The sequence below is a fragment of the Bradyrhizobium sp. 956_D2_N1_4 genome (assembly GCF_052076025.1).
GTDB lineage: Bacteria > Pseudomonadota > Alphaproteobacteria > Rhizobiales > Xanthobacteraceae > Bradyrhizobium > Bradyrhizobium barranii.
Genome location: NZ_CP197237.1, coordinates 7,816,772 through 7,931,669, shown reverse-complemented (window position 1 = coordinate 7,931,669; position 114,898 = coordinate 7,816,772). Strand labels below are relative to the sequence as shown.

Here is a 114,898-nt window from a genome sequence, read left to right as displayed (position 1 = left end):
CACCTAACCGAGGCCGCGCTTCCGCGGCTTGGACACCACTGCCAATCATGCGGCTGAAAACGAACAGCTCGTTGTCCCGTGCCGTACATCACACACGGGAGAGTGACGGCACCTCGTCGGGCATGATCGCCTGGAGGCCGCCGAAGCGGCGCTCGCGGCCGTGGAAGGACGCCAGCGCCGCGGAGAGATCGCCCGCGTCGAATTCGGGCCACATCCGCTCGGTGAAGTGAAGCTCGGCATAGGCGCCTTCCCAGAGCAGGAAGTCCGACAGCCGCTTCTCGCCGGAGGTGCGGATGATGAGATCGACGTCGCGAAGGCCTGCTTCACCTGTGACGAGTTGCGAGAAGGCTTCGCGTGTGAGGCTCGTCAGTGCCGCCGCCTTCGCTGCGGCGTTGAGGATAGCGTCGCGCGCGGAATAGTCGACCGCGATGCGCAGGTGAAGCGCGCTGCCGTGCGCCGTGGCGTCCTCCGCGCGCGCGATCGCATTGGCGATGCCGTCGGGCAGACGGTCACGGCGGCCGATCACGGTGAGGCGCACGCCGTTCCTGGCGAGGCTCTGCACCTCGTTGGCGAGATAGAAGCGCAGCAGCGTCATCAGCGCGGCGACTTCGGTTTTTGGTCGTCGCCAATTGTCGGTGGAGAAGGCGTAAAGTGTCAGCGTCCCGATGCCCTGCTTGGGTGCGGCCTCGACGATGCGGCGGATCGCCTCCACGCCGGCCTCGTGGCCGCGCAGGCGCGACAGGCCGCGGCGCGTCGCCCACCGGCCGTTGCCGTCCATGATGATGCCGACGTGAAGCTTCTCGTTGCGAGAGGTCATGTCGCTTTGCATTGCAAAGTCTCCGGTCAAAAAAGGGGGATCAAGTCGAGATGATACCGAGACGGCCGAACGGCGGCGCGTCGCGGCCGGCAGCCTTGGCGGCGTCGCGCACCAGCCGCTCGAGCACGGCGAGATAGTCGAGGAAGCGGCGGCGGCCGGCCTTGGTCAGGCGGCAGGTCGTGTGCGGGCGGTTGCCCTCATAGCCCTTGGTCACCTCGACGAGGCCGGCCTCCTGTAGCACGGCAAGATGCCGGCTAAGATTGCCGTCGGTGAGGCCGCAGAGTTGCTTGAGGTCGGCGAACGCCAGACCCTTCGGATGCGCCATCAGCGAGGTCAGAAGCCCGAGCCTCGCCTTCTCGTGGATGACGCGGTCGAGCCCTTCATAGGAGAAGGGTGCGCTGTCAGTCTTCGACATCATGGTCTCCGGACGCGAAATACAGAATGCCCGCCATCACCGACTGCCCGATCACGAAGGGCAGTCCCATGGTCCATGGCGATAGCGTGTGAGTCCGGCTCGCGAGCACCACGACCGCGAAGCCGGAAATGAAATACCAGGCGCCCGCGAGCGCGACGGTGCGCGGCAGCGAGCGGACGGAAGCGAAAATGCCGAGCGACACCAGAATCTGCCACAGGCCGGGCAACAGCCACAGCGTCTCGCTCGCGAACTTCCACATCACCACTGCGAGCAGCACGCCGGCGACGCCTGCGGGCAGGAACTGCTCGACCGCCTGATGGATCATGGCATCGGCCAGGCCAGAATGATGACGGCGCGAGCGCGCGCGCATCTCGATGCCGATCATCAGAACGGAGAGCACCGCGGCCATGAACCAGCCGAAGAAGAAGCCGACCGGCTCGCTTGTGGGATCGCCGAGCAGCCAGAATTGGAGGATTGCGGTAAGAAGCGCGACGGCGCCCGTCGCAGCGATCGTCGCCGGGCCATAGCCGCGGAACGCCGTGCCCGCCGCAATCTGGTTGCGGATCGCCACGATGTCGGCCAGTGCCTTGTCGAGATCGCGCATTGGCAACGCCAAAACCCCGCTCCGCCCAATTAACCGGGACCGCCCGTCCCGTCGTCACTTTGTATCGCAAAGTATATCGCACCGCAAAGTAAAGGCAAGCCCGGAAGTCGCAGCCGGATGGTTCGATCCGCATAAACAACTGCCGGTTGCGCCGCACGACCTCGGCCGGATAAGATGGCTTCAAAAGCATTCCGGGGGGAAGGAAGTATGTGGCTTAAGTCATTTGTCGTTGCGTCTCTGTTGCAGGTGAGCGTCGCCGGCATCGCGCATGCGAAAGGACCATTCGGCAGCGTCAATGTCGGCAACTGGATCGGCGGCGCCTTCAGCAATGACGAGACGGGCGCTTTCTCCCATTGCGCCGCGACGACGCCTTATGCGAACGGCGTCATCCTCGTCGTGAGCCAAAATGCCGCCGGCACATGGTCGCTCGCCTTTGCGAGTCCCAGCTACCGCTTCAACAAGGGCGAGAACGCCGCGATCGACGTGACCTTTGACGGGCAGGAGCAAGCCAGGCTGTTCGCCACGGCGTACCAGCCCAACATGCTCACGGCCATCATGCCGGTCAATGTTGTGCGCACGTTTCAGAAGGCGAGCCTGATGGTGGCGACAGCCGGCCGCGCCGTTCTGAATTTCGATCTGACATCGACCGGGCCGGTGATCGCCGCATTGGCCAATTGCGTGACCAAGGTGAAAGCCGACGGGCTCGACAAGGCCGGCGACTTCACCAAGATGGCCGCCAAGCCGCAGCCTGCGCCGGACAAGCAGGCGCCGCCGGCCGGCGGCAAAGTTGCCAGGGCCAAGACCGGCACCGGCTTCGTGGTCAGTGCGAACGGCCACGTCGTCACCAACAACCATGTGATCGACGGCTGTGTCGGCGACATCAAGGGCAACCTCACCGGCGAAGCCGCGATGGTGCTGCGCGTCGTATCGAGCGACGTCAACAACGATCTCGCTTTGTTGCAGGCGCCGTCGACGACGACATTCAAGGACTTTGCGCGGATCCGCGATCGCTCGATCCGCTCCGGCGATTCCGTCATCGTAATCGGCTTTCCCTTCCATGGCTTGCTCACGTCGGACTTCACCGTGACGACCGGTATCGCGAGCTCGCTCAGCGGCATGCGCAACGACACGCGTTTCCTGCAAATCAGCGCGCCGGTGCAGCCCGGCAATAGCGGCGGCCCGCTGTTCGACACCACCGGTCAGATCGTGGGCGTGGTCACCGCAAAGATCCCCGCACTGCGCATCGTCGCTGCGACCGGCAACATTCCGGAGAACATCAACTTCGCCATCAAGACCGGCATGCTGCGCGACTTCCTCGACAATTCCGTGGTGCCCTACCAGACCGCCGAACCGAAGGGCGAGCTCAAGACCACCGACATCGCCGGCAACGCGCGGCCGTACACGATGCTGATCTCGTGCAATGGCACGGAGCAGGCCGACGCGAAGCGGTAGGGCGCGGCGGAAGGACAGCTGCCTCGCCGCTCTCCGCTGTCATTCCCCGCGAAAGCGGGGAATCCAGTACGCCGCGGCTCCTCCGTATCACGCCACGGCCTCTGGAATACTGGATCGCCCGATCAAGTCGGGCGATGACACCGTTGGTGTGGGCACAGCGCACCCGCCGTCTCACCCGTGGCAGCAAGCCCCCTTCGCCTGCGGCTCATACTGGTCGCGCAGGCGGACCCAGTCCATCGGATAGGGCAGGCCGTCCTCGTGACGACCGAGCGGGGTGAGGTCGAGATATTGATAGGCCGCGTTCATCATGTCGAGACCGCGCGCGAAGCATGAATAGGTATGGAAGATCTCGCCGGCCTCGTTGCGGTAGAACACGCTGATACCGGGCAGCTCCGGACCGTAGAACGGCGTGGTGCCAAAGTTGTATTTCGGCACGCCCTTGTCGATCTGCTCGCGCGTGAACGAGACCTCGTAGTCGTAGTTGAAGTCGTTGCTCCCTGACGAGACCCAGTCGAAGGTCCAGCCCATCCGCTTCTTGAAGGCCTCGAGCTTTGCGCTAGGTGCCAGCGAGATCGCAACCGTGGAGGTGTCGCGCGCGGCGAGGTGCGGCACCATGCGATCGAGAGCGTCGGCCCAGAACGAGCAGCTCTTGCACGCGGCCTCCCAGTCGGGAGCGAACATCACATGCTGCACCACGAGCTGCGGGCGCCCCCCGAAGAGATCGCCGAGCGTCACCTTGCCGTTCGGTCCGTCGAATACATAGTTCTTGTCGACCTTCACCCAGGGCAATGCGCGGCGCTGCTCGGCGAGACGCTCGCGGGCCTGGCTGAGTTCCTTCTCATGCGCCAGGTGGGCCTTGCGGGCCGCGATCCATTGCTCGCGCGAGACGATCTGATGTTGCTGCACGGTATCCTCCATGGTGTCAGGCGACGAAAGCGTCGAGCTTGTCGAGGCACGAGCTCCAGCCGCGCTGGTGATTGTCGCGTGCGGTTTCGTCGAAGAACTGGGCGTGATGGAAGATCATCAGCGTGCCGGCGCGATCCGGCTTCAGCGTGATCGTCACCAGCGATTCGCGCTCCGGCGTCGAATGCCAGGCCCAGGTGAACACCAGCCGCTCGTTCGGCACGACCTCGCGATAGATGCCGCCGGCCTCGAAGTATTCGCCGTCGTCACCGGTGAAGCTGATGCGGTAGCGGCCACCGGTACGGACATCGAGCTCGGCGTCCAGCGTCGCCGGCTTCATGTTCGGCGGCCCGAACCACTGGACTAGCTGCGCGGCTTGCGTCCAGGCGGCGTAGACTTTCTCCGGCCGTGCGCGGAGCCGGCGCGTGAGCGTGAGGCTTGGACGTTCGTTTGGACGCTCGCTTGGACGTTCGGCTGTGCGGGGATCGGCGTTGACGGCTGCGTTGGCCATGTCTTGTCCTCCACGAAGGCGGCGAGGCGGTCGAACTTCTCGGACCAGAACCGCGCGTAGCGATTGAGCCAGTTCATCGCCTGCTCCATCGGCTGCGCGGTGAGCCGGCAGGACACCGTGCGTCCGGTCTTCTCCCGCACGATCAGGCCCGCATCCGTGAGCACGTCGAGATGCTTCATGATCGCCGGCAGCGAGACCGGAAACGGCGCCGCCAGCTCGCTCACCGACAGGTCCCGCTCGCCGAGCCGCGCGAGAAGGGCACGCCGCGTCGGATCGGACAGCGCCGCAAAGGTCCGGTCGAGCGTCTCGTCTCTATACTTAACCATTTGGTTTAGTATAGACGTGAACGAGAAGGCGTCAAGCAGGAACCCGCGCGTCCGGATCTGCACGACTGCGTGATCAGGCAGTGCTCAGTGTGAGGCGCGACTAGTACGGACGAACGTACCGACCGCGTAGTGACGGCTGAAGCGGAGGCCGTACGGCCACCTGGGCAGGATTTTGCGCGCAATAGCCCTTGCGGCCCGACGCGCTCATCTGACACTGCTCGCGGGTCTGATAGGAGCAGTCGCCGGGATAGCCGTATTCCGAGTTCTGAATGCACCACGCGTAATCATAGTCCGCGCGCGCCGGGCTCCCGCCAGCGAGCCACACAAGGACTATGGTGCCCAGCACAAATTGCGCCTTGCCCATGACCGACCTCCCATGTTCGCCGCGCGACATCCGACCTCACAGAGTGAAAGGCTCGCGGAGCCGGTTTATTCCGGAGCGATCGCGCAAAAATACGCGGCTGCGCAATGCGCGCGGCTAGTACGGTGCGACGGGCCGCGCGCGACGGTGCGGCCGAGGTTGCGGCTGCGGCGCCTGGCCATAGGCCACAAGAGGATTGGGCCCGCAGTACAGCAAGCGGCCGGAGACGCTGGCCTGGCATTGCTCATAGGTGCTGTAGGCACATTCGCCGGGATAGTCATACTCGCCGCCCTGGGCGCACCAGGGATAGTCGCGGGCCGCCGCGGGCGTGACGGTGACGAAGCCGGCAAGGACCGTCGCGCCCAGCGCCAGCAGCGCCAATTGCGTCTTGCGCATGATCCAGACTCCTCTCTTCACAGGGCGAGATACGCGCCATGTATCATCAGGTTTCGCCGCGCCGTTTTATTCCAGATCAACGGAACGAAGTACGCAAGAAAAAAGCCCTGCCAGGCGGCAGGGCTCCAATCTCGGGGATCACAAGATCGCTACTCGACCTTCAGGCCGGCGAACTCGACGACCTTCTTCCACTTCTCGGTCTCGGCCTTGATCTCCTCGCCGAACGCCTCCGGCGTCTGCACCCGCGGCTCGCCGCCGAGTTCAACCAGTCGCTTGGTCATGTCGGGCTCCTTCATGAGCGTATTGATCTCATTGTTGAGCTTGGCGATGATCTCCTTAGGCGTGTTCTTCGGCGCGCCCATGCCGAACAGCGCGCTGGCCTCGTAGTCCTTCACGGTCTCGGCGATCGCCTGGACGTCGGGCAGCTGCGGCGAGCGCTCCGTGGTGGTGACGCCGATCGCGCGAAGCGAGCCGGAGCGGATGTGCTGGATGATCGAGGGCATGTTGTCGAAGATCACCTGCACCTGGCCGCCGAGCATGTCGGTGATCGCCGGCGCCGCGCCACGATAGGGCACGTGCTGCATCTTGCAGCCGGTCAGCGCCATGAACATCTCGCCGGACAGATGCACCGAGGTGCCGTTGCCGGACGAAGCCATGTTCACCTTGCCGGGATTGGCCTTCACATATTCGATGAACTCGGCGACGTTCTTGGCCGGAACGTCCTTGTTGACGGTCATCACGTTCGGCACCCGCTGGAACGAGGCGACCGGCGCGATATCGCGCACGAAGTTGAATTTGAGGTTGGTGTAGAGCGAAGCGTTGATGAAGTTGGCCGGATTGACCAGTTGCAGCGTGTAGCCGTCGGGCTCGGCATTGACGACCGATTCGGTGCCGATATTGTTGCCGGCGCCCGGCTTGTTCTCGATGACGAATTGCTGGCCGAGCCGCTCCGACAGCCGCTGACCGATCAGCCGCGCCAGGATGTCGGTGGCTCCGCCCGGCGGATAGCCGACCACCCATTTCACGGGCCGGGCCGGATAGTCGGCGGCAAGGGCCTTCGACAGCGGGGTGGCTGCAAGCGGACTGGCTGCGAGCAGGCCCAGCGCGGTACGGCGAGTGATCATCTCAAGGGTTCTCCCAACGTGTTGTTCTTGAAAGCCAGATGGCTTCAAAGTCGACGCGGTTGTAACAAAGCTTGCCGCAGGCGGAAAGTGCGCCCGGCGCATCACGACGAAAGGATAAGGCATGCCGGTCAAGGTCGAAGCCCTCGATCATCTCGTCATCAACGTCGCCGACGTCGCAGTGACCTCCGAGTGGTACCGCAAGATTCTCGGCATGGAAGTCAAGGTGTTCGACCCCGGCGGCGGCAAAGCGCCGCGGACTTCGTTGCAATTCGGTAACCAGAAGATCAACGTCCGGCCGCGCGATGCCGACAAGGTGGAGTGGTTCACCGCGGACCATCAGACCGCCGGCAGCGAGGATCTGTGTTTCCTCACCTCTGCCGCGCCCGACGAGGTGGTGGCGCATTTGACGGCACATGGCGTCGCGATCGAGGAAGGCCCGGTTCCCAAGCAGGGCGCCCGCGGCACGCTGCGCTCGGTCTATTGCCGGGATCCGGATGGCAGCCTGATCGAGATTTCGTCGTACGAGGACGGTGGTCGGTAGGCCGCGCCGCCTGCCCCATCGTCATTGCGAGGAGCCCTTGCGACGAAGCAATCCAGACTGCCCCCCGCGGAGACCGTCTGGATTGCTTCGCTGCGCTCGCAATGACGGGGGAGAAAGCGCGTACTGCCGCAAATGCCCCGCCGATTTGCTCCCCGCGCCTTCCGATGGCAGGAAGACGCAATAATCAAAAGGCAGCCGCCATCAAGATGCAGGCTGCACGGGGAGGATTCATGCCTATCCAACAGACCGCAGCCGGACTCGTAGGGCCGTTCGACGGGCTCGACGTACCCTGGCTGCTGAAGATGCGCGCCGCGGTACGCCGCGATCATGCGTTCCTGATCTGGGCGCCGTTCGACGCGCCGGCGCGGCGCTGGAGCTATGGCGAGTTTCACGAGCGCGTCGGCGCGCTCGCGGCGGGGCTGGCGAAGCGCGGCGTGAAGCCGGGCGAATATGTGCTCATTCATCTGGACAATTGCATCGAGGCGCTGCTGGCCTGGTTCGCCTGCGTCGAACTCGGCGCCATCGCGGTGACCACCAACACCCGCTCGGCGCCGGCGGAGATGGAATATTTCGCCGACCATTGCGGCGCGGTCGCTGCGATCACGCAGCCGGCCTATGCAGAAATCGTCGCGCAAAGCTGCCGCAACATCCGCTGGCTGGCGGTGACCTCGCACGATGCGGGCGCGGCGCCCGCGCGAGCGGCCTCGCGCGGCGACAGTTTCGATTCACTGTTCGCCGATAGCGCTGACCGGCCGCTTCGCGCGACCGACCCGTTCGCGCCGTGCAGCGTGCAGTACACGTCAGGCACGACCTCGCGCCCGAAGGCGGTGCTGTGGACCCACGCCAACGCGCTGTGGGGCGCCAAGATCAACGCCGCGCATGAGGACCTTCACGCAGGCGACGTGCATCAGACCTATCTGCCGCTGTTCCACACCAATGCGCTGGCCTATTCGATGCTGGCAACGCTGTGGGTTGGCGCAACCTGCGTGATCCAGCCGCGCTTCTCCGCGAGCCGGTTCTGGGGCGTCGCGCGCGAGCATGGCTCGACCTGGACCTCGACGATCCCGTTCTGCATGAAGGCGCTGCTCGAGCAGGAGATCCCGAAAGGCCACAAATTCCGCCTGTGGGGCACCGCGATCAACGAGCCACCGGCGTTTGCCGCGTTCGGCGTCAAGATGATCGGCTGGTGGGGCATGACCGAGACCATCACCCACGGCATCGTCGGCGAGGTCGACCAGCCCAACATCCCGATGTCGATCGGGCGCGCGGCTCCCGAATATCAGATCCGCATCACCGACGATGATGGACGGCGGACCGAGGTCGGCGACACCGGAAATCTCTCCATCAAGGGCATCCCTGGGCTGTCGCTGTTCGCCGAGTATCTGCACAATGAAAAGGCGACGCGCGAAAGCTTCGACGAGCACGGCTTCTTTCTCACCGGCGACCGCGTCGAGCGGCTGGAGAACGGCTTCATCAGGTTCGGCGACCGCGCCAAGGACATGCTGAAGGTCGGCGGCGAGAACGTCGCGGCCTCCGAGATCGAGCAGGTGATCGCGGTGGTAGCAGGCGTGCGCGAAGCCGCGGTGGTGGCGAAGAAGCACCCGATGCTGGACGAGGTGCCTGTTGTCTTCATCATCCCGCACGGCGGCGTCGCGGGCGCGGCGCCCGATCTGCATGATCGCGTGATGGCGGCCTGCGGCGCGGGACTCGCGGATTTCAAGGTGCCGCGCGAAATCAGGCTTGTCGACGACATGCCGCGCTCGACGCTGGAGAAGGTGGCGAAGGCGGAATTGCGGAAGATGGTGGGGTGAGCGGCCGCGCCAAACGACGACTCTCGTAGGGTGGGCAAAGCGGCTTGTCCGCCGTAGCTCGAAGAGCGAAGGCGGAAGCGTGCCCACCCTACGGCATCTCGCTCTACGGCATCTCGCTCAAAACGATCCCAGCGCCACCGGCCGGAACGCCTGCAGCAGTTGCTGATCCAGCTTGCCGCCCATGCCTTCCATCATCGTGAAGGCGCGCGAGTGGGTGAAGGGCATGCGGTAGGCGCGCTTCTCCACCAGTGCCGCGTAGATGTCGACGATTGTCGTCACACGCACGATGTCGCTGATCTGGTTCGACGACAGGCCGTTCGGATAGCCAGAGCCGTCGAGGAATTCGTGGTGATGCAGCACGACGTCGAGCATCTCCGGCGGGAAGCCGCCTTGCTCCGCGAGCGCGTCATAGCCGCGGCGCGGATGCTGGCGCACCTCGGCCATCTCCTCGTCGGTGAGCTTGCCCGGCTTGTCGAGCAGCACGGAGGGAACGAAGGCCTTGCCGACGTCGTGCAACAGCGCGGCGCGGGTCAGGCGACGCTGGTCATCCTCGCGCATGCCGAGATGCTGCGCGAAGGCGACGGCGAAGCCGGTGACGAACAGGCAGTGGCGATAGCTGCCGACATGATGGCAGCCGACGGTGGTGAGCCATTCGCGCAGCGATGAATGCTTGATCGCCTTCAGGATCTTGCTCTCGGCGGCGATGACGTCGTCGAAGGTCAGGGGCACGCCGAGCGGCAGCTTCTCGAACATCTTCGCCAGCACCGCATGCGCCGCCTCGACGCCGCGGTTGAGCGTCTTGCCGCGATCGGTCGCATCATAGGTGGCAGTGTCGGGGAACGCGGCGCGGATGCGCTGAAGAATCGCATCGGGCTGCAGCGGCCGCGAGATCGTGTCGGTGGCGCCCAGTGCCCAGGCCTGCATGGTGCCGTGATGCAGGGCATCGGCGAGCACGAACAGCCGCGGCATCGTGCGATAGGCGTCGCCGCGCAGCTTGTTGCGCACCCGCTGCACGCTCTCGGGCGAGCGCAGATTGATGTCGACCACGAGACCGGACAGATCGCGCGACGGCTGCTCGGGAATGTCCTGCGTCGTCACCGTCGAAACGTCGCCCACGGCCTTCAGGATGCTGGCAAGCTCGGTGCTCTCGTCGCTCCGGTCGGAAGCGAGCAAGAGCCGGCGTTTGGCGGCGGATTTGGCTGGCGCGTTCATGGCTTCCCCAGAGCACGGGACTGGATTTGGCGTCAGCCTAAGCCGGATCAGGTTCTCCGGCCCTTAAGAGGCGTGCTCAACGGAACCCTCCGGAATTGCGCGCAATTTTAGGGATTTGGGTCCCCGCCCTGCTTCCAGTCAAAACGGCGAAAACAACCCCATGCACAGTAGAACGGGCCTTGATGGGAAAGGGGAATTTGGGGCGCTCTCGCCCACTCTCCGCTGTCGTCGCCCGGCTTGACCGGGCGACCCAGTACGCCGAGGCGGCGCGGCCGGAGCTGAGAGGCCGCGGCGTACTGGATGCCCCGCCTTCGCGGGGCATGACAGTGAGTGTGGGGATGCAACCGCGCAAAAAATCCGCCGAAGGATGGCCTCCGGCGGATTGTCTCATTCGGCAAGCGCAGCTCCGCTACGCCTTCATCGCCCCCTTCACGGCCTCGGCCGTGATCGGCAGGGCCCGGATGCGGGCGCCTGAGGCGTTGAAGATGGCGTTGCCGATTGCCGGGGCGATAACCGTCACCGCGGGCTCGCCAACGCCGGTGGCCTTTTCGCCGTTGGCGATCACGGCGACGGCGACCTCGGGCATCTGGCTCATGCGCAAGGGCGTGTAGCTGTCGAAATTAGTCTGCTCGATGCCACCGTCCTTGAGCGTCGCCTTCTCGTACATCGCCAGCGACAAGCCCCACAGCGCCGCGCCCTCGACCTGGGCACGGATGTTGTCGGGATGCACCTGCGTGCCGACGTCGGTTGCGACCGTGAGCTTCTTCACGGTCACCTCGCCCGACGGCGCCACCGCGACATGGGCGACGCACGCCGTCCAACTCGCGGTCGCGCGTTCCTGCGAGGAGACGCAGGCCACGCCCATGCCCTCGCCTTTCGGCAATTGCTTGGTACCGTAGCCGGACAGCCCGATCGCGGCGAGCAACGTGTTGCGCAGCCGCTGCGCGCCGCCGTCGTTCTTGCCCTTGCCGTCGAGCAGCGCGATGCGGAATTGCGCCGGGTCCTTGCCGGTCGCAGCCGCGATCTCGTCGATCATGCTTTCGACCGCCCAGAACGTCCAGCCGGGCGCCACCGAGCGAAGCTGCCCGGACGGCGTCGCATTGTGCGCGAGCTCGTTCTTGATCGCGCGCACATAATGGTTGGGCACGGTGTAGAAGAAGTCGGCCCCGTTCACCGTGAAGGAATCGAGCGGGCCCTTCTTGTCGACCGAGGGCGTCAGGAAGTCGGGGATGCCCCAGCGCGCCGTCGGCCAGGCCGAGACGACGTCGTGGCTGAGCGCGACGAGCTTGCCGTCGCCATCCACGCCGGCCTTGACCTTCTGGTAGGTGAGCGGACGCGAGAAATCCATCGTCATGTCGTTCTCGCGCGTATAGATCACCTTCACCGGCTTGCCGATGGCCTTCGCCGCCTGCACCGCCGGCACCATCATGTCGGCATCGAGCCTGCGGCCAAAACCGCCGCCGAGCCACATCTGGTGCATCACCACGAACTTCGGATCGATCCCGGCGGCGCCTGCCGCAATCGCGCCGGAGCGCGTCGCGAACTGGTTGCCGGAATAGATGTGCAGGATGTCGCCCTTGAACTCCGCCGTGGCGTTCATCGGCTCCATCGGCGCGTGGATGTTGATGCTGGTAGTGTACTCCGCCTCCAGCACCTTTGCGGCCGAGCCGAACGCCGCGTTGGGATCGCCATCCTTGACGAAGAACTGGCCGGAATCCTCGAGCTTCTGAAGCCGCTTGGCTTCGTCGAGCAGCGACTCGCTCGAGACCTTCGCGTTCGGACCGCCGTCATAGGCGATCTTGAGCGCCGCGGCCGCCTTCTTGGCATTGGCGTAGGTGCTGGCCACCGCGACGACCCAGCCCGATGTCGTGCCGGTCTTGTCGTCGAGGGTGATGGCCTTGATGAAGCCCTGCACCTTCTTCGCAGCCGAGTCGTCGACCGATTTCACCGTGGCGCCGAAGCGCACCGGCGGCGTCACCACCGCGCCATAGGCCATGCCCGGCAGCATCACGTCGATGCCGTACTTGGCCGTGCCGTTGGTCTTGGAGGGAATGTCGAGCTGCGGCACCGACACGCCGATCATGGTGTACTGGTCCGGCGTCTTCAGCTTGATCGCCTTCAGCTCGTCCGGCGTGAAGGTCTTGGTCGCCTTGCCGCTCTTCACGACATCGGCGAACGACATCTGCTTCTTCGACTTCGGATGCGAGATCACGGAATCGCGCACCACGAGCTCCGACGCCGGCACGCTCATCGCCGCAGCCGCGCCTTCCGTCAATGCCGTCCGTCCGGCTGCGCCGGCCCGGCTCATCGCGTCGAAGTTCATCATGGTCGACCAGCTGCCGCCGGTGATCTGCGCACCCAGCACGGGGTCGTTGAACTTCGGATCGTTGGAGGCAAGCGCGACGCGCATGTCGCTCCACTTCGCGCCCAATTCCTCGCAGACGATCTGCGCCATGGTGGAGGCGATGTGCTGGCCCATGTCGGCCTTGCCGCAGGTCACGGTGACCACGCCATCGGGCGCGATCGCATACCAGACGCTCGGCTCGAAGTTCGAAGGCGCAGCAAGCGCCTCACCGATGCCGGGTACGCCGGCATAGCCGAGCACGAGGCCGGTCGCTGCCGTGCCGACCAGGAAGGAGCGGCGGCTGAGATCGGTCGTCTCGGGTGTAATGGTGTTCACGTGCTTATTCATGTGGGCCTCCGTTCGTTGCCGGAGACGGATGCGGTGCGCATCTCGGTAGCGGCGCGCATGATCGCCTTCTGGATCCGCGAATAGGTCATGCAACGGCAGAGATTGCCGTCCATATGCGCCACGACCTCCTCCTTGGTCGGATTGGCATTCTTGGCCAGCAGCGAGGCCGCCTGCATGATCTGCCCGGACTGGCAGTAGCCGCATTGCGGCACCTGCTCGGCGATCCACGCCTTCTGCAGCGGATGATCACCCTTGGCGGAAAGGCCTTCGATGGTGGTGATCTTCTTGCCGGCGACATCGCCGACCATGGTCTGGCACGAGCGCACGGCTTCGCCGTTGACGTGCACGGTGCAGGCACCGCACAGCCCGGCACCGCAGCCGAACTTGGTGCCGGTCATCTGCAATTGCTCGCGGATCGCCCAGAGGAGCGGCGTGTCGTTCGCCGCATCCACGGACAGACTCCGCCCGTTGATGGTGAGAGTTGGCATAGGCGTCTTCCCCTGCCGGTGCATGAAGCCGCTTACGGCGGCAACTTGAACAGTGGACGCCCACCGGGCTGGCGCCCACCTTGATCGCGAGAATGATCGGGTTCACAGCCAGAGGCAAATGCAATTTGGAATCGATCGAAACTATCGCGGCAGCTCAGTGTTGTGCGTTGCGACAACGGCGTTGATGCAGCGACTGGACGCAACAGAGAATGCATCAGGCATGCGTGCCATCGCGTTCAGGGCAGTTTCTTCCAGGTAACTTGGCGAGCTAAAGTGCAACCGCCGACGCGGATGCCCCTTCTCCCCTTGTGGGAGAAGGTGGCGCGAAGCGCCGGATGAGGGGTATCTGTCCGCGAACTCGATGGGCAGTTTCGCGTGCGGAGAGATACCCCTCACCCGTCTCGCCGCTTACGCGGCGAGCCACCCTCTCCCACAAGGGGCGAGGGTGCACCGTCATCGTGGCTAGATAGAACAACAAGGGCGGAAGCAATGCCAAAGATCGATCGGGACGGCGTCGGGATCTACTACGAAGTTCACGGCGAGGGTCCGCCGCTGCTGCTCACCCACGGCTATTCCTCGACCTCGGCGATGTGGCATGGCCAAGTCGACGCGCTCGCGAAGGACCACAAGCTCGTCCTGTGGGACATGCGCGGCCACGGCCAGTCTGACTATCCCGACGATCCCCATGCCTATAGCGAAGCGCTCACCATCGGCGACATGGCCGCGATCCTCGATGCGGTCGGCGCCGAGCGCGCCATCATCGGCGGGCTCTCGCTCGGCGGCTACATGTCGCTCGCGTTCTATCGCGCTTATCCGCAACGCGCCCGTGCCCTGCTGATCATCGACACCGGCCCCGGCTTCAAGAAGGACGACGCGCGCGAGGCCTGGAACGCACGGGCGCTTGCGACCGCCGACAAGCTCGACCATGAAGGTCTCGACATGCTGAAGTCGGCGACACGCGAGCGCGCCACCGCGAGCCATCGCAACGCCAGGGGATTGGCGCTCGCCGCACGCGGCATGCTGACCCAGCGCGACGCCCGCGTGATCGAGCTGCTCCCCGACATCAAGGTGCCCTGCCTCATCGTGGTCGGCGCCGACGACGCGCCGTTCCTCGCGGCGTCCGACTACATGGCCGCAAAGATTCCCGGCGCACAAAAGGTCGTGATCCCCGCCGCCGGTCACGCCGTCAACATCGATCAGCCCAAGGCTTTTATTGACGCGGTGACGCCTTTCCTGAAGAACTTGCCGGGATAGGACGGTCGGATAGGGACACTGGCAATGAAGCAAGCGATACTGGCTGCGAGCGCGGTGCTGCTATCGATGTCTGCGCAGGCCGAGCCGTTTGGCGGCACGCCGCCGCGCCGGCCCTTCGTTGCGACCTTGTCGAACAACACGCCGCTCGCCTTCGGCATGGATGCCGAGCAGACCGCGCGGGCACTGGGGCAGCCGCTGCAATATGTGCGCGGGCGGCCCGGCAACGAGATCTATCTCGCGCTTCGCAACCTCGGCGGCAGCGGTCTGATCCCCTACCGCCATCGCCTGTTCCTGCAGTTCCGTCACGGACGGCTGGCGGGATGGAAGGAAGACTACGGCGAGAACTGGATGTGGGAGTGAGAGCGACGCACAGCCGCCTCCCCTCATCCTGAGGAGCTTGCGGAGCAAGCGTCTCGAAGGATGAAGGCCACGCTGATGCGTTCACGGGCCTCTATCCTTCGAGACGCGCTCCGTTGGAGCGCTCCTCAGGATGAGGGCAGAGAGCTGAAATTTCGGATCGACAACAAAGAAGGACAACCCGCGTGGGACAGGACATCAAGCTGACGGCTTCCGACAATTTCCAGCTCGGCGCCTATCGCGCCGATCCCTCAGGCGCCCCGAAGGGCGCGGTGGTGGTGATCCAGGAGATCTTTGGGGTCAATCACCACATCCGCTCGGTCTGCGACCGCATCGCCGGGGAAGGCTATGTCGCGATCGCGCCGTCGATCTTCGACCGGACCTCGCCGAATTTCCAGTCGGGCTACACGCCCGACGAGATCGCCGAGGCGCGCAAGTTCGTCGCCAGTCCCGACTGGGACGCGATGCTGCGCGACACGCAGGCGGCGATCGACGCGGTGAAGAGCGTCGGGCCGGTCGGCATCATCGGCTTTTGCCTGGGCGGCAGCGTCGCCTTTGTCGCGGCGACGCGGCTGTCGGGTCTCAAGGCCGCGATCGGCTATTACGGCGGCGCCGTGGTGCGCTTCGCCGACGAGACGCCGAAGGCGCCGACGCAACTGCATTTCGGCGAGAAGGATGCCGGCATTCCCCTGACCGACGTCGAGACCGTCAAGGCGAAGCGGCCGGATGTGGCGGTCTTCATCTATCCAGGCGCCCAGCACGGCTTCCATTGCGACGAGCGGCCGAGCTACGACAAGGCGAGCTCGGATGTCGCCTGGCCGCGCTCGATGGAATTTTTCGCGAAGCATTTGAAATAGCGCGCGCCACTCAAAGCAGGAATCGGGTGGCTGCATCACGGCACCCGGCGATAGAGCTGGCCGATCAAGCCAACTCGCGCCGGGAGATCGCCATGCAGCAAGCCATCACGCACCTCGTCATCCGCAATCCGTTCGGAACCATGGACGTCCCGGGCCCGGACGATTCTGAAGTCATGGACTACGCGGCGACCGCCACGCTGGCCGGCGATGCGGCCGACATCAACGCGGCGGCATGGACATCCATTGCCGCCCTCTCCGATCCGCTCGAGGGCATCTGGGCTAGCAGATGGAATGGCGGCGCCGATCCGACCATTGCGGGCGATACGCCGGACAGATGGAAAGAGGGGCGCGCCGAAGTCCGCGTCGCGGGGAGCCGGATCTATCTGCGTTTCGACTGGGACCAAGGCCGCCGGCACGGCCTGATCGATGCTGCGCGCGAGGGCGCGCGCCTGGTCGGAAAGTACATCAATCTGACCACGCCTGCGATCACGCGGCCATGGGTCGGGCTCGTGGTCGATGGCACGCGCATCGACGGATGCTTTCCGAACGGACGGCTGGATTTCAGGCGGTGAGCTAGAACCAGCGCTCGCCGACGAACACGGTGTCGCCGGGGCTCAAGGGAGTGCCGAGCGGGACGATGGCGCGCATCGCGCCGCCGGCTTCGGTGTGCGTGACGGTGACCACGTCGCGCTTGGCGCGGGGCGAGAAGCCGCCGGCGATCGCGACCGCGCTTTCGACCGTCATGTTCGGCACATAAGGATATTGGCCGGGTGCGGTGACTTCGCCGAGGATGAAGAACGGGCGGTAGGCTTCGATCTCGACCGCGACCGAGGGCTCGCGGATGTAACCGTTGCGCAGGCGCGCGGCGATTTCACCGGCGAGACCCGCCGGGGTGCGGCCGCGGGCCGGCACCCCGCCGATCAACGGCATGGTGATCGAACCGCCAGCATCGATGGCGTAGCTGTTGGTGAGGCCTTCCTGGCCGTAGACCACGACGCGCAGCCTGTCGCCGGCATCGAGATGATAGGAGGAGTCGTAGCGCACTGGCGCCGCCATCGGCGCGGCGTAGCCGACCGGCATGGGTGCAGGCGACGAGGCAAAGGAATTGCGCAACGCGCCGATGGCGCCGCCACCGTCGGCGACGACGACCGGCTGTGGTGCGCCATAGGGCTGACCATAGGCCATGGAGTCGAGATCGGCACGGGGCTGCATGACCGCGACGGGACCGGCGGTCTGCATGCAGCCGCCGAGGGCAAGCGCGGCGGACGCTGCCAAGGAGGCTGTCAAGATCGACCATCGAAACGCGCGTGCAACCGGCACCGGACCTAATCCCTCGAAACGAGACGGCCCCAGTCTTGCACTGGTTATGGTTAACAAAGCGTTGAGGGGGGCAGCGCGGCAATGCGGATGCGATGACACCGCACACTCCGTCATGCCCGGGCTTGTCCCGGGCATGACGAGTTGTTCGTGGCGAGCTTACGCGCTCACACCCACGCCGATCGGGCAGGACACGCCGGTGCCACCGAGGCCGCAATAGCCGGCGGGGTTCTTCGCCAGATATTGCTGATGGTAGTCCTCGGCGAAATAGAACGCGCCGGCGGGCGCGATCTCGGTGGTGATGGCGCCGAGACCTTTTGCAGCAAGCGCCTTCTGATAGAGCGCCTTCGATTCATCGGCCGCTTTCTTCTGCGCATCTGAATAAGTGTAGATCGCGCTTCGGTACTGCGTGCCGACATCGTTGCCCTGGCGCATGCCCTGCGTCGGGTTGTGGCTCTCCCAGAACGTCTTCAGGAGTTTCTCGTAAGAGATCTTCTTCGGATCGAATACGACCAGCACCACTTCGGTGTGGCCGGTGCGCCCCGAACAGGTCTCCTCATAGGTCGGGTTCGGCGTGTGGCCGCCGGCATAGCCGACAGCGGTCGCGTAGACACCGTCGCCGAGCTGCCAGAATTTGCGCTCGGCGCCCCAGAAGCAGCCGAGCCCGAACACGGCCTGCTCGAGACCCGCGGGATAAGGCGGCTGCAACTTCGCGCCGTTGACGAAATGGGTGGTCGCGGTGGGAATGGCTTGCGCACGGCCCGGCAGCGCTTCCGCGGCGCTCGGCAATGCGGTGGTCTTGCGCATGAACAGCATGATTGGCTCTCCGAGACGAGCTGTCCGTCGCTTGAGCCAATGCAACAAGCCAAGGGCTCAGGCGGCGCGCTCGCGATCAAGGTGGGAATATAGGTATCTACGCAGGAGGGGGCAGCCCTGTTACGGCTGCCGGCAACGCGAGGTTCAGTCTCGGCGGGAATTGAAAGATCAATCCCGGGAATATCCGATCAAGGGTTTCCGCGGGCGGAACAGGATCATCAGCAGGATGCCCAAAATGCCGAGCACGGCGAAAACCGGCTGATCCAGCACCAGGCGGATCACCGAGGTCCAGAGCCAGGGCGCCTTGGCCTCGACCCAGGTGCGGAACGCCGTCTGGCTGGCCTGGTTGATGTCGTTCCAGAACTGGCCGAACCGGGTGAACCGCAGGGTCTGGTCGGCCACCCAGCGGGCGCCGTCATAGACCATGAAGATGAACCCGCCGGCCAGCAGCAACAGCCCAATCAGTCGGAAAAAGCCGCGGATCATGCCTCACCTATATGGTCGTCCGATCGGACGACCTCTGCAATGCCGCCAGCCAATAGCCGGGCGACGGCAGAAATTCAACCTCTTCAGGGCGTTACGGCGCGCGCTGGAGCTCTCAGGGCCTGTTTTCCAGCCCCGGAAAGCGTTGACGGTGCCGCAGACCCCCTCTATAAGGGCGCCAACTGGCGGTGGGCGCAATCCTGCCGCCGCTGTTCTTTGAGCAGTTGCAGGCTCCATGAGCTTTAAAGGCTTGGAGCCTCAGAGACGACCGCAAGGCCGTCGCTCATGTTCCGGGAACAGCCCAGCAACCGAACACCCTAAATCCGAGCGTCGATTAAGCGGTCAAGCAGCCGGCGCTACCCGAACAAGACGCGACCGGTACCGCAAAGGATATTGAGACCATGGCCAATACCACTTCCGCCAAGAAAGCGACGCGCAAGATCGCCCGCCGCACTGCCGTCAACAAGTCGCGCCGCACCCAGATGCGCGGTGCCGTGCGTACCGTCGAAGAAGCCATCGCCACCGGCGATCGCGCCGCCGCGCTGAAGGCGATGGCGAGCGCCGAGCCCGCGCTGATGCAGGCCGCGCAGCGCAACATCGTTCACAAGAACAACGCGAGCCGCAAAGTCTCCCGGCTCACCGCGCAGATCGCCAAGCTCGCGAAGTAAGCTCGTCGAGTCATCCGATCGACTGATCGGATCGACATCGCGCTCGTCAATCAGCCCGGCTCGCGCCGGGCTTTTTGTTGCCTGTCACAATTCACGCTTGCGGTCGTTGGGCGACCACTCTTCCGTTGGAAGACTCGTGTCGTCTTCGCTGCGCTGCGCCCGTAATTTCACTGGCGGATGTTTTTGCAACAGCGGAAACTTTCACTGCGCTGCGAAAAACCCCTGCGGGGCGGGCTTAAGTTGAATCCGCGCGCGCGAGAGTTCTGCACACCGTAGTTTTCCCGGAACCGGCTCGCGATGGAGTTACCCTGCGAAACGAGACTCAAAAAGCGGTGTCTCAATAATCACTTATCGACATAGCGCCGACAAGCATTTGGAAAAATTGCCCGCAAGGCGTGCGCGTGACGCTTTTGTAAAAAATTTTTGGCGGTGGCGGAGATTTGTCACATGACGCGCGGCGCCTTCGAATCTGTGCACGGATTCAAACTCTTGCTCGCAAGCCTGTGCACAACTCCCGCGCGCCGTTAACGCTGGTCAAGTTTTTAGTCGCCTCAAGTGTGAATCAATTTCGTTGCGAGTCTTTCCGCATAGTGTATTCCTTAAGTCGTCCGCAGCGCCCACGATCTCAAGACCAGCGCGGTTTTAGAAACGGGGCGAGCGTGCAAATCGGCGGCGGTGTGCACGTAGGCGACGCTTCAACAAGCGATTGTCGGTTCAAAACCCATAGCAATATGGGAACGGTAGCTCTTTGTCTGAATGTCTCCAAGTGGGATCTTCGATCCCGCTCGCGCCAGACGCAAACGAGAGATGTCATGAAACTACCGCGACACACGTGATGGCGTAGCCGAGCGGACGAACAGTGCAGACGGGCGGGACATCGGCGACTTCAGTCGCAGTTGTCTTCAGGACACGCAGGACCTTGCCGTGAGCAATCACGGCAGGACGGGGAGGGTATCATGTCTTACGGACTCAACGCGGTATTGAAACAAGCCACCTACTCCAACGATGCCGGTTTAGATCAGCCCAACCTCCAGCCTCCCGCGTGTGACGGAGCGCCGAGTACGCGCTGACCTCGCGACCCCTCCATCTCTGACATCGCCAGTCCGACCCGCGGCGTTCGCGCCGAACGGCGGAGCTGTGTCCGACGATGGAATCGCTCGAGGTCGTGCCCTTTGAAGGATCCTGGCGGGACCCCTTCATGGCACTCACAACGCAACTTTATCTCTCAATAGAAGTTTTTTGACGATGAACACATCGGAACAGGATCGCTGGTCACGCGTGAAGAGCCGGCTGCGCTCGAACGTAGGCGAAGACGTCTATACGAGCTGGTTCGCCCGTATGGATCTGGAAGGCGTGCAGGAGGAGAGCGTGCGGCTCTCGGTGCCGACGCGCTTCCTGAAGAGCTGGATTCAGGCGCATTATGCCGAGCGCGTACTGTCGTGCTGGCAGGCCGAGGCGCCGGAAGTTCATCGCATCGATCTCACCGTTCGCTCCGCGGTGCGCCCGGTCGTGCAGCAGAAGGAGACGCCTGCGCCGGTCGAAACACGCCGCGCACCCGCGCCGGAACTGCGCTCGACGGCGACTGCGCCGGTCTCCGCAAACCACGACGCGCTCGGCGGCTCGCCGCTCGATCCGCGCCTGACCTTTGCAAGCTTCGTCGTCGGCCGCTCCAACACGCTGGCGCATGCGGCGGCACGTCAGGTCGCCGAAGGGCGTCGCGGCGATCCCGTCATGTTCAACCCGCTCTACATCCATGCGGGCGTAGGTCTCGGCAAGACGCATCTGCTCCAGGCCGTGACCTGGGCCGGCAATTCCGGCAACGAGCGCAAGGTGCTGTATCTCACGGCCGAAAAATTCATGTACGGCTTCGTCGCCGCGCTGAAGACGCAGACGGCGCTCGCCTTCAAGGAAGCGCTGCGCGGCATCGACGTGCTGGTGATCGACGACCTGCAGTTCCTCCAGGGCAAGTCGACCCAGGCCGAGTTCTGTCACACGCTGAACGCGCTGATCGATGCCGGCCGCCAGGTCGTGATCGCGGCCGACCGTCCGCCGTCCGACCTCGAAAGCCTCGACGATCGCGTGCGCTCGCGCCTCGCCGGCGGTCTCGTGGTCGAGATGGGCTCGCTCGGCGAAGAACTGCGGCATGGCATCCTGAAGTCGCGCGTCGCGGCGGCCCGCGCCCATCACGCCACCTTCGACGTGCCGGAGGAGGTGCTGCTCTATCTGGCTCGCACCATCACCCATAACGGCCGCGACCTCGAAGGCGCGATCAACCGGCTTCTCGCGCATTCGAAGCTGAACAACCAGCCGGTGACGCTGGAGATGGCCGAGCGCGAGGTCCGCGATCTGGTCCGGCCGCAGGAGCCGAAGCGGATCAAGATCGAGGACATCCAGCGCGTGGTGGCGCGGCAGTATAATGTCAGCCGTTCCGACCTCCTGTCCTCGCGCCGCACCGCCAACGTGGTCCGTCCGCGCCAGGTGGCGATGTATCTCGCCAAGACGCTGACCCTGCGCTCGCTGCCCGAGATCGGCCGCCGCTTCGGCGGGCGCGACCACACCACGGTGCTGCACGCCGTGCGCAAGATCGAGGCGCTGGTCAACAAGGACACGGCGCTGTCCGAGGAAGTCGAGTCGCTGAAGCGCCAGCTTCAGGAATAAACGCCTAAGGCTCCTGCCATTCTCCCGCCGCCCCGGCCATGCCTGGGCGGCGGTGTTCGTTTGCCGGGACGGCCGCCCTCCTTTTGGGCTGTAAATCGTGGGGAACCACCCCCCAATCCCTTGAAACGGATGGCTTTCCGCGCCACCTTGCGCGACCCTGACGGCTTTGGTCATATCGGCTGGATGATCCGGCTTTTCGGGGTCTTCGATGCCGTGGCGCGCGTCCCGCCGCCCGGCTTTTCCAACGTTGTGTTTCCTTGGGGATCGGGCGAGTAGTGCAATGAAGGTTACGGTCGAACGCGCGCAACTCCTGAAATCGCTGGGTCATGTCCACCGCGTGGTCGAGCGCCGCAACACCATTCCGATCCTCGGCAACGTGCTGGTCCGCGCCGAGAACGCGAAATTGTCGCTGAAGGCGACCGACCTCGACCTCGAGGTGACCGAGACGCTCCCGGCCGAAACCGCGACCGCGGGCTCCACCACCGTGCCGGCGCACATGTTCTACGACATCGTGCGCAAGCTGCCCGATGGCTCGCAGATCGTGCTGGAGGCCGACGGCGACCGCGCCGTGCTGGCGATCCGCGCCGGCCGCTCGCGCTTCACGCTGCAGACCCTGCCGGAAAATGATTTCCCGGATCTCGCGGCCGGCGACATGTCGCATTCGTTCTCGCTCGCCGCCAAGGACGTCAAGCGGCTGATCGACCGCACCCAGTTCGCGATCTCGACCGAAGAGACGCGCTATTACCTCAACGGCATCTATCTGCATGCCGCGGGCACGGCCACGGCCGCCACCCTGCGCGGCGTTGCCACCGACGGCCACCGGCTCGCCCAGCTCGACCTGGTCCAGCCCAAGGGCGCCGACGGCATGCCCGGCGTGATCGTGCCGCGGAAAACCGTCGGCGAGGTGCAGCGCCTGATCGAGGACAACGAGGCCGAAGTCACGATCGAGCTGTCGCAGGCAAAGATCCGCTTCACCATCGGCAATGTGGTGCTGACCTCGAAGCTGATCGACGGCACCTTCCCCGACTATGGCCGCGTGATCCCGCAGGGCAACGACAAGGAGCTCGTCGTCGACAAGAAGGATTTCGAGAACGCAGTCGACCGCGTCTCCACCATCTCCAGCGAGCGCGGCCGGGCCGTGAAGCTCTCGCTGTCGCCGGGCAAGCTGGTGCTATCGGTCACCAACCCTGATTCCGGCAGCGCAACCGAAGAGCTCGAAGTCGAATACGCCTCCGACGCCCTCGATATCGGCTTCAACTCGCGCTACCTCCTCGACATCGCCGCCCAGATCGAAGGCGACGTCGCCACGCTGAAGCTCGCCGACCCCGGCTCGCCGACCCTGGTGCAGGACAAGGACGACAAGAGCGCGCTCTACGTGCTGATGCCGATGCGGGTGTGAGGGACGTGTTCCCTCGCCAGCGCACACTGCCTTTAGACCCAAGCGCGATGCACGTTACTGCGCCCTCTCCCCTTGTGGGAGAGGGCTGCACCGGTGTTTGACGCAAACTCACTTGGGTGAGGGGTTGGTGCCACGAGACCCGTCCCATCGACCCACCTCCCCGCCTCTCCGCCAATTTGCACGGAAGATGCGGCACGAGCCGACTGACGCCGAAAGGGCAATGTGGCGCTTGCTGAGGGATCGTCGGCTCTCCACATTCAAGTTTCGCCGACAGGAGCCGTTCAAGAACTACATTCTCGACTTTGTCTGTTTCGAGAAAAGACTCGTGATCGAGATTGACGGAAGCCAACATGCCGAATCAGAAAGCGACGCAGCTCGTGACGCGGCCTTGTCCGCCGAAGGTTTCGCCATAGCGCGCTACTGGAACAATGACGTGCTGCAGCAACCCACTTCTGTGTTGGAAGACATCCTTGCAAAGCTTGCCGGGCGGTAAGATACCCCTCACCCGTCGCCTCACTTCGTGAGGCGCCACCCTCCCCCACAAGGGGGGAGGGAAGGCACTGCCCGGCAATGACAGAGTGATATGACCCCCTCCCGCATTCAACGCCTGACGCTGACGCATTTTCGCAATTATCGGGCGGCGGGGCTCGAGACGGCGGCTGACATGGTGGCGCTGGTCGGGCCGAACGGGGCCGGCAAGACCAATTGCATCGAGGCGATCTCGTTCCTGTCGCCGGGCCGCGGCTTGCGGCGCGCCACGCTGGAAGATGTCGCCGACAACCAGGGCGACGGCTCCTGGGCCGTGTCCGCGCAGGTCGAGGGCGCGCTGGGGCTCGCCACGCTCGGCACCGGCATCGACGCGCCACGCGCGGACGCCGCAGTCAGCCGGCGCTGCCGCATCGACCGCGAGCCGGTCAATTCGGCCACCGCCTTCGGCGACCATATCCGCATGGTGTGGCTGACGCCGGCGATGGACGGGCTGTTCATGGGCGCGGCCTCCGAGCGGCGGCGCTTCTTCGACCGCCTGGTGCTGGCGATCGACAGCGAGCATTCCAGCCGCATCTCCGCGCTCGAACGCTCCCTGCGGTCGCGCAACCGCCTGCTCGAGACGCGCAATTACGACGACCATTGGTGTGATGCGATCGAGCGCGAGACCGCAGAGCTTGCGGTCGCGGTCGCCGCAACGCGCGGCCAGACCGCAGCGCGCCTCACCGGCATGCTCAACGCGCGCGCGCAGGAATCCGCCTTTCCGTCCGCGCAAATCGCGCTGGACGGCTGGATGGAGAACGCGCTGCTCACGGAGACCGCGACGTCGGTCGAGGACCGCTACCGCCAGATCCTGCGCGATAACCGCCCGCGCGACGCCATCGCCGGCCGCACCACCGACGGCCCGCACCTCACCGATCTCCAGGTGATCTATGCGCCGAAGAGCATGCCGGCGCGCGATGCCTCGACCGGCGAGCAGAAGGCGCTCTTGATCGGCCTGGTGCTGGCGCATGCGAGCCTGGTCGCCGAGATGACCGCCATCGTGCCGCTGCTGCTGCTCGACGAGGTCGTAGCGCATCTCGATCCGAACCGGCGCGCGGCGCTGTTCGAGGAGCTGCGCAAGCTCGGCGCGCAGGTGTGGCTGACCGGCGCTGACCCGGCCGCCTTCGCCGACATTGGCGCAGGCGGCGATGTCTTTGACGTCGAGAGCGGACGTGTCTCCGCCCGGCGATAGACCGCGCCGTTGAACCCGGCCGTTTGCAATCGCGACTAGCCTTTGAGGCCGCGGCGATGCCTGTCACGGCCTTCGCCAGCGCGCAAATGACGTCACGCGCGAAAACCCTGGAGAATGAGATGCGGACGGTAAGGACCGGGGCGCGAGTCCCGGCTCAATGGCTGGCGTTTGCGTGCGGCCTGCTCTTGCTCGCGGTCTGCATGCTCGCAGCAAGCGCCAGCGCCTGGGTGCCGCATCTGTCGCCGCTGTTCGCGTCGGCGCTCACGCCGGACCCCGCTGCCAAGCTGCCCGCGCCAACCCGTTACAGCTACCGAGGAACGCACACCACCGTCGTCAAGGGCGTTGAAACGCCGCTCCGCACAAGGCTGGAGGCCACCGTGCCCGCCGAGCTCCGCGACGTCCTCGCCTTCTACCGCACCGAGCTCAGCAAGCTCGGCTGGCAGGAGCAGCGCGATGGCGCGGTGGTCTCCGCCGATCACGTCCAGCTCGCCTTCGCCTCCCCGCTCGGACCTGGCATGCTGGCGCTCGACCGCAAGGACGCCAGCACCGCCGTCAATCTCGTGCAGAAGAACGCATCTGTCGCGGCCAATGCGAACGTGATGCCCGAGCCCGGCCAGGCGAAGCTGGTGTTCTCCAATATCAGCGAAACGGAAGCCTCGCTCACGATCAACGACCGGACCATCAAGCACGCCGCCGGCGCCTACGCGGTTTCGCTGGATCTGCAGCCCGGCAGATATTCCTACGAGGTGAGCGTGCCGGGCCATCCAGCCACGACGAACATCCTCAACTTCGCTGCCGGCGATACCTGGGAGCTTACGGTCGGGCGCGACGGAGAGGCATGGTCGCCGCTCCTGCTGTATTGAACCTCCCGGGTTTCTGCCGCGACTTCTCGTCTGAGGCCGCGTCGACGGTGTCGCAGCCTGCAAATGCGCGCGCCTGAGCCTTGCGCGATATCCAGGAGACGTGACGATGTCGATGATCCCGCGCGGGACGCCAGTCCCGGCACGATGGCAGCTGCTTGCCTGCGGCCTTGTCCTGATGGCGAGCTGCTCGATTGCGGCCGCCGCCGACGGAGGCATCGTCGACGTCCATGCGCTGCCGCAGCTCGAGGGCGCGGTGGAAGACACCTCGCGCCCCGATCCCTATCGCGTCGAATACCGCATGCCGACGCCGGAAGCCGTGACATCGCCGGCGGTGAAGAAACTCCTGAGCGCTGACGGCTGGGTGCCCTATGTGAGGCCGCTGGAGGAGAAGAGCACCACGCTAAACTTCAAGAAGGGACGACAGGGCCTTTCGGTTCACTTCACGCAGGCCCTCGGCCGGCCCGATCAATCCGTGGTCTACTACACGACCGACCGGATCTACGGGAACGTGCCGTTTCCGGACGGCGCGAGCGACATCATGTTCGATGGGACCCGGCCCTATCTCGGCTGCATCGCGCCGAGCGCGCTCGATGCGACGTCGGATTTCTACGCCAGCCAGATGGCTGCGATCGGCTGGCAGAAGCTCACGCCGGAAACCGCCGCGCGCTGGACGACCAGCCTCGATGAAACCGTTCCCAACGGCCTGCGCGCCTTCTACGCGCACCCCGACAGCAAGGACACCGGCTTCTACCAGCAGAAGCCGGTCATGCTGACACTGACGCGCCGCGACGACGGCCGCACCAATGTCGATATCCGCGTCGCGCCCTTCGCCCTGCCCAGCGAGCTCAAAGCCGATAGCGATCTGGCCGGGCTGCCGCGGCCGAACCCGACCAAGACGGCCAGGGGCCTCGGCAGCGCAAGCTCCAACAAGCGCGAGATGTCGGCCGCCGCGATGGCCGAGCTGCCCGCCGTGCTGGCCTTCTATCACCGCGAGCTCGCCGCGCGTGGCTGGCAGGAGGATGGCAGCGCGCCGCTCGCGCCCGGCGACGAGGTCGCGATCAAGATCTCCAACGCCGAGGAAACCGGCGTGCTGCGGCTCGGCCGCAAATACGATTTCACCATGGTCAGCCTGACCGCGCAGGTGAAGGACTCCGCGCTTGCCGCCCGCGCCAAGGCGAAGAAGGAGGCCGACGACAAGTTCTTCAGCGATGCCGCAGGAGCCGCACAGAAGATGATCGCCGCCGACGAGGCGCGGCGCAAGGTGCAGGCCGCCGCGCTCTCCGATGCGCCGCTCAATGCGCTCGCCAACAGCAAGACACCGGTGCCGCTGCCCGAGACCGCCGAAGGCGTGACGTTCGAAGGCGGCGACGGCCGGCTCGAATTCTCCTCCAATTCGAGCGTGAAGGCGCTCGGCACCTTCTACCGCGCATCCCTGAAGAATGCGGGCTGGAAGGAGCAGCCCTCCGTCATCAACCAGCCCAACATGGCGGTGATGGAGTTCTCCAAGGGCGGCAAGTCGATCTCGATGACCGTGATGCAGATGGGCCCGAAAGTGAATGTCAGCGCCACCGGCTCCGGCCTGGTCGTGGCCGCGGCGAAGCCGGTCGAGACCAAATCGGCACAATCCAAACCGACAGAATCCAAGGCCATGCAGGCCAAATCGACCGAGCCGCTGAAGCCCGATCCCGACTCCGCCCTGCCCGTGCCGACGCAGCGCTCATCAAGCGGGATCAGCTCGACGAAATTCCCCGGCAGCGACCAGTCGTTCCGCAAGGAGCTTGAAGCCAGCATTCCGGCTGAGCTCTCAGATGTCCTCGCCTTCTATCGCGCAGAGCTCACCAAGCGCGGCTGGCAGGAAAAGACTGACGGCGCGACTGTTACCGCCGAGCGGGCGGAGCTGGCGTTCACCTCGCCGGAGGGTCCGGCCATGCTGAAGCTCGGCCGCGCCAGGGAGGAGACAACGGTCAGCCTGGTGCAGCGGAATCCGCAGGCAGCGGCCAAGGCCGACATCATGCCCAAGGCGGGACAGGCGAGGCTGATGCTCGGCAATATCGGGCCGAAGGAGGCATCGCTGACGATCAACAAGCAGACCATCAAGATCGCGGCCGGCGCCGGCGGCCCGCAATCGCCGAAAGGCCCGATGCTCGACCTGCCGCCCGGCAAGTACCAGTACGCGCTGCGTATGCCCGGTCAGCCCGCCCGCACCGACACCCTCACCGTTGCCGCGGGCGACGCCTGGGGCCTCCTGGTGGGACCAAGCGGCGACGTGCTTCCGCTGCAAATGTATTGAGGTGCGACGAAGCAGGTGCGCCCACGCGCAGCCGGCGTTTCGGAGCCGTGGGCGGAAAGTTGATCTAGATCAACAGAGCGTTGCGGCATTGCCTCCCGAATAGGCGTCAACAGGGTTCTGACGTCTCCAAGAGGGAGCTTCCAATGACGCGTACCCGTCACGTTGACGATAGCTCAAAGCCAGAAAGCCGCTTACTAAACCACCGCAACTTGCTGCTTTGCGGCACCGCACTGACGGTCGCTTTTATGCTGTGCGCGCTGGAGACGACCAGCCTCGCGCAGCAAACCACCGGCACGCCGGGTTCGCCGAGCGCCACGACAACCATCGATGGCAAGCAGCTTCCGCCTGAGCCTCCGAAGTTCGAAGGCGTGATCAAGGAAGATGCCACGGACTCCAAGCCATACTGGCCACCGTCCGTTGTGCCGCCCAAAGGCGCGCCGAACGTGCTGCTGATCATGACCGACGACCAGGGTTATGGCGTGACCGGCACCTTCGGTGGGGTGGTCCCGACCCCGAACATGGATCGCATCGCCAAGGCGGGCCTGCGTTACACGCAGTTTCACTCGACAGCGCTCTGCTCGCCGACGCGGGCAGCGCTGATCACCGGCCGCAACCACCACTCGGTCGGGTTTGGCGTGATCGGTGAAATGTCCACCGGCTATCCGGGCTACGATTCCGTCATCGGCCCCGACAGTGCAACGGTCGGGACTATCCTTCGGGACAATGGATTTGCCACCTCATGGTTCGGCAAGAACCACAACACCCCGACCTATCTGTACAGCTCGGCCGGGCCGTTCGACCAATGGCCAATCGGCATGGGATTTCAGTATTTTTATGGGTTCATGGGCGGCGAGACCGACCAGTGGACGCCTTACCTTTTCCGCAACACGAGCCAGGTTTTTCCATGGGTCGGGAAGACCGGCTACAACCTCATCACCGACATGGCGGATGACGCCATCAACTACATGAACGGACTGAACGCGGCGGCGCCCGAGAAGCCGTTCTTCGTCTACTACGTGCCCGGCGGCACCCATTCGCCACATCAGCCGAAGAAGGAATGGAGCGAGAAGTTCAAGGGCAAGTTCGACATGGGTTGGGAGAAGCTGCGCGAGCAGATCTTCGCCAACCAGAAGCGGCTCGGGGTTATCCCGGCGAACACCCAGCTCACCGCCTGGCCGGATACGCTGCCGAAGTGGGACTCGCTCTCGTTCATCCAGAAGAAATTGTACGCGCGCGAAGCCGAGGTGTTTGCCGGCTATGCGGCCTATACCGACTACGAAATCGGCCGCGTCATCCAGGCGGTCGAGGACATGGGCAAACTCGACAACACGCTGATCATCTACATCAGCGGCGATAACGGCACCAGCGCCGAAGGCACGCTCGAGGGCACCCCGAACCAGCTGACCGCCTACAACGGCATTCTGAAACTGCCCGAAACCGAGCTGATGCTGCATTACGAGGATTGGGGCTCCGACAAGACCTATCCGCATATGTCGGTGGCGTGGTCGTGGGCCTTCGATACCCCGTTCAAATGGACCAAGCAGGTGGCATCGCACTTCGGCGGCACCCGGCAAGGCATGACCATCTCATGGCCCGGCCACATCAAGGACGTTGGCGGCATCCGCAGCCAATTCCATCACATGATCGACATCGTGCCGACGATTCTTGAAGCCACCGGCATTCAGGCTCCCGACACTGTCAATGGCATCAAGCAAAGGCCCATTGAGGGCGTGAGCATGGCCTATACGTTCGACCAGGCCAACGCCAATGCACCGTCAAAGCGCGACACGCAATACTTCGAGATGTTCGCCAACCGCGGCATCTATCACGATGGTTGGTATGCATGCACCACACCGCCTGTCCCTCCCTGGCTTCTGGGAACGGCAAAGCTACCCGACGTCAACAATTACAAATGGGAGCTTTACAACATCGCTGAGGATTACTCGCAGGCCAATGACCTCGCAGCCAAGAATCCCGACAAGCTCAAGGAGTTGCAAGCGTTGTTCCTGTCGGAGGCGGCGAAATACCAGGTCTTTCCGCTGGACAACTCGATCCTGCCCCGCATTGTGACACCGCGCCCAAGCGCGACCGCCGGACGAACCGTTTTCACATATTCTGGTGAGAACGCTGGCATCCCTGACGCTAACGCTCCGAGCCTTCTCAATAAGGATTACACGATCACGGCCGAGGTTACCGTTCCTAAGGGCGGCGCGGAAGGAATGATCGCAACTCTAGGCGGTCGCTTTGGCGGATACGCCCTCTACCTGCTCAAAGGCAAGCCTGTCTTCGTCTATAACCTGCTCGATCTAGAACGGTACCGCTGGGAAGGCGGCATTGGCGGTCGCGACTTGTTTACCGATGCGCTCAAGCCGGGCAAGCACACCATTGTATTCGACTTCAAGTACAACGGACCCGGCCCGGGTAAGGGTGGCACCGGTGTACTGACGGCCGATGGCAAGCTGGTGGCCGCAAAGACGATCCCGCACACGATTCCGTTTCTTATGGCCATCGACGAAACGTTTGACATCGGCAGCGACACCCGCACGACGGTGGACGACAGCTATAAGCTGCCCTTCCGTTTCACCGGCAAGATCGACAAGCTGACCTTCAAGCTTGGCGCGACGCAGATGACGGAGGATGAGCAAAAGGTCATTCGACACGCGCTCGAAAGAGCGAGGGACTGAGCGCGACAAGTCGTGGCGATTCATGTCGGCCCCAACGCCACGACTCATCCTTCTTCGCTGAGAAATCGTTCGGCGGGATCCGCTTCGAAAGCCCGCGCGAAATATCATCGCGTATAGAAGGGAGTGCCGGCAGTGGATTCTTCATTTGGCGCGCTGGATGCGTTGCCGGCGCCGGCGGCCCGCAATCGCCGAAAGGCCCGATGCTGGATCTACCGCCCGGCAAGTATCAGTACGCGCTGCGCCTGCCCGGGCAGCCCGCTCGCAACGAAACCCTGACCGTTGCCGCCGGCGACGCCTGGGGCCTCCTGGTGGGGCCAAGCGACGACGTGCTGCCGCTTCAGATGTATTGATCCCGCCGCCTGTGCCTGTAACGGCCAGGTTGAACCTGTCCAGTTGGTGGGGCGACTAGTCGTCCGGAGGCGGCGGCGACTGTGTCGCAGCCGCTGCATCGCGCGAAGACTACAACGCGCGACATCCCTGGAGAGTGGCATGACGACGGTGAGGCGCAGAACGAAGGTCCCGGCACGATGGCGGCTGTTCGCGTGCGGCCTCGCTCTTCTCGCGGGCGGCCTGGTCGCCGCAGGCGCCGGCGGATGGCTGCCGCACCCGTCACCGCAAACTTCGGCCGCACTCACACCGGCGGATCCAGACGCCGAGATGCCGGTGCCGAAGCAACACAACTTCTCCAGCTCCAACACCACCCATATGACCGGCATCGAAATCCCGCTGCGGGTCGGACTCGAAGCCCATGTGCAGGCCCAGCTCAGCGATGTGCTCGCCTTCTACCGCAGGGAGCTCGCAAAGCGTGGCTGGGAGGAAAGGCCTGAAAGCACTGTGGTTGCCGCCGATCATGTGCAGCTCGCCTTCGCCTCACCCAAGGGGCCGGCCACCCTGAAGCTTGGCCGCGCGCAGGACGAGACCATTGTCAGCCTGGTGCAGCGGAATACGGAGGCCGCGGCGAAGGCCAATTTCCTGCCGATAGCAGGACAAGCGCGGCTGATATTCGGCTATCTCGCGCCAGACACGGCTTCGCTCACGATCAACGATCAGACCATCAAGATCGCGGGCGGCGTCAATCACCCACAAACGCTGGATCTGCCGCCCGGCAAATATTCCTACAAGCTGGTCGTGTCGGGCTATGCGGTGCGCACCGATACCATCACCGTGGCCTCAGGCGAGGCCTGGTCCCTCAGCTTGGGCGACGACGACAAGAGGCCGGATCAGATCTACTGAACCCGGTGGCCTGTTCCGGGGCGCCACGGCGCCTGGGAACGCGCTTCTCCGCCCCGCAAAATCCACGCCTTCAAGAGCTAAAAACAGGGCCTCGAATCGCCCTTTTCGCAAGCCCCAGAATCGGCCTCCGGGAGCCTTGAAAACCGGCAAAAAATCCCTATTTCGTCAAAGGGTTGCCGGAAGATACTTTGCGCTAGGCGCAAGCGGTCTTTCATGGCACAAATAGCCTGCAAATCAGCGCCTTTTGCGCGGCTGATTCGGGCGACATCTCGAAGGCCTCTCATGACAGAACCTGCTCGGCAGACGCCTGCCGAAAACGAGCCCTCAAATCCAAGCGATTACGGGGCGGAATCGATCCGCGTGCTCAAGGGTCTCGACGCCGTCCGCAAGCGCCCGGGCATGTATATCGGCGACACCGACGACGGCTCCGGCCTGCATCACATGGTCTACGAGGTCGTCGACAACGCGATCGACGAGGCGCTCGCGGGCCACGCCACGCGCGTCGACGTCGTGCTCAATGCCGACAATTCCGTCACGGTGCGCGACGACGGCCGCGGCATTCCCGTCGACATCCACAAGGGCGAAGGCATCTCCGCGGCCGAGGTCATCATGACCCAGCTCCATGCCGGCGGAAAGTTCGACCAGAATTCCTACAAGGTCTCCGGCGGCCTGCACGGCGTCGGCGTCTCCGTCGTCAACGCGCTGTCCAGCAAGCTCGGCTTGCGCATCTGGCGCGACAACAAGGAGCACTACATCGAGTTCGCCCATGGCGATGCGGTCGCACCGCTGGTGGTGGTCGGCGACGCGCCGGGCAAGCGCGGCACCGAGGTGACGTTCCAGGCCTCGACGGAAACCTTCAAGAACATCGAATATGATTTTGCGACGCTGGAGCACCGGCTGCGCGAGCTCGCCTTCCTCAATTCCGGCGTCAACATCGCCCTCTCCGACATGCGCCATGCGGTCGAGAAGCGCGAGGAGATGCACTATTCCGGCGGTGTCGAGGAGTTCGTCAAATATCTCGACCGCAACAAGAAGGCGATCGTGCCGGCGCCGATCATGGTGCGCGCGGAAGCCAACGGCATCGGCGTCGAGGCCGCACTGTGGTGGAACGACAGCTACCACGAGAACGTGCTGTGCTTCACCAACAACATCCCGCAGCGTGACGGCGGCACCCATCTGGCCGGTTTCCGCGGCGCGCTGACGCGCCAGGTCAACGGCTATGCCGAGGCCAACGCCAAAAAGGAAAAGATCGCGCTGACCGGCGACGATTGCCGTGAAGGCCTCACCGCCGTTCTCTCGGTGAAGGTGCCCGATCCGAAATTCTCGTCGCAGACCAAGGACAAGCTGGTGTCCTCGGAAGTGCGTCCCGTGGTCGAGAACGTCCTCAACGAGGCGCTCCAGGCCTGGTTCGAGGAGCATCCCTCGGAAGCCAAGATGATCGTCGGCAAGGTGATCCAGGCCGCCGCCGCGCGTGAAGCCGCGCGAAAAGCGCGCGAGCTGACGCGCAAGAGCCCGCTCTCGGTCTCCTCGCTGCCCGGCAAGCTCGCCGACTGCCAGGAAAAGGATCCGGCGAAATCCGAACTCTTCATCGTCGAGGGTGACTCGGCAGGCGGCAGCGCCAAGCAGGGCCGCAACCGCGAATTCCAGGCGGTGCTGCCGCTGCGCGGCAAGATCCTCAACGTCGAGCGCGTCCGCCCCGACAAGATGCTGGGCAGCGAGCAGATCGGCACGCTGATCACCGCGCTCGGCACCGGCATCAGCGACGAGTTCTCGATCGAGAAGCTGCGCTATCACAAGATCATCGTGATGACGGACGCCGACGTCGACGGCGCCCACATCCGCACGCTGCTGCTGACCTTCTTCTACCGGCAGATGCGCGACATCATCGACGGCGGTTACCTCTACATCGCCCAGCCACCGCTCTATAAGGTCAGCCGCGGCAAGTCCGAGCAATATCTGAAGGACGAGCGGGCGCTCGAGGATTATCTGATCGACACAGGCCTCGACGACTGCGTCTTCATTCCCGGCGTCGGCGGTGATCGCACTGGCCGCGATTTGCGCTCGCTGGTCGACGACGCCCGCACCGTCCGCAGCGTCCTGCGCAATCTGCACAGCCGCTACAATCGCAAGGTGATCGAGCAGGCCGCCATCACCGGCGTGCTCAACAAGGCGATCTACGGCGATCCCGAGAAAGCCGCCGCAGCGGCACAATACATCGCGGGACGGCTGGACAACCAGGCCGAGGAGGTCGAGCGCGGCTGGGTCGGCCAGTACGTGGAAGGTCAGGGTTTCCAATTCGAGCGCACCGTGCGCGGCGTCAAGGAAGCCGCCGTCATCGACGCCGCCTTCCTGGGCTCGGTCGAAGCCCGCAAGCTCGACGAATACACCGTGAAGCTCCAGGACGTTTATGCCCGCCCTGGCAAGCTGCGGCGCAAGGACACCGAGCACATGGTCTACGGCCCGGTCGACCTGTTCGAAGCGGTCACCGACGCCGGCCGCAAGGGCATCACGCTGCAGCGCTACAAAGGTCTGGGCGAGATGAACCCGGAGCAGCTCTGGGAAACGACGCTGGACATCGATGCGCGCTCGCTGCTGCAGGTGAAGGTCAAGGAGGTCGACGAGGCCGACGACATCTTCACCAAGCTGATGGGCGACGTGGTCGAGCCGCGCCGCGACTTCATCCAGGAACACTCGCTGAGCGCGACGATCGATATCTGAGGCGCGTGGCTTCGGCCGCGCAGGCGGGACAAGCCCGGGCATGACGGCTAGGCCGATCCCAGCATCGCTGAACCTCACCTCCCACCATCGCGACGAAGTGGCATGAACCCGTAAGGCCAATTCCGGCCGGGATGCGCCACGCATGACCAGCTCTGCGACCACCAGTTCCGCCCTCCCCTCCCGCCGTCTCGGCATCATCGGCAGCATTGTCGGCGTGCTGGCGCTGATGGCGGCGGTGTTGCCGCACTGGATCGTGCCGATGATCTTCCCGCCGCCCCCGGCGGACCAGGTCATCGTCGACACCGGCCATCGCATCAAGGACCGCGTGATCGCGCGCGTGAAGGGCGTGGAGTATCAGGCGCCCAAGGTCGAGAAATCGGCTGGGCGGAGCTGGAGCGAAACCGCTTCGGCCACCGCGATCTCGCTCGGTCTGCTCGCCATCCTGCTCTCGGTCCTCGCGCTGATCTTTCGGGAGGAGCGGCTTCTTGCTGCCGTGGCCGCGACGCTCGGCACCGGCGCCATCGCGATCGAGATTTCCTTCGTCATGATCGGCGCGCTGATCCTGATCGCGATCCTGTATGTGGTGGGGAATATCATCGGGCTGCTTTGATCGGTGGCCTGCCGCGCCACAAGCTCCGGACCTCATCCTGAGGAGCCCGCGAAGCGGGCGTCTCGAAGGATGGCCGCGGGCGAGATATCCGGGCCTTCATGGTTCGAGACGCGCGTTCCGCGCTCCTCACCATGAGGGATTGGCAGCCTCTCCGAGGCTAACGGATCGGCAACGGCCGGTGGCCGCCGCAATTGCTCCCGCGGTCAATTCTCTGTAGTTTCCGCCCGAAACAGCCCCACCCAACAGGACAGCGAGAACCCCGTGGCGCCCATCCAGTACATTGTCGAGGGCGGTCACCGGCTCTCGGGCTCGATCGAGCCGTCCGGCAACAAGAATTCGGCGCTGCCGATCATCGCCGCCGCCCTGCTCACCGAGCATCCGGTGACGCTGGAGAACGTGCCGCGGATCCGCGACACCGAGACGCTGGTCGAGCTGATCCGCTCGGTCGGCGCGGCGGCGGAATGGACCGCCCGCAATACGCTTCATATCCACGCCAAGAGCATCCGCGCCGCCGACCTCGACCCCGAGCTCTGCGTCCGTATCCGCGCCTCGATCCTGCTCGCGGGCCCCCTGCTCGCCCGCTGCGGCGAAGTGATGCTGCCGCCGCCCGGCGGCGACGTCATCGGCCGCCGCCGCCTGGACACCCATGTGCTCGCGCTCGAACAGCTGGGCGCCAAGGTCACCGCCACCGACCGGCTCGAATTCCGCGCGGCAAAGCTCGCCGGTGCCGACGTGTTTCTGGACGAACCGAGCGTCACCGCAACCGAGAACGCGCTGGTCGCGGCGGTCGCCGCCGACGGCGTCACCCATTTGCGCAACGCGGCCTCCGAGCCGCATGTGCAGGACCTCGCCAATTTCCTGGTCGCGCTCGGCGCGCGAATCGAGGGCATCGGCACCAACACCATGATCGTGCATGGACCGGCGACGCTGGGCGCCACGACCTACCGGATCCAGCCCGACCATATCGAAGTCGGCTCGCTGATCGGGCTTGCGGCCGTCACGCGCTCCCCGCTTCGCATCGTGCGCGCCGGCGTCGAGCATCTGCGCTCGATCCGCATGGGGTTCGAGCGGCTCGGCATCGTCTGCCGCATCGAGGGTGATGATCTCATCGTGCCCTCGAACCAGACGCTGAAGATCCAGGACGATTTCGGCGGCCACGTGCCGAAGCTGGAAGATCAGCCCTGGCCGGCCTTCCCGGCCGATCTGATGTCGATCGCGATCGTCACTGCCACGCAATGCGACGGCGTGATCCTGATGTTCGAGAAGATGTTCGAATCGCGAATGTTCTTCGTCGACAAGCTGATCGCCATGGGCGCGCGAATTGTTCTCTGTGATCCGCATCGCGCCATCATCGCCGGCCCCAGCCGCCTGCGTGGCGCATCGATGATCTCGCCCGACATCCGCGCCGGCATGGCGATGCTGCTCGCCGCGGTCTGCGCCGAGGGCACCTCCACGATCAACAACGCCGACCAGATCGAGCGCGGCTACGAGCGCATCGACGAACGCCTGAACGCGCTCGGCGCCAAGATCAGGCGCGTGCCTGAAAGGAAGGGCTGAGAAGTTCTCTCCGCGCCACAGTATCGTAGGGTGGGCAAAGCGTAGCGTGCCCACCGCTTCTGTTGCCGCGTTGGACTGATGGTGGGCACGGCGCAAGCGCGCCTTTGCCCACCCTACGGTTCCTGAGAGCCGCGCCCTTGGCTCCCGGGTCCCGGCTCGCGCTTCGCGCGTCCGGGACACGAGAGCTGGGCCATGTTTTCGACGTGCGGCTGTGCTATTGCAACCGCCATGCTCGACACCGTCCAGCCTCGTCCGCAGCCGCAAGCCGGCGTGCCGCAAAACCATCTCGCCGAAGAGTTCGTCGAGACGCTGCGGCTGGCCGTGCCGATGATGCTGACGCAGCTCGGGCAGATCGCGATGATCACGACCGATCTCGCGCTGATCGGGCGGCTCGGCGAGGATGCGGTCGCGGCCGCCGCGCTGGCGCACACCGTCTATTTCGTCAGTTTCACCTTCGGGCTCGGATTGATGGCCGCGGTGTCGCCGCTGGCCGCGCAGGCGTTCGGCGCCGGCGACGTCAAGCGCATCCGCCGCTCCCTGCGCGCCGGCCTGTGGATCGCACTCCTGATCTCGCTGCCGATGATGGCCTCGCCGCTCTATGGCGAGCGCATCCTGCTGGCGCTCGGACAGGCGCCGCAATCGGCCGCGCTCGCGCAGCGCTATCTGAACGGGCTGGCCTGGGGCATCGCGCCGGCGCTCGGCTTCATCGCGTTGCGCAGCATGATGAGCGCGGTGAACCGGCCGCAGCCGCCGCTGTGGATCACCGTTGCAGCGATCCCCGCCAACGCGGCGCTGGTCTATTGCCTGATCCACGGCCTGTTCGGCCTGCCGGAGCTCGGCCTGTTCGGCGCGGGGCTTGCGACCACGCTCGTCAATCTCGGCACCTTCCTCGCCGTGCTCGCCATCGCCGCATGGCGAAAGCCATTCGCGGACTACCGCCCGCTCGCCCATCTGTGGCGGATCGACTGGCCCCTGATGCGCCAGCTCATCGCGGTCGGTGCGCCGATCTCGTTTTCCCTGCTGCTGGAATATGGTCTGTTCTCGTCCGCCGCGCTGCTGATGGGATTGATCTCGACCACGGCGCTTGCCGCGCACCAGATCGCGCTCCAGGTCACCGCCGTGCTGTTCATGGTCCCGCTTGGCATCGGCATGGCGGCGACGGTCCGCGTCGGCCATGCTTTCGGCCGCGACGACCCGGCCGCGGTGAGGCGAGCGGGCCTCGTCGCGGCGGTGCTTGGCGTAGCGCTGGTCTCGGCCCTGACCGTTGCCATCATCCTCGGCCGCTACGCGCTCGGACGGCTGTTCTTCGGGAGCAGCGAGGCCAGCGCGGCCACCGTCGAGCTGACGGCGACCCTGCTGCTGGTCGGAGCGACCTTCTTCATCGCCGACGGCCTCCAGACCATCATGGCCGGCGCGCTGCGCGGCATCAACGATACCAGGATGACGTTGCTGTTCGCGGCGATCGGCTATTGGTGCGTCGCCTTTCCCATCGCCTGGGTGCTGGCCTTCAATGCCGGGCTCGGCGCGGTCGGCGTCTGGATCGGGTTCTCGACCGGCACGTTCGTCTATGCCGGCCTCCTGATCTTGCGCTTCCGCATGCTGACGCGCAGACTGGCGGGATGATCGGGATCATGGAGCCGGTGCAATGACCCTGTCCGTCGATCTCTTCTACTCCTACCGCAGTCCCTTCAGCTATCTGGCGCTGCCGAAGACGCTCAAGCTCGTCGAAGAGTACGATCTCGCGGTGAATTTGCGGCCGGTCTATCCGCTCGCCGTCCGCGTGCCCGGCTTCTTCAAGAAGGCCAGTCCGAACTTCATTCGCTATGTGGTGCTCGACAGCACGCGCGTGGCGCAGCACGAGGGCATCCCGTTCCGCTTTCCGAGGCCCGATCCGATCGTGCAGGACAAGACGACGTTCGATGTTGCGGCCGAGCAGCCCTACATCCACCGCCTGACCCGGCTGGGTGCGATGGCGCAGCTCGAAGGCCGCTCGCTCGCATTCACCGATGCGATCGCGCGCGTGCTGTGGGACGGCTCGGTGGCGGGCTGGAACGAAGGCGATCACCTCGCGCGCGCCACTGAAGCGGCCGGCTTCGATCTCGCCGCGATGGATGAAGCGATCAGTGCCGACCCCGATCGCTACGAGCGGGTGATCGCCGAGAACGAAAAGGACCATGCCGCCTCCGGCCATTGGGGCGTGCCGACCTTCGTGTTCGAGAACGAGCCGTTCTTCGGCCAGGACCGCATCGACCTGCTGCTCTGGCGCATGGTGGCTAAGGGCCTGAAAAAGCGCTGACCGTTGTTTAGGACGCGTTTTCTTCACGCGAACCGCTATCCGCTTCGCTCGAAAACGCTCTTGCCGGCCGGCATGAACCGGTTTCCCTGAAACTGCGACTGAGACGTGGCGCCCCGATCCCGGCGGCGCGTTCGGAGGGTCGCATGTATCTGGCAAAGTTCTTCCACCGCGCACCCGGCGATGACGATCGCGAGCTGATGCTGGTCCCGGGCAGCGATCCCATGGTGATCGGCATTCATATGAACTGGAAGGGCGAGCCCGACGCGAACGAATTCCTGCGCGAGGAATTTCCTGATATCGCCGGCGCCGCAGCGGCTTTCCGCCGCCATGTCGCCAAGCTGGTCGCGGCCGGCTATGTCGAGACGGATCATACCAACTACACGCTGCGCGACCTCGGTCCCAATCCGCGAGCCAAGCCGGACTGGCAGAAGGGGCTCGATGAGCTGATGATCCTGGCGCTCAGCGCGCCGATGGCCGAGCAGGCCGCGCAGCTCGACGCGCTCAAGGGCACTCCGGCCGAACATGAGCCGTTGTATCTCTGGCTCGCCGCTCATCACGGCAAGGCCGCAGGCGAAGATTTTACGCAGACCCTGCGCTTTGCCGAACAGGCGCGTGACGCGCTCCGCGCACGGCGGGCTGCGGGACAGTCGCATTACGCCTGGTCCATGTACGAAGGCGACCTTGAAGGTCGCATCCTCGAATTGCTCAGCGACGTCTATCTTCTCGCGGAAAATCCGGTCGCGGCGCTCGCGACGATCGAGCATCTCTGCAAGATCGCTCCGAACCATGATCGCATTCTCCAGCGTGCCGAGATTCTTTGCGGCTTCTTTCCGGAGCGACGGGAGGAAGCCTTTGACGATGCCTATCAATGGTCACGGTTCGGCGGCTACGATGTCATCACGCTGTTTCCCGGCTACGCCGAATATGAAGCCCGGCGCAAGGCAGGCACGACCGCAAAGGGCTGGCGCTGGAAGCCCGGCACGCCGGCCAGCGAAGCGGATGTCAGCGCGGCAGAGCAGGCCATCGATGTCAAACTGCCCGACGATTATCGCAATTTCCTGCTGAGCCGCGGCGAGACCGAGCTGCTGGTACGGCTGCCTGAATCGTCCTCCGAGCTACGCTTCTACGCACCGGACGAGCTGGCCACGCAGCTGCGCAACGTCCTCGACTTCATTGCTCATTCCGAGGACGAGCTCGAAGAGGCCTGCGCCTATTTCCGCAAGGAGTATGGCGTGTCGCTGAAACACCTGGTGCCCATCGCCGAGCCATCACAGCTCAGTCGCTGCCTGCTGCTCCATGTCGAGCCGGGCGAGCGACATGGCCAGTGCTTTCAGTGGGACCATGACGGCGCATGGGAGTTGGAGCAGAAGCAGCCCGGCTTCGATGTCGCGCTGAAGGCGCTGACCGACGGCATCGAGCAGCGCGACGCGGCAGCGCTCGCTTTCTTCGACCTCTAAAGAATCACTCCGCCACGCGCGCGGACTTGTCGGTCGAAGCCTCTGACCATTCGCCGACGACGCGATCGAGATCGCAGAGATTCTGGTGCATCTGCTCCAGCGAGAAGCCGATGGCAAAGAAGCGCTCGGCGGTGTCGCCGGGCTGGCCGCGGATCAGGCCGTCATGACGGACGGCGGCGACGGCCTCGGCATAATGCTGGAGCGCGACGTGGACCGGATGGATCGCCGGCGCGCCGGCGCCCTCGCGCAGCGCCGCGGCGGCGGAGCGAAGGAATCGCGCGATCACGGTCGAGACTTCCGTCAGCGGGGCTGCAAGCCGCATCTGCACCTCGGCCGGCAGCGGCACCACCGTGGCACGGCCGATCATCACGACGTCATGGCGCAGCCGCAGCACGGTGCGCAGCAGCGGGCCGGTGTCGGGGCCGCTCGACAGTCGCACGGAGCGTTCACGCTCGGCTTCGGCGCCGATCGCGTTCATGCCCACCATTGCCGTGCCGATGCCGTCCTGGATCCGGTGCAGCGCGTCGTTGTCGCGGCCGCGCGTGAGCCCCGCGAGCAGTTCGGTGAAGGCATCCGCGATCAGTTCGAGCAGCGTGGCCGCGCTGGCGCGGATCTGCCGCACGGCGCGGGACGGCAGCACTAGGAATGAGACCAGCAGGCCAGTGATGGCGCCCACCCCGACCTCGCTGACGCGGTCGATCGCCGACGCCAGGGGATCTGAATGATGCATGGTCGGAACCAGCAGCACGATGATCGCGGTCACCGTGGCGGCGTTGAGGCTTGGGTTGATCGCGGCCACGAAGGCGAGCGGCGCGACCGCCAGCACCAGCAGCCCCAACAGGCCCGCCTCGGTGGAATAAGGGATCAGGATCGCGATGGCGCCGCCATAGATGGCGCCGCCGATCGTGCCGAGCACGTAGTCGCGCGTCGCCTTCAGCGAGCGGCCGACGCTCATCTGGGTCACGATCAGCGAGGTCAGCACGGCCCAGAGCGGCAATAGCAGATGCAGCGCGGTGGCGATCGCATAGGCCGCCACTGCGGCCACCGTGACCCGGATCGCCAGCCCCAACTGCGTGCGTCGTGATCGGATCCGGTCGAACATTTGTCTTGCGAATGCCATCGTCGAATGTCCCGGTCCGATCCTCTTGGAGCCTGCCAAAAGCATGGCTGATGCCCGCGGCCCCAAGGCCGCTTGAAAGGCCAAATCAGCCCGCCTAACTTGCGCGCCAAAACGAGGAAACACGATGGCTCACGAAACCGCAACGCTCGCCGCTTATGTCGTCAATCTGAAATACCAGGATATTCCGGCGGAAGTGCTGAATCGCGCCAAGGTGCTGACGCTGGACTTCCTCGGCAGCGCCATCCGGGCCCGCAGCGAGGCGGAATCCACCCCCTCGATCCTGAAGATGCTGGAAGCGCTCGCGCTCGACACCAAGGGCGAGTCCACCGTGTTCGGCGACAGCAAGACCTGGACGCCGGCGGTCGCGGCACTGCTCAACGGCGCGCTCGGCCATTCCCTCGATTTCGACGATACGCACGCGGATTCCTCGCTGCATCCGAGCGCGCCGGTGGTTCCGGCCGCCTTCGCCGTCGGCGAGATGGTCGGCGCGTCGGGCCGCGACGTGCTGACCGCGATCGTCGCGGGCTATGAGGTCTGCTGCCGGCTCGGCAACGCGCTCGACCCGACCTCGCATTACGCGCGCGGCTTCCACCCGACCGCGACCGCCGGCACCTATGGCGCGGCGGCCGCCGCGGGCAAACTGTTCGGCCTGTCCGAGCAACAGATCATCGCCGCCTTCGGCGTCTCCGGCAGCCAGGCCGCGGGCTCGCTGCAATTCCTGGTCAACGGCGCCTGGAACAAGCGCTACCAGGTCGGCGCCGCCGCGATGAATGGCGTGATCGCCGCGACGCTGGCGCGCAACGATTTCGTCGGCGCGACGGAATCGGTCGAGGGCAAGCACGGCCTGCTCGCCGGCTACACCGACGATGCGCATCCCGACAAGGCGGTGGCCGAGCTCGGCAAGACCTATGAGACGATGAAGATCGGCGTAAAACCGTATCCGAGCTGCCGCTACACCCACGCCGCGATCGACGCGCTGATCGCGATGCGGCGCGAGCACAATCTGACGCCGGACCAGGTCAAGCGCGTCGAGATCGGTTTGCATCGGAACGGCATCACCTTGACCGGCGATGCCGCGACCAAGCGGCATCCCACCTCGATCGTCGGCGGCCAGTTCTCGATGTTCTTCACCGGCGCGCTCGCGCTCGACCAGGGCTCGTTCGGCTGGGATGATTACAACCGCCTTGGCGACGCCGCCATCGATGCGCTCGCCGACAAGTTCGACGTGGTGCAGGACGATCGGCTCGAGGTCGGCCGCACCCATCCGTTCGGCGCGCGCGTCAGCATCACGACGGATGATGGCGTGCATGAGCGGCTCTATGCTGATCCCTCGGGCGAGCCGAATTCGTTCCCCGATGCGCAGGCGATGCAGCAGAAGTTTCTGACGCTGGCGCGCCCGGTGCTGAACGCGCGCGCGGAGAAGTTTGCCGACGCGATCATGACGCTGGAGCGGTTCGACCGCGTGGCGAAGGCCACGGAGCTGGGGAGGTAGGAGATTCCCTCCGCGCAGACGGTGCACCCTCGCCCCTTGTGGGAGAGGGTGGATGCGCGAAGCGCAGCCGGGTGAGGGGTTCTCTCCGCGCGCGACTCTCTAGCGGTCTAATTCGCGGATAGAGACCCCTCATCCGGCGCTTCGCGCCACCTTCTCCCACAAGGGGAGAAGGGAAGAGAAGCTCTCACCTCAATCCACCCCCGCCATTTTCCCCTTCTCGCGCGTGGCCGCCACCACATCCCGCACCAGATCGAACACGCCGTCCGCTTCCGGCGGCCAGTTCGGCGAGCGGCCCAGCCGCACGATCACAAGCCGTTCCGAGGGAATGATGATCATGTACTGTCCGATCGTACCCTTGGCAAAGAACGCATCGCGCGGCCAGCCGTGGTCGACACGAAACTTGGCGCCGAAACTGTCGCCCCGGTTGGTCCAGAAGCCGGCGCCGATGCCGACCCAGGCATTCGGCGTGGCTGACGCTGTGTAATTCACCCAGCCCTCGGGGAGGATGCGCCTGCCGCCGGCGACGCCGTCATTGAGATAGAGCTGACCGAAGCGCGCCCAGTCGCGCGCGGAGGCCAGCATCTCGCTCGATCCCTCGATCGTACCGGCACCGTCGAGCTGGAGCGTGACCTGGCGCATGCCGAGCGGCGCGAACAACTCACGGCGCGCGAAGCGCAGCGCGTCGGCGGGGTTGCCGCCGGCGACATTGCGGATCAGGTGCGCGAGCATGATGGTGTTGCCGTCGTGATAATTCCACACCGTGCCCGGCGCGGTCGCAAGCGGCATGCTCGCGGCATAGGCGGCCATGTCGTCCTCGATGAATTTCATGCGATTGACCGGCTCGAAGGCGGAGCCGAGCGAAGCCTGCAGCGAGCTGCCGAGCGCGAGGCCCGCGGTGTGCCGCAGCAACTGGTCGACGGTGATGGCGTGGCGGGGATCGTCCGGGTTTTTCCACGCGGCGACCGGCGCGGGGCTGTCGAGCTTGAGCTTGCCCTGGCGCACGAGAATGCCTGTTAGCGCCGAGATCACCGACTTCGTCATGGAGAAGCCGAGCAGCGGCGTCTCCGGCCCGACACCATCCGCATAACGCTCGGCGATGACACGGCCCGACTTCATGACGACGATGGCGCGAGTGCGGCGGGTGGGCGGTTGCGCGGGTTCGGTGAAGGCACGATCGAGTGCGGCCGATAGCCCCTCGCTTTGCGGCGGCACGATCAGAGGTCCCGCGATCTCGGGGAGCAATGTGGGCTGCTTGTCGTCGGCCGGAGGCGCGACGTCGGCGATATCAGCGCCGTGCTCGAGCGTACAGCCCAGCCCCTCGCGATAGACGGCATGGCTACGGCCGAGGCCGAACAGCGTCACGGTGACGTCCTTGCGCACCCGGTCGATCCGGTAGTCCATCGCCCAGGTGATCAGGCCCGAGCCCGGCATCGCGTCGGTGGTCTCGGTGAGGGTGCGCTGCGGATCGAGGCCGGAGACAAATGTCTCGGCGCAGAGGATGTCGGCGAGGAAGCCGGTGGCGACTTGCGGCGCGTTGCGCGCGCGAGCCGCGCCGAATGCGAGGCAAATACAGGCGACGGCGGTGGTCAGGAGGATGATCTTGCGGCGGCGGGTCACGGGCTTTCTCCGGCTTCGGGAACGTGCCGGGCAGCAAGCCGGAGCGGTCGGAGGAGCGCTCGCCGGATTTGGAAAATAGCCTGACTGAAACTGAACCGGGCTGGTCGATTCTGAAATTAGTCAAATATTCCAGAGGATTAGGCGACCCTCAGCCGCCGATATTCCGTCGGCGTCACGCCCGTCACCGCCTTGAAGGCGCGGTTGAAGGGACCGAGCGACTGGAAGCCGGCGTCCATCGCGATGGTGATGACGGGGACTTCGGCCTGCGCGGGATCGGCGAGCGCGGCCTTGGCTTCCTCGATCCGGTGGTTGTTCAGGAACACATTGAAGTTGCGGTAGCCGAGCCGCTGGTTGATCAGCCGGCGCAGCCTGTATTCGGGAATTTTCAGCCGGCCCGCCAGCACGCCGATGGTGATGTTCTCCTGGCGATAGATCCGCTCGTCCGCCATCAGGCGCATCAAGGCGTCGGTGAGTTTTTGGTCGGCGGCGTCCTCGGCCACAGGCTGGCTCGGCGCGATCGCCGGTGCGGGCTCAGCCGCGACCGGAAACAGGTCCGCGCCATCGACACGCATCATCGCGTAGGCGATGGCCGCGACGACGCAAGCCAGCACGCCGGCATTGATCGTGTTGGCGACACCGCCGACGTCGCTGCCGGCAACAAAAATCTGGAGCAGCGCGTTCAGCCCGCCATAGAGTGCGGCCGCGCAGACGATGAAGACGCGAACGCGGCGGCGGCGCTCGACCAGATCGGCCGTCCACGAGGCGATCGTCTGCCCCACCGCGAGCGCGATGAAGCCGAGCACGATCAGGTTCACCGCGGTGACGGAGAACCGCACATGGCCGCCCGGCGCGATCCAGACGCACCCGGCGAAGCTGAACGCGGTCACCAGCGCCCAGATCAATCCATGCCACGAGCGCAAGCGAAAATCGTCGTCGAACAGCGCGCGCGTGAACAGCCAGAACACCACGATATTGCCGGTCGACAGTGCGATCAGCGGCGCATGCCAGGCCGGCACCAGCGACGTCACGCCGACCGAATAGCTCACCGCATGCGCGGCCGAGCCGAGCGCGAAGGCCGCGCCGAGCCGAGCCGCCAGCACGTTGCGGAAGTCCGAGAACAACGATGCCGCCAACACCAACAGCAGCGCTACGGCGCCGGCGCGAAAGGCAAGTTCGAGATTGGCAAGCAGCATCCGGTCGACCCGATCGCGCACGCACGCGCGTGACGCGAACCTAGTTCAGATCAAAGAACGATTCAATTTCGCCGGGTCCACGCGGCGCGCGACGTGATCCAGGCGTCAGCCGGTTTGCCGAACAGATCGATCTCGCGCTCCTTCCGGGCGCCCAGGCTGCGCGCCACGCCCTGCGACGGCGTATTCGTGCTCTCGATACAGTGCATGATTTCGTCGATCTCAAAGCTGTCGAACACCCAGTCGATCGACGCGCTGGCCGCTTCCACCGCATAACCTTTGCCGCGGAATTCCCTGGCGATACCCCAACCGACCTCGAAGCCGGGCCAGCCCGGCGGGCACCACGGACCAACCCGCCCGATGTAGCTACCGCTCGATTTCTCCTCGACCGCAAACATGCCGAAGCCGTGGAGCGCCCAGTGCCCGGAGATCACGGCCGCGTTACGCCAGCCGGCAATCTCGGTCGTGACCGGCTTGCCGTCGGCGGCGATGAAGCGGGCGGTGCCGGGATCGGACAGCATCGCGGCGTTCGGCGCAATATCGCCCGCGCGCCATGGCCGCAGGATCAAATGTTCCGTCTCGATTCTGGGGCCTGTGACCTCGAGCAGCCTGGCGCCTGGCTTGAGCGGTGGGATCATCGGTCTTCTCCCGTTCCCGACATTGTTCTGTTACGATCATACCAGCAAGAAACAGGAGACCAAGATGAGCTGGCAACCCTCGAACGATCCCGTGCTCGGCGATCCCATGTCCTGCGACGCGCTCGATCTCGTCATCGTGCCTCGCACCCGCGACCTCGGCGACGGGTTCGTGGTGCGCCGCGCGCTGCCGCACGGTAAGCGGCAGATGGTCGGGCCCTTCATCTTCTTCGATCATTTCGGCCCCGTGCAGTTCGTCTCCGGCAAGGGCATGGACGTGCGGCCGCATCCGCATATCGGGCTTGCCACCGTCACCTATCTGTTCGACGGCTCGATCATGCATCGCGACAGCGAGGGCAACGTCCAGGAGATCGCGCCCGGCGCGATGAATCTGATGACCGCCGGCCGCGGCATCGCCCATTCCGAGCGCACCCCGGACGCGCAGCGCGCCTCGGGCCAGCAGATGCTGGGCCTGCAAAGCTGGATCGCGCTGCCGGCCGGATCCGAAGAGATCGCGCCGTCGTTCCAGCATTACGGCGCGGGCGATCTGCCGATGATTTCCGAGCGCGATTTCACCGCGCGGGTGATCGCGGGCTCCGCGTTCGGCATCACCTCGCCGGTGACGATGGTGTCGCCCTGGTTCTACACCGAGGTCACGGCGGTCGCGGGCGCCAGCGTGCCGCTCGACCCCGACCACGAGGAGCGCGCCATCTACGTCGTCGACGGCGAGGTCGAGATCGCGAACGAGCGGTACGAGGGGCCGCGGCTGCTGATCTTCCGGCCCGGCGACCGCATCACCGTGAAGGCGCTGAAGGCAACGCGCATGATGTTTCTCGGTGGCGATGCATTGGAAGGCCCGCGCCACATCTGGTGGAATTTCGTCTCCTCCAGCAAGGAGCGGATCGAGCAGGCCAAGGAGGACTGGAAAACCGGCCGCTTCGCCGGGGTTCCGCAGGAACATGAGTTCATTCCGCTGCCGGAATAGGCTATCCCGATTTAGGCCGTACCATCCAGTGCGGCCTGAATCTCCTGTCCGATGGACTTGTCTGCGAAGGCCCTGCCGATGACCGCCATGCTCTCCAGCGACCTGCCCCTGCCCAAGATCGGACGCGGCAAGGTGCGCGATATCTACGCCGTCGACGACGACCGGCTGCTGCTCGTCACCACCGACCGCATCAGCGCCTTCGACGTCGTGATGGGCGAGACCATCCCGATGAAGGGCGCGGTGCTGACCCAGATCAGCGCATTCTGGTTCAACGAGCTCGAAGGCGTGGTGCCGCATCACATGATCAGCGCCGATGCCGACGAGATCATTGCCGCCGTGCCGGCCTTGAAGCCGCATCGGGCCGAGATCCTCGGCCGTGCCATGCTGTCGCGCCGCACCACCGTCTTCCCGATCGAATGCGTGATCCGCGGCTATCTCTCGGGCTCCGCCTGGAAGGAATATGCCGCCAGCGGCACGCTGGCCGGCGAGAAGCTGAAGGCGGGCCTCGTCGAGAGCGAGAAGCTGGAGCCTTCGATCTTCAGCCCGGCGACCAAGGCCGAGACCGGCCATGACGAGAACATCACCATCGCGAAGATGCGCGAGGTCGTCAGCGACGAGGTCGCCTACACGCTCGAGAGCATGACGCGCGCGGTCTATACGCTCGGCGAGGAGCTCGCCCGCGAGCAGGGCATCATCATCGCCGACACCAAGTTCGAGTTCGGCCGCGACAAGGATGGCCGTATCATCCTGATCGACGAGGTCATGACGCCGGATTCTTCGCGCTTCTGGGCGGTCGATGCCTACAAGCCCGGCCAGCCGCAGGCGAGCTTCGACAAGCAGCCTTTGCGCGATTATCTCGACGTCGAGCGCCACGCCGGCCGCTGGAACGGCGACGCGCCGCCGCCCCCGCTGCCCGCCAGCGTCGTGGATGCAACCAGCAAGCGCTATCTCGAAGCTTACAGGCGCGTGACGGGGAAAGAGCTGAAGATTTAAGCCCGGCTGTTTCGTCTCGCTCCGTCATTGCGAGCGAAGCGAAGCAATCCTGAATCCCTCTGCGGTAACGGTCTGGATTGCTTCGTCGCTTCGCTCCTCGCAATGACGGGATTGGAAAGCTGTTCGCCACACCCTCAACTGTCATCGCCCGGCTTGACCGGGCGATTCAGTATTCCAGGGACGGCGATGGGATACGGAGAGGCTGCGGCGTACTGGATTCCCCGCTTCCGCGGGGAATGACAGTGGTGGGCGTGGAACGGCTTTCTGCCACGACACTAAATGTGCGCCAAAGCTTCGGTTTTTCTGTCCACCACATGATTGACCATTCACACGTTGTGAACCGCATCCTCACCAAACCACCGCAAAACTGTCGGATATTTCGCAGTTACAAGAATCCAGTTGCGCTAAGCCCGTACTCGTCTACGTCTCGGGACGGGACTTTTCAGGGGCGAGCGCAACGGCGTGACCGATCCAGCAATTATTCTCAGCCCGGCTTCGCGATTCAATCCGGCCCTCAAGCGTGCGTTGAATGATATATTGGGCGGAACGGCGGCCAGCGTCCTGACCGTCACCTTCGGGCTGTCCTATTCGCTGCTGATCTTCGCCGGGCCGCTCTCGCCGTACCTGTCCTACGGAATCACGGCGACGTTCGTCAGTTCCGCGGTGCTTGCGATCGTCATCGGGCTCGGCAGCTCCCTGCCCTTCGCAATTGGTGCTCCCGACAGCTCGACCGCGGCGGTGACGGGAATTCTGGCAGCCTCGGTGGTCGAACGCCTCGAGACGGCGAGCCTGTCGGCACCGCTGCTCTCGCCGGTTCTCATCACGCTCGGCCTGTCGACGGTGCTGACCGGATTGGTGCTGTGCGGATTGGGCCTGACGCGGCTGGGCCGCGCCATCCGCTACGTGCCCTATCCCGTCGTCGGCGGCTTCCTCGGCGCCACCGGGCTTCTCATCGCCCTGGGCGCGGTGCGGGTGATCACCAACCACCCGCTCCAGTTCACGACGCTGACGCACTTCGCCAACGGCACCACATTGCTGGAGCTGGGCGCCGCCTGCGCGATGGCGCTGGTGCTGTACCTGACCTGGCATCGCTCGCGCAGCCCGTTCGGACTGCCGATCATCCTGGTCGGCGGCGTGCTCACGGCGCATCTGGCGTTCTGGATCACCGGTGTTTCATTCGATCACGCGCGCGCCCTGGGCTGGACGTTTCAACCGCCGCCGCAGGCGGTCTTCATGCTGCCCTGGCACACCGACGATCTCGCTCGCTATCCCTGGTTTGCCGTACCGGACCTGCTCGGCAACGTGGTTGCCGTCATCTTCGTTACGGCCTCGAGCACGCTGTTCAACACCACCGGCATCGAGGTTGCCGTGCATCGCGAGGCCAATCTGGAGCGCGAGCTGAACGTCACCGGCGCCGCCAATATCCTGACCGGCATACTGGGTGGCTATGCCGGCTGCAGCTCGATCAGCCGCACGATCCTCAATTTCTCCAGCGGCGGCCGCGGGCGCCTGTCCGGCCTTACGGTCGCGGCACTGTCGCTGCTGATGCTTGCCGTCGCGCCCGATCTGCTCGGCTTCATCCCGAAATTCGTCATCGGTGGCCTTCTGCTCTATCTCGGTGCCGACCAGCTCCACAAATGGATCATCGAGTCGCGCAAGCGGCTCTCGAAGCTCGAATATCTCTCCCTGATCGCCATCATCGCGATCATCGTCGCCTGGGGCTTCGTCCCGGGCATCCTGATCGGCGTGATCATTGGCTGCGCGACGTTTGCGTTCAGCGCCGCACGGGTGGAGTCGATCAAATACAGTTTCGACGGCTCGGAATATCGCTCCTCGCTCGACCGCTCGCGCGACGACCAGGACGTGCTGCTGGCCCATGGCGGCAACATCCAGGGCCTGAACTTGCAGAGCTATCTGTTCTTCGGCTCCGCCAACCGGCTCTACCAGCACGTCAAACAGCTGCTCCAGGAGCGCCCGGAGTGCCGTTATCTGCTGTTCGACTTCAAGCTCGTCACCGGCGTCGACTCCTCGGCCGCCTACAGCTTCGCCCAGATCAAGCGCAGCGCGCATGACCTCGGCGTCGAGCTGATCCTGGTGCATCTGTGGGCGGCGGCCGAGAAGGTGCTGCGCTCCAGCGACTTCGTCGGTGAGGGCGTCACCATCATCGGCGAGCTCGATCATGCGCTGGAATGGTGCGAGAACGAGATCATCTCGCAGCATCAGGGGCGGGTGCAGGAAGAAGCCAGCCTGCGCGACTGGTTCACCGGGATACTCGACAGCGAGGCCGACGCCGACGCGCTGATCCACCGCTGCCAGCGCCTCGAGGTCGAGGCCGGCGACATCATCGTGCAGGCCGGCGACCCCGCCGATTCCATGCATTTCATCCTCGACGGCCGCGTCGGCATCATGGTCCCCGCCGACGACGACCGCACCACGCGCGTGCGCAGCCTGGGGCGCTACACCACGATCGGCGAGATGGGACTGGTGTCGAACACGCCGCGCAGCGCGACGATCCAGGCCGAGGTCGCCAGCGTGCTCTACGTGCTCAACACGCTCCAGTTCGACGCGATCAGGGACGACGACCCCGCGCTCAGCCACAAGCTGCTGACCTATTTCGTGTCGGTCATGGCCGAGCGGCTGACGTTCGCGAACCGGACGATTGCAGTGTTGCGGCGGTGACGGGCCGGTAGCCCGGATTTAGCAGGCGCGCTGCCGCCGAACCCAAATCGGAAGAACTGTCGGCTACTTCACAATCAAAGGAGGCTCGTTGCGCTAACCTTGCGCACACAGCAAGTGGAGGTCGCAATGGCCGCAAATTTTGGGCTCTACTATCCCTTTATCCACTTCAAGGACGACAACTGGCTGAAATTGTCAGCGGTGTATTTCGACAAGATGTATCGGATCGTGCCGTCGACCTACACGACGGAGGATAGCGATACCGTCAGGGACCTTGAGGGCTTCGTCGACGTCGTGCGCCCCGAATGGGCAAGCCCTGCATTTGGCGAAACGTTTGGCCAGTTCATCCATCAGTATCACACGCGACTTGTCGACCGCTACGGTGTGGCCAAGGCAGATCAATGGGATGCCAAGCCGAAAGATCAGGTGCCTCCCGTCGCCGGCGGGCGGTCCGGCATCGATCCTCGCCTGTCCTACGTCTACTTCGAAAAAATGACGCCGGAATTGCGCCAGAGCTTCCTCACATCAGGCCTAGCCAGGTTTGATCCCGGCGATGACCGATGGATCGGCATGCATCCGATGCTCGCGCGTGTGTACATGACTGCTCTCGCAGACCAACTTGCCGGCGAGCGTCAGCTTCAGCCGATGACAGACGAAACGATTGACCATCTGGCGCTTTCAGGGCTGTCAACGGAGAGGCTCGCCCAGCTCCTACTTGCCGACGTGAACCTGGTTGATGAGCGCCCGACGGAGCGCGAACTCGAGCAGGCCTTCGCTTTATTGGCATTGCGGACCATCCTGCCCGAAAACATCGCGCAAATCCCGGCAAAAAAGATTGCTAAAGTCCGTGAACAGCTTGCGGGCGAACGCGGCAAGTTTCAGGCAGCAGCGGTCGCGTTTGCACAACAGAATGCTTCTCTCCGTGAAATTCCAGATGACCGCGCTCGGCAGGATCATCTGAAAGCCGAATTTGACAAGAAAATTGCTCCCGAGTTGCAAAAGCTCGAGGAAGCACTGCGCGGCAACAATATTGACGTCGTCTTGGGCGCAATGAATATGAAAGTCGAACTACCTGCCATTGCGGCATCAGGTCTTGCACTCGCGGGCATGGCCGCTGCCGTCAATCCAGTCCTGGCCGGCATCGCCGGCGTCACGCTGCTGGTGGCAAAAGTGCTTCGTGATCGGCGCAAGGGGCGGCAAGCCCTGCTATCGACGTCGCCGGTGTCATACCTGTTTCGCGTCGAGGAAGCCCTATCTCCCGGGACTCTCGCGAAGTGGATCAGCAAAGACGCGCTGGAGCAGCGTGTTGCGCACTAACGCGCGTGCAATCTCCTTCCGACCGTGGCAACGGAGCCGTCTCACCGAGACCCGGCTTGCAAGTCCGGTGTGGCGCCGCAACAACGGCGGGGCTACACCCCCGCCATCATCACGTATTTGACCTCGACATATTCTTCCATGCCGTGACGCGAGCCTTCGCGCCCCGGGCCGCCGTCCTTGACGCCGCCGAAGGGCGCGACTTCCGCCGTGATCAGGTCGGTGTTGACGCCGACTGTGCCCTTGCGTCTCGCGTCAGATGAGTTCCGCAGACCAGGGCTCATGGCGGATCTCGAACGACTGTCCTTGCTTCGACAGCCGCGCGAACCCGGGGAAATTCAGGTGCATTCCTGCGACGAGTTCTCCGGTCGCGGACACTCTTTCCAGCATTTTCCTTCGGGTCTCCGCGGCCGCCTGCGGGTCCGCATCGAACGCAATCGTCACTTCGGGTCTGGACACCTGGATATCCGGATAATGAACGATGTCACCCCAAATGAGCAGGGACGCACCGCCGCCATCGATCCGATAGCCGCTATGCCCCGGGGTGTGGCCGGGCAGATGTTCGATCTCTATGCCGGGCGCGACTTGGCCTGCGCTGACCGTCCGCCGCCGGGCGCCATATGCCTCGAATACGGTACGGGCGGCGTGAAAGAACGGCTTGACCGAATCCGGGGCCTGATTGAGGTTCGCGTCATCCGTCCAGAAGGCGAATTCGGCGTCGTGCATCACGACCTCGGCGTTCGGAAACTGAGGCGCCGACGGCAAGGCCCCGACGAGACCTCCGATGTGATCCGGATGGGCATGGGTCAGGAGGATCTGGTCGATGGCGAGCGGGTTCACGTTGGCAGCGGCCAGCGACGCGTGCAGTCGCCCTCCCCAACCGTTGATGCCGCCGCCACCGCCATCCACCAGGATGGTCCGGCCTCTTCCCTCGATCAGATAGGTGCTGACGGTCATCGCAGATGACGAAGGACGTCCCGCCGCCACCGTCATGCTCATCGCTTCATCAGGTCCTATTCCGGAGAGCAGGTCGAACGGCACAGCGACGACCCCGTCGACGATAGCGGTGACGATATAGTCGCCGATCTTCCGTCGGTTCAGGCCGGGAGCCTGCCAGTGGTTCGAATTCGTCATTCCATCACCTGTAGCTGCGCTGCGCGTTTCAGACCGTGACGACGATCTTTCCGATATGCTCATTCGACTCGAGTAATGCCCGCCACCTACGACAGGGTGTCCCGCACCATCGTATCCAGGCTGCTCGCGGTGATCCCCAGCAGTTTCTCCGTATCGCCGGCGTCAAGCAGAAGTGGCTTTTCGAACAGATAGGACATCTCGATTCCTTCGCCGAAGCCGATTCCTTCGAGGTCGGCCGCGGTGAGGCGAAGCAGGTTCGGAATGTCGATCTTCAGCGCGATCGCGAATCTTCGCACCAGTTCGCGCACGGACGCTGACTGCGACGGCACATGAAAGGCGCGGTCCCATTCTCCGGTGTAACGTGACGCTGCGACCAGCGTCTTCGCGGTGTCCTTGGTGAAGGACCAGGCATGCGCCACGTCGGGATCGCCGAGGAAAGATACCGGCTCGTTCTTGAGCAACGATGGCAGTGCCAGTAGCGAGAAATACGCGACCGCACCTTGGCCCAGATAGTCGCTTGCGCGGACCTCGATAGCAGGAACGCTCGATCGCAGTGCGCGCTGCCACATGATGTGCCGGGTGGTGCCCTTTCGGCTGGACGGGTCCGGTTCCAGGTCCGGAGTAAGAGGGCTCACGGCGGCCACGCCGTAGCCATAGACATTCCCAGCCACGAGCAGCCTGGCACCAACCTGCTCGGCCACTTTGACCGTTCCGTCCATGATCGGAAAGAAGTCGGTCGGCCATCGATGATAGGCCGCCATGGCGCACATGAAGATCGCATCTGCGCCCTTGCTGAGCGCGGCGAGCTGAGCGGCATCGGTGGCATCCGACGAAACCGTCCGCACATCTCCGGCATCGAGCGACCCGGCATTCCTGCTGGTGAGGATGACGCTGTGTCCTTCCTCCGCCAGGAGACGAGCGGTCTCGCGTCCGACGGGACCAGCTCCGACGATCACGTAATGACTCACTTTTCATCCTCATTTGCCACGAAACGACCGATGAGTTCTTTGACGTCCGAGCCGTTGAAAATCGCGCACGATGCGCCAAATATCGATCACGTTCCGCCAAGCCTTTGGAGCCCGAAGATTTGGAGCCCGACCATGCATGTGAGATCGAGTTCGGCACCGACATCGACCGGCAGCACCGCCGCAGCCACGCGCACCGAGCCAGATTTCGTTGCGCTAGAGCCGATCGGCGATCACCGGATCATCATCCACCTCAGCCCTGCGACGCGCTCAATTTGTCTCGAGACCGGAGACAAGCATCTGCGTCAGGCTGGCGATATCGATGTGATTCCGTCCGGCGCCGTCAGCGCCTTCGTTGCGGAAACGCCCTATCAGTCGCTTCAGATCCGGCTCGCGCCCAGCATGCTGGACCATGCGGCTTCCAGGAGCCGGCAATTGGCATCCGCCCGGCTCACGCATCATCATATGCTGCGGAATGACCGCATCATTCTGCTCGGACAGGCGCTCGAAAGCGACGTAAAGGCGGGCTCACCAAGCGGTCCCTTGTTCGCCGAAAACGTTGGAATGGCCCTGGCGCTCGAGTTGCTCAACTTGGCGAATGATCCGCCGGGCGACGCCGTTCGCCTCACGAACGCGCAACTCCAGAGAGTTCTGGCCTACATCGATGCAAACCTCGACCAGCCGCTCACTATCGACATTCTTTGCCGCGAGGCCGGCGTCAGCAGCTCACATCTGCGTACATGGTTCAAGGCGGCCATGGACGTCACGATCCATCGCTACATCCTGAGAAGGAGGGTGGAGCACGCGCGCCAGCTCCTCCTCCAGGGCGATCGCAAGCTCAGCGATATCGCCCTGGAAGCAGGCTTTTCCCATCAATCCCACCTGGCCAAATGGATGCGCCGCGAGTTCGGGCGCAGCCCCAGCGAACTGCGTCGAAGCAAGGGCTGATCGGCGACGGCCCTCACACCCCCGCCATCATCACGTATTTGATCTCGACATATTCTTCCATGCCGTGACGCGAGCCTTCGCGGCCGAGGCCGCTCTCCTTGACGCCACCGAAGGGGGCGACTTCGGTCGTGATCAGGCCGGTGTTGACGCCGACCATGCCGGACTCAAGCGCCTCGGCGACGCGCCAGACGCGGCCCAGATCGCGGGAGTAGAAGTACGAAGCCAAGCCAAACGGCGAGGCGTTGCACATCGCGATCACGTCGGCCTCGTCCTTGAAACGGATCACCGGCGCGAGCGGGCCGAAGGTTTCTTCCTGCGCCACCAGCGAGTCCGGCCTGACGTCGGCAAGCACGGTCGGCTCGAAGAACGAGCGGCCGAGCTCGCTGCGCTTGCCGCCGGTCACGACCTTGGCGCCGCGCTTGACGGCGTCCGCGATGTGGCGCTCGACCTTGTCGACCGCTTTCAAATTGATCAGCGGGCCCTGCGTGACGCCGCTCTCGGTGCCATCGCCGATCTTCATCGCCGCGACCTTCTTCGACAGCTTCTGCACGAACTCGTCGTAGATCTTGTCCTGGGCGTAGATGCGGTTGGCGCAGACGCAGGTCTGACCCATGTTGCGGTATTTCGAGACGATCGCGCCTTCGACCGCGGCATCGATATCGGCATCGTCGAACACCACGAACGGCGCATTGCCGCCGAGCTCGAGGCCGAGCCGCTTCACGCCGACGGAGGCCTGCTGGTAGAGGATCTTGCCGACCGCGGTCGAGCCGGTGAAGCCGACGAAGCGCACCGCCGGGTGCTCGCACAGCACCTTGCCGATCGGCGGCGCGTCACCGGTGATGATGTTGAGCACGCCCTTGGGCACACCGGCCTTCTCGGCGAGCACGGCCAGCGCCAGCGCCGAGAGCGGCGTCTCGTTGGCGGGCTTCAGCACCACGGTGCAGCCGGCCGCCAGCGCGGGCGAAACCTTGCGGGTAATCATCGAGTTCGGGAAATTCCACGGCGTGATCGCGCCGCAGACGCCGATCGGCTGCTTGATCGCGAGCAGGCGCGCATCGGGCCGCTGGCTCGGAATGGTCTCGCCATAGACGCGACGGGCCTCCTCGGCGAAGAACTCGATATAGGCGGCACCGATATCGACCTCGCCGAGCGCCTCGGAGAGCGGCTTGCCCTGCTCGGAGGTGAGGATCAGCGCGAGATCCTCGCGGTTGGCAATGATCAGCTCGAACCATTTGCGCAGGATGTTGGAGCGCTGCTTGGCGGTGTGCTTGGCCCAGGCCGGAAAGGCGCGCTCGGCGGCTTCGACCGCCTTGGTCGTATCGTCCGCACCAAGCTGCGGAACCTTCGCGAGCTCGATGCCGGTCGCAGGATTGTTCACCGCGAAGACCGGCGAGCCGACCCAGGCGCCGTCGATGTAGCAGGCCTCCTTCAGCAACGACGGATCCTTCAACCGGTCGCGCAGATTGGACGTGGCTTGCGGGGCGCGTGCGGCGGCAGTCGGGGTCATGGCGTTACTCCTCGGGGCGCGGTCGGATCGGCCCCGAATATAGGGACAGACGGCGCGCAATGCACCGTCCCGCAACGCACATCTGCTGGGAGTTAAAGTGGCAACGGCGCGGTTATGCCGCGCCACTCATATAGGTCTCGCGCCGGCCGATCATGCGCTCGGCGGCTGCCTTGGCGTCGGCCTTCGAGGACGTCGCGCACGTCCGGTATTCGAGATCGGGAACGTCGGAGGTGTCGCGGCGGCCGAACCAGGATTTCGAGCCCACCGGCAGCAGCGCCAGCGCCTGCGCCAGATTGTCGACGGCGCCGAACGAATAGAGCGCGCCGGTGCCGGCGATCCGGACCTCGTAAATGCCAGGCGAAATCGGCGCCTCGAGATTGTCGCCCCGTCCGGGACGGGGATAGCGCTTCCATTCGCTCCAGGTCGAAATCATCTGAGGTCCCCCTCGCGGTCATGAACGACCGCCAATATTTGCATCAAGTCTTAACGTTGGCCGTCGATTGGCCGCGTGCGGAAACGCCGCAACGCACAAAATGTTTCAAGTGCTTCAAACACGTGAAACATATCGCCAGAGCCTATCCACGGTCACGGTGAGTTGCGGCCATCCACCGCAGATTGTGACGGAGTGTTGCAGTTCAGCCCTCTCTCGTCCTGCGCACGCCACGCACCGTCAAGTCACGACATCGCGACCGGCGCGGGCATCTGGACGCGCTTGCCGCGCGGACCGTGCAGGAGGACAATCATTCGCTTCCAACAATAATCAAACCGGAGGAAACGCGTATGCAAAGCAAAGCCCAGATCGACGAGATCCTGCGCCAGAAGAGCGACGCCAAGGAGATTCCCGGCGTCGTCGCGATCGCCGCCAGCGGCAACGACGTGATCTATCAAGGCGCGTTCGGCAAGCGCGACCTGTCCAAGCCCGATGCGATGACTGACGACAGCGTGTTCTGGATCGCTTCGATGACGAAGGCGGTGACATCAGCGGGCGCGATGCAGCTCGTCGAGCAGGGCAAGCTGTCGCTGGATGCGCCGATCGGTTCGGTGCTGCCCGACCTCGCCAAGCCGCAGGTGCTCGAAGGTTTTGATGCCAAGGGCGAGCCGAAGCTGCGGCCGGCGAAGGGCGCGATCACGCTGCGCCAGCTCATGACCCACACCGCCGGTTTTGCTTACAATGTGTGGAACGGCGATCTCGCGGTCTATCTGGAGAAGACCGGAACCCCGAACATCTTCTCCTGCCAGGACGTCGCGCTGAAGACGCCGATCATGTCTGATCCCGGTACGCGCTGGGAATACGGCATCAACATCGACTTCGTCGGCAAGGCAGTGGAAGCCGTGAGCGGCAAGCGGCTCGATGCCTATCTGCGCGACAATCTCTTCACTCCGCTCGGTATGAGCGACACCGGCTTCAAGATCACCGACAACATGCGCCAGCGGCTGGTCGCCACCCATGCTCGCGGCGAGGATGGATCGCTGGCGCCGATCCCGTTCGAGATCGAGCAGAATCCGGAATTTTGCATGGGCGGCGGCGGCCTTTACGGCACTGCCGGCGACTACATCAAGTTCACCCAGATGATCCTCAACAAGGGCCGCGGCAACGGCAACCAGGTGCTGAGGCCCGAGACGGTCGCGCTGATGGGCCAGAACCACATCGGCGATCTCACCATTGGCAAGATGACGACGGTTGCGCCCATGTACACTAACGATGTCGATCTCTTCCCCGACATCGTGAAGAAGTGGGGGCTGTCCTTCCTGATCAATACTGCCAAGACGCCGGAGGGCCGCAGCGCCGGCAGCCTCGCCTGGGCCGGTCTCGCCAACACCTATTTCTGGATCGACCCGGCGCGCGATGTTTCCGGCGTGATCCTGATGCAGGTGTTGCCGTTCGTCGACGCCAAGTGCATCGAGGCCTTCACGGGATTCGAGCGTGGCGTGTATGCCGGGCTCGATGCGGGCAGCGGGAAGAAGGCGGCCTAAGGGAGAGCCGAGCTCTCCCCACACGTCATGGCCGGGCTTGTCCCGGCCATCCACGCCTGACCTTGCTGCACGAAGAACGTGGATGCCCGGGCCTTCGCTGCGCCGAAGCGGCTTCGGCCGCGCAGGCGGGACAAGCCCGGGCATGACGACCGAAAAAGATCGCACTGACTATCTTTGACGAGAGGATTTCGAATTGTCTGATAAAGCCGACAGCTATGTTTGCGGCATCTCGGACACGCCGCTGCTCGGCGAAACCATCGGCCGCAGCCTTGACCGCGCCGTGCGGCGCTGGGGCCATCGCGAGGCGCTGGTCTCGCCTAGCCACGGCGTGCGATGGACCTGGACCGAATTCGCCGAACGGGTCGACGCGCTCGCCGCCGGCTTTCTCGCGCTCGGCCTCGAGCGGGGGCAGCGGATCGGCATCTGGTCGCTGAACCGGCCGGAATGGACGCTGACCCAGTTCGCCGCCGCCAAGGCCGGCCTGATCCTGGTGACGATCAATCCCGCCTACCGCTTGAGCGAGCTGGAGTTCGCGCTGCGCAAGGTCGGCTGCAAGGCGATCGTCACGGCGACCGTGTTCAAGACCAGTCATTACATTGAGATGCTCAACACGCTGCTGCCGGAGCTGGCCGGCGCCAAGCCCGGACAACTCAACGCAGCGCGACTGCCGGACTTGCGGATGGTGATCCAGATCGGTGGCCCCGCGGCATCAGGCACGATCCCGTTCGAAGAGGTCGCGCGCATGGGCGGAGCGCAGCATCGCGAGCAGCTCACTGCACTCGGCGCTGCCTTGCAGTTCGACGATCCCGTCAACATCCAGTTCACCAGCGGCACCACGGGATCGCCCAAGGGCGTGACGCTCACGCACCACAATATCCTCAACAATGGCTATTTCACGGGACGTGCGATGCACCTGACCGAGCAGGATCGCATCTGCATTCCGGTGCCGCTCTATCACTGCTTCGGCATGGTGATGGGCAACCTCGCCTCCGTCACGCTCGGCACGACAATGGTTTATCCCGGCGAGGGTTTCGATCCGCTTGCGACGCTGCGCGCGGTCGAGCAGGAAAAGTGTACGGCGCTGTACGGCGTGCCGACGATGTTCATCGCGGAGCTCGATCACCCCGAATTCCCGAAGTTCGACCTGACATCGCTGCGCACCGGCATCATGGCGGGCGCGCCCTGCCCGATCGAGGTGATGAAGCGCGTCAACACCGAGATGAACATGCGCGAGGTCACCATCGCCTACGGCATGACCGAGACCAGTCCGGTCAGCTTCCAGAGCGCGACGAACGACCCGCTCGAACGGCGCGTCTCTACCGTCGGACGGATTCATCCGCATGTCGAGGTCAAGGTCGTCGATCTCGAGGGCAGGATCGTCAAGCGCGGCGAACGCGGCGAGCTCTGCACCCGCGGCTACAGCATCATGCTGGGCTATTGGGAGGAGAAGGAAAAGACGGCGGACGTGCTTGATGCCAACGGCTGGATGCACACTGGCGATCTCGCCACCATCGACGACGAGGGCTATTGCAACATCGTCGGCCGCATCAAGGATCTGGTGATCCGCGGCGGCGAGAACCTCTATCCGCGCGAGATCGAGGAATTCCTGTATCGCCACCCCAAGATTCAGGACGTGCAGATTTTTGGCGTGGCCGACACCCGCTATGGCGAGGAGCTCTGCGCCTGGATCCGCGTCAGGCCGGGCGAGACGCTGACGGCCGAAGAGGTTCGCGCGTTCTGCGACGGCCAGATCGCGCACAACAAGATCCCGCGCTATGTGGAGTTCGTCGGCGAGTTTCCGATGACCGTGACCGGCAAGATCCAGAAATTCGTGATGCGCGATGCGGTGGAGCAGCGGCTGGGATTGAAGGCGGCGAAGACGGCTTAGGGTACGGCGTCATTGCGAGCGCAGCGAAGCAATCCAGTCTGCCTCTGCGGAGATAGTCTGGATTGCTTCGTCGCTACGCTCCTCGCATTGACAGGGAGAAAGCGGAGTTAAACCGTCAACCCGCGCTGCTGCGCCAGCTCCTTCAGCGACACCTGCGGACGCGCGCCGATGTGCTGGATCACTTCGGCAGCCGCGAGTGCGCCGAGCTCGCCGCACTGCTTGTGCGCAAGGTTACGCGCGAGACCGTACAGGAAGCCGGCGGCGAAGAGATCACCGGCGCCGGTGGTGTCCACCAGCTTCGCGATCGGCGAGGCCGGCGCTGCGACGGCCTCAGTCGGCGTCACCACCACGCAGCCCTTCTCGCTGCGGGTGACCACGCCGAGCTTGACGTCGTTGCGCAGCTGCTTCAGCGCGGTGTCGAAATCCGAGGTCGTGTAGAGCGAATGCAGCTCGGATTCGTTGGCGAACACGATGTCGACGGTGCCGTTGCGCATCAGCCCGAGGAATTCGTCGCGATAGCGATCGACGCAGAACGAATCCGACAGCGTCAGCGCCACCTTGCGCTTGGCATCATGGGCAATCTGCGCCGCCTTGACGAAGGCGTCCTTGGCGTTCTTGGGGTCCCAGAGATAGCCCTCGAGATAAACGATACCGGCGGCAGCGATCTCGGCCGGATCGATGTCGGCGGGCGACAAATCCTGCGCGGCACCGAGATAGGTGTTCATGGTGCGCTCGCCGTCACCAGTGACCAGGATGTAGGAACAGCCGGTCGCAGGGCCATCCTTCGCAGCGGGCGTGTTGAAGGCGACGCCGGCGGCGCGGATGTCGTGGACATAGAGCTTGCCGATCTGGTCGTCCTTGACCTTGCCGACATAGGCCGCGCGTGCGCCGAGGCTGCCGATGCCGACGATGGTATTGGCGGCCGAGCCGCCCGAGACTTCCGTCGCCGGGCCCATGTCCTTGTAGATGGCGGCGGCCCGCGCCTCGTCGATCAGGGACATGCTGCCCTTGGTCATGGCGTGTTTGGCCAGAAAAGCCTCGTCAGTCCGGACCAGCACGTCGAACAGCGCGTTACCGATGCCGAGAACGTCATATTTCACGTCAGCCATTCACCTTGATCCTGTTTGGCGGATTGCGATCCCCGCGGAAATCCGCTTCCTGTCGGTCTGAAATCTGGCCCGCGGCCTATCACGACCGGCCCCAAGCGGGCAAGCAACGGTATTATGTCGGCGCAATGATCCGCTCTTTCCTGACAGTTTCAACGGGAACACTGGCCTCGCGGCTGCTCGGCTTTGCGCGTGATTCCATGATTGCCGCTCTGTTGGGCACCGGCCCGGTGGCCGATGCGTTTCTGGCGGCGTTTCAGCTCGTCAATGTGGTGCGGCGGCTGCTCAGCGAGGGGGCGCTGAATGCGGCGCTGATCCCGGCCTGGCTGCGCGTCCGTGACCGCGACGGCGAAGAGACCGCCTCCGCCTTCGCGGGACGCGTGCTCGGCACGGTCAGCGCGGCGCTGATCGCGATTTCGATCGTCATTGCGCTGCTGATGCCATTGATCATCACGGTGATCGCGCCCGGATTTCTGGGTAGCGGCACGCGCGATCTCGCCGTCGAGAATGCGCGGCTGATGCTGCCTTATCTCGCCTTTGCCGGCCCCGTCACGGTGCTGATGGGACTGCTCAACGCGCAAGGCCGCTTCGCTCTCACGGCGTTCTCGCCGTTGCTGTTCAACATCGCGCTGATTGCGGCCATTGCGATGCTGCTCGTCTGGCATGCCGACGCCGGCTTCGCAGCATGGATGCTGGCGGCGACCGTCGGCGTGGCCGGCCTGCTGCAATTGCTGATGCTGCTGTCGCAGCGAAGCGCGCGACTGGCGACGCCGCTGCGGATCAGCTTCGACCAGGAGATGCGCGCCTTCTTTACAAAAGCCATCCCCGGCATGATCGCAAGCTCGGGCCCGCAATGGCTGATGGTGGCGGGCGCGATCATCGCCTCCGCAACGCCCTCCGCCGTGTCCTGGCTCTATTTCGCCAACCGCCTGATCGAGCTGCCGCTCGGTATCGTCGGTGTCGCCATGGGCACGGTGCTGGTGCCGGAGCTGACGCGCGCGGTGCGTAGCGGCGACCGTGACGCCGTGGCGCATGCGGAATCGCGCGCGCTGGAACTGGCGACCGGGCTGGCGCTGCCCGCGACGCTCGGCCTGATCGTTCTGGCCGAACCGATCGTGCGGCTGCTGTTCGAGCATGGCGCGTTCGGCGCCGACGACCGCACGGCCACCGCGCATGCGCTGATGTGGCTGGCGCTGGGCCTGCCGGCGCATGTGCTGATCAAGGCGCTGTCGACGGCCTATTATGCCCGGAGCGACACGATGACGCCGCTCATGGCAACGGCTAAAGGCTTCGTGGTCGCGATAGCGCTCGCCGTGCTGCTCGGTCACTACTTCGGCGCGACCGGGATCGCCGCCAGCATCGCGGCCGGCGCCTGGAGCAGTGCGATCTCGCTGCTGCGGAAAGGCACCAGCGAGTTCGGCTTCTCGGTCGATGCGGCCGCCCGCAGCCGGCTGCCGCGGATCGTGCTCGCCGCGGCTGCCATGGGCGCCCTGCTCTGGCTGACGACCGGTCTGTCGCCCGCCGAGGCGCACGGGCTGATCCGCTTCATCGTCCTGGGCGTGCAGATCGCGGCCGGAATCGCCGTCTATGGCGCGCTCCTGCAGGTCCTCGGCGCGGCCTCATGGCGCGAGGCGGCTAACGTGCTGAAGCGCCCGGCCCGGACCGAGTCCGAGGCGTGATGCCATCGAATTACCCTTGACGGGGCAGCGCCGCTGTTGGAAACGACGGCCGAATACCTTCCAGGAAGACTTACCATGGCATTCGTTGAACGGGTCTTTTCGGGCGTCCAGCCGACGGGCAATCTGCATCTCGGCAATTACCTCGGCGCGATCGTGAACTTCGTAAAGATGCAGGAAACCCACAACTGCATCTATTGCGTGGTCGACATGCACGCGATCACGCAAGGCGTGGACGTCTGGGGCGGACCGGTCGAGCTCGCGCGCAACACCCGCGAGGTGACCGCGGCGTTCATCGCGAGCGGCATCGATCCGAAGAAGCACATCGTGTTCAACCAGAGCCAGGTCTCGGGTCACGCCGAGCTCGCCTGGATCTTCAACTGCGTCGCGCGCATGGGCTGGCTCGGCCGCATGACCCAGTTCAAGGAGAAGGCCGGCAAGGACCGCGAGAACGCGTCCGTGGGCCTTTTCGACTATCCCGTGCTGATGGCCGCCGACATTCTGCTGTACCGCGCCACCCACGTTCCGGTCGGCGAGGACCAGAAGCAGCATCTCGAGCTCTCGCGCGACATCGCGCAGAAGTTCAACAACGACTTTGGTGACTCGATCCGCAGCCTCGGCGCCAATGACGGCCTGTTCTTCCCGCTGCCGGAACCGCTGATCACGGGACCGGCGACGCGCGTGATGAGCCTGCGCGACGGCACCAAGAAGATGTCGAAGTCGGACGCGTCCGACAATTCGCGCATCAATCTGACCGACGACGCTGACACCATCGCGCAGAAGGTGCGCAAGGCGAAGACCGATCCGGAGCCGCTGCCATCAGAGGAAAAGGGCCTGGAAGCGCGCCCCGAGGCCGACAATCTCGTCGGTATCTTCGCCGCGCTCTCCGGCCGCTCCAAGGCCGACGTGCTGCGCGAATTCGGCGGCGGCCAGTTCTCCAGCTTCAAGAACGCGCTGGTGGATCTGTGCGTGACAAAACTCTCGCCGATCGCCGGCGAGATGAAGCGCCTCGTCGCCGACCCCGGCCATATCGACGCGGTCCTGAACGATGGCGCCGACCGGGCCCGCGCCATCGCCGACGAGACCATGAAGCTCTCGAAGGACATCGTCGGCTTCATCCGCCGGCGCTGATTTCCCGCATTTGCGAGCCCCCGGCCGGCGCCCACTGCGCCGGCCGCTTCTCCTCTCCCCAAGCGTGAGGGAGTGTGGCAGCATGCCGTCCGTGCACATTCCGGGACATGCATGACCAGCAAGCGACTTTGCTTCGAGCCGGGTCACAAGCCCAAATGCCTCGTGATCGTCGATGACACCGCCGAATGGGATCGCGCGGTCTACTATGCCAGCCGCTGGGCGATCCGCGCCGGCGGCGGCGTGGTCATGCTGCGCATCATCGAGCCCGAGCAGCAGAGTCAGGAATGGCTCGGGGTGGCCGAGATCATGCGCGCCGAGGCGCAGGAGGCGGCGGAAGCCGCGCTCGACCGCGCCGCCGGCCGCGCCAACGGCATCGCCGCGATCACGCCGGAGCGGGTGATCCGCGAAGGCGATGCAATGGAACAGCTGCTCGCCGTGATCGATGAGGACCCTGACATCGCCATGCTGGTGCTCGCCGCCAATCCCGGCGCGGAGGGTCCGGGACCGCTGGTCTCGCTGCTGGCGCATGAACTGGGCACGTTCCCGGTGCCGGTGACGATCATCTCGGGCGCGCTGAGCGATGGAAGCGTGGATTCGCTGTCGTAGGCGTCCCTATCTGGACTGCGGCCAGCCAGATATCCGTCATGCCCGGGCTTGTCCCGGGCATCCACGTTCTTGGCGCCACCAAGCAAGGCGTGGATGGCCGGGTCAAGCCCGGCCATGACGGCGCGGAAATATTAAAGTGTCCTAACCCGCTGATATCGCAACGAAACGTCCTACCCACCCCTTGACCGTGCGTTCCCCGTCGCCATCTGCTACTGGATAGCTTGCGCGCCGGCCTTGAACCGGCGACGTCTGGAGAAAACCATGTTCATTCAAACCGAAGCCACCCCCAATCCCGCCACGCTGAAGTTCATTCCCGGTCGCGTCGTCGTCGACGGCGGCCCGATGGAATTTTCGAGCCGCGAATCGGCCACGCGCTCGCCGCTGGCCGAAAAGCTGTTCGACGTGCCCGGCGTCACCGGCGTGTTCTATGGATCGGATTTCATCACCGTGACCAAGGCGAACGGTGAATGGCAGCAGCTCAAGCCCGCGATCCTCGGCGCCATCATGGAGCACTACATGTCCGGCGCGCCGTTGCTCGCCGATGGCGCGGCTCCAAGCGATGCCGAGCTCGACGACGAGGATGAGTTCTTCGACGAGTCCGATGCCGAGACGGTCGACATGATCAAGGATCTGATCGAGACCCGCGTGCGGCCCGCGGTCGCCAATGACGGCGGCGACATTACCTTCCGCGGCTTCAAGGACGGTATCGTCTATCTCAACATGAAGGGCTCCTGCGCCGGCTGCCCGTCGTCGACCGCGACGCTCCAGCACGGCATCCAGAATTTGCTCAAGCATTTCGTGCCCGACGTGGTCGAAGTCCGGCCGATGTAGGCGAAGTGCCGTAGGGTGGGCAAAGGCGCGCTTGCGCCGTGCCCACCATCCAATCATCGCGAAAAGAAGAGGTGGGCACGCTTCGCGTTGCCCACCCTACGAGATCTCTCCTACGCCGCCTGGCCGATGCTCGCCGCCTCTTCCGCGGCCTTGCGCATGCTCGCCGACATTTCGCTGGTGACGGTGCTCTGCTCCTCGACGGCGGCGGCCGTTGACGACACATATTCGCTGACGCCCTCGATCGCGCCCCGGATCGCCCCCAGCGCGGCGACCACGTCGACCGAGATGCCGTTCAGATTGCCGATCTCCTGCTCGATCCGGTCGGCGGCCTGCTTGGCCTGATTGGCGAGGTTCTTCACTTCAGATGCCACCACGGCAAAGCCGCGACCGGCCTCGCCGGCGCGCGCGGATTCGATGGTGGCGTTCAGCGCCAGCAGATTGATCTGACCGGTGATGCTGCCGATCAGCTGCACGATCATGCTCATCGACTCTGCCGCCTGAGTCAGCCGCTGCGCCTGATGGTCCGCCGCCTCGACCCGATCGACCGCGGTCGATGCGGTCTCGCGCGAGCGCGTCATGGCTTCGGCAATCTCGCGCACCGAGGCGTTGAGCTCCTCGGCGCCGGCGGCGACCGATTCCATCATGTCGCGCACCTTCTCGCTGCGCTTGCGCGCGATCACCTGGGCGGTGGTGTCGGAGGCGTATTTCACGACCTTGAACGGATTGCCGTTGAGGTCGCGGATCGGGTTGTAGGAGGCCTGAATCCAGACCTGCCGGCCGCCCTTGCCGATTCGCTGATATTCGCCGGACTGGAATTCACCGGCGTTCAGCCTGGCCCAGAAGGCCCGATAGGCTTCGCTGTCGCGCTCGTCAGTGCCCACGAACATGCTGTGATGCTTGCCGACGATCTCGGACAGCGTATAGCCGAGCGCGCCGAGGAAGTTTTCGTTGGCTGTCAAAACCTTGCCGTCCATGCTGAACTCGATCACGGCCTGCGACTTGCCGATCGCCTCGATCTGGCCGGCGAAATTCGCATTCGACAGCTTCTGCGCGCTGATGTCGGTGGCGAACTTCACCACCTTGAACGGCTTGCCGGTCTCATCGAGGATCGGATTGTAGGAAGCGAGAATCCAGACCTCCTTGCCGCCCTTGCCGAAGCGCTTGTACTCGCCGGACTGGAATTCGCCGCGGCCGAGCTTCGCCCAGAATTCGCGATAGGCTGCGCTATCGCGCTCACCTGCCCCCACGAATATGCTGTGATGCTGCCCCTGGATCTCGTCGAGCCGATAGCCCACCGTGACCAAAAAATTCTCGTTGGCTGTGATGATGGTGCCGTCGAAATTGAACTCGATCACCGCCTGGGCGCGGCCGATCGCGGAAATCTTGCCGGCATCTTCGAGGCTGCGGATCTTGCGCGCGGTGATGTCGGTCGCGAACTTGACGACCTTCACCGGTTTGCCGGCTTCGTCGATGATCGGATTATAGGACGCCTGGATCCAGATCTCGCGGCCGCCCTTGCCGAGCCGCTTGTATTCGGCTGATTGATATTCGCCGCGGCCGAGCTGCGCCCAGAACTCGCGATAGGCCGCGCTGCCCCGCTCCTCCGGCATCACGAACATGCTGTGGTGCTTGCCGGCGATCTCGTCGAGCCGGTAGCCCATCGCGTCCAGGAAATTCTGGTTGGCCGTGATAATGGTGCCGTCGAGATTGAATTCGATGACCGCCTGCGACTTGCCGAGTGCAATGACCTGAGCCAAAGCCTCCCTAGCCGAAGAACCGCTTCGCCAAAAAGACATAAATGAACCCTTCCAAATGACCGAACAGGCGCGGCTTGATCTGCCAAAGCGCCCCGTCTGAGTCGTCGTTGACTCGCTCTCCCGCCCGTTGACGGTGTCATTGGTTTGCTAATGATTACTTAAAATGACAACATTTCAATCACTTAGCTATCTCTAAGGTTGCAAATTGATGCATCCGCATCGAAAATGGGGAGCGAAAATTTTGTCGCCTTCGCGTCCACGTAGAATTACGGGGCCGATCGTGCGCCTGTCGAGAAATCAAACTTGGACTGGTTCGACCGCGGCTCGACCGACTAAGCTGATTCGATGCTGATCCTTGCCATCGATACCGCGCTGGAGGCGTGCGCGGCCGCCGTTCTCGACACCGACGCCGGCCAGCTGCTTGCGGAGGAATCGCTTCTGATGAAGCGCGGCCACGCCGAAGCGCTGATGCCGATGATTGCGCGCGTGATGCAATCGGCCGATCTTGCCTTCACCTCGCTCGACCGCATCGCCGTCACCGTCGGCCCCGGAAGCTTCACGGGCCTGAGGGTCGGCATTTCGGCGGCGCGCGGCCTTGCGCTTGCGGCGAAGCGGCCCGCCGTCGGGCTGACGACGCTTTCGGCCTATGCCGCCACCGTCGTCGGCCAGAGCGGAACGGCGCCGGTGATCTCGGCGATCGATGCGCGGCACGATCACGTCTACTTCCAGATCGTAGCCGGCGACGGTAGCCCGCTGGTGCGGCCGAGCGTCGTGCCAATTGACGCGGCGATTGCGGCCTCGCAATTCGGTGCGCCGCATCTGGTCGGCAATGCCGCAAAGATCCTCGCCGAGCGCTGGCCGAAGGATGGTCCGCAACCCGTTGCGATCGACGCCCAGCCCGCACCCGACATCGGCTGGGTCGCCTGGCTCGGCGCCGCGGCCAATCCCGAAACCACGCCGGCGCGGCCGTTCTATCTGAAGGCGCCCGACGCAAAGCCGGCCGCACAGCCACCGTTCGCAGCACAAGCCGCAACCTCATGATGAGATGGCTTTCGGAATGGTGGCGCGGCGGCACGGCCGCCGTCGAGCCGGCCTCCACGCGCGACGCCGCGCGGCTGGCGCAGTTGCACGGACAATCCTTTGCCCGCGGCTGGGGCGAAGGCGAGTTCGAAGGCATGATCGGCGAGCGCAACACGCTCGTGCACCGGTTGCGGCTCGGCCGCAAGACCATCGGATTTGCGGTGTCGCGGATCGGCGCGGACGAAGCGGAAATCCTCTCCATCGCGGTCGACCAGGCACACCGCGGCCGCGGGCTGTCCGGCACGTTGCTGATGACGCATCTCGGCCACCTCGCCGGGCGCGGCGTGCGCACAATATTTCTCGAGGTCGAGGAAAATAACCAGCCGGCGCGGCGGCTCTACGATCGGGCCGGATTCATGGTGGTCGGGCGCCGCGAACGCTACTATAAGCAGCCCAACGGGGAACAATTGAACGCACTTCTGATGCGACGTGACTTGTCGTAACATTGATGGCAGAAAGCGCCCCCGTCAGGCAGACACACTATGACTGGACTTAAACCTTCATCCGCCTCCAAGGCGACCGGCATCGAGGCACGCTGCGCCGCCACCGGCATGCGCATGACCGAGCAGCGCCGCGTCATCGCCCGCGTGCTGGCGGAATCGGTCGACCATCCCGACGTCGAGGAACTGTACCGGCGCTGCGTCGCCGTCGACGACAAGATCTCGATCTCGACCGTGTATCGCACCGTCAAGCTGTTCGAGGATGCCGGCATCATCGAGCGCCATGATTTCCGCGAGGGCCGCGCGCGCTACGAGACGATGCGCGACAGCCATCACGACCACCTCATCAATCTGCGCGACGGCAAGGTGATCGAGTTCACCTCCGAGGAGATCGAGAAGCTGCAGGCGGAGATCGCCCGCAAGCTCGGCTACAAGCTGGTCGACCATCGGCTCGAGCTCTATTGCGTCCCGCTCGACGACGACAAGCCGACGTCTTGAGTGGGCATGATCTTGTCGGAAAACCGCTTCACACTTTTCCGGATCATGCCCTCGTGCCTATAGATCTCATCATCTTCGATTGCGACGGCGTGCTCGTGGACAGCGAGGTGATCTCCTGTCGCGCCCATGCCGATGTACTCACGCGGCACGGCTATTCCATCACCTCGGAGCAGGTATTCGCGCGCTTCCTCGGTCGCTCGACGCGGCAGGCCAATCTGGAGATCGAGACCGAGCTCGGTCGCAAATTGCCCGAGGCCTATCACAGCGATCTGCAGGACGAGCTGTTCCGCTCGTTCGAAGCCGACCTCGAAGCGATCCGCGGCATCCACGATGTGCTCGATGTCGTCACGCAGGCCGTCTGCGTCGCCTCGAGCGGCTCGCATCAGCGCATGCAGGTGAGCCTGGGAAGCACGGGCCTCTATGAGCGCCTCGCGCCGAACATCTTCTCGGCCTCGCAGGTCAAGAACGGCAAGCCGGCACCGGACCTGTTCCTGTTCGCGGCCAAGGAAATGGGCGTGGCGCCCGAGCGCTGCGTCGTGATCGAGGACAGCCTGGCCGGCATCGCCGGGGCGCGAGCGGCCGGCATGACCGTGTTCGGCTTCCATGGGGGCAGCCATTGCGGGGACGGCCATGCCGAGACCCTGCGCAAGGCCGGGGCCGACCTGACCTTTGCCGACATGCATCAGTTGCCGGAGTTGGTCCAGCGAAACGTCGGTATGGCCGAGCTTCGGTCGTAAAGAGCGTGTCGGGACCATGGACGAGCAACACAACATCGCTCTGATCGGCGGCAGTAACGACGAAAGGGCAGTAATCACCGAGTACGAAATTGATCCTGTCGTCTGCAAGCTGACCTGCACCTATCGCGGAAAGATGATCGAAGCTGAAGCCCCCGATTTCTTCGAGGCCCTGTGCTTGATCCGCCGTCAGCTCGAGCGTGAAGGGCTTATCCCATTCTGCTACGGCGCCAGCCTCAATGTGTATCCGTCCGCAATGGCGAGGGACATGGGAGCCGGGCTGAAGGCATACCGGATGAAGAAAGGTGTCCATGCGCGCATGGCCGACCTCGTCGAAATCTTCGACACCGGGCCTGATGTGACCCCGGCCTCGGTCGACGCGCAGGAAGAGTTTTTTCGGGAATGGCTCGCCGCCCCTCGCGTGTAGTGCTGGATCCACGCCAGGCGGGCCCGATTCGAGGGGTTTTGGGACCTGTCTCCCCTTTGGGAGCGCCCGGAATCCCGTTGAGGGCTCCATTCGCTGGATTTTCGCCCCTCCAGCCTATATCTGAGGGGCGTCCTCCACCTCAATTCCGGGTTCCATGACGCCGCCGCGCAAGCTGCACATCAAATCATATGGCTGCCAGATGAACGTCTACGATGCCCAGCGCATGGTGGACACGCTGGCTCCGGAAGGATTCGTGGAGACGGCCAACGCGGAGGATGCCGACCTCGTCATCCTCAACACCTGCCATATCCGCGAGAAGGCCTCCGAAAAGGTCTATTCCGAGCTTGGCCGGCTGCGGGTTGCCAAGGACGAGGCCGCGCGCGGGGGCCGGGCGATGCAGATCGCGGTGGCGGGCTGCGTGGCGCAGGCCGAGGGTGCTGAGATCACGCGCCGCGCGCCGGTGGTGGACGTCGTGGTCGGCCCGCAGAGCTATCATCACCTTCCGGAGTTGTTGAAGCGAGCGCGCGACGAAGGCCGCGCGATCGAGACCGAATTTCCCGCGGCTGACAAGTTCGGCTTCCTGGCCCAGCCAAAACCCGATGCAATCCGCGCGCGCGGCATTTCCGCTTTCGTCACGGTGCAGGAGGGCTGCGACAAATTCTGCACCTTCTGCGTGGTGCCCTATACGCGCGGCGCCGAAGTCTCGCGTCCCGTGGCGAAGATCGTCGATGACGTGAAGCGGCTGACTGACAACGGCGTCCGGGAGCTCACGCTGATCGGGCAGAACGTCAACGCCTATCATGGCGAGGGACCGGACGGGACAAGCTGGCCGCTCGGCCGATTGCTCGAACATCTGGCGAAGATTCCCGGCATCGCGCGGCTGCGCTATTCGACCAGCCATCCCCGCGATGTCGATGACAGTTTGATTGCAGCCCATCGCGATCTCGGCGAGCTGATGCCGTTCGTGCACCTGCCGGTGCAGTCGGGTTCGGACCGGATTCTTGCCGCCATGAACCGGAAACATACCGCCGATGATTATCGGCGTGTCATCGACCGTTTCCGGTCCGCGCGCCAAGACATTGCTTTTTCATCAGATTTTATCGTGGGCTTCCCCGGTGAAAGCGAGCAAGATTTTCTCGCCACCCTCGCGCTTGTCACGCAAATCGGCTACGCTGCCGCATATTCGTTCAAATACTCCGCCCGGCCGGGAACGCCGGCCGCGGATATGCAGGAGACGGTGTCCCCCGCCGAGATGGACCAGCGATTGGAGCGGCTCCAGGAACTGATCGACAGCCAGCAATCGGCCTTCAACAAGGCCGCGATTGGCTCAACGGTCGATGTGCTGTTCGAGCGTCCGGCCCGCAAGGAGGGCCAGATCGTCGGCCGCACTGCCTTCCTCCAGCCTGCGCATGTGATGGCCTCGCCCGACATCATCGGACAAATCCTGCCGGTCCGGATCGACAGCCTCGAACGCTATAGTTTCCTCGGTGAGCTCGTGACGCCGCGTAACGCGCGCGAGCCCGCTTTATCGCAAGCCATTGGAGCCTGAACCCTTGCCAAAAAGCGCATCGGATTCGTCTTCGTTCGCTCCCAGCCGCAAATTTGACCGCGACATGCAAGTTCCGCCCGAGACCCAGGTCGTCATCGACTTCGACGACAACCGCGCCGCATCCGCGTTGGTCGGCCCCTACGGCCAGCATCTCGCCCAGATCGAGCGGCGGCTCGGCGTCGTGGTCGACTCCAAGGGCAACCACATCACCATCGGCGGCACGCGCGACGGCTGCGACGCCGCGCGCCGCGTGCTGGAGACACTCTACGCGCAGGCCGTGAAGGGGCAGGATCTCGACCAGGGCGAAGTCGAAGGCGCGATCCGCGCCGTGATCGCACAGGGCTCGCTGTTCGAATTCGACGCCAAATCGGCCAAATCCACCTTCGACAGCATCAATTTGCGCAAGCGCCCGGTGCGCGCACGCACTGCCGCGCAGGATTCCTACATCCGCGCGCTGAAGCGCCACGAGCTGGTGTTCGGCATCGGCCCCGCCGGCACCGGCAAGACCTGGCTCGCGGTCGCGCATGCCGCGCAGCTGTTCGAGCGCAAGGAAGTCGACAAGATCATCCTGTCGCGTCCGGCGGTCGAGGCCGGCGAGCGGCTCGGCTTTTTGCCCGGCGATCTCCGCGAGAAGGTCGATCCGTATCTCCGTCCGATCTACGACGCGCTTTACGATCTCATGGACGCGCGCATCGTCGAGCGGGCGCTCCAGACCGGCGAGATCGAGATCGCGCCGCTCGCCTTCATGCGCGGCCGCACGCTGACCAACGCTGCGATCATCCTGGACGAGGCGCAGAACACCACGTCGATGCAGATGAAGATGTTCTTGACCCGTCTCGGCGAGAACAGCCGCATGATCGTGACCGGCGATCCCTCGCAGATCGACCTGCCGAACGGCCAGACTTCGGGCCTTGCGGAAGCGACGCGCCTGCTGGGCGGCGTCGAAGGTATTGCACAAGTTCATTTCAAAGCCGAGGACGTGATCCGCCACGAGCTCGTGGCACGAATCGTCTCTGCCTATGAGGGGCAGCCGCAGCGGCCGGCCACCGGTAAATCCTGACGAGACAACAACCGGACCATACGGGCGCGGACAGGGCGTCCTTTGGTTCCGAACAGACAAGATGTCACATCCAAACCTTCCCATGACCGAGGTCCTCGTCGTTGCCGATTGCTGGCAGCGCGAGCCCGATTCCGAAGCGGTGATCCAGCGTGCGGTGGCGGCCGCCGCCGAAAGTGTCGACGAGGACGTTGCCGACGCCGAAGTGGCCGTGATGCTGACCGATGATGCCGGCATCCGCACGCTCAACAGCAACTGGCGCGGCATCGACAAGCCGACCAACGTGCTGTCGTTCCCCGCGCTCCAGCCGGAGGGCGAGTGGAAGGAAGGCGATGCGCCGCGTATGCTCGGCGACATCGCGATCGCCTACGAGACCATGCGGCGCGAGGCGGACGAGGAACAGAAGCCGTTCGATCATCATTTGAGCCATCTCGCCGTGCATGGTTTCCTGCACCTGGTCGGCTACGACCACGAGAACGATGGCGACGCGGAGGAGATGGAAGCGCTCGAACGAGAGATCCTGTCTCATCTCGGCATACCCGATCCCTATGCAGACCGCCCGGGGACGCATTGAGATGCCCGATTCCGACCCTATTCACGACAATCCGCGCAATACCGCCAATTTGCCGGTCGTGGTGACATCAGGCGAGGTGATGCGGCCGACCGCGGAAGGCTGGCTGCTGCGTGCCATTCGCACCCTGTTCGGCTGGAAGGCGGGATCGGTGCGCGACGATCTCCAGGTCGTGCTCGATGCCACGACGCCGGACGACACCGGCTTCTCGACCGTCGAGCGCACCATGTTGCGCAACATCCTCGGCCTGCACGAGCGCCGCATCGCCGACGTCATGGTGCATCGTGCCGACATCATCGCGGTGAAGCGCGACATCCCGCTCGGCGAATTGATGGACCGCTTCGAGAGCGCCGGCCATTCGCGCCTCGTCGTCTACAACGAGACGCTGGACGACCCCATCGGCATCGTCCACATCCGCGATCTGCTCGCCTTCATGACCGCGCGCGCACGCGTGTCCGAGGCCACGAAAACCAAGCGCAAGAAGCCGCTGCCGGCCGGCCTCGACCTGCGTACGGTCGACCTGGCGTTACCGCTGCAGGATGCGCGCATCATCCGCAAGCTGCTCTACGTGCCGCCGTCGATGCGGGCGATCGACCTGCTGGCGCAGATGCAGGCCACGCGCATTCATCTGGCGCTGGTGGTCGACGAATATGGCGGCAGCGACGGGCTGGTTTCGCTCGAGGACATCGTCGAGCAGATCGTCGGCGAGATCGACGACGAGCACGACAGCGACGAGCCGCCCTCGATCGTGCGCCTGCCCGACAACGCCTTCATTGCAGACGCCCGCGCCAGCCTCGACGACGTCCGCACGGTGATCGGCGAGGATTTCGTCACCGGCGAGGCGGGTGAGGAAGTCGAGACGCTCGGCGGCTATCTCGTCAGCTTCGTCGGGCGTCTGCCGGTGCGCGGCGAGGTGATCTCCGGCCCCGGCAATTACGAGATCGAGGTGCTCGATGCCGATCCGCGCCGCGTCAAGCGGTTGCGCATCTCGACACGGAAGGAGCGCCCCGCGCCGCGTACCCAGCGCGAGAGCCGCCGCCGCGAGGCCACGCCGGAGAGCGGTCAACCGCCTTCCAGCGACACGCCCGTCCCGCCGCCAAGCGACGGGACCGGTTCGCAGTGAGCCTGTTCCAGCGGTTTCGGCAGATTGCGCTTGCTATCATCCTCGCCTGGGGATGGAAGCGTGCGCTCATCGCGATGGGATGCGGTGCGCTGTCGGTGCTGGCGCTGGCGCCATTCAATGTCTTTCCGGTGCTGTTCATCACCTTCCCGGTGCTGGTCTGGCTGATCGACGGCGCGGGCGCCGGACGATATCGCGGCGTCCCCGCCGCGGCACTGACGGGCTATTGGTTCGGGCTCGGCTATTTCGTCCCCGGCCTCTACTGGATCGGCTACGCCTTCTTCGTCGACGCCGATGTGTTCGCGTGGCTGACGCCGTTCGCCGTGCTTGGCCTGCCGGCCTATCTCTCCATCTTCACCGCGATCGGATTCGCGCTGGCCCGCCTGCTCTGGACCAAGGATGCCACGCGCATCCTCGCGCTCGCCGCAAGTCTCACCATCGCCGAATGGCTGCGTGGTCACGCATTGACCGGCTTCCCCTGGAACGCGTTCGGCTATGCCCTGTCAGAGCCGCTGCCGCTGGCGCAGACGGCGTCGCTGATCGGCCTGTGGGGCATGACGTTCCTTAGCGTCGCGATCTTCGCAAGCCCGGCGGCGCTGATCGACCGTACGCCCGATCGCCGCCCGGCATGGCGCGCGCCGGCGGCTGCGATTGCACTTCTGATTGTCATGAGCGTCTTCGGCGCGATCCGCCTGTCGCTGCATCCGACCACGATGGTCGTGGGCGCGAAGCTGCGCCTGATGCAGCCGGACCTCCAGCAGGATGCGAAATTCAACTACGCCGCCAAGGCGGAGGTAATGAAGAAATACCTTGCGCTGTCGGACCGCGCCTCGGGGCCGCAATCCACTGGCGTGCGCGATGCCACCATCCTGATCTGGCCGGAATCCGCCTTTCCGTTCTTCCTGACCCGCGAAGCCGACGCGATGGCGCAGATCGCCGAATTGCTGCCGAAGGGCACGGTGCTGATCACCGGCTCGGTCCGCGCCCCCGACCTGCCGCGGGGCACGCCGATCACGCGCGCCTATAACTCGATCTACGTGATCGATCACGACGGCAGCGTGCTCTCGGTCTACGACAAGCTGCACCTCGTGCCGTTCGGCGAATTCCTGCCCTACCAGGACTTGATGGAGAAGCTCGGCTTCGAGCAACTCACGCGCGTGCGCGGCGGATTCATTCCGGGCAGCGTGCGACATGCGCTATCGGTGCCCGGCGCGCCGCCCGCGCTGCCGCTGATCTGTTACGAAGCAATTTTTCCAGGCGAGGTCGCCGGCCGCAATGAGCGTCCGGGCTGGATCGTGAATCTCACCAATGACGGCTGGTTCGGCATATCGACCGGTCCCTATCAGCATCTCGAGCAGGCCCGGATGCGCGCGATCGAGCTCGGATTGCCGCTGGTCCGGTCCGCCAATACCGGCGTGTCAGCGGTGATCGATCCGGTGGGACGAACCGTTGCCAGCCTCGGCCTCGGCGTCGAAGGCATTTTGGATGCAAACCTGCCCGCCGCAATTCCGCCGACCGTCTATGCGCGGGTGGGCGACGTGCCCGCAGCCATGCTCGTTGCGCTGGCCGTGTTTCTGGCGGTCCGCCGACGTGTTGCCAAACGGCACCCCTGATCACGCCTCGCGGCCGCCGCGACCGGAATCCTTTGACAACCGTAGTCCCACGGTTGACAGACTGCACGCGCCCTCCTCATTCTGCACCGGCTGCAAAAGACAGTGGGCGTTGCTAAATTTCTCCGCAATGTTTCCCAATAACAGGGTTTGATTTTGACGCTGCTGGCACCGGAGGCATTCTTGTGATTGCGCCGAAGGTGATGTTTGGAGGCTGAGGAAATGTCGAAAGCGCCCAACCCTGTTGACAAATATGTCGGCAGCCGCGTGCGTATGCGCCGCATCATGTTGGGCATGAGCCAGGAAAAGCTCGGTGAAGCTTTGGGCCTGACTTTCCAGCAGATCCAGAAGTACGAGAAGGGCACGAATCGCGTCGGCGCAAGCCGCATCCAGCAGATCGCCGAGATTCTGCAGGTGCCGGTGTCGTTCCTGTTCGAGGGCGGACCGAGCGGCGTAGCTGGCCCGGACGGCTTCGCCGAAGGCGCCTCGCCGTCGTATGTGTCGGACTTCCTCGCGACCTCCGAAGGTCTCGCTCTGACCAAGGCGTTCACCCGAATCACTGATTCGAAGATGCGCCGCTCGATCGTCGATCTCGTCGAGCAGATCGCCGCCCGCGAAGGTCCCGACAAACGCTGACGCGACGGCTCAATCCGATTTGAGACTGCGTCAAATCTGGCCTATGTCGTCATTTGCGGGCGCGTTTTTGGTGCGCGCCCTCTTCGATGATGCGGTTCAAAGGCACAGATGCGTTCATGACCAAGTCCAATTGGTTCGATTCACAAACTATTCTCGATGGCATCCGCCGCTGGGTGGAGATCGAGACGCCGACGGACACACCTGAACAGGTCAACAAGCTGATCTCCGTGGTCGCGGAGCAATACCGCGATCTGCCGGTTACGCTCGAGCGCGTCGCCGGCGTCGATGGCTGCGGCGATCATCTCGCTGCACGCTCGACCTGGGGCCAGGACCGGCCGGGCATTTTGGTGCTGAGCCACCTCGATACCGTTCATCCCATGGGATTCATCGAGCGCCTGCCGTTCAAGGTCGAGGGCGACAGCGCGTTCGGTCCCGGCATCTACGACATGAAGGGCGGCGCCTATATCGCCCATCACGCCTTTCGCGCGCTCTGCGCCGCCGGCGATCGCTCGCCGCTCGGCATCACCCATTTGTTCACCTCCGACGAGGAGATCGGCAGCCCGACCTCGCGCGCGCTGATCGAGGCGGAAGGGCGCAAGGCCAAATACGTGCTGGTGACGGAGCCCGCGCGCGACGGCGGCAAGATCGTCACCGGGCGCAAGGGCGTCGGACGATTCGAAGTATTCATCAAGGGTGTGCCCGCACATGCCGGCACGCGGCCCCAGGATGGCCGCAGCGCGATCCGCGAGCTTGCCAACGTCATCCTGGCGCTGGAAGCGATGAACGATCTGGCACGCGGCGTCACGGTGAATGTCGGCGTGGCACGCGGCGGCACGCGTCCCAACGTCACGCCGGAGGAGGCCTATGCCGAAGTCGACCTGCGCGTGCCGAGCTTTGCCGACGCGGAGGAGTTCGTCGGCAAGATCCTCGGGCTGACGTCGAAGACGGATGGCGTCACGGTCAAGGTCACGGGCGGACTCAACCGTCCGCCCTACGAGAAGAGCAATGCAGGCGCCTCGCTGTACGAGCATGCGAAGTCGCTTGCCACCGAGATCGGCTTCGAGCTGATCGACACCCACACCGGCGGCGGCTCGGATGGCAATTTCACCGCCGCCCACACCGCAACGCTCGATGGACTCGGCGTCGACGGCAAGGGCGCACACACCCATTATGAGCAGATCTACCTCTCGTCGCTCGAACCCCGTGCGCGGCTGCTCCATCGCCTGTACCAGACGCTGCGATGAGCGAACGAAAATCAGATCCCGATCGCGATGACAGCGAGCGCGCCTTCTTCGGTCGCCGCAAGGGCCACAAGCTCAGGCAGCACCAGGCCGAGCTGATCGATCATCTGCTGCCGCATCTTTCACTCGACATCGAGGGCGAGAAGCCGGCGAATGCCAACGAGATCTTCGATCCCGCGGTCGACGATGTGCGGCTCGAGATCGGCTTCGGCGGCGGCGAGCATCTTGCGGCCGAGGCCCAGAACTTCGCCACGACCGGCTTCATTGGCTGCGAGCCCTATGTCAACGGCATGGCAAAGATCCTCGCGCAGATCGAGGCCGCCAACATCGGCAACATCCGCCTGTTCGCGGGCGATGCGGCCGAGCTGCTGGCCTGGCTGCCGCAGGCATCGCTGTCGCGGATCGACCTGATCCATCCCGATCCCTGGCCGAAGCGGCGGCACTGGAAGCGGCGCTTCGTCCAGGACCGCACCATCGCCGCGATGGCACGTGTGCTGAAGGCGGGTGGCGAATTCCGTTTCGTGTGCGACATCGACGATTACTGCGCGTGGACGCTGATGCATCTGTCGCGGTCGACGGATTTCGTCTGGCTTGCGGAGCGTGCCGACGATTTCCGTCAACCATGGGACGGCTACACCATGACGCGCTACGGCCGGAAGGCCACGCGCGAAGGGCGCAAGACGACGTATCTGCGGTTCAGGCGCGCATAGATTCTTCGCGCGGTCCATCGATAATCGTCATGCCCAGGCTTGTCCCGGGCATCCACGTACTTTCCTTCTGTAGGCAGCAAGAACGTGGATGGCCGGGACAAGCCCGGCCATGACGACGAAGATCCGTACTTTGATTAAATCGTCTGACGGTTGCGCCAGAATTTCACGACGCGCTCGGCCGTTGACGGCATCAGGCGCGTGAAGTTCACGCGCGCCTGCTCGAGATCGGCATCGGCCGGCGTGCGATGCGGGCCGTACCACATCAGGATCAGCGCGCGCACCGTGGGCCAGCCGAGATTGAGCACGCGCCCCAGAATGAGAATCGGATCGTAGCGGTCGCCCGCGACCAGGCGATCGAGGATCGAGAGGCGGACACCGGACATCGCCGCGAGCGAGGCGATCGATTCCTCGTATTTGAGCGCCTTGGCGAAGCCGAGCAGCGCGCTCTCGCCGAGATGACCCTCGCGATGCAAGGTCAGCACCGTGCGCTGTGCATCCGAGAAATCGCGCCGCGGCCCCGGCGGCAGCGCGGCCTCCTCGATCGCCGCCATGGCGCGCTTGATCTCGACCTGGCGCACAGGATTGACCACGCTCGAGAGGCGGCGGCGGATGACGTCGAGCGTGCCGTCGAGCAGCTGTTTCAGGTGCTCGCCCGAGAGATCGTTGCGCTGGCCGATCTTGAGCGTCAGCACGCCGTCCTGCGACGCACGCTTGATCAGCTCGGAATAGCTGCCTTGCGAGAACGCCGCGCCGGCATTGCCCGCGGCGCGACGCACCACGTCGCGATCGCCGCGCTCGACCAGCACGTCGGTGATGGCAGCCGACAGCGCGGGGCGCTCGGTCATCGCCAGCAGATGGCCCTGGCCCTTCAGCCGCGCGATCTCGATGAGAGCGGCGTCGTCGAGCACCGGCGAGCGGCGTAGCACGGGACCCGCCACCATGATCTCGTTTTCGCGCGCGAGCTGGCTCACCAGATGCGGCGGCGCATTGTTCAGGCGCGAGAAGCGCTCGGCGAGGTCGACGCGCGAGGCAAGCTCGGCATGCGGAACGAGATCGATCAGCAGATTGTCGAAGAGATCGACGAGATCGGGACGGAGCTTCTCGGCGTCCTGGAAGAACAATTGGGCGATGGCGCGCGCGATCTCACCGCGACGCCGGGGGTCGCCGCGTTTGACGATCTCGTCCAGTCCGGGAATGAGCGACGTGGCAGCGGTCATGAAAACGCAACTCGTACAGGGCACGCCGCGGGTGCGCCCTTGGTCCAAGCCGCCCCACAATCAGGGAATTTAGGCCTCCTAGATGAAGGAAGCGTTGCGCGGGGGGGCCACAGGCCGGGCGCAAAAAGCCTCGTCTTTCCCGCGATGGGCCTTGTCCGGGAGGACGGAAAGGGCTATATCAGCGCCAATTCATCTTCTCATACGATCCGCGTAGTGAGAGTGGGCCCGAAAGGACCCGCTCTTTTTTATTACCTGAGCGCGGCTTGGTGGAAGATATGCGGCCCGGCGAGCTGCCGGGATAAAGAGTTCCGAAACAGGCTCTGCAAATCCTAACCTGTTCAAGTCTTAACCAAGCCTTAACCATCGAGCGCCTTGACCCCTGATATGACCGAACCGAACACTGGTTCCACGGATGCCGAGTTGCTGGCCGAGCCGAGGCTCGTGGTCGAGCCGGGCGTGGCGGCACGTGTGTCCGCGGTCGCAGGTCCGGTGCTCGAGGGCATGGGCTACCGCCTGGTGCGGATCCGCATCTCCGGCGAGGCCGGCTGCACCGTGCAGATCATGGCCGAGCGGCCGGACGGCTCGATGCAGCTCGAGGATTGCGAAGCGATCTCGCGGGCGCTGTCGCCCGTGCTCGACGTCGCCGACCCCATCGACCGCGCTTATCGGCTGGAAATCTCCTCGCCGGGGATCGACCGTCCGCTGGTGCGCCGCTCGGATTTCGAGCGCTATTCCGGCTATCTGGTGAAGATCGACATGGCGGTCGCCCATGAGGGGCGGAAGCGGTTCCGTGGCATGCTTGGTGCCGTCGAAGGCGACCGCGTGCACCTGCATCGCGACGACGCCAAGGCGAACGATAATCCCGACGTTCTCCTGACGATGGAAGACATCGGTGAGGCACGCTTGGTGCTGACCGACGAGCTGATCGCGGAATCCATGCGCCGCGGCAAGGCCGAGGAGCGCCAGATGCGCCGCGATCTCGGCATCGAGCCGCCGGCTGCACCGCACGCGGAAATCAGTGCGAAGATCACCAAGAACACCAAGCCGCAAAAAAAGAAGCCGGCACCGACCAATACGAAGAAGCACCGCCTGGCCGCCGAACGCGCGCGGCGGGGCGAGATCGAGCCTGACGAAGGAGACTAGCCATGGCAGTCAGCGCCAATCGACTTGAATTGCTCCAGATCGCCGATGCCGTCGCGCGCGAGAAATCGATCGACCGCGGCATCGTCATCGCGGCGATGGAAGACGCCATCGCCAAGGCGGCGCGGGCACGTTACGGCAGCGAGACTGACGTTCATGCCGAGATCGACCCGAAGAAGGGCGAGCTGCGGCTGTCGCGCCACATGCTGGTGGTCGAGAAGGTCGAAAATCATTCCAACCAGATCTCCCTGGTGGATGCGCAGCGCGCCAATCCCGGCGCCCAGGTCGGTGACACCATCGCCGATACGCTGCCGCCGCTGGAATATGGCCGCATCGCCGCGCAATCGGCCAAGCAGGTGATCGTGCAGAAGGTGCGCGAGGCCGAGCGCGACCGGCAATATCAGGAATTCAAGGACCGCATCGGCGACATCGTCAACGGCGTCGTCAAGCGCGTCGAATATGGCAGCGTGATCGTCGACCTCGGCCGCGGTGAAGCCATCATCCGACGCGACGAGATGCTGCCGCGCGAAGTGTTCCGCAACGGCGACCGCGTCCGCGCCTACATCTTCGACGTCCGCCGCGAGACCCGCGGCCCGCAGATCTTCCTCTCCCGCACCCATCCGCAGTTCATGGCGAAGCTGTTCGCGCAGGAAGTGCCTGAGATCTATGACGGCATCGTCGAGATCAAGGCGGTGGCCCGCGATCCCGGCTCGCGCGCGAAAATCGGCGTGATTTCCCGCGATTCCTCGGTCGATCCCGTCGGCGCCTGCGTCGGCATGCGCGGCTCGCGCGTGCAGGCGGTGGTGAACGAGCTGCAGGGCGAGAAGATCGACATCATCCCGTGGTCGCCCGACATCGCGACCTTCGTGGTCAACGCGCTGGCGCCGGCGGAAGTCTCCAAGGTCGTCATCGACGAAGACCGCGAGCGCATCGAGGTCGTCGTGCCCGACACCAACAACCAGCTCTCGCTGGCGATCGGCCGCCGCGGCCAGAACGTGCGTCTGGCCTCGCAGCTCACCGGCTGGGACATCGACATCCTGACCGAGCAGGAGGAATCGGAGCGCCGCCAGGCCGACTTCGAGAACTCCACCCGCGTCTTCATGGAATCGCTCAACGTCGACGAGGTGGTCGGCCAGCTGCTGGCGTCCGAAGGCTTCACCTCGGTCGAGGAACTCGCGATGGTGGACCTCAAGGAACTCGCCGGCATCGAAGGCTTCGACGAGGAGACCGCGCAGGAACTCCAGAACCGTGCCCGCGAATATCTCGAGCAGCAGGAGGCCGAGATCGAGGCCAAGCGCAAGGAGCTTGGTGTCGAGGACGCCGTCAAGGACGTGCCGGGCGTCACCTCCAAGATGCTGGTCAAGTTCGGCGAGAACGACATCAAGACCGTCGAGGACCTCGCCGGCTGCGCCACTGACGATCTGGTCGGCTGGACCGAGCGCAAGGAAGGCGGCGAGCAGACCAAATATCCGGGTGCGCTCGACGGTATCGAGATCTCCCGTGACGATGCTGAAGCCATGATCATGCAGGCCCGCGTCAAGGCCGGCTGGATCACCGAAGCCGATCTCGCGAAGCCCGCCGAAGAGGCCGAGGCGACCGAAGATCAGCCGGCTTAAGGACGAAGGAGAATGTCGCCCGGATGCTCGCAGATACTGACCACGATCTCGACCATGGACCGCGGACCGAAAGGTCCGCGACCATGCGGATGTGCGCGGTCAGTCGCGAGGTCCGGCCGATCGACGAGCTGATCCGCTTCGTCATTTCGCCGCAAGGCGACATAGTTCCCGATCTCAAGCGCAAGCTGCCCGGACGCGGCATGTGGGTCACCGCCTCGCGCGAGGTGGTTGCGGAAGCCGTGCGGCGTCACCAATTTAGCAAAGCCTTCAAGCGCGAGCTGCGCACTCCCCAGACGCTTCCCGCCGACATCGAGGCGCTCCTGGTTCGGAGCGTGACGGAAGCCCTTGGGATTGCCGCCAAGGCGGGCCAGATTGTGGCCGGCTTCGGCAAGGTCGAAAGCGCCCTGCGGGAAGGCACGGCCGAGGTCCTGATCCATGCCAGCGACGGGGCCGCGGACGGAATCCGCAAATTGGACATGCTGGCACGTCAAAATGGCGGGAATCGCGGCGCCAAGCCGCAGATTCCCGTCGTCACTGCGTTGAAATCGATAGAATTGGATTTGGCACTTACCCGGTCAAATGTGATACATGCTGCCCTGCTCGCGGGCCCGGCGAGCAAGTCATTCCTGTCACGTAGCCAGATGCTGGTCCGATACCGGATGGCGGACGATGACAAGACTGCCGAAAAGCCCGGCCAGGATTTCTGAGAGACAACGACGACCCAATAGGACGGTGCGGCAACGCACAACGTTAACAAAGATCAGGATTAGGACTGCTGAATGGTTGATACCAAGACCCCTGACGACAAGAAGCTGAGCGTTCCGAGCAAGACGCTATCGCTCAAGCCGCGCGTCGAAACGGGCACTGTGCGTCAGAGCTTCAGCCATGGCCGCAGCAAGCAGGTCGTGGTCGAGAAGCGCGGCAAGCGCCGCGTCGACGGCAGCCCCGAACCGCAAGCTCCCGCGGTTGTTGCAAAGCCGGCGCCGGCCGCGCCTGCTCCCGCTCCGGCACGCCCGGCTCCGCCGCGCAACGCCGGCTCCGGCGTGGTGCTGCGCACGCTGACCGAGGACGAACGTTCCGCCCGCGCCAGCGCGCTGGCCGACGCCAAGGTGCGCGAAGTCGAAGAGCGCCGCCAGGCCGAAGACGAAGCCCAGCGCCGCGCTGTCCGCGAAGCCGCCGAACGCGTCGAGCGCGAAGCCGCCGAGGCCCGCCGCAAGGCCGAGGATGAGCGCCACCGCCACGAAGAGGAAGCCAAGCGCAAGGCCGAAACCGAGGCCAAGAAGCGTTTTGGCGAAGGCGAACAGCCGGCGTCAGCCGCGCGCCCTGCAACTGCCGCCCCGGCCGCTCCCACGCCACGTCCTGGCGCGCCCGCAGCACGCCCCGGCACCACCACGACCACGGCACGCCCGGGAACAACCACCGCGCGCCCTGGAACGACCACGGCGAGGCCGGGAGGCGGCCCGTTGGGTCGCGCTCCCGCGGTCGCAGCCGGACCGGACGAGGACGATGGTCCGCGCCAGATCCGTCGCGGTCCCGGCGGCGCCGCGCGTCCTGTGGTAGCCCCCAAGCCCACCCACAAACCCGGCCCGCAGAAGGAGCGCGGTCGCCTGACGGTCGTGACCGCATTCAATGCCGACGACGTGCGCGAGCGCTCGATCGCCTCATTCCGCCGCCGCACTCAGCGCCTGAAGGGCCATGCCGCGAACGAGCCGAAGGAAAAGCTCATCCGCGAGGTGGTCATTCCGGAAGCGATCACCATCCAGGAGCTCGCCAACCGCATGGCCGAGCGCGCGGTGGAAATCATCCGCATGCTGATGAAGCAGGGCGCGATTCACAAGATCACCGACGTGATCGACGCCGACACTGCGCAGCTGATCGCCGAAGAGCTTGGTCACACCGTCAAGCGCGTTGCCGCGTCCGACGTTGAAGAAGGCCTGTTCGACGCCACCGACGATTCCACCGACACCGAGACGCGTTCGCCCGTCGTGACCGTGATGGGTCACGTCGACCACGGCAAGACCTCGCTGCTCGACGCGCTCCGCCATGCCAACGTCGTCTCCGGCGAAGCCGGCGGCATCACCCAGCATATCGGCGCCTATCAGGTGCTGTCGCCCGAAAGCGGCAAGAAGATCACCTTCATCGACACGCCCGGCCACGCCGCGTTCACCGCGATGCGCGCCCGCGGCGCCAAGGTGACCGACATCGTCGTGCTGGTGGTTGCTGCCGATGACGGCGTCATGCCGCAGACGATCGAAGCCATCAACCACGCCAAGGCGGCGCGGGTGCCGATCATCGTTGCCATCAACAAGATCGACAAGCCCGATGCGAAGCCCGAGCGCGTGCGCACCGAGCTGCTCCAGCACGAGGTGCAGGTCGAATCCTTCGGCGGCGAAGTCGTCGACGTCGAAGTGTCAGCCAAGAACAAGACCAATCTCGACAAGCTGCTCGAGATGATCGCGCTCCAGGCCGACATCCTCGACCTCAAGACCAATTCGGAGCGTCCGGCCGAAGGCACCGTGATCGAAGCCAAGCTCGATCGCGGCCGTGGCCCGGTCGCGACCGTGCTGGTCCAGCGCGGCACGCTTCGTGTCGGTGACATCATTGTCGCCGGCGCCGAGATGGGCCGCGTCCGCGCGCTGATCTCGGATCAGGGCGAGACGGTGCATGAGGCCGGTCCTTCGGTTCCGGTCGAGGTGCTCGGCTTCAACGGTCCGCCGGAGGCCGGCGATCGTCTCGCGGTGGTCGAGAACGAAGCCCGCGCCCGCCAGGTCACCAGCTATCGCGCGCACCAGAAGCGCGAGAACGCGGCTGCCTCGATCTCCGGCATGCGCGGCTCGCTCGAGCAGATGATGTCGCAATTGAAGACGGCGGGCCGCAAGGAATTCCCGCTGATCATCAAGGCCGACGTGCAGGGCTCGCTCGAAGCGATCCTCGGCTCGCTGGAGAAGCTCGGCACCGACGAAGTCGCAGCCCGCATCCTCCATGCCGGCGTCGGCGGCATCTCGGAATCGGACGTGACGCTCGCGGAAGGCTTCAACGCCGCGATCATCGGCTTCTCGGTTCGTGCCAACAAGGAGGCGGCTGCGGCCGCCAAGCGCAACGGCATCGAGATCCGCTACTACAACATCATCTACGACCTCGTGGACGACGTGAAGAAGGCGATGAGCGGCCTGCTCGCGCCGACCCTGCGCGAAACCATGCTGGGCAATGCCGCGATCCTGGAGATCTTCAACATCTCCAAGGTCGGCAAGGTCGCCGGCTGCCGCGTCACCGACGGCACCGTGGAACGCGGCGCCAATGTGCGCCTGATTCGCGACAACGTCGTCGTGCACGAAGGCAAGCTGTCGACGCTGAAGCGCTTCAAGGACGAAGTGAAGGAAGTGCAGTCCGGTCAGGAATGCGGCATGGCCTTCGAGAACTACCACGACATGCGTGCCGGTGACGTGATCGAGTGTTATCGCGTGGAGACGATCCAGCGCTCCCTGTAAGTCCAAATCTTACCGAAGCGCCCGGATCTTTTTGAGCTGAAATTGCGGGAGTGCGATGGCCGGATTTATTCCGGCCATCCGCGCCGCATTCGTTTCAACAGGACAAATGACAATGCTCGTGTCCCAAACGCGGGCACGACGAGGTGATTTTCAACCATGCCCCGCCACCATCAGAAGAAAAGTTCCGCGCCGGGCGGCTCGCAACGCCAGTTGCGTGTCGGCGAGCAGGTTCGCCACGCGATGGCCGAGATTCTGGCGCAAGGCAATGTGCATGATGCGGACCTCGAAGGTCACATCATCACCGTGCCGGAGGTTCGGATGTCGCCCGACCTGAAGCTCGCGACGGTTTACGTGATGCCGCTCGGTGGCCGCGACACCGAGGTCATCATCGCTGCGCTCGAGCGCAACAAGAAATTCCTGCGCGGCGAAGTCGCGCGGCGCGTTAACCTGAAATTTGCACCTGACCTTCGTTTCCGCGTCGACGAACGATTCGACGAAGCGGAACGGATCGAGAAGCTTTTGCGAACACCTGCGGTGCAGAAGGACCTGGAACAGGATCCGGATTCGGATCGGGAAGAAGAGCGATGACGATGGACCCGGCTCACGGCACGATCGGCGGCGAAGAGACCGATCAGCGCGACGTGCAGAAAAATAATTTTGCGGATCTCGGCGGCGATTCCCAGCCGCATCAGGAGCCGCGCCGCGTCAACAACGATCCCCGCGCCAACAAGCAGAAGGGCAACCAGCCGCGCCGCGACCGCCGCGACGTCCATGGCTGGGTCGTGCTCGATAAGCCGATCGGCATGACCTCGACGCAAGCCGTCGCCGTGCTCAAGCGCCTGTTCAACGCCAAGCGCGCGGGACACGCCGGCACGCTCGACCCGCTCGCCTCCGGCGGCCTGCCGATCGCGCTCGGCGAGGCCACCAAGACGGTTCCCTTCGTGATGGACGGCCGCAAGCGCTACCAGTTCACCGTGTGCTGGGGCGAGGAGCGCGACACCGATGATATCGAGGGCCGGGTCACCGCGACCTCCGACCAGCGCCCGACCCGGGAGGCCATCCAGGCCCTGCTGCCCCGCTTCACGGGGGTGATCGAGCAGATCCCGCCGCGCTATTCCGCGATCAAGGTCCAGGGCGAGCGCGCCTATGACCTGGCCCGCGACGGCGAGGTCGTGGAACTGGCCCCTCGTCCGGTCGAAATTCACCATTTAACCCTTGTGGATCAACCAGATAGCGACCGGGCGGTGTTCGAGGCGGAGTGCGGCAAGGGCACCTATGTCCGGGCGCTGGCCCGCGATATGGGCCGGATTCTCGGCACTTTCGGCCATATCTGCGCGCTGCGGCGGACCCTGGTCGGCCCATTTGACGAGAACGACATGATTCCGCTGGATCAGTTGGAGGCTTTATGCGATAGAGCCGCGTCCGGCGAGGGCAGCCTCGCCGACGCGCTTATGCCCGTTGAGACCGCGCTGGACGACATCCCGGCACTGGCCGTCACTCGGGCTGATGCGGCAAGGCTCCATCGGGGCCAGGCCGTTTTATTGCGCGGACGGGATGCGCCCACTAGTAGCGGCACAGTCTATGTCACGGTGGCAGGCCGTCTATTGGCGCTTGCTGAAGTCGGCAACGGCGAAATCATCCCCAAGCGTGTGTTCAACCTGACCGGTCTGACTGCCAGCACCGGTCGCAACGAGAGAAATTGACGATGTCGATTGCCGCAGAACGCAAAGCGGAAGTCATCAAGACGAATGCCAACAAGGCCGGCGACACCGGCTCGCCGGAGGTTCAGGTCGCGATCCTGTCGGAACGCATCAACAACCTCACCAACCATTTCAAGACCCACGTGAAGGACAACCATTCGCGTCGCGGCCTCTTGAAGCTGGTTTCGACCCGCCGCTCGCTGCTCGACTACCTCAAGAAGAGGGACGAGGCGCGTTACAAGGCGCTGCTCGAGAAGCACAACATTCGTCGTTAAGTGTTCCTGCGCGCGCCACTGGCGCGCGTTTTCGTGCGCGGTTTCGAGCGAAAGCGTTTGTTTAAAGGTTTTTGATCGAGGCTGCGTGCGCGTCGGGTGCGAGCCGTTGACGGCTAGCACCCGGGCACGATGGGCGAGGACCGCAATCCGGTGTTCGCGTTCGTGCCGACTGACAGTCCAGCAGCAATCCGGCGGCTGGGCACAACGGGCAAGGCGCCCGTATGACCCGAAAGGATGGACGCCATCCGAAATCCGAAAACCATGGCAGGATCGCAGGACGCTGATCGCCCGCTTCGATCAACGTCCCGCAATCTTGCGCATGGTTTTTGTTTTTCGGGCCGTCCTTCTTTCGAGAACCCATGAAAGAAGACATCTATGTTCAATAAGCATTCAGTCGAGATCGACTGGGGTGGACGCCCTCTCAAGCTTGAAACCGGCAAGATCGCGCGTCAGGCCGACGGCGCCGTCGTCGCCACCTATGGCGAGACCGTGGTGCTCGCCACCGTCGTCGCGGCGAAGGCGCCGCGCGAAGGCGTCGACTTCCTGCCGCTGACGGTCGACTACCAGGAGAAGACCTACGCAGCCGGCCGCATTCCCGGCGGCTATTTCAAGCGCGAGGGTCGTCCGACCGAGAAGGAGACGCTGGTCTCCCGCCTGATCGACCGTCCGATCCGTCCGCTGTTCGTCGACGGCTGGCGCAACGAGACCCAGGTGATCGTCACCGTGCTGTCGCACGACATGGAGAACGATCCCGATATCGTGGCGCTGGTGGCCTCATCGGCCGCGCTGACCCTGTCCGGCGCGCCCTTCAAGGGCCCGATCGGCGCAGCGCGTGTCGGCTTCGCCAATGACGAGTTCATTCTCAACCCGACGCTCGACGAGATGGTCGATACCCAGCTCGACCTCGTCGTCGCCGGCACGGCCGACGCCGTGCTGATGGTGGAATCGGAAGCCAAGGAGCTCAACGAGGACATCATGCTCGGCGCCGTGATGTTCGGTCACCGCCACTTCCAGCCGGTGATCAACGCCATCATCGAGCTCGCCGAGAAGGCCGCCAAGGAGCCGCGCGAAGTCACGGTGATCGACAATTCGGCGCTCGAGAAGGAAATGCTCGGCCTCGTCGAGCAGGAGCTGCGCGCCGCCTACGCCATTCCGGTCAAGCAGGATCGCTACGCCGCGGTCGGCAAGGTCAAGGAAAAGGTGATCGCTCACTACTTCCCTGAGGGCCAGGAGCCGAAATACGACAAGCTGCGCATCGGCGGCGTGTTCAAGGAGCTGGAAGCGAAGATCGTTCGCTGGAACATCCTCGACACCGGCAAGCGCATCGACGGCCGCGATAGCAAGACCGTGCGCAACATCATCGCCGAAGTCGGCGTGCTGCCCCGCGCCCACGGCTCGGCGCTGTTCACCCGCGGTGAGACCCAGGCGCTGGTCGTGACGACGCTCGGCACCGGCGAGGACGAGCAGTATATCGACGCGCTGTCCGGAACGTACAAAGAGACGTTCCTGCTGCACTACAACTTCCCTCCCTACTCGGTCGGTGAGACCGGTCGCCTCGGCGGTACCAAGCGCCGCGAGATCGGCCACGGCAAGCTGGCCTGGCGCGCGATCCACCCGGTGCTGCCGCCGCATCACGAGTTCCCCTACACCACGCGCGTGGTGTCGGAGATCACCGAGTCGAACGGTTCGTCCTCGATGGCTTCGGTCTGCGGCGCTTCGCTCGCGCTGATGGATGCCGGCGTGCCGTTGAAGCGGCCGACCGCTGGTATCGCGATGGGCCTGATCCTCGAAGACAAGCGCTTCGCGGTGCTCTCGGACATCCTCGGTGACGAAGATCATCTCGGCGACATGGACTTCAAGGTGGCCGGCACGGAAGCGGGCATCACCTCGCTCCAGATGGACATCAAGATCGAGGGCATCACCGAGGAGATCATGAAGGTCGCGCTCGGTCAGGCCAAGGATGGGCGTATCCACATCCTCGGCGAAATGGCCAAGGCGCTCACCAACGCCCGCGCCGAGCTCGGCGAATACGCGCCGCGCATCGAGACCTTCAAGATCGCCACCGACAAGATCCGCGAAGTGATCGGCACCGGCGGCAAGGTGATCCGCGAGATCGTCGAGAAGACCGGCGCCAAGGTCAACATCGAGGACGACGGCACCGTGAAGGTCGCTTCCAGCGACGGCGAAGCGATGAAGGCCGCGATCAAGTGGATCAAGTCGATCGCGTCCGATCCGGAAGTCGGCCAGATCTATGACGGCACCGTCGTCAAGGTGATGGAGTTCGGCGCCTTCGTGAACTTCTTCGGCTCCAAGGACGGTCTCGTCCACATCAGCCAGCTCGCTTCGGCGCGCGTGCAGAAGACCTCCGACGTCGTCAAGGAAGGCGACAAGGTCAAGGTCAAGCTGCTCGGCTTCGACGACCGCGGCAAGACCCGGCTGTCGATGAAGGTGGTCGACCAGACCACCGGCGAAGACCTCGAGGGCAAGGGCGGCGACGGCGAGAAGGCCCCGCGCGAAGCAGCCGGCGAGTAATCGCTCCGCATATCAGAAACACGAAGGGCGGCCTCTCGGCCGCCCTTTTTGTTTGTCGCTTGCTTGAAGCCCGGGGATCAGGCCGCGAGGTCGTACCGGTCAAGGTTCATCACCTTGGTCCAGGCCTTCACAAAGTCCTGCACGAACTGCTGCTTCGCGTCCGACGAGGCATAGACCTCGGCGAAGGCGCGGAGCTGCGAGTGCGCACCGAAGATCAGGTCGGCGCGCGTGCCGGTCCACTTCACCGCGTTGGTCTTGCGGTCGCGGGCCTCGTAGGTACCGTCAGTCGCCGGCGTCCACTGCGCGCTCATGTCGAGCAGGTTGATGAAGAAGTCGTTGCTCAGCGTTCCGACCTTCGAGGTCAAGACGCCGTGCTTCGAACCGTTCGCATTGGCGCCGAGCACACGCAGACCGCCGACGAGCGCGGTCAGCTCGGGACCGGACAGCTTCAACAGCTGCGCGCGATCGACAAGAGCTTCCTCCTGCTGCAGGAACTGATGCTTCTTGCCGACATAGTTGCGGAAACCATCAGCCCGCGGCTCCAGCGGAGCAAAGGACTCCGCATCGGTCTGCTCCTGCGAAGCATCCATACGGCCCGGCGTGAAGCCAACCTTCACGTCGACGCCGGCATCCTTCGCGGCCTTCTCGACCGCGGCAGAACCGCCGAGGACGATGAGGTCGGCGAGCGAAACCTTCTTCGCGCCGGATGACGCGTTGAAGTCCTTCTGGATCGCTTCGAGCTTGCCGAGAACCTTCGAGAGCTGAGCCGGCTGGTTCACCTCCCAATCCTTCTGCGGGGCCAGACGGATGCGCGCGCCGTTGGCGCCGCCGCGCTTGTCCGAGCCGCGGAACGTCGAGGCCGACGCCCAGGCGGTCGAAACCAGCTCAGAGACCGAGAGACCCGAAGCCAGGATCTTGGTCTTCAGCGCGGCGATGTCCTGATCGCTGGCCAGCTCGTGGTCGACCTTCGGAATCGGATCCTGCCAGATCAGCGTCTCCTTCGGCACCAGCGGGCCGAGATAGCGCTGGATCGGACCCATGTCGCGGTGGGTGAGCTTGAACCAGGCGCGGGCAAAGGCGTCCGCGAACTGATCCGGGTTTTCGAAGAAGCGACGCGAGATCTTCTCGTAGGCCGGATCGAGACGCAGCGAGAGGTCGGTCGTCAGCATCGTCGGCCGGTGCTTCTTCGACTTGTCGAAGGCATCAGGAATGATCGCGTCGGCACCCTTGGCCGTCCACTGATTCGCACCGCCCGGGCTCTTCGTCAGCTCCCATTCGTACTTGAACAGGTTCTCGAAGAAGTTGTTGCTCCACTTCGTCGGCGTCGTCGTCCATGTCACCTCGATACCGCTGGTGATGGAATCGCCCGCCAGGCCGGAAGCGTACTTGCTCTTCCAGCCGAGGCCCTGATCCTCGAGTGCACCCGCTTCCGGCTCCGGACCGACCAGCGACGGATCGCCCGCGCCGTGGGTCTTGCCGAAGGTGTGGCCGCCGGCGATCAGCGCGACGGTCTCCTCGTCGTTCATCGCCATGCGGGCGAACGTCTCGCGGATGTCCTTGGCCGCGGCGACCGGGTCAGGCTTGCCGTTCGGGCCTTCCGGATTGACGTAGATCAGGCCCATCTGCACCGCGCCGAGCGGCTCGGCGAGCTGGCGTTCGCCGCTGTAGCGCTCGTCGCCCAGCCACGTGCCTTCGGGACCCCAATAGAGCTCTTCCGGCTCCCACACGTCGGCGCGGCCGCCGGCGAAACCGAAGGTCTTGAAGCCCATCGATTCCAGCGCGACGTTGCCGGCGAGCACCATCAGATCGGCCCAGGAGATCTTGCGGCCATATTTCTGCTTGATCGGCCAGAGCAGACGGCGCGCCTTGTCGAGATTGGCGTTGTCGGGCCAGCTGTTCAGCGGTGCGAAACGCTGCTGACCGGCACCGGCGCCACCGCGGCCGTCCGTGGTGCGATAGGTGCCCGCGCTGTGCCAGGCCATGCGGATCATGAGGCCGCCATAGTGGCCGAAATCGGCAGGCCACCATTCCTGCGAGTCCGTCATCAGAGCCGTCAGGTCCTTGATGACGGCATTCAGGTCGAGCGACTTGAACTCCTTGGCATAGTCGAACTCCTTGCCCATCGGGTCGGACAGGGTGGAATTCTTGTGCAGCATCTCGATGCTGAGCTGGGTCGGCCACCAGTCGCGGTTCACGCGCGTGGGTTTTCCGCCCGAAAACGGGCACTTCGAAGTGTCATCCATGAATACCTCCTCTGGTGGCGTCGAACTCGCGCCTTTGACCAGGTAGAATTACTCTAGGCTTCGCATTCGATCAGGGGAAGTTGACTTTAATGATCGCTGCGATAGGATTTTCTGATGGCCAACGTGACAATGCGCCAGCTCAGATATTTCGACGCGCTGGCGCGCCACGGCCATTTCGGCCGCGCGGCGGAGGCAAGCTCGATCTCCCAGCCGGCCCTGTCGATGCAGATCAAGGAACTGGAGGAGGCGCTCGGCGGCCTGCTGCTGGAGCGCAGCGCCCGGCAGGTGGCACTGACCCGGTTCGGCGAGGAGCTCGCACCGCGCGTCCGCGACATCCTGCGCTCGGTCGATGAGCTCGGCGATTTCGCGCGCGCCTCGCAGGACCGGTTTGCGGGCCGGCTGCGGATCGGCATGATCCCGACGATCGCGCCCTATCTCCTGCCCAAGATCACCAAGAATCTGACGCGCCTGCATCCGGAGCTCGACATCCGCGTGCGCGAGACGATGACGCCGCGGCTGATCCAGGAACTGGTGGAAGGCCGGCTCGACACGGCCATCGTCGCATTGCCGGTGTCCGAGCCTTCGCTCACCGAGGTCGCGCTGTTCGACGAAAAATTCCTGCTGGTGCGGCCGGGCTCCGACGAAGGCACACCGGTGCCATCGCGCGAGATGATGCGCGAGATGCGGCTGTTGCTGCTCGAAGAGGGGCACTGCTTCCGCGATCAGGCGCTGTCGTTCTGCAACATGCAATCGGCACCGCCGCGCGAGATGCTGGATGCGAATTCGCTATCGACGCTGGTCCAGATGGTCAGCGCCGGCATCGGCGTCACCTTGATCCCGGAAATGGCGGTGTCGGTGGAGACACGATCGGCCTCGGTCTCGCTGTCGCGCTTCCGCGATCCCGAGCCCTCGCGCACCATCGGCATGGTCTGGCGCAAGACCAGCCCGCTGGCGCGGCAGCTGCTGCAGATCTCCGAGGTGGTGTGCCTGTCGGCCGGCAAGGCGCGCCCGCGGCAGGCCACGCGCGGCCAGCGTGGGTAGACAGGAATTTTCCTGAATGGCCGGGATCATGCAAGCGAGCCCCTGCGCAAGGCGGGCAGATCGAACTGAGAGCACCAATGTCTGATCCCGTCATCCGTCCCGCGCGCACCGACGAATATGACGAGATCGGCCGCGTCTGGATGGAAAGCTGGGTCTCGACCGGCCTCGCCGAGGCGAGTGAGTTCCTGCTGGCAAATCTGCGCGCACGCATCAGGCGCGAGATCGAGAGCGGCTGGAGCCTGTTCGTCGCCGACGACAACGGCACGATCGCCGCCATGCTGGCCCTGCATCTGCCAAAACTCTATCTCGACATGCTTTTCGTCGGGCCCGCCTACCAGGGCCAATCGCTCGGACGGCAGTTGCTCACCTTCACCCGCACGCAAATGCCCGACGAGATGTACCTGCGCTGCGTGCGCGAGAACGAAAAAGCCTGGCGCTGGTACGAGCGCGAAGGCTTTGTGTTCGAGAAGGAAGAGATCGAGCCGTCGAACGGGTTTATGATGAAGTACTATCGGTGGAGGCGGCCGCGGCTCACCGGATAGACAGCGATCTCGGGCTGCAGCTTGCGGTTGTCACGATCCCACCCTAGTGTGGCGTATCCGATGACCTCTCGCCTCTGATCCTTGGAATCCATGTTTCGACTTGCTGCCCCGGTGCTCATCCTGCTGTCCTTCCTGACTTCGGCAGCAGCGCAAACCCCTCCCGCAACCACCGCTCCCGCCGCTCAGACCGCACCACAGGCAAAGCCGACAGCCAAGAAAGCGACGACGAAGCCGAAGGCGACAGCCAAGCCTGCGGAGCCGGCGACTGCCGGTCCTTGCGGCGTCGGCGTGATTGCGGGGACCGGGGACATCTTTGTCGTCCAGAAGATCGGTTTGACCGTGTTCGGCAACGACTATGCCGAAGTCCCGGTATCCTGGGGCCTTGACGACCTCGTCTTTGCGCGGGCGCGGGCCGCAGCGGGCAACACGCCGGTGCGACGGATCACTTATGCCAAGGGTGCACTCGATTCCTACTACCACCCCAAATCCGGCCTTGTTACGCAATCAGCGCGAGGAGTTGTCGAACCTGATCCGGCAGGTCGCGGGCACTGCCGGTTGCGAACGCTATCTCGTCGTCATGCGCAGCGAAGGACAGCTTGACGGGACCAATCAGTCGCTCAGCGGCGTCGGCATCTTCAGCCGGGGTGTCGGTCTCATCTCATATGCATATGTCTTCTCCTATATCGGCGTGACATGGGTCGATGGCCGCACCTTCGAAATCATGAAGGGCCCCGCCGTAACGTTCGAAGGTGTCATGAAGCATATGGCTGACAACTTCGTTTCGAACGAGCTTTTGCAGAAGGTGGACAAGTCCATGTTTCCGGAGACGGCCGCGGACTCCGCCAACAACACCGCCCTGCGCGACACCACCCGCGACTTCCTGACCAAACGGCTGGACGAGATCTTGCCGCCGTATTTCGCGCAGTGACGATGCTGAAAGCAAGCCAAGCTCGCAAGAACGCGATGATCAAGGCGATGCAGGCCTTCGCAATGATCGTCGCGGCTCATCTGCTCTCGGCGGCGGGAGTCGGGGCCCAGGCTGCGTCAAAGACGAGCACGGCCAAGTCATCGAACGCGCCCCCAACGACACCAGCAGAGAGCGGCCCATGTCAGATCGGCGTCATCCCGATCGCCGGCGATCTCTTCATGATCAAGAACTTCGGTCCCCTGGAGTTCCTCGACAAATACTCGCGGACCTCCGTGACCGCGTGGGCACTCGACGACCTCGTTGTGTCCCGCGTTCGCGCGGCTGCGCCCGGCAACTCCGTGCGTAGAGTCACCTACACAAGGGAGGAGCTGAAATCCGGCGGCCGGCGGGAGCAAAATCCGTTCTTCTACCGTGCCGAAAGAGACATCGCGGACTTCGTTCGGTTTCTCGCACCAAGACTCCGTTGCGAACGTTATGTCGTCGTGCACCGACACGGCGGAACGCATCGCGAATACGGCATTGGAATCTCGCGGTACCCCTACGACGGATCCGTGCATCTCTACGCGATAATGTACATCCGTGTTTATGACGGCGGGTCTCTTGCGTTGATCAAGGAAGCGCAGGCCTTGATGACTGACGACACCTACGTCGACCGCTTGCTGCGCAATCCGCTTGATGGACCGTCGCGCGAGCTGGATCGGACAATGTTTCCGGAGAAGCCTGCGGATGTTGTCAATAATCCGGTATTGCGCGACGGCGTGCGCGCCATGCTGACGGCAAGTCTCGACAAGACATTGCCGCCCTTGCTCCGGCACTAGGATAGCCCGCGCGCTGCTTGAGAACGCCACCGTCAACCGGTCGCGTTGACCAACATGTCGTTCGCGCAGCTGACCTCTTGCCTAGGCGTAGTGCGTTGCGAATACGCGGCAAACGCGGCATGAATTGCGCGCAATTTGCCTCACGCCCACGGAGGGTTCCGTCCATGATCAAGCTCTATTGGTCACCCCGCTCGCGCTCGTTCACGACGCTCTGGCTGATGGAAGAGAGCGGGCTGCCCTATGAGCGTGTGCTGACCGACATCTCGACCGGTGCGCAGAAAGCGCCGGATTATCTGAAGGTCAATCCGATGGGCAAGGTGCCGGCGCTCAGCGACGGCGATGCCGCGCTCGGCGAGGCCGCCGCGATCTGCGCCTACATCGCCGACCGCTATCCCGAAGCGAAGCTCGCGCCCGCGGTAACCGATCCGCGTCGCGCGCGCTATTTGCAATGGCTGTTCTTTTCGCCGGGCTGCATCGAGCCTGCCATCATCCAGATCTTCACCAAGATCGAGATCCCGACCTCGACCGCGGCCTGGGGCAGCGCGACGCAGGTGTTCGACGTGCTCGAAGCTGCGCTGGCGAAGGGACCGTGGATCCTCGGCGAGGAATTTTCGGCCGCAGACATCACGGTCGGCTCCGGCCTGAACTTCGCGGTCCGCCTGTTCAAGATGGTGCCGTCCCGCCCGGCCTTCGATGCCTATCTCGCGCGCTGCATGGCGCGGCCGGCGTTCCAGAGCGCGGAGAAAATTGCAGCGGGTTGAGGCAAGCTAAGAACTCGTAGGGTGGGCAAGCGGAGCGTGCCCACCACGGCTTTCTGCGATCGAGGAGAGATGGTGGGCACGGCGCTCTGCGCCTTTGCCCACCCTACGAAATCACTCTGACGTCTTCAGGTCGTCCGGCCTGGGCATCAGGACGATATTGTAGCCGGAATCGACGTAGTGGATCTCGCCGGTCACGCCGCCGGAGAGATCCGACAACAGATACAGCGCCGAACCGCCGAGCTCGTCGAGCGTGACGCCGCGGCGGAGCGGCGAATGTTTTTGCATGAAGCCGAACATCGCACGCGCCTCGCCGATGCCCGAGCCGGCGAGCGTACGGATGGGGCCTGCGGAGATGGCGTTGACGCGGATGCCGCGCGGTCCGAAATCGGAGGCGAGGTAGCGCACGGAGGCCTCCAGCGCCGCCTTGGCGACGCCCATCACGTTGTAATTCGGCATCGCGCGCTCCGAGGCGCCGAAGGTCAGCGTGATCATGCTGCCGCCCTCCGTCATCAGCTCGGCGGCGCGTTTTGCGACCTCCGTGAACGAGAAGCAGGAGATCACCATGGTGCGCGAAAAGTTCTCGCGGCTGGTGTCGGCGTAGCGGCCCTTCAGCTCGTTCTTGTCGGCAAAGCCGATGGCGTGGATGACGAAATCGAGCTTGCCCCATTTCTGGCGCAGCACGGCGAAGGTCGCATCGACGCTGGCGATGTCCTCGACGTCGCAAGGCAGCACCAATTCCACGCCGAGCTGCTCCGCCAATGGCTTGACGCGCTTGCCCAGCGCCTCGCCCTGGAAGGTGAAGGCAAGCTCGGCACCGTGGGCATGCAGCGCCTTCGCCATGCCCCAGGCGATCGAATGATCATTGGCGATGCCCATGATCAGACCGCGCTTGCCTTTCATCAGTCCTTCCATCTCGCAATTACTCTCCGCTCTCCGTCATGCCCGGGCTTGTCCCGGGCATCCACGTTCTTCCGCAACCGGTAGCAAAGACGTGGATGGCCGGGACGAGCCCGGCCATGACGAAAAAACTACCAGTGCGTTCGCAATGACGTCACACATCCAGCCGGCTGAACACCAGCGTGGCGTTGGTGCCGCCGAAGCCGAAGGAGTTCGACAGCACGGTGCCGATTTTGACGTTGTCGATGCGCTTGCGCACGATCGGCATGTCGGCGAACACGGGATCGAGCTCCTGGATGTGAGCGCTCTCGCAGATGAAGCCGTTGTTCATCATGAGCAGCGAGTAGATCGCCTCCTGCACACCGGTCGCACCGAGCGAATGGCCGGTCAGCGCCTTGGTCGCCGAGATCGGCGGGCACTTCTCGCCGGCTCCGAACACGCGGCGGAGCGCGTCGATCTCCGGCGGATCGCCGGCCGGCGTCGAGGTCGCGTGCGGATTGATGTAATCGACCTTGGTCTTCACCGTCGACATCGCCATGCGCATGCAGCGCTCGGCGCCCTCACCGGAGGGCGCGACCATGTCGTAGCCGTCCGACGTCGCGCCGTAGCCGACGATCTCGCCGTAAATGCGCGCGCCGCGCGCCTTGGCATGTTCGAGCTCTTCCAGCACCAGCACGCCGGCGCCGCCGGCAATCACGAAGCCGTCGCGGTTGACGTCATAGGGACGCGAGGCGGTGGCGGGCGTGTCGTTGTACTTCGACGACATCGCGCCCATGGCGTCGAACAGCACCGAGAGCGACCAGTCCAGCTCCTCGCAGCCGCCGGCGAAAATGATGTCCTGCTTGCCGATCTGGATCGTCTCATAGGCGTTGCCGACGCAATGGTTCGACGTCGCGCAGGCCGAGGAGATCGAATAATTCACGCCCTTGATCTTGAACCAGGTCGCGAGCGTCGCGGAGGCCGTGGACGACATCGCCTTCGGCACAGCAAACGGTCCGACGCGCTTCGGCCCCTTGGTGCGGGTGATGTCGGCGGATTCGACGATGGTGCGGGCCGACGGGCCGCCGGAACCCATGATGATGCCGGTGCGGATGTTGGAGATATCTTCGGGCGACAGACCGGAATCCTGGATCGCCTGCTCCATCGCGATGTGATTCCACCCCGCGCCCTGGCCGAGGAAGCGCATCGCACGCCGGTCGACGACCGTCGCAGGATCGATCGTCGGCGCACCTTGCACCTGCGAACGGAAACCGAGTTCGGCATATTTTTCAGCCCGCGAAATACCTGACTTCGCCTCGTGAAGGCTCGCAAGCACTTCCTGGGTGTTGTTTCCGATGGACGAGACGATACCCATCCCGGTGACCACAACCCGCCTCATGACAGCCTCGCCTAAATCGTTGTCTTTCTTGATGTGATGCGCTCAGCCCAGGCTCACGCCCTGCTTGAACAGGCCGACCTTCAGATCCTTCGCGCGATAGATAATCTGGTCATCGACCGAAAGCCATCCGTCGGCGATGCCGAGCACCAGCTTTGAACGCATCACGCGCTTGATATCGATGTTGTACACAACCTTACGGGCCTCGGGCAGCACCTGGCCGCTGAACTTCAGCTCGTTCAGGCCAAGCGCGCGGCCGCGCCCTTCACCGCCGCTCCAGCCCAAATAGAAGCCGACCATCTGCCACAGCGCATCGAGGCCGAGGCAGCCGGGCATCACGGCATCGTTCTTGAAGTGGCAGCCGAAGAACCAGAGGTCGGGCTTGACGTCGAGCTCGGCCCGCACCACCCCCTTGCCGAATTCACCGCCAGTCTCGCTGATATCCGTGATGCGGTCGAACATGAGCATCGGCGGCAGCGGCAGCTGGGCATTGCCCGGGCCGAACATTTCGCCGCGGCCACATGCCAGCAGATCTTCATATTCGTAGCCGTTGCGCCTGTTCAGCATGCGGAAGCCTCTGTTCAAATCCCGATTGAGCGGCGTTTCTGGCGAAAATGGGCCCCGTTTCGTTCGGAAAGCCGCGCCAATTCCCGTCACCAGGCGCGACTGCCACGAGCCAGGATGGACTGCGGGCCGGGCCTCAATGCCCGGCTGCGCCATAATCGGCCAAGCGGAACCGCGGGCTCTCTAACACAGGCATTTCGGGTGGCAAAGCGATCTCATGAAGGTAAAGTGACCACCTGCTCGCCCGGTTCCATTTCTCATTAGAACCTCTCTAGTTGCGAGAAACTTGCATCTGCATCTATCTGTCCATATATTGCATATAGATGCAGTGTCCACGCGTGCCCGAAATCTGGAAATGAGCGAGAATCCCGCGCCCCATCACGACGACGACGTCCATTCCGCCGCCCTCCTGTCCGGCCGCCAGCCGGCCTTGACCGGCTGCCCGTGGCACGACGTCAACGAAATGCTCCAGTCCGCGGGGCTTCGTCCGACGCGCCAGCGCATGGCGCTCGGCTGGCTCCTGTTCGGCAAGGGTGCTCGCCACCTCACGGCTGAAATGCTCTATGAGGAGGCGACGCTGGCCAAGGTGCCGGTGTCGCTCGCGACCGTCTACAACACGCTGAACCAGCTGACCGATGCCGGCCTGCTGCGCCAGGTCAGCGTCGACGGCACCAAGACCTATTTCGACACCAACGTCACCACCCACCACCATTATTACCTCGAGAACAGCCACGAGCTGGTCGATATCGAGGATCCGCATCTGGCGCTGTCCAAGATGCCGGAGGTGCCCGAGGGTTACGAGATCGCGCGCATCGACATGGTCGTGCGCCTGCGCAAGAAGCGCTGAAGATCGATCCAAAGCTGCTGAATTTGTCGTCATGGCCGGGCTTGTCCCGGCCATTGTCGTTTTACGCTGTCATTCCGGGATGGTCCGAAGGACCAGACCTCAGATGCGCAATTGCGCATCGGGGAATCTCGATATCCCGGGATGACCCTTCGGGTCAGTTGACCTGCTCGTCCGAATAGACGCCCCAGAGGCGCTCTTGCTGGATCCAGCCGTCAAAGCCGTTGCCGGTGACGCGACACCAGTTTGCAGTGCACTTCTTGACCTGCGTGACGACGCCGGCCTGGAGCTTGGCCGCAACCGCGCTGTCGAGATCGGCGCGGTCGTAGATCGGGGCGAGGTCGTCCTTGTGCTTCATGGTGACGACCGCAGTGCGGCGGCCCGACAGCAGCGAATGATAGACCCAGCCCTCGGCGCCTTCGGAATCGCGCACCCGGCGCCAGTTCTCGAACTCAGCGGTGATTTCGACCGGCAGACCGGCGCGGGTGTAGACCCAGGCGACGTCATTGTCCTTGGTCGGGCCGGCGCGCACGTTCACATGATCCGATTTGAGGCTGACATAACGCGGCACCGGCAGGCCGCTCGCGGTCTGGGGGGTGCTGTCCTTCGCCGAATGGGAGGGGCTGACCGAGGCGCTCAACCAGGTGCAAACGAGCGCCAACACCGAACAAAAACGCCCCAACGCCATCAACCCGTCTCCTGTCGAGGGCCCCGCCGCGCCGGGCCCTCACCCCAAATTCCGAACCTGCCGCGCAAGCCCATCACCCGTGTTCCCGAAGCCTTAACCCGTGGTTCTTGTCTTGGCCCGGCCTTCTGCTAGAGAGGACGGACACTTGAACAACCAGTTTGCCCCGATTTTCCGGTCGGAAATGTCGGGAGAGCTTGAAGGAAGCGCCGGGGACGACACGGCCAAGGCAGTGTCGAACAACCGGGTTAATGAGGCCTCAACGGCCGGCCTTTGGTGACAGAGGCGGCTTGCGGCGCCTCATGAGGGCATGACATGTCGGTGAAGAAAAAGCCCCTCGTGGTGGTGACGCGCAAGCTGCCGGACTCGATCGAGACCCGGATGCGCGAGCTGTTCGACGCGCGGATCAATCTCGAGGACACACCGATGTCGGCCGAGCAGATCGCTGAGGCCGCGCGCACCGCCGACGTGCTGGTTCCGACCGTCACCGACCACATCACCGCCGACATCGTCAACCAGCCCGACTGCAAGCTCCGCCTGATCGCCAATTTCGGCAACGGCGTCGACAATATCGACGTCGAGGCCGCGCATGCCCGCGGCATCACCGTCACCAACACGCCAAAAGTCCTGACCGAAGACACCGCCGACATGACCATGGCGCTGATCCTGGCCGTGCCGCGCCGGATGATCGAAGGCGCCTCGATCCTGACCGAAGGAAAGCCCTGGCCCGGCTGGTCGCCGACCTGGATGCTTGGCCACCGCATCGGCGGCAAGCGTCTCGGCATCATCGGCATGGGCCGCATCGGCCAGGCGGTCGCGCGCCGTGCCCGCGCCTTCGGCCTCCAGATCCACTATCACAATCGCCGCCCCGTGGCGCCGAAGATCGCCGAAGAGTTAGGGGCGACCTATTGGGAAAGCCTGGACCAGATGCTGGCGCGGATGGACATCATCTCGGTGAACTGTCCGCACACGCCGGCGACCTATCATCTGCTGTCGGCGCGGCGGCTGAAGCTGATCCGCAAGGACGCCTACATCGTCAACACCGCGCGCGGCGAGGTCACCGACGAGGACACGCTGATCAAGCTGATCGAGGGCGGCGAGATCGGCGGCGCCGGCCTCGACGTCTACGAGCACGAGCCTGCGGTCAATCCAAAGCTGGTGCGGCTCGCCAAGGCCGGCAAGGTGACGCTGCTGCCGCATATGGGCTCGGCCACGATCGAGGGCCGCGTCGAGATGGGCGAGAAGGTAATCATCAACATCCGCACCTTCCTCGACGCCCACAAGCCGCCGGACCGCGTGCTGCCGAGCATGCTCTGAGGTTTATTTGCCGCGCGTTTCGCGCTTGCGCCAATCCGCGACGAAATCGATGAAAGCGCGTAGCGCGGGCGGCGTCTGGCGCCGGCTCGGATAGTACAGGAACGGGCCGGGAAACGGCTCGCACCAATCTTCCATCAAGCCGACCAGCGCGCCGGACGTCACTGCGTCATGGACGTAGCCATCGAGCGTCGCCCAGATGCCGGCGCCGTCGAGAGCAGCGCGCATGGCGAGGCCCATGTTGGTCGAGATCAGCTTTGCGGGCGGATCGACCTTCACGATCTGGCCAGCCTTCTCGAACTCCAGATCATGCATGACACCGCTCGAGTAGCGGGCGCGAATGCAATCATGGTCGAGCAGATCTTTCGGATGCTTCGGCGTGCCGCGGCGCGCGATGTAATCGGGCGATGCGACGACGACGTAGCTCTGCGGACCGCTCAGCGGGATCGCCACCATGTCCTGCGCGAGATGCTCGCCATAACGCACGCCGGCATCGTAGCCCGCGCTGACGATGTCGACGAAGCCGCTTTCGGAAACGATGTCGAGATCGACCTGCGGGTAGGCCGCGAGAAACGGCCCGACCATCGGCGCCAGCACGAGATCCACCGCCGGCGGCGGCGCGTTGATGCGCAGGCGGCCCGAAGCCACTTCGCGCAAGCCGCGGACCTGGTCCAGGGCATCGCCGACATCGCGCAGCGCCGGAGCAATGCGGGACAGCAGCAGCTCGCCCGCCTCGGTCAGCGCGACGCTGCGGGTGGTGCGGTTCATCAGGCGGACGCCAAGGCGCTCCTCCAGGTCCCGCAGCCGCTGGCTAAGGCTCGACACCGACACGCGAATTTCGACCGCCGCCCGCCGGAAATTGCGGGTGCGGGCAACTGCCACGAAGACGTCGAGATCACGCAGATCGGGCTCGGCCATTGTTCGCTATGATGAACAAGCCATTCTGGATTGTCCAGCTTATCGGCCTAATCGGTCAGGCGCATATCTGGCCTCGTCACGCGGCGCAATCAGCTTGCCGCCTTTTGAGGAGAGCCATCATGGAACAGCGCAAACTCGGTTCAACCGGTCCGACCGTCTCCGCCCTTGGTCTCGGCTGCATGGGCATGTCGGAGGTCTATGGCCCCGCCGACCGCGGCGAAAGCATCGCCACGGTCCATGCGGCGCTCGATGCCGGCATCACACTGCTGGACACCGGCGATTTCTACGCCATGGGCCACAATGAAATGCTGGTGTGCGAGGCCCTGAAGGATGTGTCGCGCGAAAAAGTGCAGATCAGCGTGAAGTTCGGCGCGCTGCGCGGTCCCGCCGGCGAATTCTCCGGCATGGACACAAGGCCAGCCGCGACCAAAAACTTCCTGGCTTATTCGCTGCAGCGCCTCGGCACCGATTACATCGACATCTACCGTCCGGCGCGTCTCGATCCCAACGTTCCCATCGAGGAGACCATCGGCGGCCTCGCCGATCTCGTGAAGGCCGGCTACATCAGGCATATCGGCCTGTCCGAGGTGGGCTCCGACACCATCCGCCGCGCGCACGCCGTGCATCCAATCGCCGATCTCCAGATCGAATATTCGTTGATCGAGCGCGGCATCGAACGCGACATCCTCAAGACCTGCCGCGAGCTCGGCATCGGCATCACGGCCTATGGCGTGCTGGCGCGCGGCCTGATCAGCGGCCATTGGTCGAAGGACTCCGGCAAGACCGGCAGGGATTACCGGCTGATGACGCCGCGCTTCCAGGGCGCAAATCTCGACGCCAATCTCGCGCTGGTGGAGCAGCTCCGCGCCATCGCCACGGAGATCGGCGCGACGCCGGCGCAGATCGCAATCGCCTGGGTGGCGGCTCAAGGCAAGGAGATCGTGCCGCTGGTCGGCGCACGCACGCGCAACCGTCTCACCGAAGCGCTCGGCGCGGCGAAGGTAACGCTGACGCCGGCGCATCTCGCGGCGCTTGCAAAAGCATTTCCGCCCGACGTCGCTTCCGGCACGCGCTACGCAGCCGAGCAGATGGCGCATCTCGACAGCGAGAAGCCGGCCACGCGGTAGCGGCAGCGATCAGGTGCGATGGGCGCTGAGGTCAGTGATGACAGGCCCATCGCCGTTGAGCGGATTGGCCGGATCGCGCGCGTAGCGCAGCGTCTCGAAGCGCATCGCGCGCGCGTCGATCATCAGGAGGCGGCCGACGAGGCCGTCGCCAAAGCCGACGATCTCGCGGATCGCCTCCAGCGCCATCATCGAGCCCATCACGCCCGCAAGCGCGCCCATGACGCCGGCCTCCGCGCAGGCCGGCACGGTGCCGGGCGGCGGCGCTTCCGGAAACAGGCAGCGATAGGTCGGATTGAACACGCCCTGCTCGTTCTTCTCATGCGCGCGGATGGTGGTGAGCGAGCCATCGAACGTGCCGAGCGCCGCCGTGATCAGCGGCCGCTTCGCGAAGAAGCAGGCATCCGAGACCAGGTAACGCGTCGAGAAATTGTCGGAGCCGTCGAGCACGAGATCGTAGTCTCCGATCATGCTCAGCGCATTGTCGGCATTGAGCCAGGTGGCGTGGCCGACGAAGCGGACATGCGGATTGAGCGCGGAGATCCGCTCGGCCGCGCTCTCGACCTTGTGCCGGCCGATATCGGGCGTCGTATGGATCACCTGGCGCTGGAGGTTTGACAGCGAGACCACGTCGTCATCGACCACGCCGAGCGTGCCGACGCCGGCGGCCGCCAGATACATCAGCGCGGGCGCGCCGAGCCCACCGGCGCCGATCACCAGCACGGAGGCCCGCTTCAGAGCAGCCTGGCCCGGCCCGCCGACGTCGCGCAGCACGATATGCCGGGCATAGCGTTCAAGTTCGTCCGGGCTCAGCATCGTCGTCCTTCGTACCTCTCGCCCCTCATGGTGAGGCGGCGCAACACCTGAACCACCCCAACATTGTTCGCGACCAACGAGATGTGCTTCAATGGTAGCACGTTCAATGGGCTGGCTGGATTTGTCATGAGATCGATGCTTGCGGCAACACTGATGTTCGCGGCTGCCACAGGCGCTAGCGCCCAGATGACGACGCCAGAGATCCCCGGCACCAAGCCGAAACCGGTCCAGACCGTGCCGATCCGGCCTCCCGCACTGCAGACGCCGTCGGCGACGGCCGATGCGATGGCGCAGGCGGAACGGCTGTCGCTCCAGTCCGACCTCGCCTGGGTCGGCCAATATAACGGCGCCATCACCGGCGACGTCAGCGCGCGCATGGTCGAGGCGATCAAGGAATATCAGAAGGCCAAGGGTGGCAAGCCGACCGGCGTGCTCAATCCGCAGGAGCGCGCCGCGCTCGCCGAGACCGCGCGGCGGAAGCAGGAGAGCGTCGGCTGGAAGATCGTGATGGAGCCGACCAGCGGCGCCCGGCTCGGCATCCCCGGCAAATTGGTGCCGCAGCAGGCGACCGATGCCAACGGCTCGAAATGGACTTCGCCGACCGGCACGGTGCAGGTGCTGCTGAGCCGCCGCAAGGAGGCGAACCCGACCACGGCGAAACTCGCCGAGCTGGAGAAGGAACCGTCTGGGCGCAAGGTCGACTACACCGTGGTGAAGCCCGACTTCTTCGTGCTGTCGGGGTTGCAGGGCCTCAAGAAATTCTACGTGCGAGGCACCTTTAAGGGCGACGAAGTCCGCACCATGACGATCCTCTACGACCAGGCGACCGAGAATACCGTCGAGCCGGTGGTGATCGCGATGTCGAGCGCGTTCAATGCGTTTCCGACGGGACCGCAGGCCGGGCCGCCGCCGCGCAAGACCGTCGAATACGGCACCGGCATCGTCGTCAGCGACGACGGTGCGATTGTCACCGACCGCCTCGTCACCGATAGCTGTCTCGCGATCACCATTGCCGGCTATGGCAACGCCGACCGTCTGGCCGAGGACAAGGAGCACGATCTCGCGCTCCTGCACATCTACGGCGCGCGCGGCCTGAAGCCGCTCAGCCTCACCGGCGGTACAGCGAAGACGAGCGTCGATGTCATCGGTATTGCCGATCCGCAGAGCCAGGGCGGAGCTGCGGGCGTGTCGAGCCTCAAGGGCGCGCTGGCGCCGGTCACGAGCAGCGACTCTGCGCTGTCGCCTCCGCCGGCGGTCGGCTTCTCCGGCAGCCCGGCCATCGACGGCGACGGCAAATTCGCCGGCGTCGCGCTGTTGAAGCCGGCGATGGTCGCGGGGCCCGCGACATCGGTGCCGGCCTCGCAGGCGGTGATGGTGTCTGCAGAAGCGGTGCGCGATTTCCTGAAGGCGAACGATGTCACTGCGAACGGCACGTCGACGGATGCGAAGGCGGCCGTCGTCCGCGTGATCTGCGTGCGGAAGTAGGCGAGAGAGAACAACACTTCTCTCGTGTCCCGGACGCGGTGCGGAACGCAATGCCTCTCCGTTGAGCCACGCAGCTCCTGCACGGTCTCACGTGCTCTTTGGCGAAGGTCCCAGATTTTCGAGGGGCGCGGTCAGCCTGCATGTAAGCCCGGCTGCGCCATACGAAACGTCAACGGAACCGCTGAAATCGTCCTTCAGCACCCGGGAAATCAGCCTGGAGCCAAAGCCTGTGCCGACGGGTTTCGATACGGACGGACCGCCAATCTCCTGCCAGACAAAGACAAATTTTGACTCACCATCCTGAGCCTCGGCTGACCATGTAATCGATACGCAGCCTCCCGCTACGGTCAGGGCACCGTACTTCGAAGCGTTGGTCGCGAGCTCGTGGAGCGCCAATGACAGAGCAAGCGCTTGTCGAGATTTCACGACGAGTGGAGGACCCGAGACGATGAAGCGGCCTTCGCCTGTCCGATAAGGTGCAAGAGCAGTGCCGATCACATCGTGGAGTGGCGCGGCCGCCCAATTTGATGCGGTCAGCAGGTCCTGCGCTCGTCCAAACGCACCGAGCCGTGCCTGGTACTTTTCGAGATCGGCTTTGCTCGTCGGGTCGCGAAATGTCTGGGCAGCTACCGCGCTCAACACTGCAAGCGTGTTCTTGACGCGGTGCTTCAGCTCCTCATTGATGAGGTTCAGCGCTTCCCTTGCCATATGCTCGGACGTGACATCCCTGCAGACGACAAGCACGCCGCCCACCTTGCCTTCAAGATCAATTGGACCAAAGCTGTACGTCCACCAAACGTCCTCGCGGCGGCCGTGACGAGTCACCGGCACCAGCTGGTCCTCATTCCAGGTCGCCCCCTTGCCCGACATGACGTACTCGATCTGGGGACCAATGATGTCCCAGATCTCAGCCCAACACTCACGGCCGCGCGCCCCCAAAGCGCTTGGGTGCCTTTCCGGCCCCATCGTCTCCCGGTATGCATCGTTGTAGAACTGGATGAGTTCTGGTCCCCACCAAATGAACATCGGGTGCCGCGAGGTTAGAACGAGCCGCACTGTAACTCGAAGACTTTGGGGCCAAGTTTCCGGAGAGCCCACGGATGTACTCGACCAGTCAAACGCTCGCGTCAAAGCGCCCATCTCGCCGCCGCCAGCCAGGAAGTCGCCGCTTATATCGCCGCCCATACGCACAGCCTTACTCAGACGCTGATCGACGAGCCTGCCGCCAGTGTTCCGCACCCTACATTGCCGAGCTTTTGCCGTCATCTGCGCGGATCGGGCCGCATAGGCGACATCTGCCTCTCACCGAAAAATACCGCGGAGGTTCGAAAACCGCGAACCGCTGGATTTGCGGTCGCGACACCTGCCGGCGATTGGACGACGTCAGTTGCACAAGAGGTACGAGCGCACCGTCCTTGTGAATGCGCGGTCAGCTCAACCTGAACCTGACACCGCTCCGCGCAAGCCCCCCAGAGATCCCGACCGGCGTGCCGTCCGCGCGCCAGCAGGCGGCGCCGGTCATGCTGCCGTCGTCGTGGAAGGCAATGCCGTTCATGCCGCCCGCCACCGTCGCAACGGCCTGCACCTTGTGGCCGAGGCCCGCAAGCTTCGCGCGCACGGCCTCCGGCACCTTCTGCTCGACTTCGAGCGCGTTGCCTTCGGTCCAGATGCGCGGCGCCTCGACCGCTTCCTGCAGGCTCATGCCGTGGTCAATCAGATTGACCAGCGCCTGCATCGCGCTGGGGAAGATGCGCTTTCCCCGGGCAGGCCGAGCGCATAGCGCAGCTTGCCGCCGCGCAGCGCCATCATCGGCGACATCGAGGTGGTGACGCGCTTGCCCGGCGCCAGCGACAGCGCGTGGCCGGGACGCGGATCGAACAGGTTCATGTAGTTGTTGGCGATGGCGCCGAGGCCCGGGATCATGATCTTGGCGCCGAACAGATTGTTGATGGTCTGCGTGGTCGCGACGACGTTGCCGAACGCGTCTGCCGCGGTCATGTGCGTGGTGTGCGCACCTTCGAGCTGCGAGACGCCGGCACCCCAGGCCTGCGCCCGCGCCGGATCGATGGCGCGGCGGCGTTCCTCGGCATAGGCCTTCGACGTCAGCCGCTCCACGGGGACGCCGACATAATCCGGATCGCCACTGGCCGCGGCGCGATCGGCGAAGGCGATCTTCAAGACTTCGGCGAGATAGTGGATGGTCTCTGATGTACCGAAGCCGAGATCTCCGATGTCATAGCCCTCGAGAATGTTCAGCATCTGCGCGATGTGGACGCCGGAGGCCGCGGGTGGCGGCGGGCCAAGGATGGTCCAGCCGCGATAGTCGGCGCGGATCGGTTGCCGTTCGACGGTCTTGTAGCCGGTCAGATCGTTGCGGCGGATGAAGCCGCCGGTCTTCTCCATGTAGTCGACGAGGATGTCACCGAGCGGCCCCTCATAGAGGGCCTTCTCGCCGTGGTCGGCGATGGTGCGGAGCGTCTCGGCATATTCGGCCTGCACCACGCGTTCGCCGACTTTGAGCGGCTCGCCATCAGGCAAATAGATCGCCGCAATCGGCTTGTCCTTGCGCATCTCGGCAGCGCTCTCGCTGATGCATTCGTGCAAATACGGCGTCGCCGCATAGCCGCGCGCGGCATGCTTGATCGCGGGCTGCATGACGTCCGCGAGGCTCATGGTGCCGAAGCGGCGCAGCGTCTCGCACCAGGCTTTCAGCGAGCCCGGCGTGGCGACCGCCTTCGGGCCGTTGAGGTTCTCGTTGCCGACGGTGTCGAACACGTCATGCGCCGAGCCCGGGGCGGAGGTGTAGCTGGTGTCACGCACCGCCGCAGGCACGGTGCTCTGCCCGTCGATGAAACGGTGGCTGCCGTCAGCCAGACGTATATGCGCCATGCCGCCGCCGATGATGCCGACCATCATCGGCTCGACCACGGTCAGCGTGAACAGGGTCGCGATCGCGGCGTCGATGGCGTTGCCGCCCGCGGCCAGCATCTCGGCGCCGGCGCTTGAGGCCAGCGGATGGTTGCTGACCACCATGCCGCGGCTCGAGACCGCCGGCATCTTCTGGCATTCAAAGATCGTTGCCGTCCGGTCGCGCCAGTTTCCGCCCATGCCGCCTGCCCCTTTTATTCACGGCGGCAAGCACATCATACGCGCGACTACGGGTCCAGTATTGGTACGGATTAGCTGGCATTCCCGATTCTGCCATCATCGTTACCGTTGATTCGGACATCCGCGGTCCCCTTTGGATCGGGCAGGGCACGTCCTGAGCGAGTAGAGCTCAGCATCGAGAAGCGATGCACGTTCGCGTGGCGTTACCCCACAGACCCAAGCATTCCAAAGGATTCAACTTTCCATGCACACGATCGTACTGGCCACCCAAAAGGGTGGCAGTGGCAAGAGCACGCTTGCCATCGGCCTCGCGCTGGCGGCCAAGCAGGCCGGCTTCACCGTCCGCCTGATCGAAACCGACCCGCAGGGTACCCTGTCCAACTGGCTGCGTCGCCGCCACGCTGACGATCTCGTCGTCGAGCCGATCTATCACGCCGCCGACATCGCGCCGCGCCTGAAGATGCTGGCCGACAGCGGCCTGCAGCTCGCGATCGTCGACACCGCGGCCGGCCTCAGCGCCGCGACCACCGCCGCGATCCGCCATTCCGACCTCTGCCTGATTCCGGCTCGCCCGAGCGTTGCCGACATCGAGGCGACCGTTTCGACGCTGAGCGTCGCGCGCGCCTGGAAGCGGCCCTACGGCTTCGTGCTGAACCAGGCGCCGATCCGTGGCCAGCGCATCGACAACGCCGCCAACACCCTCGCCGAGGAAGCCGCGCTCGATCTCGCCGAGGTGCTCGCGCGCCCGCTGATTGTGATGCGCAACGACCACCAGGACTCGCTCGCGAGCGGCCTCGCCGTCAGCGAATTCGCGCCGAACGGCAAGTCGGCGGACGAGATCCGCGGCCTCTGGCGCTGGATCGAGACCCGTCTCGAGCTCGAAGCCACGACCAACGTCCTGATCGACCAGGTCATCTCGGTCGCGGACGGGATGCTGCACGCCGCCACCGAGCGTTCAGCGGACGAGACCACGACACTGGCGTCCTGAGCGGGGCGATCGCTCCGACGACAGGCGGCCTCTTCACTTATCCGGTTGAAGAGTCCAAACGACGAAGCAATCCGGCCACCAGCCCGGCCGGATTGCTTCGCTTCGCGTTTTTGGGACGCTCCATCCACCCGTCATTGCAAGCGCGGCTTCTTGTAGCCCGGATGAAGCGAAGCGAAATCCGGGAAAGTCTCTCCGCGGAGAGGCTGGACCCGGATTGCGCTGCGCTTCATCCGGGCTACGGTGCTACGTCACTTCTGACATTTCTGACACCAGAAGGTGGAACGGCCGTTCTGGGTGAATCGCTTCACGGTGCCGCCGCACCCTGGCGTCTTGCAGGTCTCCCCCTCGCGGTCATAGACCTTGAAGGAGTGCTGGAAATAGCCGAGCTCGCCCGAGGTCTGGCGATGGTCGCGCAAGCTCGATCCGCCGGCCTTGATCGCGTCGTTCAGCACGGTGTGAATGGCACTCACCAGCCGCTTCGCGTGATCGGTCGGCTCGCCGCCGCCAACACCCTTGCGACCCTTGGTCGCGAGTGTCGCAGCAATGCGGCGCGGTGACAGATGCGAGCGATGCAGCGCTTCGCAGACATAGATGTTGCCGAGCCCGGCGACCACGCGCTGGTCGAGCAGCGCGGCTTTCAGGCTCGTCGTCTTGCCCTCGCACGATCGCGCCAGCATCGCAGCATCGAATTCGTTGCCGAGCGGCTCGGGACCGAGATCGCGCAGCAGCGGCTCGTCCTCAAGCGCGTTGCGCGCGATCACTTTCATGTAACCGAAGCGGCGCGGGTCGTTGAACACGATGTCGGCGCCGGAGGACATCCGAAACAGCACGTGGTCGTGCGTGGAGTCCTTGCCACGCGGGTAGTGAAACTCGCCCGGCGCGGCCTCGTTGTCCGGCTTGATGACGCGGAACGAGCCCGACATGCCCAGATGCATCAGCAGCACGTCGCCGGAGGCGAGATCGGCCATGAGATATTTTGCACGGCGGCCAAGCCCCGTGACGACCTGCCCCTGGAGCCGGGCCACGAAATCGGGCTGGAAGGGAAAGCGCAGATCCGGCCTGCGGGCCTCTGCGACGAGGATTTTCGCACCCTCCATGACGGGCTGAAGGCCGCGGCGGACGGTCTCGACTTCGGGCAATTCAGGCATGGTCAGGCATTCACCTTATGAGGGCGGTGTGATAGCGCCATTGCGGCGGCCGCGCTATGGTCCGCCCAGTGGAGTAGAGTAATGGATCGGCCGGGCGAAACCACGCATTTTGGCTTCAGGGACGTTCCCCTGGGGGACAAGCAGACGCTGGTGAACGATGTGTTTCACAGCGTGGCGTCGCGCTATGACTTGATGAACGACCTGATGTCCGGTGGCCTGCACCGGGTCTGGAAGGACATCATGATCACCGCGCTCAACCCGCCGCGGGGTGACCGGCCGTTCGCGCTGCTCGACGTTGCCGGCGGCACCGGCGACATCTCGTTCCGCGCTGCCAAGGCGGCAGGTCCCAGCTTCCATGCCACGGTGTGCGACATCAACGCCGAGATGCTGGCCGTGGGCCGCGAGCGTGCCGCGAAGCGGCATCTCGAGACCCAGGTCGATTTCGTCGAGGGCAATGCCGAAGCGCTCGCCTTCGCCGACCGCAGCTTTGACGCATATACGATCGCTTTCGGCATTCGCAATGTGCCGCGGATCGACCTGGCGCTGCGCGAGGCCTATCGCGTGCTGAAGCCCGGCAGCCGCTTCCTGTGCCTGGAATTCTCCACCGTCGAGATGCCCGGGCTCGACCGGATCTATGACCTGTTCTCGTTCAAGGTGATCCCGCCGCTCGGCCGCATGGTCACGGGCGACGCCGAGTCCTACCAGTATCTCGTCGAATCGATCCGCAAGTTTCCGAAACCCAACGCCTTCGCCGACATGATCCGCGACGCCGGCTTCGCACGCGTCGGCTGGCAGACATTGTCCGGCGGCATCGTCGCACTGCATTCGGGCTGGCGTTTGTGATTTCTTCCATTACCCACATTTCGCGCCTGATCCGCGCCGCGTTCGTGTTTGCGCGCGAGGGCGTGTTCGGTTCCGTCGATCCGACCCTGGTGCCGCCGCCAGGGCAACTCGCGCTGAAGCTTGCGCGCCTCGTCGAACGGCGCGGTCCAAAGCACGGACCACGACTGACGCGCGCGCTGACCCGGATGGGCCCAGCCTATCTCAAGCTCGGGCAGTTTCTGGCCACGCGTCCCGACGTCGTCGGCGTCGTCATGGCGCGTGATCTGGAAAGCCTCCAGGATCGCTTGCCGCCGTTTTCGCAAGCCGAAGCGGAAGCCGCGATCGCGAGCTCGCTGGAGCGTCCGCTCAAGGACGTATTCGCGAGCCTCGGCCCGCCGGTC

101 protein-coding genes and 4 pseudogenes (1 of these 105 only partly in view) are annotated in these 114,898 nt (G+C 64.5%); 68 read left to right on the top strand and 37 right to left on the bottom strand.

The features are described from left to right. Positions 1-88 precede the first annotated feature (88 nt). From AB7535_RS37445 to AB7535_RS37435, 3 genes are read right to left on the bottom strand one after another with little or no spacing between them, the layout of a single operon-like run. Positions 89-829: a di-trans,poly-cis-decaprenylcistransferase gene (locus AB7535_RS37445; RefSeq protein WP_063980082.1), complete on the bottom strand. Its 741-nt coding sequence runs from the start codon at positions 827-829 to the stop codon at positions 89-91. A gap of 28 nt (positions 830-857) precedes the next feature. Beyond that, positions 858-1,232: a winged helix-turn-helix domain-containing protein gene (locus AB7535_RS37440; protein ID WP_166066161.1), complete on the bottom strand. Its 375-nt coding sequence runs from the start codon at positions 1,230-1,232 to the stop codon at positions 858-860. Then, on the bottom strand, positions 1,219-1,836 hold the full coding sequence (locus tag AB7535_RS37435; RefSeq protein ID WP_028155350.1) for a hypothetical protein: 618 nt from the start codon (positions 1,834-1,836) through the stop codon (positions 1,219-1,221). The genes AB7535_RS37440 and AB7535_RS37435 overlap by 14 nt, the downstream gene beginning before the upstream one ends. A 207-nt stretch (positions 1,837-2,043) precedes the next feature. On the opposite strand from AB7535_RS37435, the gene AB7535_RS37430 reads away from it, so the two are divergent. Then, positions 2,044-3,288 carry a S1C family serine protease gene (locus tag AB7535_RS37430; protein ID WP_354113279.1) on the top strand — a complete coding sequence of 415 codons (1,245 nt, stop codon included), beginning with the start codon at positions 2,044-2,046 and terminating at the stop codon, positions 3,286-3,288. Between the two features lie 171 nt (positions 3,289-3,459). On the opposite strand, the gene AB7535_RS37425 is transcribed toward AB7535_RS37430, so the two are convergent. The 6 genes and pseudogenes from AB7535_RS37425 to AB7535_RS37400 all read right to left on the bottom strand — a co-directional run bounded on the left by AB7535_RS37425 (position 3,460) and on the right by AB7535_RS37400 (position 6,909). Next, positions 3,460-4,194: a DUF899 domain-containing protein gene (locus AB7535_RS37425; RefSeq protein WP_354113278.1), complete on the bottom strand. Its 735-nt coding sequence runs from the start codon at positions 4,192-4,194 to the stop codon at positions 3,460-3,462. A gap of 16 nt (positions 4,195-4,210) precedes the next feature. After that, positions 4,211-4,543 (bottom strand): annotated as a pseudogene (locus tag AB7535_RS37420) (SRPBCC family protein); the annotation flags it as partial. Between the two features lie 11 nt (positions 4,544-4,554). Next, on the bottom strand, positions 4,555-5,028 hold the full coding sequence (locus tag AB7535_RS37415; protein WP_354113277.1) for an ArsR/SmtB family transcription factor: 474 nt from the start codon (positions 5,026-5,028) through the stop codon (positions 4,555-4,557). Positions 5,029-5,128: 100 nt separating this feature from the next. Next, the gene (locus AB7535_RS37410) at positions 5,129-5,392 is read right to left on the bottom strand and encodes a DUF3551 domain-containing protein (protein WP_063980087.1); all 264 of its coding nucleotides are present in this window, start codon (positions 5,390-5,392) and stop codon (positions 5,129-5,131) included. Positions 5,393-5,506: 114 nt separating this feature from the next. Beyond that, complete coding sequence (locus tag AB7535_RS37405; protein WP_354113276.1) at positions 5,507-5,785, bottom strand: DUF3551 domain-containing protein; 279 nt, start codon at positions 5,783-5,785, stop codon at positions 5,507-5,509. A 149-nt stretch (positions 5,786-5,934) separates the two neighbouring features. Further along, entirely contained in the window at positions 5,935-6,909 is a 975-nt protein-coding gene (locus AB7535_RS37400; RefSeq protein WP_071908968.1) for a Bug family tripartite tricarboxylate transporter substrate binding protein, read from the bottom strand. A 121-nt stretch (positions 6,910-7,030) separates the two neighbouring features. Between AB7535_RS37400 and AB7535_RS37395 the strand changes: the two genes are divergently transcribed. Both AB7535_RS37395 and AB7535_RS37390 read left to right on the top strand, forming a co-directional pair. After that, complete coding sequence (locus tag AB7535_RS37395; protein WP_071908967.1) at positions 7,031-7,450, top strand: VOC family protein; 420 nt, start codon at positions 7,031-7,033, stop codon at positions 7,448-7,450. A gap of 230 nt (positions 7,451-7,680) precedes the next feature. After that, on the top strand, positions 7,681-9,261 hold the full coding sequence (locus AB7535_RS37390; protein ID WP_439037540.1) for an AMP-binding protein: 1,581 nt from the start codon (positions 7,681-7,683) through the stop codon (positions 9,259-9,261). Positions 9,262-9,378: 117 nt separating this feature from the next. Here the strand turns inward: AB7535_RS37390 and AB7535_RS37385 are convergent, their stop codons facing one another. The 3 genes from AB7535_RS37385 to AB7535_RS37375 form a co-directional block, all read right to left on the bottom strand. Further along, positions 9,379-10,473: an HD-GYP domain-containing protein gene (locus tag AB7535_RS37385; RefSeq protein WP_063980092.1), complete on the bottom strand. Its 1,095-nt coding sequence runs from the start codon at positions 10,471-10,473 to the stop codon at positions 9,379-9,381. Positions 10,474-10,882: 409 nt separating this feature from the next. Further along, positions 10,883-13,165 (bottom strand): xanthine dehydrogenase family protein molybdopterin-binding subunit, encoded by a 2,283-nt coding sequence (locus AB7535_RS37380; protein ID WP_354113274.1) that lies wholly within the window; start codon positions 13,163-13,165, stop codon positions 10,883-10,885. Next, positions 13,162-13,653 (bottom strand): (2Fe-2S)-binding protein, encoded by a 492-nt coding sequence (locus tag AB7535_RS37375; RefSeq protein WP_014491023.1) that lies wholly within the window; start codon positions 13,651-13,653, stop codon positions 13,162-13,164. The genes AB7535_RS37380 and AB7535_RS37375 overlap by 4 nt, the downstream gene beginning before the upstream one ends. 489 nt (positions 13,654-14,142) lie before the next feature. Here AB7535_RS37375 and AB7535_RS37370 point away from each other — a divergent pair, with 489 nt between their 5' ends. The 4 genes from AB7535_RS37370 (at position 14,143) to AB7535_RS37355 (ending at position 16,693) form a co-directional block, all read left to right on the top strand. Continuing rightward, positions 14,143-14,907: an alpha/beta fold hydrolase gene (locus AB7535_RS37370; RefSeq protein WP_354113273.1), complete on the top strand. Its 765-nt coding sequence runs from the start codon at positions 14,143-14,145 to the stop codon at positions 14,905-14,907. Between the two features lie 24 nt (positions 14,908-14,931). Then, entirely contained in the window at positions 14,932-15,267 is a 336-nt protein-coding gene (locus tag AB7535_RS37365) for a hypothetical protein (RefSeq protein WP_028151120.1), read from the top strand. Between the two features lie 182 nt (positions 15,268-15,449). Next, positions 15,450-16,121, top strand: coding sequence for a dienelactone hydrolase family protein (locus AB7535_RS37360; protein WP_354113272.1), 672 nt, complete (start codon positions 15,450-15,452; stop codon positions 16,119-16,121). Positions 16,122-16,213: 92 nt separating this feature from the next. Continuing rightward, entirely contained in the window at positions 16,214-16,693 is a 480-nt protein-coding gene (locus AB7535_RS37355; RefSeq protein WP_354113271.1) for a hypothetical protein, read from the top strand. A gap of 1 nt (position 16,694) precedes the next feature. On the opposite strand, the gene AB7535_RS37350 is transcribed toward AB7535_RS37355, so the two are convergent. The 3 genes from AB7535_RS37350 to AB7535_RS37340 form a co-directional block, all read right to left on the bottom strand. Beyond that, entirely contained in the window at positions 16,695-17,441 is a 747-nt protein-coding gene (locus AB7535_RS37350) for a polysaccharide biosynthesis/export family protein (protein ID WP_028151117.1), read from the bottom strand. A 156-nt stretch (positions 17,442-17,597) separates the two neighbouring features. After that, on the bottom strand, positions 17,598-18,254 hold the full coding sequence (gene msrA / locus AB7535_RS37345; RefSeq protein ID WP_208083688.1) for a peptide-methionine (S)-S-oxide reductase MsrA: 657 nt from the start codon (positions 18,252-18,254) through the stop codon (positions 17,598-17,600). A gap of 168 nt (positions 18,255-18,422) precedes the next feature. Next, complete coding sequence (locus tag AB7535_RS37340) at positions 18,423-18,740, bottom strand: hypothetical protein (RefSeq protein WP_007616084.1); 318 nt, start codon at positions 18,738-18,740, stop codon at positions 18,423-18,425. A gap of 398 nt (positions 18,741-19,138) precedes the next feature. Between AB7535_RS37340 and rpsT the strand changes: the two genes are divergently transcribed. The 16 genes and pseudogenes from rpsT to AB7535_RS37260 all read left to right on the top strand — a co-directional run bounded on the left by rpsT (position 19,139) and on the right by AB7535_RS37260 (position 40,890). Beyond that, positions 19,139-19,405, top strand: a complete 267-nt coding sequence (gene rpsT, locus AB7535_RS37335; RefSeq protein ID WP_028151115.1) for a 30S ribosomal protein S20 — start codon at positions 19,139-19,141, stop codon at positions 19,403-19,405. 1,245 nt (positions 19,406-20,650) lie between these two features. Further along, entirely contained in the window at positions 20,651-22,063 is a 1,413-nt protein-coding gene (dnaA, locus tag AB7535_RS37330; RefSeq protein ID WP_063980098.1) for a chromosomal replication initiator protein DnaA, read from the top strand. Positions 22,064-22,343: 280 nt separating this feature from the next. Continuing rightward, a complete protein-coding gene (gene dnaN, locus AB7535_RS37325; protein WP_014491013.1) occupies positions 22,344-23,462 on the top strand; it encodes a DNA polymerase III subunit beta in 1,119 nt (372 codons plus the stop codon). Between the two features lie 127 nt (positions 23,463-23,589). Continuing rightward, on the top strand, positions 23,590-23,955 hold the full coding sequence (locus tag AB7535_RS37320) for an endonuclease domain-containing protein (RefSeq protein WP_166066147.1): 366 nt from the start codon (positions 23,590-23,592) through the stop codon (positions 23,953-23,955). 90 nt (positions 23,956-24,045) lie between these two features. Continuing rightward, positions 24,046-25,182 (top strand): DNA replication/repair protein RecF, encoded by a 1,137-nt coding sequence (gene recF, locus AB7535_RS37315; protein ID WP_071908959.1) that lies wholly within the window; start codon positions 24,046-24,048, stop codon positions 25,180-25,182. A gap of 119 nt (positions 25,183-25,301) precedes the next feature. Further along, complete coding sequence (locus AB7535_RS37310) at positions 25,302-26,045, top strand: hypothetical protein (protein WP_354113270.1); 744 nt, start codon at positions 25,302-25,304, stop codon at positions 26,043-26,045. A 106-nt stretch (positions 26,046-26,151) separates the two neighbouring features. Continuing rightward, on the top strand, positions 26,152-28,335 hold the full coding sequence (locus AB7535_RS37305) for a hypothetical protein (protein ID WP_354113269.1): 2,184 nt from the start codon (positions 26,152-26,154) through the stop codon (positions 28,333-28,335). 245 nt (positions 28,336-28,580) lie between these two features. Continuing rightward, a complete protein-coding gene (locus tag AB7535_RS37300) occupies positions 28,581-31,019 on the top strand; it encodes an arylsulfatase (protein ID WP_354113344.1) in 2,439 nt (812 codons plus the stop codon). Positions 31,020-31,183: 164 nt separating this feature from the next. Then, positions 31,184-31,369 (top strand): annotated as a pseudogene (locus AB7535_RS37295) (hypothetical protein); the annotation flags it as partial. A 139-nt stretch (positions 31,370-31,508) separates the two neighbouring features. Then, complete coding sequence (locus tag AB7535_RS37290) at positions 31,509-32,252, top strand: hypothetical protein (protein ID WP_354113268.1); 744 nt, start codon at positions 31,509-31,511, stop codon at positions 32,250-32,252. A 282-nt stretch (positions 32,253-32,534) separates the two neighbouring features. After that, entirely contained in the window at positions 32,535-34,970 is a 2,436-nt protein-coding gene (gene gyrB, locus AB7535_RS37285) for a DNA topoisomerase (ATP-hydrolyzing) subunit B (protein ID WP_354113267.1), read from the top strand. 142 nt (positions 34,971-35,112) lie between these two features. Continuing rightward, a complete protein-coding gene (locus tag AB7535_RS37280; RefSeq protein WP_354113266.1) occupies positions 35,113-35,580 on the top strand; it encodes a hypothetical protein in 468 nt (155 codons plus the stop codon). A gap of 261 nt (positions 35,581-35,841) precedes the next feature. Beyond that, positions 35,842-37,137 carry a UDP-N-acetylglucosamine 1-carboxyvinyltransferase gene (gene murA / locus AB7535_RS37275; RefSeq protein ID WP_014491005.1) on the top strand — a complete coding sequence of 432 codons (1,296 nt, stop codon included), beginning with the start codon at positions 35,842-35,844 and terminating at the stop codon, positions 37,135-37,137. Between the two features lie 228 nt (positions 37,138-37,365). Next, entirely contained in the window at positions 37,366-38,760 is a 1,395-nt protein-coding gene (locus tag AB7535_RS37270; RefSeq protein WP_063980107.1) for an MATE family efflux transporter, read from the top strand. Between the two features lie 22 nt (positions 38,761-38,782). Then, complete coding sequence (locus tag AB7535_RS37265) at positions 38,783-39,433, top strand: 2-hydroxychromene-2-carboxylate isomerase (protein WP_063980108.1); 651 nt, start codon at positions 38,783-38,785, stop codon at positions 39,431-39,433. Between the two features lie 143 nt (positions 39,434-39,576). Continuing rightward, a complete protein-coding gene (locus AB7535_RS37260; protein WP_283017884.1) occupies positions 39,577-40,890 on the top strand; it encodes an SMI1/KNR4 family protein in 1,314 nt (437 codons plus the stop codon). Positions 40,891-40,894: 4 nt separating this feature from the next. Here AB7535_RS37260 and AB7535_RS37255 read toward each other — a convergent pair whose 3' ends face one another. Further along, complete coding sequence (locus tag AB7535_RS37255) at positions 40,895-42,010, bottom strand: FUSC family protein (protein ID WP_063980110.1); 1,116 nt, start codon at positions 42,008-42,010, stop codon at positions 40,895-40,897. Between the two features lie 124 nt (positions 42,011-42,134). On the opposite strand from AB7535_RS37255, the gene AB7535_RS37250 reads away from it, so the two are divergent. Then, positions 42,135-43,502 carry an MmgE/PrpD family protein gene (locus tag AB7535_RS37250; RefSeq protein ID WP_354113264.1) on the top strand — a complete coding sequence of 456 codons (1,368 nt, stop codon included), beginning with the start codon at positions 42,135-42,137 and terminating at the stop codon, positions 43,500-43,502. A 189-nt stretch (positions 43,503-43,691) separates the two neighbouring features. Here AB7535_RS37250 and AB7535_RS37245 read toward each other — a convergent pair whose 3' ends face one another. The 3 genes from AB7535_RS37245 to AB7535_RS37235 form a co-directional block, all read right to left on the bottom strand. Beyond that, positions 43,692-45,119 carry a serine hydrolase domain-containing protein gene (locus AB7535_RS37245; protein WP_439037539.1) on the bottom strand — a complete coding sequence of 476 codons (1,428 nt, stop codon included), beginning with the start codon at positions 45,117-45,119 and terminating at the stop codon, positions 43,692-43,694. A gap of 137 nt (positions 45,120-45,256) precedes the next feature. After that, entirely contained in the window at positions 45,257-46,312 is a 1,056-nt protein-coding gene (locus tag AB7535_RS37240) for an AraC family transcriptional regulator (protein WP_354113343.1), read from the bottom strand. Positions 46,313-46,374: 62 nt separating this feature from the next. After that, positions 46,375-46,947 (bottom strand): GNAT family N-acetyltransferase, encoded by a 573-nt coding sequence (locus tag AB7535_RS37235; RefSeq protein ID WP_166347542.1) that lies wholly within the window; start codon positions 46,945-46,947, stop codon positions 46,375-46,377. A gap of 64 nt (positions 46,948-47,011) precedes the next feature. Between AB7535_RS37235 and AB7535_RS37230 the strand changes: the two genes are divergently transcribed. The 4 genes from AB7535_RS37230 to AB7535_RS37215 all read left to right on the top strand — a co-directional run bounded on the left by AB7535_RS37230 (position 47,012) and on the right by AB7535_RS37215 (position 52,915). Beyond that, positions 47,012-47,929: a pirin family protein gene (locus AB7535_RS37230; RefSeq protein ID WP_063985956.1), complete on the top strand. Its 918-nt coding sequence runs from the start codon at positions 47,012-47,014 to the stop codon at positions 47,927-47,929. Positions 47,930-48,007: 78 nt separating this feature from the next. Continuing rightward, positions 48,008-48,922, top strand: coding sequence for a phosphoribosylaminoimidazolesuccinocarboxamide synthase (locus tag AB7535_RS37225; protein ID WP_354113342.1), 915 nt, complete (start codon positions 48,008-48,010; stop codon positions 48,920-48,922). A gap of 462 nt (positions 48,923-49,384) precedes the next feature. Further along, a complete protein-coding gene (locus AB7535_RS37220) occupies positions 49,385-51,601 on the top strand; it encodes an SLC26A/SulP transporter family protein (protein ID WP_439037538.1) in 2,217 nt (738 codons plus the stop codon). Positions 51,602-51,727: 126 nt separating this feature from the next. Further along, complete coding sequence (locus AB7535_RS37215) at positions 51,728-52,915, top strand: DUF6236 family protein (protein ID WP_354113261.1); 1,188 nt, start codon at positions 51,728-51,730, stop codon at positions 52,913-52,915. Between the two features lie 92 nt (positions 52,916-53,007). On the opposite strand, the pseudogene AB7535_RS37210 reads toward AB7535_RS37215, so the two are convergent. The 3 genes and pseudogenes from AB7535_RS37210 to AB7535_RS37200 all read right to left on the bottom strand — a co-directional run. After that, positions 53,008-53,157: pseudogene (locus tag AB7535_RS37210) on the bottom strand (aldehyde dehydrogenase family protein); the annotation flags it as partial. A gap of 10 nt (positions 53,158-53,167) precedes the next feature. Then, positions 53,168-54,046 carry an MBL fold metallo-hydrolase gene (locus AB7535_RS37205; RefSeq protein ID WP_166064659.1) on the bottom strand — a complete coding sequence of 293 codons (879 nt, stop codon included), beginning with the start codon at positions 54,044-54,046 and terminating at the stop codon, positions 53,168-53,170. Between the two features lie 86 nt (positions 54,047-54,132). Further along, positions 54,133-55,014, bottom strand: a complete 882-nt coding sequence (locus tag AB7535_RS37200) for an NAD(P)H-binding protein (protein WP_166064655.1) — start codon at positions 55,012-55,014, stop codon at positions 54,133-54,135. Between the two features lie 30 nt (positions 55,015-55,044). Between AB7535_RS37200 and AB7535_RS37195 the strand changes: the two genes are divergently transcribed. Beyond that, the gene (locus tag AB7535_RS37195; RefSeq protein ID WP_166064654.1) at positions 55,045-55,959 is read left to right on the top strand and encodes a helix-turn-helix transcriptional regulator; all 915 of its coding nucleotides are present in this window, start codon (positions 55,045-55,047) and stop codon (positions 55,957-55,959) included. Positions 55,960-55,972: 13 nt separating this feature from the next. On the opposite strand, the gene AB7535_RS37190 is transcribed toward AB7535_RS37195, so the two are convergent. Continuing rightward, positions 55,973-57,466 carry an NAD-dependent succinate-semialdehyde dehydrogenase gene (locus tag AB7535_RS37190; RefSeq protein WP_354113259.1) on the bottom strand — a complete coding sequence of 498 codons (1,494 nt, stop codon included), beginning with the start codon at positions 57,464-57,466 and terminating at the stop codon, positions 55,973-55,975. A gap of 112 nt (positions 57,467-57,578) precedes the next feature. Then, positions 57,579-57,899, bottom strand: a complete 321-nt coding sequence (locus AB7535_RS37185; RefSeq protein WP_028150598.1) for a hypothetical protein — start codon at positions 57,897-57,899, stop codon at positions 57,579-57,581. Between the two features lie 347 nt (positions 57,900-58,246). Here AB7535_RS37185 and AB7535_RS37180 point away from each other — a divergent pair, with 347 nt between their 5' ends. Both AB7535_RS37180 and AB7535_RS37175 read left to right on the top strand, forming a co-directional pair. Next, the gene (locus AB7535_RS37180) at positions 58,247-59,440 is read left to right on the top strand and encodes a serine hydrolase domain-containing protein (RefSeq protein WP_166064627.1); all 1,194 of its coding nucleotides are present in this window, start codon (positions 58,247-58,249) and stop codon (positions 59,438-59,440) included. Positions 59,441-59,633: 193 nt separating this feature from the next. After that, a complete protein-coding gene (locus tag AB7535_RS37175; RefSeq protein WP_354113258.1) occupies positions 59,634-61,328 on the top strand; it encodes an AMP-binding protein in 1,695 nt (564 codons plus the stop codon). A 107-nt stretch (positions 61,329-61,435) separates the two neighbouring features. On the opposite strand, the gene AB7535_RS37170 is transcribed toward AB7535_RS37175, so the two are convergent. Then, on the bottom strand, positions 61,436-62,437 hold the full coding sequence (locus AB7535_RS37170; RefSeq protein WP_166064598.1) for an adenosine kinase: 1,002 nt from the start codon (positions 62,435-62,437) through the stop codon (positions 61,436-61,438). A gap of 125 nt (positions 62,438-62,562) precedes the next feature. On the opposite strand from AB7535_RS37170, the gene murJ reads away from it, so the two are divergent. The 4 genes from murJ (at position 62,563) to AB7535_RS37150 (ending at position 66,678) form a co-directional block, all read left to right on the top strand. Continuing rightward, a complete protein-coding gene (murJ, locus tag AB7535_RS37165; protein ID WP_354113257.1) occupies positions 62,563-64,113 on the top strand; it encodes a murein biosynthesis integral membrane protein MurJ in 1,551 nt (516 codons plus the stop codon). Positions 64,114-64,188: 75 nt separating this feature from the next. After that, entirely contained in the window at positions 64,189-65,241 is a 1,053-nt protein-coding gene (gene trpS / locus AB7535_RS37160) for a tryptophan--tRNA ligase (protein WP_166064531.1), read from the top strand. Positions 65,242-65,352: 111 nt separating this feature from the next. After that, positions 65,353-65,847 (top strand): universal stress protein, encoded by a 495-nt coding sequence (locus AB7535_RS37155; protein ID WP_063980124.1) that lies wholly within the window; start codon positions 65,353-65,355, stop codon positions 65,845-65,847. 261 nt (positions 65,848-66,108) lie between these two features. After that, complete coding sequence (locus AB7535_RS37150; RefSeq protein ID WP_028150592.1) at positions 66,109-66,678, top strand: NifU family protein; 570 nt, start codon at positions 66,109-66,111, stop codon at positions 66,676-66,678. Positions 66,679-66,788: 110 nt separating this feature from the next. Here the strand turns inward: AB7535_RS37150 and AB7535_RS37145 are convergent, their stop codons facing one another. Next, positions 66,789-68,474: a methyl-accepting chemotaxis protein gene (locus AB7535_RS37145; protein WP_354113256.1), complete on the bottom strand. Its 1,686-nt coding sequence runs from the start codon at positions 68,472-68,474 to the stop codon at positions 66,789-66,791. A gap of 306 nt (positions 68,475-68,780) precedes the next feature. Here AB7535_RS37145 and tsaB point away from each other — a divergent pair, with 306 nt between their 5' ends. From tsaB to trmB, 13 genes are all read left to right on the top strand, one after another. Next, positions 68,781-69,476: a tRNA (adenosine(37)-N6)-threonylcarbamoyltransferase complex dimerization subunit type 1 TsaB gene (gene tsaB / locus AB7535_RS37140; RefSeq protein ID WP_354113255.1), complete on the top strand. Its 696-nt coding sequence runs from the start codon at positions 68,781-68,783 to the stop codon at positions 69,474-69,476. After that, complete coding sequence (rimI, locus tag AB7535_RS37135; protein WP_063980127.1) at positions 69,473-69,958, top strand: ribosomal protein S18-alanine N-acetyltransferase; 486 nt, start codon at positions 69,473-69,475, stop codon at positions 69,956-69,958. The genes tsaB and rimI overlap by 4 nt, the downstream gene beginning before the upstream one ends. A 39-nt stretch (positions 69,959-69,997) precedes the next feature. Then, complete coding sequence (locus AB7535_RS37130) at positions 69,998-70,453, top strand: Fur family transcriptional regulator (RefSeq protein ID WP_028150589.1); 456 nt, start codon at positions 69,998-70,000, stop codon at positions 70,451-70,453. Between the two features lie 53 nt (positions 70,454-70,506). Next, positions 70,507-71,190, top strand: a complete 684-nt coding sequence (locus AB7535_RS37125; RefSeq protein ID WP_063980128.1) for an HAD family hydrolase — start codon at positions 70,507-70,509, stop codon at positions 71,188-71,190. A 16-nt stretch (positions 71,191-71,206) separates the two neighbouring features. Beyond that, positions 71,207-71,614: a hypothetical protein gene (locus AB7535_RS37120; protein WP_354113254.1), complete on the top strand. Its 408-nt coding sequence runs from the start codon at positions 71,207-71,209 to the stop codon at positions 71,612-71,614. A gap of 154 nt (positions 71,615-71,768) precedes the next feature. Next, entirely contained in the window at positions 71,769-73,163 is a 1,395-nt protein-coding gene (gene miaB, locus AB7535_RS37115; RefSeq protein ID WP_063980130.1) for a tRNA (N6-isopentenyl adenosine(37)-C2)-methylthiotransferase MiaB, read from the top strand. A 64-nt stretch (positions 73,164-73,227) separates the two neighbouring features. Next, positions 73,228-74,223, top strand: a complete 996-nt coding sequence (locus AB7535_RS37110; RefSeq protein ID WP_071908935.1) for a PhoH family protein — start codon at positions 73,228-73,230, stop codon at positions 74,221-74,223. Positions 74,224-74,305: 82 nt separating this feature from the next. Continuing rightward, a complete protein-coding gene (gene ybeY, locus AB7535_RS37105) occupies positions 74,306-74,794 on the top strand; it encodes an rRNA maturation RNase YbeY (RefSeq protein WP_223153827.1) in 489 nt (162 codons plus the stop codon). Position 74,795: 1 nt separating this feature from the next. Further along, the gene (locus AB7535_RS37100; RefSeq protein ID WP_085405052.1) at positions 74,796-75,914 is read left to right on the top strand and encodes a hemolysin family protein; all 1,119 of its coding nucleotides are present in this window, start codon (positions 74,796-74,798) and stop codon (positions 75,912-75,914) included. Continuing rightward, positions 75,911-77,524 carry an apolipoprotein N-acyltransferase gene (gene lnt, locus AB7535_RS37095; RefSeq protein WP_354113253.1) on the top strand — a complete coding sequence of 538 codons (1,614 nt, stop codon included), beginning with the start codon at positions 75,911-75,913 and terminating at the stop codon, positions 77,522-77,524. The genes AB7535_RS37100 and lnt overlap by 4 nt, the downstream gene beginning before the upstream one ends. A 219-nt stretch (positions 77,525-77,743) precedes the next feature. Then, positions 77,744-78,157, top strand: coding sequence for a helix-turn-helix domain-containing protein (locus AB7535_RS37090; protein ID WP_008131807.1), 414 nt, complete (start codon positions 77,744-77,746; stop codon positions 78,155-78,157). An 86-nt stretch (positions 78,158-78,243) separates the two neighbouring features. Next, positions 78,244-79,401: a M20 family metallopeptidase gene (locus AB7535_RS37085; RefSeq protein WP_063980134.1), complete on the top strand. Its 1,158-nt coding sequence runs from the start codon at positions 78,244-78,246 to the stop codon at positions 79,399-79,401. Further along, positions 79,398-80,108 (top strand): tRNA (guanosine(46)-N7)-methyltransferase TrmB, encoded by a 711-nt coding sequence (trmB, locus tag AB7535_RS37080; RefSeq protein WP_354113252.1) that lies wholly within the window; start codon positions 79,398-79,400, stop codon positions 80,106-80,108. The genes AB7535_RS37085 and trmB overlap by 4 nt, the downstream gene beginning before the upstream one ends. A gap of 134 nt (positions 80,109-80,242) precedes the next feature. Here the strand turns inward: trmB and AB7535_RS37075 are convergent, their stop codons facing one another. Continuing rightward, positions 80,243-81,325: a DUF2336 domain-containing protein gene (locus tag AB7535_RS37075; RefSeq protein ID WP_354113251.1), complete on the bottom strand. Its 1,083-nt coding sequence runs from the start codon at positions 81,323-81,325 to the stop codon at positions 80,243-80,245. A 384-nt stretch (positions 81,326-81,709) separates the two neighbouring features. On the opposite strand from AB7535_RS37075, the gene rimP reads away from it, so the two are divergent. The 8 genes from rimP to pnp all read left to right on the top strand — a co-directional run bounded on the left by rimP (position 81,710) and on the right by pnp (position 92,076). Then, a complete protein-coding gene (gene rimP / locus AB7535_RS37070; protein ID WP_354177250.1) occupies positions 81,710-82,468 on the top strand; it encodes a ribosome maturation factor RimP in 759 nt (252 codons plus the stop codon). A gap of 2 nt (positions 82,469-82,470) precedes the next feature. Then, positions 82,471-84,081, top strand: a complete 1,611-nt coding sequence (nusA, locus tag AB7535_RS37065) for a transcription termination factor NusA (protein WP_085405048.1) — start codon at positions 82,471-82,473, stop codon at positions 84,079-84,081. 23 nt (positions 84,082-84,104) lie between these two features. Further along, entirely contained in the window at positions 84,105-84,788 is a 684-nt protein-coding gene (locus AB7535_RS37060) for an RNA-binding protein (RefSeq protein WP_071908928.1), read from the top strand. A gap of 72 nt (positions 84,789-84,860) precedes the next feature. Then, positions 84,861-87,569, top strand: a complete 2,709-nt coding sequence (infB, locus tag AB7535_RS37055) for a translation initiation factor IF-2 (protein ID WP_063980139.1) — start codon at positions 84,861-84,863, stop codon at positions 87,567-87,569. Between the two features lie 156 nt (positions 87,570-87,725). After that, positions 87,726-88,157 carry a 30S ribosome-binding factor RbfA gene (rbfA, locus tag AB7535_RS37050; RefSeq protein ID WP_028150575.1) on the top strand — a complete coding sequence of 144 codons (432 nt, stop codon included), beginning with the start codon at positions 87,726-87,728 and terminating at the stop codon, positions 88,155-88,157. Continuing rightward, the gene (gene truB, locus AB7535_RS37045) at positions 88,154-89,272 is read left to right on the top strand and encodes a tRNA pseudouridine(55) synthase TruB (RefSeq protein WP_354113249.1); all 1,119 of its coding nucleotides are present in this window, start codon (positions 88,154-88,156) and stop codon (positions 89,270-89,272) included. Before rbfA ends, truB begins: the two co-directional genes overlap by 4 nt. Before the next feature lie 2 nt (positions 89,273-89,274). Then, entirely contained in the window at positions 89,275-89,544 is a 270-nt protein-coding gene (rpsO, locus tag AB7535_RS37040) for a 30S ribosomal protein S15 (protein WP_008131787.1), read from the top strand. Between the two features lie 375 nt (positions 89,545-89,919). After that, entirely contained in the window at positions 89,920-92,076 is a 2,157-nt protein-coding gene (gene pnp / locus AB7535_RS37035; protein ID WP_208083725.1) for a polyribonucleotide nucleotidyltransferase, read from the top strand. Positions 92,077-92,153: 77 nt separating this feature from the next. Here pnp and katG read toward each other — a convergent pair whose 3' ends face one another. Beyond that, on the bottom strand, positions 92,154-94,319 hold the full coding sequence (gene katG / locus AB7535_RS37030; RefSeq protein ID WP_354113248.1) for a catalase/peroxidase HPI: 2,166 nt from the start codon (positions 94,317-94,319) through the stop codon (positions 92,154-92,156). 114 nt (positions 94,320-94,433) lie between these two features. Here katG and AB7535_RS37025 point away from each other — a divergent pair, with 114 nt between their 5' ends. The 5 genes from AB7535_RS37025 to AB7535_RS37005 all read left to right on the top strand — a co-directional run bounded on the left by AB7535_RS37025 (position 94,434) and on the right by AB7535_RS37005 (position 98,409). After that, a complete protein-coding gene (locus AB7535_RS37025) occupies positions 94,434-95,360 on the top strand; it encodes a hydrogen peroxide-inducible genes activator (RefSeq protein WP_354113247.1) in 927 nt (308 codons plus the stop codon). Between the two features lie 77 nt (positions 95,361-95,437). Continuing rightward, positions 95,438-95,902 carry a GNAT family N-acetyltransferase gene (locus tag AB7535_RS37020; RefSeq protein ID WP_354113246.1) on the top strand — a complete coding sequence of 155 codons (465 nt, stop codon included), beginning with the start codon at positions 95,438-95,440 and terminating at the stop codon, positions 95,900-95,902. 493 nt (positions 95,903-96,395) lie between these two features. After that, on the top strand, positions 96,396-96,830 hold the full coding sequence (locus tag AB7535_RS37015; protein ID WP_354113245.1) for a hypothetical protein: 435 nt from the start codon (positions 96,396-96,398) through the stop codon (positions 96,828-96,830). Between the two features lie 35 nt (positions 96,831-96,865). Continuing rightward, positions 96,866-97,648: a hypothetical protein gene (locus AB7535_RS37010; RefSeq protein WP_354113244.1), complete on the top strand. Its 783-nt coding sequence runs from the start codon at positions 96,866-96,868 to the stop codon at positions 97,646-97,648. Between the two features lie 164 nt (positions 97,649-97,812). Beyond that, a complete protein-coding gene (locus AB7535_RS37005; RefSeq protein ID WP_208083729.1) occupies positions 97,813-98,409 on the top strand; it encodes a glutathione S-transferase family protein in 597 nt (198 codons plus the stop codon). Positions 98,410-98,520: 111 nt separating this feature from the next. On the opposite strand, the gene fabI is transcribed toward AB7535_RS37005, so the two are convergent. The 3 genes from fabI to fabA all read right to left on the bottom strand — a co-directional run bounded on the left by fabI (position 98,521) and on the right by fabA (position 101,248). After that, on the bottom strand, positions 98,521-99,321 hold the full coding sequence (fabI, locus tag AB7535_RS37000) for an enoyl-ACP reductase FabI (RefSeq protein WP_354113243.1): 801 nt from the start codon (positions 99,319-99,321) through the stop codon (positions 98,521-98,523). A gap of 139 nt (positions 99,322-99,460) precedes the next feature. Next, the gene (gene fabB / locus AB7535_RS36995) at positions 99,461-100,684 is read right to left on the bottom strand and encodes a beta-ketoacyl-ACP synthase I (protein ID WP_166347414.1); all 1,224 of its coding nucleotides are present in this window, start codon (positions 100,682-100,684) and stop codon (positions 99,461-99,463) included. Between the two features lie 42 nt (positions 100,685-100,726). Further along, positions 100,727-101,248, bottom strand: a complete 522-nt coding sequence (gene fabA, locus AB7535_RS36990; protein WP_208083730.1) for a bifunctional 3-hydroxydecanoyl-ACP dehydratase/trans-2-decenoyl-ACP isomerase — start codon at positions 101,246-101,248, stop codon at positions 100,727-100,729. Between the two features lie 352 nt (positions 101,249-101,600). Here fabA and irrA point away from each other — a divergent pair, with 352 nt between their 5' ends. Further along, positions 101,601-102,092, top strand: a complete 492-nt coding sequence (gene irrA / locus AB7535_RS36985; RefSeq protein WP_063980150.1) for an iron response transcriptional regulator IrrA — start codon at positions 101,601-101,603, stop codon at positions 102,090-102,092. A 154-nt stretch (positions 102,093-102,246) separates the two neighbouring features. Here the strand turns inward: irrA and AB7535_RS36980 are convergent, their stop codons facing one another. Continuing rightward, positions 102,247-102,777 carry an SH3 domain-containing protein gene (locus tag AB7535_RS36980; RefSeq protein WP_354113242.1) on the bottom strand — a complete coding sequence of 177 codons (531 nt, stop codon included), beginning with the start codon at positions 102,775-102,777 and terminating at the stop codon, positions 102,247-102,249. A 312-nt stretch (positions 102,778-103,089) separates the two neighbouring features. Here AB7535_RS36980 and AB7535_RS36975 point away from each other — a divergent pair, with 312 nt between their 5' ends. Further along, positions 103,090-104,091 (top strand): 2-hydroxyacid dehydrogenase, encoded by a 1,002-nt coding sequence (locus AB7535_RS36975; RefSeq protein WP_028149823.1) that lies wholly within the window; start codon positions 103,090-103,092, stop codon positions 104,089-104,091. A 3-nt stretch (positions 104,092-104,094) separates the two neighbouring features. On the opposite strand, the gene AB7535_RS36970 is transcribed toward AB7535_RS36975, so the two are convergent. Next, a complete protein-coding gene (locus AB7535_RS36970; protein ID WP_354113241.1) occupies positions 104,095-105,006 on the bottom strand; it encodes a LysR family transcriptional regulator in 912 nt (303 codons plus the stop codon). Between the two features lie 119 nt (positions 105,007-105,125). Between AB7535_RS36970 and AB7535_RS36965 the strand changes: the two genes are divergently transcribed. Beyond that, on the top strand, positions 105,126-106,133 hold the full coding sequence (locus AB7535_RS36965) for an aldo/keto reductase (protein ID WP_354113240.1): 1,008 nt from the start codon (positions 105,126-105,128) through the stop codon (positions 106,131-106,133). A gap of 9 nt (positions 106,134-106,142) precedes the next feature. On the opposite strand, the gene AB7535_RS36960 is transcribed toward AB7535_RS36965, so the two are convergent. Next, positions 106,143-106,946 carry a HesA/MoeB/ThiF family protein gene (locus AB7535_RS36960; RefSeq protein ID WP_039155124.1) on the bottom strand — a complete coding sequence of 268 codons (804 nt, stop codon included), beginning with the start codon at positions 106,944-106,946 and terminating at the stop codon, positions 106,143-106,145. Positions 106,947-107,072: 126 nt separating this feature from the next. On the opposite strand from AB7535_RS36960, the gene AB7535_RS36955 reads away from it, so the two are divergent. Next, positions 107,073-108,431: a serine protease gene (locus tag AB7535_RS36955; protein ID WP_354113239.1), complete on the top strand. Its 1,359-nt coding sequence runs from the start codon at positions 107,073-107,075 to the stop codon at positions 108,429-108,431. Between the two features lie 87 nt (positions 108,432-108,518). Here the strand turns inward: AB7535_RS36955 and AB7535_RS36950 are convergent, their stop codons facing one another. Both AB7535_RS36950 and ggt read right to left on the bottom strand, forming a co-directional pair. Beyond that, on the bottom strand, positions 108,519-109,457 hold the full coding sequence (locus AB7535_RS36950) for a sensor histidine kinase (RefSeq protein WP_354113238.1): 939 nt from the start codon (positions 109,455-109,457) through the stop codon (positions 108,519-108,521). A gap of 403 nt (positions 109,458-109,860) precedes the next feature. After that, positions 109,861-111,539, bottom strand: a pseudogene (gene ggt, locus AB7535_RS36945) (gamma-glutamyltransferase). 244 nt (positions 111,540-111,783) lie between these two features. On the opposite strand from ggt, the gene AB7535_RS36940 reads away from it, so the two are divergent. Continuing rightward, entirely contained in the window at positions 111,784-112,527 is a 744-nt protein-coding gene (locus AB7535_RS36940) for a nucleotide-binding protein (protein ID WP_439037537.1), read from the top strand. 248 nt (positions 112,528-112,775) lie between these two features. Here the strand turns inward: AB7535_RS36940 and mutM are convergent, their stop codons facing one another. Further along, positions 112,776-113,675, bottom strand: a complete 900-nt coding sequence (gene mutM / locus AB7535_RS36935; RefSeq protein ID WP_028149815.1) for a bifunctional DNA-formamidopyrimidine glycosylase/DNA-(apurinic or apyrimidinic site) lyase — start codon at positions 113,673-113,675, stop codon at positions 112,776-112,778. Between the two features lie 81 nt (positions 113,676-113,756). Between mutM and ubiE the strand changes: the two genes are divergently transcribed. After that, on the top strand, positions 113,757-114,518 hold the full coding sequence (ubiE, locus tag AB7535_RS36930; RefSeq protein WP_354113235.1) for a bifunctional demethylmenaquinone methyltransferase/2-methoxy-6-polyprenyl-1,4-benzoquinol methylase UbiE: 762 nt from the start codon (positions 113,757-113,759) through the stop codon (positions 114,516-114,518). Beyond that, a protein-coding gene (gene ubiB, locus AB7535_RS36925; RefSeq protein ID WP_085405033.1) for a 2-polyprenylphenol 6-hydroxylase crosses the window boundary here: on the top strand, positions 114,515-114,898 show its start. It continues 1,191 nt past the right edge of the window; 384 of the gene's 1,575 nt are visible here — the first part of the coding sequence; its start codon is at positions 114,515-114,517; its stop codon lies beyond the right edge, outside the window. Before ubiE ends, ubiB begins: the two co-directional genes overlap by 4 nt.

Bases quoted from the DNA above. Each gene is read 5' to 3' on its own strand.
- AB7535_RS37445 (WP_063980082.1), bottom strand. From the start codon at position 829: ATGCAAAGCGACATGACCTCTCGCAACGAGAAGCTTCACGTCGGCATC.
- AB7535_RS37440 (WP_166066161.1), bottom strand. From the start codon at position 1,232: ATGTCGAAGACTGACAGCGCACCCTTCTCCTATGAAGGGCTCGACCGC.
- AB7535_RS37435 (WP_028155350.1), bottom strand. From the start codon at position 1,836: ATGCGCGATCTCGACAAGGCACTGGCCGACATCGTGGCGATCCGCAAC.
- AB7535_RS37430 (WP_354113279.1), top strand. From the start codon at position 2,044: ATGTGGCTTAAGTCATTTGTCGTTGCGTCTCTGTTGCAGGTGAGCGTC.
- AB7535_RS37415 (WP_354113277.1), bottom strand. From the start codon at position 5,028: ATGGTTAAGTATAGAGACGAGACGCTCGACCGGACCTTTGCGGCGCTG.
- AB7535_RS37410 (WP_063980087.1), bottom strand. From the start codon at position 5,392: ATGGGCAAGGCGCAATTTGTGCTGGGCACCATAGTCCTTGTGTGGCTC.
- AB7535_RS37405 (WP_354113276.1), bottom strand. From the start codon at position 5,785: ATGCGCAAGACGCAATTGGCGCTGCTGGCGCTGGGCGCGACGGTCCTT.
- AB7535_RS37400 (WP_071908968.1), bottom strand. From the start codon at position 6,909: ATGATCACTCGCCGTACCGCGCTGGGCCTGCTCGCAGCCAGTCCGCTT.
- AB7535_RS37395 (WP_071908967.1), top strand. From the start codon at position 7,031: ATGCCGGTCAAGGTCGAAGCCCTCGATCATCTCGTCATCAACGTCGCC.
- AB7535_RS37390 (WP_439037540.1), top strand. From the start codon at position 7,681: ATGCCTATCCAACAGACCGCAGCCGGACTCGTAGGGCCGTTCGACGGG.
- AB7535_RS37385 (WP_063980092.1), bottom strand. From the start codon at position 10,473: ATGAACGCGCCAGCCAAATCCGCCGCCAAACGCCGGCTCTTGCTCGCT.
- AB7535_RS37380 (WP_354113274.1), bottom strand. From the start codon at position 13,165: ATGAATAAGCACGTGAACACCATTACACCCGAGACGACCGATCTCAGC.
- AB7535_RS37375 (WP_014491023.1), bottom strand. From the start codon at position 13,653: ATGCCAACTCTCACCATCAACGGGCGGAGTCTGTCCGTGGATGCGGCG.
- AB7535_RS37370 (WP_354113273.1), top strand. From the start codon at position 14,143: ATGCCAAAGATCGATCGGGACGGCGTCGGGATCTACTACGAAGTTCAC.
- AB7535_RS37365 (WP_028151120.1), top strand. From the start codon at position 14,932: ATGAAGCAAGCGATACTGGCTGCGAGCGCGGTGCTGCTATCGATGTCT.
- AB7535_RS37355 (WP_354113271.1), top strand. From the start codon at position 16,214: ATGCAGCAAGCCATCACGCACCTCGTCATCCGCAATCCGTTCGGAACC.
- msrA (WP_208083688.1), bottom strand. From the start codon at position 18,254: ATGCTGTTCATGCGCAAGACCACCGCATTGCCGAGCGCCGCGGAAGCG.
- AB7535_RS37340 (WP_007616084.1), bottom strand. From the start codon at position 18,740: ATGATCCGCGGCTTTTTCCGACTGATTGGGCTGTTGCTGCTGGCCGGC.
- rpsT (WP_028151115.1), top strand. From the start codon at position 19,139: ATGGCCAATACCACTTCCGCCAAGAAAGCGACGCGCAAGATCGCCCGC.
- dnaA (WP_063980098.1), top strand. From the start codon at position 20,651: ATGAACACATCGGAACAGGATCGCTGGTCACGCGTGAAGAGCCGGCTG.
- dnaN (WP_014491013.1), top strand. From the start codon at position 22,344: ATGAAGGTTACGGTCGAACGCGCGCAACTCCTGAAATCGCTGGGTCAT.
- recF (WP_071908959.1), top strand. From the start codon at position 24,046: ATGACCCCCTCCCGCATTCAACGCCTGACGCTGACGCATTTTCGCAAT.
- AB7535_RS37310 (WP_354113270.1), top strand. From the start codon at position 25,302: ATGCGGACGGTAAGGACCGGGGCGCGAGTCCCGGCTCAATGGCTGGCG.
- AB7535_RS37305 (WP_354113269.1), top strand. From the start codon at position 26,152: ATGTCGATGATCCCGCGCGGGACGCCAGTCCCGGCACGATGGCAGCTG.
- AB7535_RS37300 (WP_354113344.1), top strand. From the start codon at position 28,581: ATGCTGTGCGCGCTGGAGACGACCAGCCTCGCGCAGCAAACCACCGGC.
- AB7535_RS37290 (WP_354113268.1), top strand. From the start codon at position 31,509: ATGACGACGGTGAGGCGCAGAACGAAGGTCCCGGCACGATGGCGGCTG.
- gyrB (WP_354113267.1), top strand. From the start codon at position 32,535: ATGACAGAACCTGCTCGGCAGACGCCTGCCGAAAACGAGCCCTCAAAT.
- AB7535_RS37280 (WP_354113266.1), top strand. From the start codon at position 35,113: ATGACCAGCTCTGCGACCACCAGTTCCGCCCTCCCCTCCCGCCGTCTC.
- AB7535_RS37270 (WP_063980107.1), top strand. From the start codon at position 37,366: ATGCTCGACACCGTCCAGCCTCGTCCGCAGCCGCAAGCCGGCGTGCCG.
- AB7535_RS37265 (WP_063980108.1), top strand. From the start codon at position 38,783: ATGACCCTGTCCGTCGATCTCTTCTACTCCTACCGCAGTCCCTTCAGC.
- AB7535_RS37260 (WP_283017884.1), top strand. From the start codon at position 39,577: ATGTATCTGGCAAAGTTCTTCCACCGCGCACCCGGCGATGACGATCGC.
- AB7535_RS37255 (WP_063980110.1), bottom strand. From the start codon at position 42,010: ATGGCATTCGCAAGACAAATGTTCGACCGGATCCGATCACGACGCACG.
- AB7535_RS37250 (WP_354113264.1), top strand. From the start codon at position 42,135: ATGGCTCACGAAACCGCAACGCTCGCCGCTTATGTCGTCAATCTGAAA.
- AB7535_RS37240 (WP_354113343.1), bottom strand. From the start codon at position 46,312: ATGCTGCTTGCCAATCTCGAACTTGCCTTTCGCGCCGGCGCCGTAGCG.
- AB7535_RS37235 (WP_166347542.1), bottom strand. From the start codon at position 46,947: ATGATCCCACCGCTCAAGCCAGGCGCCAGGCTGCTCGAGGTCACAGGC.
- AB7535_RS37230 (WP_063985956.1), top strand. From the start codon at position 47,012: ATGAGCTGGCAACCCTCGAACGATCCCGTGCTCGGCGATCCCATGTCC.
- AB7535_RS37225 (WP_354113342.1), top strand. From the start codon at position 48,008: ATGACCGCCATGCTCTCCAGCGACCTGCCCCTGCCCAAGATCGGACGC.
- AB7535_RS37215 (WP_354113261.1), top strand. From the start codon at position 51,728: ATGGCCGCAAATTTTGGGCTCTACTATCCCTTTATCCACTTCAAGGAC.
- AB7535_RS37205 (WP_166064659.1), bottom strand. From the start codon at position 54,046: ATGACGAATTCGAACCACTGGCAGGCTCCCGGCCTGAACCGACGGAAG.
- AB7535_RS37195 (WP_166064654.1), top strand. From the start codon at position 55,045: ATGAGTTCTTTGACGTCCGAGCCGTTGAAAATCGCGCACGATGCGCCA.
- AB7535_RS37190 (WP_354113259.1), bottom strand. From the start codon at position 57,466: ATGACCCCGACTGCCGCCGCACGCGCCCCGCAAGCCACGTCCAATCTG.
- AB7535_RS37185 (WP_028150598.1), bottom strand. From the start codon at position 57,899: ATGATTTCGACCTGGAGCGAATGGAAGCGCTATCCCCGTCCCGGACGG.
- AB7535_RS37180 (WP_166064627.1), top strand. From the start codon at position 58,247: ATGCAAAGCAAAGCCCAGATCGACGAGATCCTGCGCCAGAAGAGCGAC.
- AB7535_RS37170 (WP_166064598.1), bottom strand. From the start codon at position 62,437: ATGGCTGACGTGAAATATGACGTTCTCGGCATCGGTAACGCGCTGTTC.
- murJ (WP_354113257.1), top strand. From the start codon at position 62,563: ATGATCCGCTCTTTCCTGACAGTTTCAACGGGAACACTGGCCTCGCGG.
- trpS (WP_166064531.1), top strand. From the start codon at position 64,189: ATGGCATTCGTTGAACGGGTCTTTTCGGGCGTCCAGCCGACGGGCAAT.
- AB7535_RS37155 (WP_063980124.1), top strand. From the start codon at position 65,353: ATGACCAGCAAGCGACTTTGCTTCGAGCCGGGTCACAAGCCCAAATGC.
- AB7535_RS37150 (WP_028150592.1), top strand. From the start codon at position 66,109: ATGTTCATTCAAACCGAAGCCACCCCCAATCCCGCCACGCTGAAGTTC.
- AB7535_RS37145 (WP_354113256.1), bottom strand. From the start codon at position 68,474: ATGTCTTTTTGGCGAAGCGGTTCTTCGGCTAGGGAGGCTTTGGCTCAG.
- tsaB (WP_354113255.1), top strand. From the start codon at position 68,781: ATGCTGATCCTTGCCATCGATACCGCGCTGGAGGCGTGCGCGGCCGCC.
- rimI (WP_063980127.1), top strand. From the start codon at position 69,473: ATGATGAGATGGCTTTCGGAATGGTGGCGCGGCGGCACGGCCGCCGTC.
- AB7535_RS37130 (WP_028150589.1), top strand. From the start codon at position 69,998: ATGACTGGACTTAAACCTTCATCCGCCTCCAAGGCGACCGGCATCGAG.
- AB7535_RS37120 (WP_354113254.1), top strand. From the start codon at position 71,207: ATGGACGAGCAACACAACATCGCTCTGATCGGCGGCAGTAACGACGAA.
- miaB (WP_063980130.1), top strand. From the start codon at position 71,769: ATGACGCCGCCGCGCAAGCTGCACATCAAATCATATGGCTGCCAGATG.
- AB7535_RS37110 (WP_071908935.1), top strand. From the start codon at position 73,228: ATGCAAGTTCCGCCCGAGACCCAGGTCGTCATCGACTTCGACGACAAC.
- ybeY (WP_223153827.1), top strand. From the start codon at position 74,306: ATGACCGAGGTCCTCGTCGTTGCCGATTGCTGGCAGCGCGAGCCCGAT.
- AB7535_RS37100 (WP_085405052.1), top strand. From the start codon at position 74,796: ATGCCCGATTCCGACCCTATTCACGACAATCCGCGCAATACCGCCAAT.
- AB7535_RS37090 (WP_008131807.1), top strand. From the start codon at position 77,744: ATGTCGAAAGCGCCCAACCCTGTTGACAAATATGTCGGCAGCCGCGTG.
- AB7535_RS37085 (WP_063980134.1), top strand. From the start codon at position 78,244: ATGATGCGGTTCAAAGGCACAGATGCGTTCATGACCAAGTCCAATTGG.
- trmB (WP_354113252.1), top strand. From the start codon at position 79,398: ATGAGCGAACGAAAATCAGATCCCGATCGCGATGACAGCGAGCGCGCC.
- AB7535_RS37075 (WP_354113251.1), bottom strand. From the start codon at position 81,325: ATGACCGCTGCCACGTCGCTCATTCCCGGACTGGACGAGATCGTCAAA.
- rimP (WP_354177250.1), top strand. From the start codon at position 81,710: ATGACCGAACCGAACACTGGTTCCACGGATGCCGAGTTGCTGGCCGAG.
- nusA (WP_085405048.1), top strand. From the start codon at position 82,471: ATGGCAGTCAGCGCCAATCGACTTGAATTGCTCCAGATCGCCGATGCC.
- AB7535_RS37060 (WP_071908928.1), top strand. From the start codon at position 84,105: ATGCTCGCAGATACTGACCACGATCTCGACCATGGACCGCGGACCGAA.
- infB (WP_063980139.1), top strand. From the start codon at position 84,861: ATGGTTGATACCAAGACCCCTGACGACAAGAAGCTGAGCGTTCCGAGC.
- rbfA (WP_028150575.1), top strand. From the start codon at position 87,726: ATGCCCCGCCACCATCAGAAGAAAAGTTCCGCGCCGGGCGGCTCGCAA.
- truB (WP_354113249.1), top strand. From the start codon at position 88,154: ATGACGATGGACCCGGCTCACGGCACGATCGGCGGCGAAGAGACCGAT.
- rpsO (WP_008131787.1), top strand. From the start codon at position 89,275: ATGTCGATTGCCGCAGAACGCAAAGCGGAAGTCATCAAGACGAATGCC.
- pnp (WP_208083725.1), top strand. From the start codon at position 89,920: ATGTTCAATAAGCATTCAGTCGAGATCGACTGGGGTGGACGCCCTCTC.
- katG (WP_354113248.1), bottom strand. From the start codon at position 94,319: ATGGATGACACTTCGAAGTGCCCGTTTTCGGGCGGAAAACCCACGCGC.
- AB7535_RS37025 (WP_354113247.1), top strand. From the start codon at position 94,434: ATGGCCAACGTGACAATGCGCCAGCTCAGATATTTCGACGCGCTGGCG.
- AB7535_RS37020 (WP_354113246.1), top strand. From the start codon at position 95,438: ATGTCTGATCCCGTCATCCGTCCCGCGCGCACCGACGAATATGACGAG.
- AB7535_RS37010 (WP_354113244.1), top strand. From the start codon at position 96,866: ATGATCAAGGCGATGCAGGCCTTCGCAATGATCGTCGCGGCTCATCTG.
- AB7535_RS37005 (WP_208083729.1), top strand. From the start codon at position 97,813: ATGATCAAGCTCTATTGGTCACCCCGCTCGCGCTCGTTCACGACGCTC.
- fabI (WP_354113243.1), bottom strand. From the start codon at position 99,321: ATGGAAGGACTGATGAAAGGCAAGCGCGGTCTGATCATGGGCATCGCC.
- fabB (WP_166347414.1), bottom strand. From the start codon at position 100,684: ATGAGGCGGGTTGTGGTCACCGGGATGGGTATCGTCTCGTCCATCGGA.
- fabA (WP_208083730.1), bottom strand. From the start codon at position 101,248: ATGCTGAACAGGCGCAACGGCTACGAATATGAAGATCTGCTGGCATGT.
- irrA (WP_063980150.1), top strand. From the start codon at position 101,601: ATGAGCGAGAATCCCGCGCCCCATCACGACGACGACGTCCATTCCGCC.
- AB7535_RS36980 (WP_354113242.1), bottom strand. From the start codon at position 102,777: ATGGCGTTGGGGCGTTTTTGTTCGGTGTTGGCGCTCGTTTGCACCTGG.
- AB7535_RS36975 (WP_028149823.1), top strand. From the start codon at position 103,090: ATGTCGGTGAAGAAAAAGCCCCTCGTGGTGGTGACGCGCAAGCTGCCG.
- AB7535_RS36970 (WP_354113241.1), bottom strand. From the start codon at position 105,006: ATGGCCGAGCCCGATCTGCGTGATCTCGACGTCTTCGTGGCAGTTGCC.
- AB7535_RS36965 (WP_354113240.1), top strand. From the start codon at position 105,126: ATGGAACAGCGCAAACTCGGTTCAACCGGTCCGACCGTCTCCGCCCTT.
- AB7535_RS36960 (WP_039155124.1), bottom strand. From the start codon at position 106,946: ATGCTGAGCCCGGACGAACTTGAACGCTATGCCCGGCATATCGTGCTG.
- AB7535_RS36955 (WP_354113239.1), top strand. From the start codon at position 107,073: ATGAGATCGATGCTTGCGGCAACACTGATGTTCGCGGCTGCCACAGGC.
- AB7535_RS36950 (WP_354113238.1), bottom strand. From the start codon at position 109,457: ATGTTCATTTGGTGGGGACCAGAACTCATCCAGTTCTACAACGATGCA.
- AB7535_RS36940 (WP_439037537.1), top strand. From the start codon at position 111,784: ATGCACACGATCGTACTGGCCACCCAAAAGGGTGGCAGTGGCAAGAGC.
- mutM (WP_028149815.1), bottom strand. From the start codon at position 113,675: ATGCCTGAATTGCCCGAAGTCGAGACCGTCCGCCGCGGCCTTCAGCCC.
- ubiE (WP_354113235.1), top strand. From the start codon at position 113,757: ATGGATCGGCCGGGCGAAACCACGCATTTTGGCTTCAGGGACGTTCCC.